The 113,391-nt window shown below is 70.1% G+C and carries 111 protein-coding genes, 1 tRNA gene and 1 pseudogene (1 of these 113 only partly in view); 53 read left to right on the forward strand and 60 right to left on the reverse strand.

Going from position 1 to position 113,391, the window contains the following annotated elements; translation table 11 throughout:
- Positions 1-442: 442 nt before the first annotated feature.
- From ADL03_RS02450 to ADL03_RS02480, 7 genes are all read right to left on the reverse strand, one after another.
- Positions 443-943 carry a molybdenum cofactor biosynthesis protein B gene (locus tag ADL03_RS02450; protein WP_053731704.1) on the reverse strand — a complete coding sequence of 167 codons (501 nt, stop codon included), beginning with the start codon at positions 941-943 and terminating at the stop codon, positions 443-445.
- 4 nt (positions 944-947) lie between these two features.
- Positions 948-1,862, reverse strand: a complete 915-nt coding sequence (locus tag ADL03_RS02455; RefSeq protein WP_053731705.1) for a sensor histidine kinase KdpD — start codon at positions 1,860-1,862, stop codon at positions 948-950.
- The gene (locus ADL03_RS02460; RefSeq protein WP_197288017.1) at positions 1,847-2,530 is read right to left on the reverse strand and encodes a response regulator transcription factor; all 684 of its coding nucleotides are present in this window, start codon (positions 2,528-2,530) and stop codon (positions 1,847-1,849) included. Before ADL03_RS02460 ends, ADL03_RS02455 begins: the two co-directional genes overlap by 16 nt.
- A gap of 196 nt (positions 2,531-2,726) precedes the next feature.
- Positions 2,727-4,058 (reverse strand): S1C family serine protease, encoded by a 1,332-nt coding sequence (locus ADL03_RS02465; protein WP_197288018.1) that lies wholly within the window; start codon positions 4,056-4,058, stop codon positions 2,727-2,729.
- A gap of 387 nt (positions 4,059-4,445) precedes the next feature.
- Positions 4,446-5,531, reverse strand: a complete 1,086-nt coding sequence (gene galT / locus ADL03_RS02470; protein WP_053731707.1) for a galactose-1-phosphate uridylyltransferase — start codon at positions 5,529-5,531, stop codon at positions 4,446-4,448.
- On the reverse strand, positions 5,528-6,412 hold the full coding sequence (locus ADL03_RS02475) for a DeoR/GlpR family DNA-binding transcription regulator (RefSeq protein ID WP_369808919.1): 885 nt from the start codon (positions 6,410-6,412) through the stop codon (positions 5,528-5,530). The genes galT and ADL03_RS02475 overlap by 4 nt, the downstream gene beginning before the upstream one ends.
- Entirely contained in the window at positions 6,327-8,324 is a 1,998-nt protein-coding gene (locus ADL03_RS02480; protein WP_053731709.1) for a beta-galactosidase, read from the reverse strand. The genes ADL03_RS02475 and ADL03_RS02480 overlap by 86 nt, the downstream gene beginning before the upstream one ends.
- A gap of 270 nt (positions 8,325-8,594) precedes the next feature.
- Here ADL03_RS02480 and ADL03_RS02485 point away from each other — a divergent pair, with 270 nt between their 5' ends.
- Genes ADL03_RS02485 through ADL03_RS02495 form a run of 3 tightly spaced genes read left to right on the forward strand, consistent with a single transcriptional unit; the run spans position 8,595 to position 11,724 of the window.
- Positions 8,595-9,872: an ABC transporter substrate-binding protein gene (locus ADL03_RS02485; RefSeq protein ID WP_053731710.1), complete on the forward strand. Its 1,278-nt coding sequence runs from the start codon at positions 8,595-8,597 to the stop codon at positions 9,870-9,872.
- A complete protein-coding gene (locus tag ADL03_RS02490) occupies positions 9,869-10,825 on the forward strand; it encodes a carbohydrate ABC transporter permease (protein ID WP_053731711.1) in 957 nt (318 codons plus the stop codon). Before ADL03_RS02485 ends, ADL03_RS02490 begins: the two co-directional genes overlap by 4 nt.
- Entirely contained in the window at positions 10,822-11,724 is a 903-nt protein-coding gene (locus ADL03_RS02495) for a carbohydrate ABC transporter permease (RefSeq protein WP_082372818.1), read from the forward strand. Before ADL03_RS02490 ends, ADL03_RS02495 begins: the two co-directional genes overlap by 4 nt.
- Before the next feature lie 56 nt (positions 11,725-11,780).
- On the opposite strand, the gene lepB is transcribed toward ADL03_RS02495, so the two are convergent.
- The 8 genes from lepB to ADL03_RS02535 all read right to left on the reverse strand — a co-directional run bounded on the left by lepB (position 11,781) and on the right by ADL03_RS02535 (position 18,541).
- Positions 11,781-12,620 carry a signal peptidase I gene (gene lepB, locus ADL03_RS02500; RefSeq protein WP_231641374.1) on the reverse strand — a complete coding sequence of 280 codons (840 nt, stop codon included), beginning with the start codon at positions 12,618-12,620 and terminating at the stop codon, positions 11,781-11,783.
- A gap of 10 nt (positions 12,621-12,630) precedes the next feature.
- Positions 12,631-14,016: a cell wall metabolism sensor histidine kinase WalK gene (locus tag ADL03_RS02505; protein WP_053731713.1), complete on the reverse strand. Its 1,386-nt coding sequence runs from the start codon at positions 14,014-14,016 to the stop codon at positions 12,631-12,633.
- Positions 14,013-14,708: a response regulator transcription factor gene (locus ADL03_RS02510; protein ID WP_053731714.1), complete on the reverse strand. Its 696-nt coding sequence runs from the start codon at positions 14,706-14,708 to the stop codon at positions 14,013-14,015. Before ADL03_RS02510 ends, ADL03_RS02505 begins: the two co-directional genes overlap by 4 nt.
- An 80-nt stretch (positions 14,709-14,788) precedes the next feature.
- The gene (locus ADL03_RS02515) at positions 14,789-15,400 is read right to left on the reverse strand and encodes a trimeric intracellular cation channel family protein (RefSeq protein WP_053731715.1); all 612 of its coding nucleotides are present in this window, start codon (positions 15,398-15,400) and stop codon (positions 14,789-14,791) included.
- A gap of 19 nt (positions 15,401-15,419) precedes the next feature.
- On the reverse strand, positions 15,420-16,181 hold the full coding sequence (locus tag ADL03_RS02520) for a nucleotidyltransferase domain-containing protein (RefSeq protein ID WP_197288019.1): 762 nt from the start codon (positions 16,179-16,181) through the stop codon (positions 15,420-15,422).
- Between the two features lie 55 nt (positions 16,182-16,236).
- A complete protein-coding gene (gene eis / locus ADL03_RS02525) occupies positions 16,237-17,397 on the reverse strand; it encodes an enhanced intracellular survival protein Eis (RefSeq protein ID WP_053731716.1) in 1,161 nt (386 codons plus the stop codon).
- 11 nt (positions 17,398-17,408) lie between these two features.
- Positions 17,409-18,224 carry a 3-hydroxyacyl-CoA dehydrogenase family protein gene (locus ADL03_RS02530; protein ID WP_082372819.1) on the reverse strand — a complete coding sequence of 272 codons (816 nt, stop codon included), beginning with the start codon at positions 18,222-18,224 and terminating at the stop codon, positions 17,409-17,411.
- Positions 18,221-18,541 (reverse strand): EthD family reductase, encoded by a 321-nt coding sequence (locus ADL03_RS02535; protein ID WP_053731717.1) that lies wholly within the window; start codon positions 18,539-18,541, stop codon positions 18,221-18,223. The genes ADL03_RS02530 and ADL03_RS02535 overlap by 4 nt, the downstream gene beginning before the upstream one ends.
- A 74-nt stretch (positions 18,542-18,615) precedes the next feature.
- On the opposite strand from ADL03_RS02535, the gene ADL03_RS02540 reads away from it, so the two are divergent.
- Positions 18,616-19,263: a histidine phosphatase family protein gene (locus tag ADL03_RS02540; protein ID WP_053731718.1), complete on the forward strand. Its 648-nt coding sequence runs from the start codon at positions 18,616-18,618 to the stop codon at positions 19,261-19,263.
- Here the strand turns inward: ADL03_RS02540 and rpmF are convergent.
- Genes rpmF through ADL03_RS02555 form a run of 3 tightly spaced genes read right to left on the reverse strand, consistent with a single transcriptional unit; the run spans position 19,260 to position 20,553 of the window.
- The gene (gene rpmF / locus ADL03_RS02545; protein ID WP_053731719.1) at positions 19,260-19,421 is read right to left on the reverse strand and encodes a 50S ribosomal protein L32; all 162 of its coding nucleotides are present in this window, start codon (positions 19,419-19,421) and stop codon (positions 19,260-19,262) included. The two genes, ADL03_RS02540 and rpmF, sit on opposite strands and share 4 nt — an antisense overlap.
- Entirely contained in the window at positions 19,421-19,672 is a 252-nt protein-coding gene (locus tag ADL03_RS02550; RefSeq protein ID WP_053731720.1) for a type B 50S ribosomal protein L31, read from the reverse strand. Before ADL03_RS02550 ends, rpmF begins: the two co-directional genes overlap by 1 nt.
- A complete protein-coding gene (locus tag ADL03_RS02555; protein WP_053731721.1) occupies positions 19,669-20,553 on the reverse strand; it encodes a GTP-binding protein in 885 nt (294 codons plus the stop codon). The genes ADL03_RS02550 and ADL03_RS02555 overlap by 4 nt, the downstream gene beginning before the upstream one ends.
- 52 nt (positions 20,554-20,605) lie before the next feature.
- On the opposite strand from ADL03_RS02555, the gene rpmB reads away from it, so the two are divergent.
- From rpmB to rpsR, 4 genes are read left to right on the forward strand one after another with little or no spacing between them, the layout of a single operon-like run.
- Positions 20,606-20,836: a 50S ribosomal protein L28 gene (rpmB, locus tag ADL03_RS02560; RefSeq protein ID WP_053731722.1), complete on the forward strand. Its 231-nt coding sequence runs from the start codon at positions 20,606-20,608 to the stop codon at positions 20,834-20,836.
- The gene (gene rpmG, locus ADL03_RS02565) at positions 20,836-21,003 is read left to right on the forward strand and encodes a 50S ribosomal protein L33 (protein WP_053731723.1); all 168 of its coding nucleotides are present in this window, start codon (positions 20,836-20,838) and stop codon (positions 21,001-21,003) included. The genes rpmB and rpmG overlap by 1 nt, the downstream gene beginning before the upstream one ends.
- A complete protein-coding gene (gene rpsN / locus ADL03_RS02570; protein ID WP_053731724.1) occupies positions 21,003-21,296 on the forward strand; it encodes a 30S ribosomal protein S14 in 294 nt (97 codons plus the stop codon). The genes rpmG and rpsN overlap by 1 nt, the downstream gene beginning before the upstream one ends.
- The gene (rpsR, locus tag ADL03_RS02575) at positions 21,290-21,523 is read left to right on the forward strand and encodes a 30S ribosomal protein S18 (protein ID WP_053731725.1); all 234 of its coding nucleotides are present in this window, start codon (positions 21,290-21,292) and stop codon (positions 21,521-21,523) included. Before rpsN ends, rpsR begins: the two co-directional genes overlap by 7 nt.
- Here the strand turns inward: rpsR and ADL03_RS46530 are convergent.
- Positions 21,471-21,770, reverse strand: coding sequence for a hypothetical protein (locus tag ADL03_RS46530; protein ID WP_157527851.1), 300 nt, complete (start codon positions 21,768-21,770; stop codon positions 21,471-21,473). The two genes, rpsR and ADL03_RS46530, sit on opposite strands and share 53 nt — an antisense overlap.
- Before the next feature lie 140 nt (positions 21,771-21,910).
- On the opposite strand from ADL03_RS46530, the gene bluB reads away from it, so the two are divergent.
- Positions 21,911-22,543 (forward strand): 5,6-dimethylbenzimidazole synthase, encoded by a 633-nt coding sequence (gene bluB, locus ADL03_RS02580; protein ID WP_053731726.1) that lies wholly within the window; start codon positions 21,911-21,913, stop codon positions 22,541-22,543.
- Between the two features lie 44 nt (positions 22,544-22,587).
- Entirely contained in the window at positions 22,588-24,087 is a 1,500-nt protein-coding gene (locus ADL03_RS02585) for a diguanylate cyclase (protein WP_053731727.1), read from the forward strand.
- A gap of 887 nt (positions 24,088-24,974) precedes the next feature.
- Here the strand turns inward: ADL03_RS02585 and ADL03_RS02590 are convergent.
- Together ADL03_RS02590 and ADL03_RS02595 are read right to left on the reverse strand one after the other, a co-directional pair.
- Entirely contained in the window at positions 24,975-25,622 is a 648-nt protein-coding gene (locus ADL03_RS02590; RefSeq protein ID WP_053731728.1) for a response regulator transcription factor, read from the reverse strand.
- A gap of 133 nt (positions 25,623-25,755) precedes the next feature.
- Positions 25,756-26,505 carry a peptidoglycan recognition family protein gene (locus ADL03_RS02595; RefSeq protein WP_157527853.1) on the reverse strand — a complete coding sequence of 250 codons (750 nt, stop codon included), beginning with the start codon at positions 26,503-26,505 and terminating at the stop codon, positions 25,756-25,758.
- 17 nt (positions 26,506-26,522) lie between these two features.
- Here ADL03_RS02595 and ADL03_RS02600 point away from each other — a divergent pair, with 17 nt between their 5' ends.
- Positions 26,523-29,729, forward strand: a complete 3,207-nt coding sequence (locus tag ADL03_RS02600) for a penicillin acylase family protein (protein WP_082372820.1) — start codon at positions 26,523-26,525, stop codon at positions 29,727-29,729.
- A gap of 46 nt (positions 29,730-29,775) precedes the next feature.
- Here the strand turns inward: ADL03_RS02600 and ADL03_RS02605 are convergent, their stop codons facing one another.
- On the reverse strand, positions 29,776-30,636 hold the full coding sequence (locus ADL03_RS02605; protein ID WP_053731729.1) for a hypothetical protein: 861 nt from the start codon (positions 30,634-30,636) through the stop codon (positions 29,776-29,778).
- A gap of 161 nt (positions 30,637-30,797) precedes the next feature.
- On the opposite strand from ADL03_RS02605, the gene ADL03_RS02610 reads away from it, so the two are divergent.
- A tRNA-Arg gene (locus tag ADL03_RS02610) sits at positions 30,798-30,873 on the forward strand.
- Between the two features lie 63 nt (positions 30,874-30,936).
- On the opposite strand, the gene ADL03_RS02615 is transcribed toward ADL03_RS02610, so the two are convergent.
- From ADL03_RS02615 to ADL03_RS02625, 4 genes are all read right to left on the reverse strand, one after another.
- Positions 30,937-31,815 carry a hypothetical protein gene (locus tag ADL03_RS02615; protein WP_157527856.1) on the reverse strand — a complete coding sequence of 293 codons (879 nt, stop codon included), beginning with the start codon at positions 31,813-31,815 and terminating at the stop codon, positions 30,937-30,939.
- Positions 31,816-32,260: 445 nt separating this feature from the next.
- Complete coding sequence (locus ADL03_RS44985; protein WP_197288020.1) at positions 32,261-33,376, reverse strand: pentapeptide repeat-containing protein; 1,116 nt, start codon at positions 33,374-33,376, stop codon at positions 32,261-32,263.
- Between the two features lie 463 nt (positions 33,377-33,839).
- The gene (locus ADL03_RS02620) at positions 33,840-34,361 is read right to left on the reverse strand and encodes a hypothetical protein (RefSeq protein WP_053731731.1); all 522 of its coding nucleotides are present in this window, start codon (positions 34,359-34,361) and stop codon (positions 33,840-33,842) included.
- A gap of 39 nt (positions 34,362-34,400) precedes the next feature.
- Complete coding sequence (locus ADL03_RS02625; protein ID WP_053731852.1) at positions 34,401-34,871, reverse strand: GNAT family N-acetyltransferase; 471 nt, start codon at positions 34,869-34,871, stop codon at positions 34,401-34,403.
- A gap of 28 nt (positions 34,872-34,899) precedes the next feature.
- Here ADL03_RS02625 and ADL03_RS02630 point away from each other — a divergent pair, with 28 nt between their 5' ends.
- The 3 genes from ADL03_RS02630 to ADL03_RS02640 all read left to right on the forward strand — a co-directional run bounded on the left by ADL03_RS02630 (position 34,900) and on the right by ADL03_RS02640 (position 40,854).
- Entirely contained in the window at positions 34,900-35,844 is a 945-nt protein-coding gene (locus tag ADL03_RS02630; RefSeq protein WP_053731732.1) for a nucleoside hydrolase, read from the forward strand.
- Positions 35,845-35,890: 46 nt separating this feature from the next.
- Positions 35,891-36,793 (forward strand): LCP family protein, encoded by a 903-nt coding sequence (locus tag ADL03_RS02635; RefSeq protein WP_053731733.1) that lies wholly within the window; start codon positions 35,891-35,893, stop codon positions 36,791-36,793.
- 251 nt (positions 36,794-37,044) lie between these two features.
- Entirely contained in the window at positions 37,045-40,854 is a 3,810-nt protein-coding gene (locus ADL03_RS02640) for a hypothetical protein (RefSeq protein WP_053731734.1), read from the forward strand.
- Here the strand turns inward: ADL03_RS02640 and ADL03_RS02645 are convergent.
- The gene (locus ADL03_RS02645; protein ID WP_053731735.1) at positions 40,796-41,896 is read right to left on the reverse strand and encodes a glycosyltransferase family 4 protein; all 1,101 of its coding nucleotides are present in this window, start codon (positions 41,894-41,896) and stop codon (positions 40,796-40,798) included. The two genes, ADL03_RS02640 and ADL03_RS02645, sit on opposite strands and share 59 nt — an antisense overlap.
- Positions 41,897-41,927: 31 nt before the next feature.
- On the opposite strand from ADL03_RS02645, the gene ADL03_RS02650 reads away from it, so the two are divergent.
- Positions 41,928-42,425 carry a DUF2165 domain-containing protein gene (locus tag ADL03_RS02650; protein ID WP_053731736.1) on the forward strand — a complete coding sequence of 166 codons (498 nt, stop codon included), beginning with the start codon at positions 41,928-41,930 and terminating at the stop codon, positions 42,423-42,425.
- Here ADL03_RS02650 and ADL03_RS02655 read toward each other — a convergent pair.
- From ADL03_RS02655 to ADL03_RS02665, 3 genes are all read right to left on the reverse strand, one after another.
- A complete protein-coding gene (locus tag ADL03_RS02655) occupies positions 42,400-44,454 on the reverse strand; it encodes a bifunctional diguanylate cyclase/phosphodiesterase (protein WP_053731737.1) in 2,055 nt (684 codons plus the stop codon). The two genes, ADL03_RS02650 and ADL03_RS02655, sit on opposite strands and share 26 nt — an antisense overlap.
- A gap of 132 nt (positions 44,455-44,586) precedes the next feature.
- On the reverse strand, positions 44,587-46,908 hold the full coding sequence (locus tag ADL03_RS02660) for a LuxR C-terminal-related transcriptional regulator (protein WP_082372825.1): 2,322 nt from the start codon (positions 46,906-46,908) through the stop codon (positions 44,587-44,589).
- Positions 46,909-46,969: 61 nt separating this feature from the next.
- On the reverse strand, positions 46,970-48,157 hold the full coding sequence (locus tag ADL03_RS02665; RefSeq protein WP_053731738.1) for an Hsp70 family protein: 1,188 nt from the start codon (positions 48,155-48,157) through the stop codon (positions 46,970-46,972).
- 223 nt (positions 48,158-48,380) lie between these two features.
- On the opposite strand from ADL03_RS02665, the gene ADL03_RS02670 reads away from it, so the two are divergent.
- The 7 genes and pseudogenes from ADL03_RS02670 (at position 48,381) to ADL03_RS50660 (ending at position 56,171) form a co-directional block, all read left to right on the forward strand.
- Entirely contained in the window at positions 48,381-49,292 is a 912-nt protein-coding gene (locus ADL03_RS02670; protein ID WP_053731739.1) for an IniB N-terminal domain-containing protein, read from the forward strand.
- A 180-nt stretch (positions 49,293-49,472) separates the two neighbouring features.
- Positions 49,473-51,281 carry a dynamin family protein gene (locus ADL03_RS02675; protein ID WP_082372826.1) on the forward strand — a complete coding sequence of 603 codons (1,809 nt, stop codon included), beginning with the start codon at positions 49,473-49,475 and terminating at the stop codon, positions 51,279-51,281.
- A complete protein-coding gene (locus tag ADL03_RS02680; protein ID WP_053731741.1) occupies positions 51,278-52,672 on the forward strand; it encodes a GTPase domain-containing protein in 1,395 nt (464 codons plus the stop codon). The genes ADL03_RS02675 and ADL03_RS02680 overlap by 4 nt, the downstream gene beginning before the upstream one ends.
- Positions 52,673-52,687: 15 nt before the next feature.
- Entirely contained in the window at positions 52,688-53,968 is a 1,281-nt protein-coding gene (locus ADL03_RS44990) for a PhzF family phenazine biosynthesis isomerase (RefSeq protein ID WP_197288021.1), read from the forward strand.
- A 255-nt stretch (positions 53,969-54,223) separates the two neighbouring features.
- The gene (locus ADL03_RS02690; RefSeq protein WP_053731742.1) at positions 54,224-55,174 is read left to right on the forward strand and encodes a LysR family transcriptional regulator; all 951 of its coding nucleotides are present in this window, start codon (positions 54,224-54,226) and stop codon (positions 55,172-55,174) included.
- A gap of 60 nt (positions 55,175-55,234) precedes the next feature.
- Positions 55,235-56,011 (forward strand): annotated as a pseudogene (locus ADL03_RS02695) (helix-turn-helix domain-containing protein); the annotation flags it as partial.
- A 46-nt stretch (positions 56,012-56,057) separates the two neighbouring features.
- Positions 56,058-56,171 carry a DUF397 domain-containing protein gene (locus ADL03_RS50660; RefSeq protein WP_082372844.1) on the forward strand — a complete coding sequence of 38 codons (114 nt, stop codon included), beginning with the start codon at positions 56,058-56,060 and terminating at the stop codon, positions 56,169-56,171.
- Between the two features lie 11 nt (positions 56,172-56,182).
- Here the strand turns inward: ADL03_RS50660 and ADL03_RS02700 are convergent, their stop codons facing one another.
- Positions 56,183-56,953 carry an NmrA family NAD(P)-binding protein gene (locus tag ADL03_RS02700; protein WP_053731744.1) on the reverse strand — a complete coding sequence of 257 codons (771 nt, stop codon included), beginning with the start codon at positions 56,951-56,953 and terminating at the stop codon, positions 56,183-56,185.
- A 45-nt stretch (positions 56,954-56,998) separates the two neighbouring features.
- On the opposite strand from ADL03_RS02700, the gene ADL03_RS02705 reads away from it, so the two are divergent.
- The 3 genes from ADL03_RS02705 to ADL03_RS02715 all read left to right on the forward strand — a co-directional run bounded on the left by ADL03_RS02705 (position 56,999) and on the right by ADL03_RS02715 (position 59,246).
- A complete protein-coding gene (locus tag ADL03_RS02705; RefSeq protein WP_255353325.1) occupies positions 56,999-57,373 on the forward strand; it encodes a helix-turn-helix domain-containing protein in 375 nt (124 codons plus the stop codon).
- A 266-nt stretch (positions 57,374-57,639) separates the two neighbouring features.
- Positions 57,640-58,584, forward strand: coding sequence for a gamma-glutamylcyclotransferase (locus tag ADL03_RS02710; protein WP_197288022.1), 945 nt, complete (start codon positions 57,640-57,642; stop codon positions 58,582-58,584).
- 65 nt (positions 58,585-58,649) lie between these two features.
- The gene (locus tag ADL03_RS02715; protein ID WP_053731746.1) at positions 58,650-59,246 is read left to right on the forward strand and encodes a DUF4232 domain-containing protein; all 597 of its coding nucleotides are present in this window, start codon (positions 58,650-58,652) and stop codon (positions 59,244-59,246) included.
- A gap of 54 nt (positions 59,247-59,300) precedes the next feature.
- Here the strand turns inward: ADL03_RS02715 and ADL03_RS02720 are convergent, their stop codons facing one another.
- From ADL03_RS02720 to ADL03_RS02735, 4 genes are all read right to left on the reverse strand, one after another.
- Positions 59,301-59,663: a hypothetical protein gene (locus tag ADL03_RS02720; protein ID WP_053731747.1), complete on the reverse strand. Its 363-nt coding sequence runs from the start codon at positions 59,661-59,663 to the stop codon at positions 59,301-59,303.
- A gap of 25 nt (positions 59,664-59,688) precedes the next feature.
- Positions 59,689-60,327, reverse strand: a complete 639-nt coding sequence (locus ADL03_RS02725; protein ID WP_231641413.1) for a M15 family metallopeptidase — start codon at positions 60,325-60,327, stop codon at positions 59,689-59,691.
- 5 nt (positions 60,328-60,332) lie between these two features.
- Positions 60,333-62,504, reverse strand: a complete 2,172-nt coding sequence (locus ADL03_RS02730) for a glycoside hydrolase domain-containing protein (RefSeq protein WP_053731748.1) — start codon at positions 62,502-62,504, stop codon at positions 60,333-60,335.
- Positions 62,505-62,668: 164 nt separating this feature from the next.
- A complete protein-coding gene (locus ADL03_RS02735; RefSeq protein WP_053731749.1) occupies positions 62,669-63,118 on the reverse strand; it encodes a hypothetical protein in 450 nt (149 codons plus the stop codon).
- Positions 63,119-63,521: 403 nt separating this feature from the next.
- On the opposite strand from ADL03_RS02735, the gene ADL03_RS02740 reads away from it, so the two are divergent.
- The 7 genes from ADL03_RS02740 (at position 63,522) to ADL03_RS02770 (ending at position 69,775) form a co-directional block, all read left to right on the forward strand.
- Positions 63,522-63,953 carry a hypothetical protein gene (locus ADL03_RS02740; RefSeq protein ID WP_053731750.1) on the forward strand — a complete coding sequence of 144 codons (432 nt, stop codon included), beginning with the start codon at positions 63,522-63,524 and terminating at the stop codon, positions 63,951-63,953.
- Between the two features lie 204 nt (positions 63,954-64,157).
- Complete coding sequence (locus tag ADL03_RS02745; RefSeq protein WP_197288024.1) at positions 64,158-64,454, forward strand: hypothetical protein; 297 nt, start codon at positions 64,158-64,160, stop codon at positions 64,452-64,454.
- Positions 64,454-64,705, forward strand: a complete 252-nt coding sequence (locus ADL03_RS02750; RefSeq protein ID WP_053731751.1) for a hypothetical protein — start codon at positions 64,454-64,456, stop codon at positions 64,703-64,705. Before ADL03_RS02745 ends, ADL03_RS02750 begins: the two co-directional genes overlap by 1 nt.
- Positions 64,705-67,524: an FtsK/SpoIIIE domain-containing protein gene (locus ADL03_RS02755; RefSeq protein WP_053731752.1), complete on the forward strand. Its 2,820-nt coding sequence runs from the start codon at positions 64,705-64,707 to the stop codon at positions 67,522-67,524. The genes ADL03_RS02750 and ADL03_RS02755 overlap by 1 nt, the downstream gene beginning before the upstream one ends.
- On the forward strand, positions 67,521-67,964 hold the full coding sequence (locus ADL03_RS02760) for a hypothetical protein (protein ID WP_157527862.1): 444 nt from the start codon (positions 67,521-67,523) through the stop codon (positions 67,962-67,964). The genes ADL03_RS02755 and ADL03_RS02760 overlap by 4 nt, the downstream gene beginning before the upstream one ends.
- Positions 67,965-68,678, forward strand: coding sequence for a GNAT family N-acetyltransferase (locus tag ADL03_RS50430; protein ID WP_053731754.1), 714 nt, complete (start codon positions 67,965-67,967; stop codon positions 68,676-68,678).
- 89 nt (positions 68,679-68,767) lie between these two features.
- Positions 68,768-69,775: an NADP-dependent oxidoreductase gene (locus ADL03_RS02770; protein ID WP_053731755.1), complete on the forward strand. Its 1,008-nt coding sequence runs from the start codon at positions 68,768-68,770 to the stop codon at positions 69,773-69,775.
- Between the two features lie 114 nt (positions 69,776-69,889).
- On the opposite strand, the gene ADL03_RS02775 is transcribed toward ADL03_RS02770, so the two are convergent.
- On the reverse strand, positions 69,890-71,434 hold the full coding sequence (locus ADL03_RS02775; RefSeq protein ID WP_197288025.1) for an FAD-binding oxidoreductase: 1,545 nt from the start codon (positions 71,432-71,434) through the stop codon (positions 69,890-69,892).
- 16 nt (positions 71,435-71,450) lie between these two features.
- Between ADL03_RS02775 and ADL03_RS02780 the strand changes: the two genes are divergently transcribed.
- Both ADL03_RS02780 and ADL03_RS02785 read left to right on the forward strand, forming a co-directional pair.
- Positions 71,451-72,017 carry a TetR/AcrR family transcriptional regulator gene (locus tag ADL03_RS02780; RefSeq protein ID WP_053731757.1) on the forward strand — a complete coding sequence of 189 codons (567 nt, stop codon included), beginning with the start codon at positions 71,451-71,453 and terminating at the stop codon, positions 72,015-72,017.
- Positions 72,014-73,399, forward strand: coding sequence for a glycerol-3-phosphate dehydrogenase/oxidase (locus ADL03_RS02785; protein WP_053731758.1), 1,386 nt, complete (start codon positions 72,014-72,016; stop codon positions 73,397-73,399). The genes ADL03_RS02780 and ADL03_RS02785 overlap by 4 nt, the downstream gene beginning before the upstream one ends.
- A gap of 76 nt (positions 73,400-73,475) precedes the next feature.
- On the opposite strand, the gene ADL03_RS02790 is transcribed toward ADL03_RS02785, so the two are convergent.
- Genes ADL03_RS02790 through ADL03_RS02800 form a run of 3 tightly spaced genes read right to left on the reverse strand, consistent with a single transcriptional unit; the run spans position 73,476 to position 76,025 of the window.
- Entirely contained in the window at positions 73,476-75,245 is a 1,770-nt protein-coding gene (locus ADL03_RS02790) for a WXG100 family type VII secretion target (RefSeq protein ID WP_053731759.1), read from the reverse strand.
- The gene (locus ADL03_RS02795; protein WP_053731760.1) at positions 75,242-75,553 is read right to left on the reverse strand and encodes a hypothetical protein; all 312 of its coding nucleotides are present in this window, start codon (positions 75,551-75,553) and stop codon (positions 75,242-75,244) included. Before ADL03_RS02795 ends, ADL03_RS02790 begins: the two co-directional genes overlap by 4 nt.
- Positions 75,554-75,572: 19 nt before the next feature.
- Positions 75,573-76,025 (reverse strand): YbaB/EbfC family nucleoid-associated protein, encoded by a 453-nt coding sequence (locus ADL03_RS02800; RefSeq protein WP_053731858.1) that lies wholly within the window; start codon positions 76,023-76,025, stop codon positions 75,573-75,575.
- A gap of 198 nt (positions 76,026-76,223) precedes the next feature.
- Between ADL03_RS02800 and ADL03_RS02805 the strand changes: the two genes are divergently transcribed.
- Positions 76,224-77,063 carry an ABC transporter ATP-binding protein gene (locus ADL03_RS02805; RefSeq protein WP_197288039.1) on the forward strand — a complete coding sequence of 280 codons (840 nt, stop codon included), beginning with the start codon at positions 76,224-76,226 and terminating at the stop codon, positions 77,061-77,063.
- On the forward strand, positions 77,060-78,241 hold the full coding sequence (locus ADL03_RS02810) for an ABC transporter permease (protein WP_053731762.1): 1,182 nt from the start codon (positions 77,060-77,062) through the stop codon (positions 78,239-78,241). Before ADL03_RS02805 ends, ADL03_RS02810 begins: the two co-directional genes overlap by 4 nt.
- A 17-nt stretch (positions 78,242-78,258) precedes the next feature.
- On the opposite strand, the gene ADL03_RS02815 is transcribed toward ADL03_RS02810, so the two are convergent.
- The 4 genes from ADL03_RS02815 to ADL03_RS02830 form a co-directional block, all read right to left on the reverse strand.
- Positions 78,259-79,500 carry a deoxyribodipyrimidine photo-lyase gene (locus ADL03_RS02815; RefSeq protein ID WP_053731763.1) on the reverse strand — a complete coding sequence of 414 codons (1,242 nt, stop codon included), beginning with the start codon at positions 79,498-79,500 and terminating at the stop codon, positions 78,259-78,261.
- Positions 79,501-79,582: 82 nt separating this feature from the next.
- A complete protein-coding gene (locus ADL03_RS02820) occupies positions 79,583-80,896 on the reverse strand; it encodes a citrate synthase (RefSeq protein WP_053731764.1) in 1,314 nt (437 codons plus the stop codon).
- Between the two features lie 224 nt (positions 80,897-81,120).
- Positions 81,121-82,053, reverse strand: a complete 933-nt coding sequence (locus ADL03_RS02825; RefSeq protein WP_053731765.1) for a carbohydrate kinase — start codon at positions 82,051-82,053, stop codon at positions 81,121-81,123.
- A 6-nt stretch (positions 82,054-82,059) separates the two neighbouring features.
- A complete protein-coding gene (locus tag ADL03_RS02830) occupies positions 82,060-82,650 on the reverse strand; it encodes a TetR/AcrR family transcriptional regulator (RefSeq protein WP_082372829.1) in 591 nt (196 codons plus the stop codon).
- An 82-nt stretch (positions 82,651-82,732) separates the two neighbouring features.
- Here ADL03_RS02830 and ADL03_RS02835 point away from each other — a divergent pair, with 82 nt between their 5' ends.
- Entirely contained in the window at positions 82,733-83,872 is a 1,140-nt protein-coding gene (locus tag ADL03_RS02835; protein ID WP_053731767.1) for an acyl-CoA dehydrogenase family protein, read from the forward strand.
- Here ADL03_RS02835 and ADL03_RS02840 read toward each other — a convergent pair.
- Positions 83,869-85,080 carry an amidohydrolase gene (locus ADL03_RS02840; RefSeq protein ID WP_053731768.1) on the reverse strand — a complete coding sequence of 404 codons (1,212 nt, stop codon included), beginning with the start codon at positions 85,078-85,080 and terminating at the stop codon, positions 83,869-83,871. The genes ADL03_RS02835 and ADL03_RS02840 overlap by 4 nt on opposite strands.
- 604 nt (positions 85,081-85,684) lie before the next feature.
- A complete protein-coding gene (locus tag ADL03_RS02845) occupies positions 85,685-86,569 on the reverse strand; it encodes an aldose 1-epimerase family protein (protein ID WP_053731769.1) in 885 nt (294 codons plus the stop codon).
- Between the two features lie 38 nt (positions 86,570-86,607).
- Between ADL03_RS02845 and ADL03_RS02850 the strand changes: the two genes are divergently transcribed.
- Positions 86,608-87,384, forward strand: coding sequence for an MBL fold metallo-hydrolase (locus ADL03_RS02850; protein ID WP_053731770.1), 777 nt, complete (start codon positions 86,608-86,610; stop codon positions 87,382-87,384).
- 120 nt (positions 87,385-87,504) lie between these two features.
- Here the strand turns inward: ADL03_RS02850 and ADL03_RS02855 are convergent, their stop codons facing one another.
- Entirely contained in the window at positions 87,505-88,902 is a 1,398-nt protein-coding gene (locus ADL03_RS02855; RefSeq protein WP_053731771.1) for an APC family permease, read from the reverse strand.
- A gap of 103 nt (positions 88,903-89,005) precedes the next feature.
- Here ADL03_RS02855 and ADL03_RS02860 point away from each other — a divergent pair, with 103 nt between their 5' ends.
- The gene (locus tag ADL03_RS02860) at positions 89,006-89,797 is read left to right on the forward strand and encodes a hypothetical protein (RefSeq protein WP_053731772.1); all 792 of its coding nucleotides are present in this window, start codon (positions 89,006-89,008) and stop codon (positions 89,795-89,797) included.
- Here ADL03_RS02860 and ADL03_RS02865 read toward each other — a convergent pair.
- The 8 genes from ADL03_RS02865 to ADL03_RS02900 form a co-directional block, all read right to left on the reverse strand.
- The gene (locus tag ADL03_RS02865) at positions 89,781-91,043 is read right to left on the reverse strand and encodes an MFS transporter (RefSeq protein ID WP_231641385.1); all 1,263 of its coding nucleotides are present in this window, start codon (positions 91,041-91,043) and stop codon (positions 89,781-89,783) included. The two genes, ADL03_RS02860 and ADL03_RS02865, sit on opposite strands and share 17 nt — an antisense overlap.
- Positions 91,044-91,127: 84 nt before the next feature.
- Positions 91,128-93,062 carry an asparagine synthase (glutamine-hydrolyzing) gene (gene asnB, locus ADL03_RS02870; RefSeq protein ID WP_053731774.1) on the reverse strand — a complete coding sequence of 645 codons (1,935 nt, stop codon included), beginning with the start codon at positions 93,060-93,062 and terminating at the stop codon, positions 91,128-91,130.
- 186 nt (positions 93,063-93,248) lie between these two features.
- Entirely contained in the window at positions 93,249-93,905 is a 657-nt protein-coding gene (gene pdxH / locus ADL03_RS02875; protein WP_053731775.1) for a pyridoxamine 5'-phosphate oxidase, read from the reverse strand.
- Between the two features lie 157 nt (positions 93,906-94,062).
- Positions 94,063-94,764: an urease accessory protein UreD gene (locus ADL03_RS02880; RefSeq protein WP_053731776.1), complete on the reverse strand. Its 702-nt coding sequence runs from the start codon at positions 94,762-94,764 to the stop codon at positions 94,063-94,065.
- Positions 94,761-95,423 carry an urease accessory protein UreG gene (ureG, locus tag ADL03_RS02885; RefSeq protein ID WP_053731777.1) on the reverse strand — a complete coding sequence of 221 codons (663 nt, stop codon included), beginning with the start codon at positions 95,421-95,423 and terminating at the stop codon, positions 94,761-94,763. Before ureG ends, ADL03_RS02880 begins: the two co-directional genes overlap by 4 nt.
- A complete protein-coding gene (locus ADL03_RS02890; protein WP_197288026.1) occupies positions 95,386-95,994 on the reverse strand; it encodes an urease accessory protein UreF in 609 nt (202 codons plus the stop codon). The genes ureG and ADL03_RS02890 overlap by 38 nt, the downstream gene beginning before the upstream one ends.
- Positions 95,994-97,676 carry an urease subunit alpha gene (locus tag ADL03_RS02895; RefSeq protein ID WP_053731778.1) on the reverse strand — a complete coding sequence of 561 codons (1,683 nt, stop codon included), beginning with the start codon at positions 97,674-97,676 and terminating at the stop codon, positions 95,994-95,996. The genes ADL03_RS02890 and ADL03_RS02895 overlap by 1 nt, the downstream gene beginning before the upstream one ends.
- Positions 97,673-98,272, reverse strand: a complete 600-nt coding sequence (locus tag ADL03_RS02900; protein WP_053731860.1) for an urease subunit gamma — start codon at positions 98,270-98,272, stop codon at positions 97,673-97,675. Before ADL03_RS02900 ends, ADL03_RS02895 begins: the two co-directional genes overlap by 4 nt.
- 198 nt (positions 98,273-98,470) lie before the next feature.
- Here ADL03_RS02900 and ADL03_RS02905 point away from each other — a divergent pair, with 198 nt between their 5' ends.
- From ADL03_RS02905 to serC, 6 genes are all read left to right on the forward strand, one after another.
- Positions 98,471-99,295 (forward strand): ABC transporter ATP-binding protein, encoded by an 825-nt coding sequence (locus ADL03_RS02905; RefSeq protein WP_157527865.1) that lies wholly within the window; start codon positions 98,471-98,473, stop codon positions 99,293-99,295.
- Positions 99,292-100,092 (forward strand): ABC transporter permease, encoded by an 801-nt coding sequence (locus ADL03_RS02910; protein WP_053731779.1) that lies wholly within the window; start codon positions 99,292-99,294, stop codon positions 100,090-100,092. Before ADL03_RS02905 ends, ADL03_RS02910 begins: the two co-directional genes overlap by 4 nt.
- Positions 100,071-101,126 carry a sensor histidine kinase gene (locus ADL03_RS02915; RefSeq protein WP_053731780.1) on the forward strand — a complete coding sequence of 352 codons (1,056 nt, stop codon included), beginning with the start codon at positions 100,071-100,073 and terminating at the stop codon, positions 101,124-101,126. Before ADL03_RS02910 ends, ADL03_RS02915 begins: the two co-directional genes overlap by 22 nt.
- Positions 101,123-101,725 carry a response regulator transcription factor gene (locus ADL03_RS02920; RefSeq protein WP_053731781.1) on the forward strand — a complete coding sequence of 201 codons (603 nt, stop codon included), beginning with the start codon at positions 101,123-101,125 and terminating at the stop codon, positions 101,723-101,725. The genes ADL03_RS02915 and ADL03_RS02920 overlap by 4 nt, the downstream gene beginning before the upstream one ends.
- A gap of 197 nt (positions 101,726-101,922) precedes the next feature.
- Positions 101,923-102,549: a hypothetical protein gene (locus ADL03_RS02925; RefSeq protein ID WP_157527867.1), complete on the forward strand. Its 627-nt coding sequence runs from the start codon at positions 101,923-101,925 to the stop codon at positions 102,547-102,549.
- A gap of 286 nt (positions 102,550-102,835) precedes the next feature.
- Positions 102,836-103,963 (forward strand): phosphoserine transaminase, encoded by a 1,128-nt coding sequence (gene serC / locus ADL03_RS02930; protein WP_053731783.1) that lies wholly within the window; start codon positions 102,836-102,838, stop codon positions 103,961-103,963.
- 71 nt (positions 103,964-104,034) lie between these two features.
- Here serC and ADL03_RS02935 read toward each other — a convergent pair whose 3' ends face one another.
- The 4 genes from ADL03_RS02935 to ADL03_RS02950 are packed head-to-tail and all read right to left on the reverse strand — an operon-like array spanning position 104,035 to position 107,370.
- Positions 104,035-105,180: an ABC transporter permease gene (locus tag ADL03_RS02935; protein ID WP_231641387.1), complete on the reverse strand. Its 1,146-nt coding sequence runs from the start codon at positions 105,178-105,180 to the stop codon at positions 104,035-104,037.
- The gene (locus tag ADL03_RS02940; protein ID WP_053731785.1) at positions 105,177-105,827 is read right to left on the reverse strand and encodes an ABC transporter ATP-binding protein; all 651 of its coding nucleotides are present in this window, start codon (positions 105,825-105,827) and stop codon (positions 105,177-105,179) included. The genes ADL03_RS02935 and ADL03_RS02940 overlap by 4 nt, the downstream gene beginning before the upstream one ends.
- Positions 105,824-106,873: a peptidoglycan-binding domain-containing protein gene (locus ADL03_RS02945; RefSeq protein WP_053731786.1), complete on the reverse strand. Its 1,050-nt coding sequence runs from the start codon at positions 106,871-106,873 to the stop codon at positions 105,824-105,826. Before ADL03_RS02945 ends, ADL03_RS02940 begins: the two co-directional genes overlap by 4 nt.
- Positions 106,870-107,370 carry a hypothetical protein gene (locus tag ADL03_RS02950; protein ID WP_053731787.1) on the reverse strand — a complete coding sequence of 167 codons (501 nt, stop codon included), beginning with the start codon at positions 107,368-107,370 and terminating at the stop codon, positions 106,870-106,872. The genes ADL03_RS02945 and ADL03_RS02950 overlap by 4 nt, the downstream gene beginning before the upstream one ends.
- 89 nt (positions 107,371-107,459) lie before the next feature.
- Here ADL03_RS02950 and ADL03_RS02955 point away from each other — a divergent pair, with 89 nt between their 5' ends.
- The 5 genes from ADL03_RS02955 to ADL03_RS02975 all read left to right on the forward strand — a co-directional run bounded on the left by ADL03_RS02955 (position 107,460) and on the right by ADL03_RS02975 (position 111,107).
- Positions 107,460-108,119, forward strand: coding sequence for a response regulator transcription factor (locus ADL03_RS02955; RefSeq protein WP_053731788.1), 660 nt, complete (start codon positions 107,460-107,462; stop codon positions 108,117-108,119).
- Positions 108,116-109,261, forward strand: a complete 1,146-nt coding sequence (locus ADL03_RS02960; protein WP_053731789.1) for a HAMP domain-containing sensor histidine kinase — start codon at positions 108,116-108,118, stop codon at positions 109,259-109,261. The genes ADL03_RS02955 and ADL03_RS02960 overlap by 4 nt, the downstream gene beginning before the upstream one ends.
- A gap of 101 nt (positions 109,262-109,362) precedes the next feature.
- The gene (gene sepH / locus ADL03_RS02965) at positions 109,363-110,304 is read left to right on the forward strand and encodes a septation protein SepH (protein WP_053731790.1); all 942 of its coding nucleotides are present in this window, start codon (positions 109,363-109,365) and stop codon (positions 110,302-110,304) included.
- A gap of 16 nt (positions 110,305-110,320) precedes the next feature.
- Positions 110,321-110,668 (forward strand): hypothetical protein, encoded by a 348-nt coding sequence (locus ADL03_RS02970; protein WP_157527870.1) that lies wholly within the window; start codon positions 110,321-110,323, stop codon positions 110,666-110,668.
- Positions 110,669-110,732: 64 nt separating this feature from the next.
- A complete protein-coding gene (locus tag ADL03_RS02975; RefSeq protein WP_053731792.1) occupies positions 110,733-111,107 on the forward strand; it encodes a hypothetical protein in 375 nt (124 codons plus the stop codon).
- On the opposite strand, the gene ADL03_RS50145 is transcribed toward ADL03_RS02975, so the two are convergent.
- Positions 111,082-111,216, reverse strand: coding sequence for a hypothetical protein (locus tag ADL03_RS50145; RefSeq protein WP_255353326.1), 135 nt, complete (start codon positions 111,214-111,216; stop codon positions 111,082-111,084). The genes ADL03_RS02975 and ADL03_RS50145 overlap by 26 nt on opposite strands.
- A gap of 61 nt (positions 111,217-111,277) precedes the next feature.
- On the opposite strand from ADL03_RS50145, the gene ADL03_RS02980 reads away from it, so the two are divergent.
- On the forward strand, positions 111,278-111,697 hold the full coding sequence (locus ADL03_RS02980; RefSeq protein WP_053731793.1) for a hypothetical protein: 420 nt from the start codon (positions 111,278-111,280) through the stop codon (positions 111,695-111,697).
- Here the strand turns inward: ADL03_RS02980 and ADL03_RS02985 are convergent.
- Entirely contained in the window at positions 111,687-111,911 is a 225-nt protein-coding gene (locus ADL03_RS02985; RefSeq protein ID WP_197288027.1) for a hypothetical protein, read from the reverse strand. The two genes, ADL03_RS02980 and ADL03_RS02985, sit on opposite strands and share 11 nt — an antisense overlap.
- A gap of 125 nt (positions 111,912-112,036) precedes the next feature.
- Here ADL03_RS02985 and ADL03_RS02990 point away from each other — a divergent pair, with 125 nt between their 5' ends.
- A protein-coding gene (locus ADL03_RS02990; protein ID WP_082372831.1) for an ABC transporter ATP-binding protein crosses the window boundary here: on the forward strand, positions 112,037-113,391 show its 5' portion. 418 nt of this gene lie beyond the right edge of the window; 1,355 of the gene's 1,773 nt are visible here — the first part of the coding sequence; it begins with the start codon at positions 112,037-112,039; its stop codon lies beyond the right edge, outside the window.

A 113,391-nucleotide genomic window follows, 5' to 3' on the forward strand; every position in this document is an offset into this window, starting at 1 on the left:
TTTTTAAGGCCGACTCATCGCCCCGCAAGAGGCTCGAAGTCAAGCCCCAATCGCTATCGTCGCGAAGCGGCGATGAACCCCGAACGTCGTCCCTGCCTGCGCAACCAACCACCCAAGGTGATCGCTCACGTGCCCGAGCCACCCCGGTGCCAAGGTGACAGACAACGGACGCAACCCAACCCCGGTGCCAAGGCGACAGACCACGGACCCGCGCACCCAAGGCGACAGACACACGACCGCGCGAAAGCCCCTTCAGCCCCCGTGATGCGGCGGTCGGTTCTCCCGGTACCACCCTTCACGGTCCCCTTCACCGTCACCACGCTCATCCGCCGTGGTCTCCGGCAGCACATCCCCGAAAACCTCAGCCAGCCGACGCCGCCGCCGCCGCTTCACCGCGTCGTCGTCATCGGCCGCCCGAGTCTCTTCCTGCTCTCCCACTACTTCACTCTTCGTCAAGCCCGGAGAGCTGCTCGATCACGTAGGGCACCAGCGACGACAGGGTCGCCATGCCGTCGCGAACCGCGGACCGGGAGCCGGCCAGGTTCACGACGAGCGTGCTGCCCGACACGCCGGCGAGTCCACGCGAGATGCCCGCGTCGACGGCTCCGGCGGCCAGGCCGGAGGCCCGAAGGGCTTCCGCGATGCCGTGGATGGGGCGGTCCAGCACGCCCTGTGTGGCGTCGGGGGCCACGTCGCGCGGGGACACGCCGGTGCCGCCGACGGTGACGACGAGGTCGACGCCGCCGATGACTGCGGTGTTGAGGGCGGCTCGGATGTCGACCACCTCGCCCTCGACGGCGACGGTGCCGTCGACGATGAAGCCGGCTTCTTCCAGCAGTTCGGTGACGAGGGGACCGGAGTTGTCCTCCTGCTCGCCGTGCGCCACCCGGTCGTCCACGATCACGACCAAAGCGCGGCCAAGGCGCTGAGCGCTGCGTTCCATACGATCACCGTAGCGGGAGTCTGACTTCGAAGCGGCAGCCAGGACCGTGGTTCTGGACCTCGATCTGGCCGTGGTGGGCGTCGACGAGGCCGCGGGCGATCGCGAGGCCCAGGCCGGCGCCGACGGGATTGCGGTGTGCGGCGCCGCGGAAGCCCACGTCGAACACCTGGGGCAGCACGTCAGCGGGGATGCCGCCGCACGCGTCGTCGACGCGCACGACCGCGTCGGGTCCGTCCACATCGACCTGCACGGCCACCGTACCGCCCTGGGGGGTGTGGCGGATGGCGTTCGACACAAGGTTGCGCACGACACGCATCAGTTCTGGTTCGGTGCCGCGCACGACCGGCCATTCGCGAGCGTCGGCGCGCAGTTCGACGCCCTTCAGCGCGGCCACGGGTGCGGAGGCGGCCACTACGTCGCTCACCACGTCGGCCAGGCGCACGTCGTGCAACGTCAGCTTCAGGGCGCCCGCGGTGATGCGGGAGAGCTCGAACAGGTCGTCGACCATCTTCGACAGGTGGTCGGCCTCCTGGGCGATCTGCTTGGCGTAGACGGCCACCTCGCCCGGTTCGGAGACGAGGCCGTCCTCCAGCGCCTCGGTCATGGCCCTGATGCCCGCGAGCGGTGTGCGCAGGTCGTGGCTGATCCACGCCACCAGCTGCCGCCGCGCCGCCTCGGCCTCGCGTTCCCAGACGCTGCGGCGTGCGATCGCGCGGCCCAGGACGATCGAGAACGGCACGGTGACCACGGCGACCAGCAGGCACGCCACCAGGGTCGCCGTCAGCATCGGCGTGAACATGAACCCGCTGACCGCGAGCACGCCCGCGATGGTCGCCACCACCGGCACGATGACCATGACGGTCATCGCGGTGGTCAGCGACACCCGGCCCAGCCAGCCGGGGTTCACCTGGCCGGACACGGGTCGTACCGGTAGCCGACGCCCCACACGGTGCTGAGCCGCACCGGTTTGGCCGGGTCCTTCTCGATCTTCTCCCGCAACCGTCGCACGTGGACCGTCACGGTCGACTGGTCGCCGAACTGCCAGCCCCACACCCGTTCCAGCAGCTCGGCCCGGCCGAACGCGCGGCCCGCGTTGCCGATGAAGAACGCCAGCAGGTCGAACTCGCGGGTCGTCAGCTGCAACGGCATGCCGTCCAGCGTCGCCGTGTGCGCGGCCAGGTCGAGCACCAGGTTGCCGTCGCGCACGGTCCGGGGCTCGTAGGCCCGGTTCGCGCGCCGCAGCACCGAGCTGACCCGCAACGCGAGCTCGCGCGGGCTGAAGGGCTTCGTGACGTAGTCGTCGGCCCCGATCTGCAGGCCGGCGATGCGGTCCTCCTCCTCGCCGAGCGCGGTCAGCATCACCACCGGCGTCGACCCGCGCTCGCGGATCCGCCGGCACACCTCGAGGCCGTCGATGCCCGGCAGCATCAGGTCCAGGACCACGATGTCCGGTTCCCGCACGGCGAGCGCCCGCAACGCCTGTTCCCCGTCGCCGGCGAGCTCGACGTCGTACCCGGCGTGTTCGAGGTAGCGGCGCACCACGTCCCGCACCGTCGTGTCGTCGTCGACGACAAGCACCCGTTCCACCACGTCACCACGCTAAGCCACCGGCACGGCCCACGCCCGCATCCGTCAGCACTCCGTAATCAGGTCACGCGGGCCCCCGCGTGACACGAAAAAGAAGACCGTCTCTGCGCGCGGGGCAGGTGCGTGCAGAGACGGTCTCCGGGTCGTCACGCCTGGCTCGGACGGCGGCGGCGGTCCGGTCAGGCGTGCCCCCGACCTATCCCACCTCGACCCCGCCGAGGGTGGCTTCCACGGTCCTGCCGTCCGACAGCGTCACCGTCACCTTGTCGCCGGGCGCCTTGGAGCGGACGGCGGCCACGAGGGTGTCGGAGCTGTCGATGCGGCGGTCACCGAACTTGGTGATCACGTCGCCTTCCTTGAGGCCCGCCTTCTCCGCGGCGCCACCGGCGGTCACCTTGCTGACCTGCGCGCCACCGTCCTGGGCCTCGCGGACCTCGACGCCGAGCACGGTCTGCTTGGGCTTGCCGGTCTTCACGATCTCGTCGATCGTGCGGCGGGCCTGGTCCATCGGGATCGCGAAGCCGATGCCGACCGAACCGGCCTGACCGCGCGCGGAGTTCGGGCTGTAGATGGCGCTGTTGATGCCGACGACCTGGCCCTGCATGTTCACCAGCGGGCCGCCGGAGTTGCCGGGGTTGATCGCGGCGTCGGTCTGGATGGCGTTCAGCACGGTGGCCTGCGAGTTGGGCGAGTCGCCGTCAGCGGAGACCGGGCGGTTGAGCGAGCTGACGATGCCGGAGGTGACGGTGCCGGACAGCTCGAACGGCGAGCCGATCGCGACGACGCTCTGACCGATCTTCAGGTCACCGGAGTTGCCGAGCTGCACGACCGGGGCGTTCGAGACGCCGTCGGCCTGGATCACGGCGATGTCGGAGCTGGGGTCGCGGCCGAGGATCTTCGCGGTGGCGGTCTTGCCGTCCTGGAAGACGACCTTGATGCTGCCGCCGCTCGCCGCGCCCTCGATGACGTGGTTGTTCGTCACGATCTGGCCGTTGCTGGAGATCACGAACCCGGAGCCCTCGCCGGCACCGGACCGCGTGACGACCTGGATCTGCACGACGGACTGCAGCATCTTGGCCGCGACCTCCTCCACCGAGCCGGGCGCGGCGTTGGACGTCTGCGAGGCCGGGCGCGGGGAGTCGAGCGAGCTGACCGCGGACGAGTCGTTCGCGAACGTGTAGCCCAGGTAGCCGCCGAGGCCACCGGAGAGGCCGCCGACGAGCAGCACCAGCGCGGCCACCCCGGCGACGATCTTGCCGCGCCCCTTGGGACGCGGCGGCACCGACGACTGGTAGCCGGGCGGGAGGTAGAACGCACCGGTGCCGGGCTGACCGGGCTGGCCCGGCTGACCGTGCTGGCCGGGCGGGCTGAACGGACCGGGCTGACCGGGGGTGTCGAACTGCGCGGTGGTGCTCCCCAGGCCCAGCGGGTGTCCCGGGGGAAGTTGGCCGGACCCGGAGGGCGGGAACTGCTGCCGGCCGGGTCCGGACCCGCCGAGCTGCGCCTGGCCCGCGTCAGGTGAGGGCACCTGCGGCTGGGCCGGAGAAGAGGGGGCGGTCTCGCCGCCGAGAGGTGTGCCGGCCGAAGAGCTGCCAGCCGTAGAACCAGCGGCCGGAGAGCCACCGGCTGAAGAACCAGCGGCCGGAGAGCTGCCGGCCGACGGAACGCCGGCGTGAGGTGCGCCGGACGAGGTAGCCCCAGCCTGGCCGGATCCCCCCTGCAAAGGATCCGGCTGGCCGGGATCCGGCGACTGCGGGCCCTGCTCCCGCGCACCGGAGTCGGTGTGACCGGCGGTCGGCTGCGCGGAGTGCGGCTCGTCCGGCTGCTGCGCTGGCTGGTTGCTCTCGGTCATACCCATAGTGTCGGGTGCCGTCCTGAGAGAACCCTTAAACCAGCCTTTGAGCTCCGTGAGGGTTCACCGCAGCGCCCGCAGCCGCTCCGCGATCTGCTCCGGGGTGACGTCGTTGATCCACACCGCCTCGCCGGACTCGGAGCCCGCGAGGTACTTCAGCTTGTCCTTCGTCCGCAGCACCGAGAACACCTGCAGGTGCAGCCACATCTCGTCGCGGCCCGCGTTCACGGGCGCCTGGTGCCACGCCGCGATGTAGGGCAACGGCCGGTCGTACAACGCGTCCAGCCGGTGCAGCACCTTCAGGTACAGCTCGGCGAAGTCGTCACGCTCCACAGAGGACAGTGCGGCCAGGTCCGCCACCTGGCGCCGGGGCGCCAGCACCACCTCGACCGGCCAGCGCGCGGCCGCGGGCACGAACGCGACCCAGTGCGCCGACTCCTCCACGATCCGCGCACCCGCGCGCAGCTCCGCCTCCAGCACGTCGCCGAACAACGGACGCCCGTGCGCCGCGTGGTACTCCAGCGCGGCTTCGAGCATCCGCTCGGTCCGCGGTGTCACGAACGGGTAGGCGTAGATCTGCCCGTGCGGGTGCGAGAGCGTCACGCCGATCTCTTCGCCGCGGTTCTCGAACGGGAAGACCTGCTCGACCCCTGGCAACGTTGACAGGAAGGCGACCCGGTCCGCCCACGCGTCCACGACGGTGCGCACGCGCGAGGCCGAGAGCTCGCCGAACGACTTGTTGTGGTCCGAGGTGAAGCACACGACCTCGCACCGGCCACGCCCCGGCGCGCGCACGAACAGCGGCTCACCATCCACAGTGGACGGCACGTCCGGCACGTTCTGCGCGAGCGACGGGAACCGGTTCTCGAACACCACGACGTCGTAGTCGGCCTCGGGGATCTCCGTGGGCCGGCCCGGTGTCGACGGGCACAGCGGGCACAGGTCCGCCGGCGGCTTGTAGGTCCGCGTCTGCCGGTGCGCCGCCATGGCGACCCACTCGCGGGTCAGCGGGTCCAGCCGCACCTCCGACATCGGCTGCGTCTCGGGGAGGTCCCGCGTGTCCACCGCGACCCGCGGCGGCGCCTCGGCGCTGTCGTCGAAGTAGATGATCTCCCGGCCGTCCGCCAGCTTTCCCGCGGTACGCCTCACGCCAACTCCTCGCCACTTCCCGGTACATGGGCCAGCACCAACTCGCCCACCTGCTCGGCGAGCACCGCACGCGCGTCGTCCGGCAGACCCTCGTCGGTCACCAGCACGTCCGCCTCGTCGAGATCGGCAATCGTGGAGATGCCCACGGTGCCCCACTTGGTGTGGTCGGCGACGACCACCACCCGGCCCGCGGCGTCGACCAGCGCGCGGTCCGTCTCGCTCTCGTTCAGGTTCGGGGTGGTGAAGCCGGAGCGCTCGGCCATGCCGTGCACGCCCAGGAACACCACGTCCAGGTGCAGCGAGCGCAACGCCTGCACCGCCACCGGTCCCACCAGCGCGTCGGACGGCGTGCGCACGCCGCCGGTGAGCACGACCGTGCGGTCGGTGCGGCCGCTCTGCTGCAGCACGTCCGCCACGCGGATCGAGTTCGTGACGACCGTCAGGTCCGGGATGTCGTCGAGGAACCTGGCTAACGTCCACGTCGTCGTACCCGCGGACAGGCCGATGGCCGTCCCCGGCCGCACGAGGCCCGCGGCCTGGGCCGCGATCGCCTCCTTCTCCGGCAGCTGGCGGACCGACTTGGCCTCGAAACCGGGTTCGTCGGTCGACCGGCCGACCACGGTGGTGGCGCCGCCGTAGACCTTCTCCACCAAGCCGCGGGAGGCGAGCACGTCGAGGTCGCGGCGCACGGTCATGTCGGAGACGCCGAGCCGGACGACGAGGTCGCTCACGCGCACCGCTCCCGTCCGCCTGACCTCTTCCAGGATCACCGCTTGCCGTTGACGTGCCAGCACCTCACACCTCTTCCCTGAGGACGACGACGTCCCCGGCTCGCACGGTGAGGCGCCCGGAGACCTTCGTGCCGGACAACACGTCGACACCGGACGCCTCGATCTGCGCGTCGGTGTCGGTGTGGTTGACGGCGAAGAGCCACGATACGTCCCCGTGCCGCCGCACGAGCTCGATCCCGCGGTGTTCGACTCCCTTGGGCGACACCGCAACGCCCGCACCGGAAAGCGCGCTTCCCACCGTTCGGCCGAGACCTTCCTCGTCGAGGTCACACGCGATGTACCACGCCACGCCGTTGCCAAACGCGTTCCGGGTCACGGCGGCCACCCCGGGCAACGGTCCGTCGGCGTAGGAGGCGACGACCTCGGCGCCGCGCAGGTGCAGGTGCTCGGTCCACAGCGAGCAGGTCGAGCCGTCGGTCAGCGTGACGGTTTCGCCCTGCCGCAGCGGGAAGAACTCCTCGGAGCAGGCGCCGAGCACGTCGCGGAACGCGCCGGGGTAGCCGCCCAGCCGCACCCGCGTGTGCTCGTCGGCAACCCCGGACAAGTACGTGACAACGACATGACCGCCGCCGGCCACGTAGTCCGCGACCACCGCGGCGTGCGCGTCGGACACGGTGTAGAACGCCGGCACCACGACCAGCGAGTACGCCGAGAGGTTGGTGCCCGGCGCGACGAAGTCGACCGTGACACCGGCGTGCCAGAGCGCCTTGTAGTAGCCCAGGACGTGCTGCCAGTGGTCGAAGTCGGCGGTCGGGTGCGCGTCCTGCCGCAGCGCCCAGCCGGAGCGGTAGTCGAACAGGATCGCGACCGGAGCGTCCACAGTGGAGCCGACGACCTCGGCGAGCCGTCCGTACTCGGCGCCGACCTGGCAGACCTCGCGGTACACCTTGGTGTCCGTGCCGGCGTGCGGGACCATGGCCGAGTGGTAGCGCTCGCTGCCGCCGCGCGACTGCCGCCACTGGAAGAACAGCGTGCCGTCCGCGCCGCGGGCGATGTGCTGGAACGAGTGCCGCCGCATCTCCCCCGGCAGCTTGGCGATGTTGCGGTGCTGCCAGTTGACCGCGGACGTCGAGTGCTCCATCAGCAGCCACGGCTTGCCGCCGGCCAGCCCGCGGGTGAGGTCGGCGGACATGGCGAGCTCGATGTGCCGGTCGGGCGACTGCGACTCGGTGTAGTGGTCGTTGGAGACGAAGTCGACCTCGCGCGCCCACTTCCAGTAGTCGAGGGCGTTGAACGTCCAGTTGACCATGAAGTTCGTGGTGACCGGCACGTCCGGCGTGATCATCCGCAGCACGTCGCGCTCGGCCTTGTAGAGCTCCAGCAGCGCGTCGTCGCTGAACCGGTCGAAGTCGAGCACGTGCGCCGGGTTGGCGAACGTCGGCGTCACCCGCGGCGGCAGGACCTGCGCGAAGTCGGTGTAGCCCTGGCTCCAGAACGCCGTGGACCACGCGTCGTTGAGCTGGTCGAGCGTGTAGCGGGCGGCGAGCCACTCGCGGAACGACTCCGCGCACGTGTCGCAGTAGCAGCGGTTGACGTGGCAGCCGTACTCGTTGCCGACGTGCCACGCGGCCAGCGCCGGGTGGTCGCGGTAGTGCGTCGCCATCTCGGCCGCGAGGGCGGTCGCCCGGTCGCGGTAGATCGGCGACGACGGGCAGTAGGCCTGCCGTGAGCCGTGCGAGAGCCGCACACCGTCCGCCCGGACGGGCAACATCTCGGGGTACTCGGTGGTCAGCCACGGCGGCGGCGCGGCGGTGGCGGTCGCGAGGTCGACGCGGATGCCGCCCTCGTGCAGCAGGTCGAGCACCCGGTCGAGCCAGCCGAACCGGTACTCGCCCTTGCTGACCTCGATCTTCGCCCAGGAGAAGATCCCCACGCTGACCAGGTTCACCCCGGCCCGGCGCATGAGCTCGACGTCCTCGGCCCACACGTGTTCGGGCCACTGCTCGGGGTTGTAGTCGGCACCCCAGCCGAGGCCGGGCAGGTCCGTGGGCCAAGTCGTCACGGCGGCAAGCGTGGCCGACAACAACCCCCAACGTCAACACAAGCAAACAACACTTCGCGTTTGGGTCTGTTCGGCGGTTGACCCGAACGGGTACAGGGAACGACCCGGATACGGGCTGTGCACCGGTTTAACAGCTGCGTAACAGGGCTTGACAGGATGTGTGCCTGGGACCACATTGTGCGCAACTTTGTTTGAGTCCTGTTCGGTTCGCACGAGCGAGTGTCACCTGTAGGAGCGATGATGGTTCGGTACGGGTCGGGTTCCACTCCCATGCCTCACTTCGGCAGGCGCACCATGCTGCGCGTCATGCTGGCCGGTGCCGGTGTCGCCGCGACCGGTGGTCTCGCGGCCTGTGGCGGCGGCTCGGGCTCCGGCACGGACTCCAAGGTGGTGACCTTCGGCAACAACCTGAGCGACCAGGTGCCGAAGGACGCGATCACCGCGGCGCTGAAGGCGTTCGAGGCGAACTCGGGCGGCCTGTCGGTCACGATCAACACCAAGCAGCACGAGCAGTACCAGGAGCAGATCAACAACTACCTGCAGGGCAAGCCGGACGACGTGCTCGCCTGGTTCGCCGGCTACCGCATGCGGTTCTTCGCCGACCAGGGTCTCACCGGTGACCTCACCGACCTGTGGGGCAAGATCGGCGGCAACTACTCCGACGCCCTCAAGCAGGCGTCGACCGGCTCGGACAAGAAGCAGTACTTCGTGCCGTTCACGCAGTACGCCTGGGGCATGTTCTACCGCAAGAGCCTGTGGCAGGAACGCGGCTACGAGGTGCCGAAGACGCTCGACGAGCTCGTCGCGCTCTCGACGAAGATGAAGGCCGACGGTCTGATCCCGATCGCCTTCGCGCAGAAGCAGGGCTGGCCCGGCATGGGCACGTTCGACCAGCTGAACTTCCGCATCAACGGCTACCAGTTCCACGTCGACCTGCTGGCCGGCAAGGAGAACTGGCAGGACAAGAAGGTCAAGGACGTCTTCGACACCTGGAAGCGGCTGCTGCCGTTCCACCAGGAGAACGCCCTGGGCCGCGAGTGGCAGGAAGCCGCGCAGACGTTGCAGCAGAAGAAGTCCGGCATGTACCTGCTGGGCGCGTTCGTGGGCCAGCAGTTCCCGGACGCCGACAAGGCGGACCTCGACTTCTTCCCGTTCCCGGAGATCAACCCCGAGCACGGCACCGACACGGTCGAGGCGCCGATCGACGGCTACCTGATGGCCAAGAAGCCGGCCAACCCCGACGGCGCGCTCAAGCTGCTCGAATACCTGTCCTCCGCCGAGCCGCAGCTCGCCTACCTGAAGGCCGACCCGACCGCGGTCGCGACCAACCAGAAGGCGGACCAGTCCGGCTACAGCCCGCTGCAGAAGAAGGTGGCGGACACCATCAAGAACGCCAAGCACATCACGCAGTTCCTCGACCGCGACACCGACCCCGGCTTCGCGAGCGAGGCCGCCACCAACGGGCTCATCTCGTTCATCAAGAACCCCGACGACATCGACTCCGTGCTCAAGGGCATGGCCGACCAGGCGAAGAACATCTTCAAATGACCGCGGTGCAGGAGAAGCCGCGGGCGGTGGTCCCCCAGGGGCCGCCGCCTCGCCGGCGTGGAGGACGTGCCACCGCCCTCGCGGGCACGGACAAGCTCGTGCTGGGGCTCATGCTCGGCATCCCCACCGCCGTGCACCTGCTGTTCGTGTGGATCCCGACGCTGGGCTCGGTCGTGCTGTCGTTCAGCAAGTGGAACGGCATCGGCGGCTTCGAGGACATCGAGTGGATCGGTGTCGAGAACTACGTCGAGATCTTCACCGAGTACCCGCGGTTCTGGCCCGCGGTGCAGCACAACCTGATCTGGCTGGCGTTCCTGCTCGTCGTACCGACCTGCGCCGGTCTGCTGCTGGCCGTGCTGCTCGACCGCGAGCTCAGGTTCAGCCGCGTCTACCAGAGCGCGCTGTACATGCCGATGGTGCTGTCGCTCGCGCTGGTCGGCTTCATCTGGCAGCTGATCTACACGCCCGACGGCGGCCTGCTGAACTCGGTGCTGGGCCTGAGCGCCGACCCGGTCGACTGGATCGGCGACTCGGACATCAACCTGTACGCGGTGCTCGTGGCGGCGGCGTGGCGGCACACCGGCTACATCATGCTGCTGTACCTGGCGGGCCTGAAGGCCGTCGACCCGGCGCTGAAGGAGGCCGCGGCGCTGGACGGCGCCTCGTCGGCGCAGACGTTCTTCCGCGTCACGTTCCCGGTGATGAAGCCGGTGAACATCGTGGTGGCCGTGGTGACGGTGATCGAGGCGCTGCGCGCGTTCGACATCGTCTACGTCATCAACAAAGGCCGCAACGGCCTGGAGCTGCTGTCGGTGCTGGTCACCGACAACATCATCGGTGAGGCGTCGCGCATCGGCCGTGGTTCCGCGGTCGCGGTGGTCCTGCTGACGATCTCCCTCGGCGTCATCATCCCGTACCTGTACCAGGTGTTCAGCAAGGAGAACCGGACGTGACGGCCACGCTGGACCGGCCCTCGGTGCCGGCTGCGCAGAAGCGGACGGTGACGCCGGCACGGGTGGCGTTGCACGTCTTCCTGGTCCTGACCTGCCTCGTGACGCTGGCGCCGCTGCTGTGGGCGGTCTACGCCTCGCTGCGCACGTACGACGACACGTCGGTCAACGGCTACTTCTCCATCGCGAAGTCCCTCACGCTGGACAACTTCGCGAAGGCGTGGGAGGTCGGCGACCTGCCGCACTTCTACTGGAACACGTTCCTGATCACCGTTCCGGCGCTGGTCGTCACGCTGCTGCTCAGCTCGATGGTGGCCTTCGGCGTGTCCCGGTTCAGCTTCCGGTTCAACCTGGTGCTGCTCATGGTGTTCACCGCGGGCAACCTGCTGCCGCAGCAGGTGATCGTGACGCCGCTGTGGCGCCTGTACCGGCTGATCGAGGTGCCGGAGTGGATCAGCGGGAGCGGCTCCCTGATCGACTCGCCGGTCGGTGTCGTGCTGATCCACATCGCCTTCCAGTCCGGCTTCTGCACGTTCGTGCTGTCGAACTACATGAAGACGATCCCGTACGAGCTGACCGAGGCCGCCCGCGTGGACGGCGCGTCGGTGTTCCGGCAGTACTGGCAGCTGACCCTGCCGCTGTGCCGGCCCGTGCTGGCCGCGCTGGCGACGCTGGAGTTCACCTGGATCTACAACGACTTCCTGTGGGCGTTGGTGCTGATCCAGGACGGCGACAAGATGCCGGTGACGTCGGCGCTGCAGAACCTCAAGGGCACGTTCTTCACCGACAACAACCTGGTGGCGGCGGGCTCGCTGCTCGTGGCGCTGCCCACGCTGGTGGTGTTCTTCGTGCTGCAACGGCAGTTCGTCGGCGGCCTGACGCTGGGGGCGACGAAGGGCTGACCGGGCAACGCGCAACGCCCCCGGGCCGTCGGCTCGGGGGCGTTGTCGTGTGCGGGCTACCTACCGCCGGTCTGCGGGTTGTGGTCGGAGATCGAACCCCACCGGCCGACCGGGATCACGATCACCCGCGCCTTGCCCACGACGTTGTCGATCGGGATCGCGCCGTCGGCGGGCGTCGGGTCGCCGTGCTTGCGCGAGTCGGACGAGTTGTTGCGGTTGTCGCCCATCACCCACAGCTTGCCCGCGGGGACGGTGACCTTCTCGAACGAGTCCTGCTGGCGCGGGCCGGGACCGAAGTTGATGTACGGCTCGTCCAGCGGCTTGCCGTCGACGAGCACGCGGCCCTTGTCGTCGCAGCACTCGACGGTCTGGCCGCCGACGGCGATGACGCGCTTGATGAAGTCGGTGCCGCTGGGCTCGGACAGGTTCACCATCGAACCGATGTCCTGCAGCGTGCCCTGGACGAAGCCGGGCGGCTGCTTGCCGCCGGTCCAGTTCGGCGGGCCGCGGAAGACGATCACGTCGCCGGGCTGCGGGTCGCGGAACAGGTAGGTGATCTTCTCGACCAGCACCTTGTCGTTCACGCAGCCCGTGCAGCCGTGCAGGGTCGTCTCCATCGATGCCGACGGGATGACGAACACGCGCGCGATGAACGTCTGGATGACGACGGTCAGCAGCAGCGCCACGCCGAAGATGACCAGCAGCTCTTTCCAGAACGGCTGCTTCTTCTTCGCCTTCTTCTTCGAGAACCTCGGCTCCGGCTCCTCGTCCTGAGGGGGCGGGGCCGCGGGCGACGGCGAGGACGTGGAGAAGCGCGAAGCGGGCTCGGGCCCGTCTCCGGAGGGAGGCGTCGTCTCCCAGGTCGACGAAGAATCGTCGTTCACGCGATGACTCACACGCCCCACCTTACGGACGTCCGGGTAGGCGCAACGTGAACAGGGCACCGCCCTCGGGCGCTCTGCCCGCGGTCGCCGTGCCGCCGTGCCGTTGCGCCACCTGCTTGACGATGGCGAGCCCGAGACCCGAGCCCGGCAGGGTCCGCGCCTCGGACGAACGGTAGAACCGCTCGAAAACGTGAGGTAGATCGGCGTCCGCGATGCCGGGACCCGCGTCGGCCACCTCCACGACGGCGCTGCCGTCGCCCACCTGGCGGAGCTCCAGCCGCACCGCCGAACCCGCCGGACTGAACTTCACCGCGTTGTCGAGGAGGTTCAGCACCGCCCGTTCCAGCGCACTCGAATCACCCAGAAGTGTCCACGATTGCAGCCGCACGTCGAAGGTGACGTCACCCGAGGCACGGCGGCGGGCGCGGTCCAGCGACCGTTCCACGACCTCCACGAGGTCGACGGGTTCGTGGACGACCTGGGGTGCGTCCTCACGGGCCAGTTCGACCAGGTCGCCGATGAGCGTGGTGAGCTCGTCGAGCTGAGCGCGCACATCGGACTGGATCTCCCGCTTGTCCTCTTCGGACAACGTGGGTGAATCCGGACGTTCGGACGCCAGCAGGAGTTCGAGGTTGGTGCGCATGGACGTCAGCGGGGTGCGCAGCTCGTGGCCGGCGTCCGCGACCAGGCGGCGCTGCCGTTCCTGCGACTCGGCGACCGCGCCGAGCATCGCGTTGAAGCTGTGCGTCAGCCGGGCGAGCTCGTCGTCGCCGGCCACCGGGATCGGCGTCAGGTCACCGGTGTTCGCGACGCGTTCGGTGGCCTCGGTGAGCCGTTGCACCGGCCGCAGGCCCGTGCGCGCGACGGCCGTGCCCGCGATGGCCGCGAGCAGCACGCCGGCGCCGCCGATCAGCAGCAGCACGATGCTGAGCTTGGCGAGCGTGGCGCGTTGCGGTTCCAGCGACTGCGCGATCACGATCGCCGTGCCGTTCTGGTACTCGACCGCGATGGCCCGCGTGTCCGTCTTGTAGTCGGTCCACAGGTAGTCGCTGCGCAGGCCCTGCGCGACCTCGCGCGCCTGCGGTGCGTTCGGCGGCTCCTGCGAGTTCTGCGGGTAGCGCAACGTGCCGGTCGCGCCGGAGAGCAGGCCCATCCGCACGTCACCGGCCGCGAGGAACGCCGCCGGGTAGGAGGCCACCTGGTCGGAGCTGAACGCGACACCGTTCACGACGGCCGACGCGCGCTCGCGCAGGTTCTCGTCCAGCGCGTCGTAGACGTTCTTGCGCACGATCATGTACGCGCCGAACGACACCAGTGCGACCGCGCCGGCGACGCAGAACGCGGCCAGCCACGTGACGCGAGCCCGCAGCGACGCCCGTTGCAGCCGTCCCTGGGGTTCGGCGATCACGGAGGGGTCTCCCGCAGGACGTAGCCCACCCCGCGCACCGTGTGGATCAACCTGGGTTCGCCCTCCGCCTCCGTCTTGCGGCGCAGGTAGCCCACGTAGACCTCCAGAGCGTTGCCCGAGGTCGGGAAGTCGTATCCCCACACGTCCTCCAGGATGCGGCTGCGGGTGAGCACCTGGCGCGGGTGCGCCAGCAGGAGCTCGAGCAGCGCGAACTCGGTGCGGGTCAGGCTGATCGGCCGGTCGCCGCGGCGGACGTCCCTCGTGGAGGGGTCGAGCTCCAGGTCGGCGAACTTGAGCACGGCGGCCGAGCTGTTGGCGGCCTCGGTGTCGTGGGTGGCCCTGCGCAGCAACGCGCGCAGCCGGGCGAGCAGCTCCTCCAGCGCGAACGGCTTGGGCAGGTAGTCGTCGGCGCCGGCGTCCAGCCCGGACACCCGGTCGCTCACGGCGTCACGCGCCGTGAGCACGAGGATCGGCAGGTCGTCACCGGTGCTGCGCAGCCTGCGGCACACCTCGAGCCCGTCGAGGCGCGGCATCATCACGTCGAGCACCATCGCGTCCGGCCTGGCCGCGGTCACGGACTCGAGCGCCTGCATGCCGTCGCCCGCGGTCTCGACCTGGTAGCCGTTGAACTGCAGCGAGCGCCGGAGTGACTCCCGGACCGCCCGATCGTCATCGACAACGAGGATGCGCATGCGGGTCAGTCTTGCTGAGGGAACTGAGAGGCGCCTGAGAAGGTCCCCAACAGCGGGTGTGAGTTCGATGTTAGTTGCCGTCAGCCGTCGAGACCCCTGGCGACGGGGGCGTTCCACTTCCGCCACAGGGCCACCAGGCGGATCACGATGATGATCGACGCGCCGGTCAGCGCGACCAGGCCCTTCGGCAGTCGCGCCCACTCGCCGACCGCCACCACCACCGCTCCGGCCAGCGCCGCGACGGCGTAGATCTCGCGCCTGAGCACCAACGGGATCTCTCGTAGTAGTAGGTCGCGCACGGCGCCTCCGCCGATGCCCGTGGTCATGCCGATGAGGCACGCGGCGTACGGAGGTGCACCGAGGGTGAGCGCGGTCGTGGTGCCGGAGGTGACGAACAGGCCGAGGCCGACGGCGTCGAGCAGCAGCACGGACCGCCGCAGTTTCGCGACCTGCGGGTGGAACCAGAAGACGATCACCCCGGTGCCACCGGCGACCACCAGGTACGGCCACGTCCGCAGGCCCGACGGCGGGTGCACGCCGAGCAGGACGTCGCGGATGATGCCGCCACCCAGCGCCGTGGTGAGCGCGAGGATCACCACGCCGAACACGTCCAGCTTGGCCCGCACCGCGGCCAGCGCGCCGGAGGCGGCGAAGACGGCGATACCGATCAGCTCAAGGGCGATGAGCAGCACGAACGGGAAGGGTAACCGGTCAGCGGGGTGGTGCCTCCCGGCGGTAGCCGGCCTCCAGCCGCCCGCCCGCGGAGGCCAGCACGCGTTCCACGCACTGGGCGAACCACCGGGGGTCCTCGCCGCGCACCAGCGACCGGTAGGCGTCGACGAGCTCGCCCTCGCCGGCCTCGCGCAGCCGCCGCAGCAGCCACTTGCCGTGGCCGAGCCACCGGTTGCGCACGACGAGCGCCAGCTCGCCCGCGCCGGTCAGCAGCCCGGCGGCGGCGAAGAGCAGCTCGTCGGGGTCGCGTGCGGAGACCAGGTCCTCGAACATGTCGGTGACGGCGTAGCGGCGGTCTTCGAGCTCGGTGACGGTCGCCGGCGGCGGACCGGCGTCGAGCAGGACGCGCGCCTCGGCCCTCAGCCGGGCGCCCGTGCCGTCCGCGTCGAGCATCATGCGGCCCTCCGCGCACATGTTGAGCAGCGGCGGGCGGCGTTCCTTGGTGTCGCGGGCGACGAAGTCGAGGAACGACTCGACGGTGTGGCAGAACAGCTCGACCGGCCAGCCGCGGTGCACGAACGTCTCCCGGTACGCGCCCGGCAGGCCGTCGATGATCACGATGATGTCCAGGTCCGAGTTCGCGGTGTAGTCCCCGGACGCCGCGCTGCCGCCGAGGAACGCCGCCCGTGCGAGCGGGAAGTGCTCGTCCAGCAGGTCCTGTGCGGCGGCGACCGGCTCCAGGTCGCGGCAGAGCGGGTGCCCGTTCGGGTACCACCGTGCGTTCCTGATCTCCCCCGGCATGCCGTTCATTGTCACTCGGACGGGTGCCGGTGCGGACCCGGACGCGCGCATCCGGTCAGAAGAAGTCCGCCAGCCGCGGCACCCCCGAGGAGGCGGCCAGCAGGTCCAGCGGCGCCGCGTCGGCCGGGTCGCCGTCGAGCAGTCCCGCGCGGCGCAACGCGTGCGTGTTCTGGAGGCCGGAGAACCACGGCCCCAGCGCGCGGGCGTGCAGCCGCACGGCGCCCGACCCGCCCGGTTCGACCCGCACCACGCCGTCGGTCGCCACGATCCGGCACAGGCCCGCGTGCCAGGGTGCCCGCGGGTCCACGACCTCCAGGTCGACGGCGAGGTCGGGCACCGGCGGCCAGCCCCGTGCGGCGACGGCGGCGGGCAGGTCGACCACCCGCAGCATCCACGTGGAGGTCGACACCGAGTAGCGCAGCGGGGTCGCGCCGAGCAGGTCGATCGTGGCGGGGTCGACGACCCGCAGGTCCACGGCGTCGAGCGTGCCGGCCCACGACCGCAGCGACGCGAGGAGGTTCAGCTGGGCCTGGAGGTCGGCGCCGACGAGGTCGAACACCTTGAGCCGCCCCAGGTCGCCGCCGCCGGGCTCGCGTTTCGCGGTCAGGTAGCCGCGCAGCCCGTCGGGCCCCGGCAGCACGCTCACCAGGTCCATCTCCAGCACCTTGGCCGGGTCGATCCGCGGCGGGCGGCGGTCGGCCATGCCGTCGATCGTCCGCGCGACCTCGGTGTAGCAGTCGTGCAGCGCCGCGAGGTCGCCCTCCTCGGCGGGGCGGGACGGGATCAGCTCGTCGGGGGCGGGTACCGAGAGCAGCCGGTCCATCGGCAGCTCGACCTGCTCGAAGCGCCCGGCGCGTTCCCAGCCGAAGCCCCGGTAGAGCGTCGGCACGGTCGGGTAGAGCGCGGAGACCGGCTGGCCGTGCTCGCGCATGGCGCCGATCGCCGCGTCCAGCAACGCCGCCGCGACTCCCCGGCCGCGGAAGGCGCCGTCCACGGCGACGCCGCCGATCCCGCCCATGGGGACCGCGGCGCCGCCGTAGAACTGGGCGAACGCGCCGATGCCGAGCACGCCGGCGACCCGGCCGTCGAGCTCGGCGACCAGGCCGTGCGTGCCGGGCCGCACCAGCTGCTCGGGCCGTTCGGTGGAGTTGAACGCGAGCCTGCGGAGCCGGAACACCGCGTCCAGGTCGTCTTCGACGTACTCACGGATGTGCACGGATCGGCTGTCTACCAGGTGAAGAAGCCCTGGCCGGTCTTGCGGCCCAGCTCGCCGCGGGCCACCTTCTCGCGCAGCAGCGCCGGTGGCTCGAAGCGTGGCCCGAGCTGTTCGGCGAGGTGCTCGGCGATGGCGAGCCGCACGTCGAGCCCGACCAGGTCGGTGAGCTCCAGCGGGCCCATCGGCCAGCGGTAGCCGAGCTTCATGCCGGTGTCGATGTCGGCGGCGGTCGCGACGCCCTCCTCCAGCATCCGGATCGCCTCCACGCCGACGGCGACGCCGAGGCGGGACGTCGCGAAGCCGGGTGAGTCCCTGACCTCGATGACGGTCTTGCCCATCTCCTCGGCCCAGCCGCGGACCTTGGCGACGTTGGCCGGGTCGACGCCGTCGTGGTGGACGACCTCGACCAGCTGCTGCACCGGCACGGGGTTGAAGAAGTGCATGCCCAGCACCCGTTCGCCGGGCAGCCCGGCGGCGATCTCGGAGATCGACAGCGACGAGGTGTTGGACGCGAGCACGGCGTCCGGGCACCTCTGCGCGGCGTCGCCGAGCACCTTCTGCTTGAGCGGCACGTTCTCCGGCACGGCCTCGACGACCAGCTCGGCGTCCGCGGGCAGCGCGCCGGTGGCGAGGTTCGCGAACACCGCGTCGGCGTCGGCGAGCTTGCCCTTGGCCTGCGCCTTGTCGAGCGACTGCCGGACGGCACGCCTGCCCTGCTCGGCGCGTTCGGCGTCGGCCTCGGCCAGCGTGACCTCGTGGCCGTGGGCGAGCAGCAGGTGCACGATGCCGGCGCCCATCGTGCCGCCGCCGATGACCACGGCTTTCACGGCTGGACCACTTCGGCGCTGAACATCGCCACGAGCTCCATGCCGCCGATCTCGGCGAGGTTGGCGCCGGAGGACGCCCACTCCGGCGTCTGCACGGCGGCCCGCATCGACTCGGGGGACTCGAAGTACATCTCGGCGATCAGGTGGGGCTCGGTGTCACCGAGGAACCCGGCGAGGAACACCTGCTGCACCTTGGCGACCTCGGCGCGCACCAGGCCGGGCACCGAGGCGACGATCGGCAGGTGCGTTTCGAAGTACTTCTCGTCGAAGCCCTCGGGGTTGGCTGGCTTCTTGTACAGCGCGATGTACTTGATCATGTGACGGCATCCTCCTCGACTCGCCGAGCACTGTAACGCCGACGGCACCGGCGGGCGCAGGGCACGATGGTGAGGTGCGGATCATCCTGCTGCGCCACGGCCAGAGCCTCGGCAACGTCGACGAGCTCGCCTACTGCCGCATCCCCGACCACGCCCTGCCGCTGACCGAGCTCGGCGAACGCCAGGCCCGCGCGGCCGGTCCGACGATCAGGGAGCTGGCGGGTGATCGCCCGGTCGCGGCCTACGTGTCGCCGTACCAGCGCACCCGCCGGACGTTCGAGCTGCTCGGGATCGACGCGGAGCGGGTCGTCACCGAGCCGCGGGTGCGCGAGCAGGACTGGGGCAACCTGCAGGACCCGGTGCAGCAGGAGGTGCTCAAGCACCAGCGGCACGCGTTCGGGCACTTCTTCTTCCGGCTGCCCAACGGCGAGTCCGGCGCGGACGTGGACGACCGGGTGGCGGCGTTCCTGGACGGCCTGGAGGTGCGGCTGCACCAGGACGACCAGCACCCGAAGACGGTGCTGGTCGTGTCGCACGGCCTGACGATCAGGCTGCTGTGCCGCCGGTTGTTCGGGTGGAGCATCGAGCTGTTCGAGTCGCTGTCCAATGTGGACACCTGCGAGAACCGGGTGCTCGACCACGACGGGACGGGGTGGAGACTGGACCGCCCCTTCGTCCAGTGGCGCGACTCACCGGACGGGACGACCCAGCTGACCCCCTAAAGCAGCCCGCGCTTGTACGCGGCGACGAGGCGGCGAGGGACGAGGAGCTCCTTGCCGTCCAGCGTCCGCACGCGCACGAGGTCGGGCGCGGTGGCCTTCCACCGCGAACGGCGGTGGCGGGTGTTGGAGCGTGAGGTCTTGCGCTTGGGGACGGCCATCAGCGCTCTCGCTTTCCGTAGCGGCGGTTGAACTTCTCGACCCGGCCCGCGGTGTCGACGAGCCGCTGGGTGCCGGTCCAGAACGGGTGCGAGTCGGCGGTGATGTCGACGGTGAGCAACGGGTAGGTGTTGCCGTCCTCCCAGTCGATCGTGCGGTTCGAGGTGGCCGTCGAGCGGGTCAGGAACGTCGTGCCGGTGGACGCGTCCTGGAAGACGACCGGGTGGTAGTCGGGGTGGATGCCGGGCTTCATGTGTTCAGCTTCCTGATCGAGTCCACGAAGGACAGTTCGTCGTCGGTGAGCAGCGCGTCGGTGAACGCGGCGGTGATGCCGTCCGGTTCGCCGACGGTGATCGCCACGATCTGGGTGGTCCTGCCGTCGCGCGGCCCGCCGGCGCCGACGTGCAGCCCGCCGCCCGCGGACTCCAGGTGCAGTGCGGTGTCGGGTTCGTCGGCGACCCACAGCCGCCCGCGCGAGCGCACGACCGTGCCGTCGAGCAACGCGTCGAGCGCGTCGCCCAGCCGCCTGGGGTGGAACGGGCGGTCGGCCGTGAACACCGCTGTGGAGACACCGCATTCGGGGACGAGCGGGATCATCCGCGGGCGTGCGCCGCGCTGGACGACCAGCGCGTCGGGCGTGCAGCGGTGGGCGCCGGGGGCGAGCCGGTCGAGCACGGCGAGCGTGCGTTCGTCGGCATCTCCTTGCAGGACCAGGACATCGGCCGCTTCGGCCTGGGCGACCACGACCTGCGCGACCGTGCGCCGGTCGCTGACCATCGAGGCGTCGCCGAGCGCGTCGTCCAGCCAGGTCGCCGCGTCCAGCACGGTGAGCACGCACTCCACGTCGACGCCGAGGTCGCGGCGCACGACGTCCGGTTCCAGCAACGGGTCCAGGTGCAGCACGACCGCGTGACCGGCGAGGTCGCCGAGCAGCGCCCTGAGGTCCTCTCGCACGGTGCAGGACACACAGCCGTGCAGCAGCTCGACCTCGGTCGCGACGCCGTCGACCCAGCGCCGCACCGACGTGGGCGTCGCGACGTGCCGCACCAGCACCGATCCCGGCCGGTCACGCCACACCCGCACGGCCACGTCGTGGTCGGCCAGCCCCGCCACCATGACGACAACGGTTTCCATGTGCGCTACCGTAGATGAAAACGAATGTCGTTTCAATCTCTGGAGGTCGCCCATGCGCTGCCAGCTGACGGGCCGTGAGCCCGGCTTCGGCAACCGCGTCTCGCACTCGCACCGCAAGACGCGGCGGCGCTGGAACCCGAACGTCCAGCGCAAGCGGTACTGGGTGCCGTCGCTGAACCGGTTCGTGACGCTGACGCTGTCCACGAAGGCCATCAAGACCGTGGACAAGCAGGGCATCGAGTCCGTGGTGGCTCGGCTGCGCGCTCAGGGGGTGCGCGTCTGATGGCGAGGGGCAACGACGTCCGGCCGGTCATCAAGATGCGGTCGACCGCGGGCACCGGCTTCACCTACGTGACCCGCAAGAACCGCCGCAACGACCCGGACCGCCTGGTGCTGCGCAAGTACGACCCGGTGGCGCGCAGGCACGTCGAGTTCAAGGAGGAGCGCTGATGGCCAAGAAGTCGAAGATCGCCGCCGACCGGCGCCGCCGCGAGGTCGTGGCCCGCTACGCGACCCGGCGCGCGGAGCTCAAGGAGCTGCTGCGGCACCCGGAGACGCGCGCGGAAGCGTTGCGGGGCCTGCAGAAGCTGCCGCGCGACGCGTCGCCGACCCGGCTGCGCAACCGTGACGTCGTGGACGGACGGCCGCGCGCCTACTTCCGCGCGTTCGGGCTGTCGCGGTTGCGGCTGCGGGAGATGGCCCACCGCGGCGAGCTCCCCGGCGTGTCGAAGGCCAGCTGGTGAAGCCGCTGCGGCCTGTGAAGCGCAGGCAGAACCTGCTCGCGAAGGAGGGCGTGGCGGTCGTCGACTGGAAGGACGTCACGCTGCTGCGCAAGTTCATCTCGGACCGGGGCAAGATCCGGTCGCGCCGGGTGACCGGCCTGACGCCGCAGCAGCAGCGCCAGGTGGCCACCGCGATCAAGAACGCACGGGAGATGGCTTTGCTGCCGTACCCGTCATCAGGGCGATAACGCGGATTGCCGCGCTGGCCAGGAAGGCCAGCGCGGCGAGCTGCACCAGCAACGCGAGCACCCAGGTCGTGTGTTCGTCGACCGTGAGATCGCCACGAACACCGACCAGGAAGGTCGCGTAGAGGCCCCAGCACTGCAGCGCGGCCAGGCCGGCACCGATGACCGTCGTGCGCAGCGAGACCACCACCACGACCGCTGCCAGCAGGATGAGCGTCAAGACCGGCCAGGCGCCGGTGAACGTGGTCACACCGACTCCGCCGCCGAATCCGAGCGCCGAGCCGTAACCACCCGCCATTCTTCTCATCACTGGTCCATATCGCGAAGTTGAGATCCGCGCCACCTCTCCGGTGTGAAGTTGGTGCTTTCGTGTGAGGCACCATCACGCGAATGAACCTGTACGACGTTGTGCACCGCCGCCGCGACACCCGCGCGGAGTTCACCGGCGCGGAGATCCCACCCGACGTGCTGCGCCGCGTCCTGACCGCCGCCCACGCCGCACCCAGCGTCGGCCTCTCCCAGCCGTGGGACTTCGTGCTGGTCCGCGACGAGTCGACCCGCCGCGCGTTCCGCGACCACGTCCAGGCCGAACGCAGCGTGTTCGAGTCCACCCTCGACTCCGGCCGCGCCGAGGTGTTCTCGCGGATCAAGGTCGAGGGCGTCATGGAGTCCACGCTCGGCATCGTCGTCACCTACGACCCCGACCGCGGCTCGCCCGCCGTGCTGGGCCGGCACGCGATCGCCGACGCCGGTTTGTACTCGGTGTGTCTGGCGATCCAGAACCTGTGGCTCGCCGCGACCGAGGAGGGCCTCGGTGTGGGCTGGGTGAGCTTCTACCGGGAAGATGTGCTGCGCCGTCTGCTGGACATCCCCACGAGGGTGCGTCCGGTGGCGTGGCTGTGCGTGGGTCCGGTCCGATCCCTGCCCGAGACGCCCGATCTGGAACGTCACGGTTGGCGCAACCGACTACCCCTTGATGACGTCCTGCACCACGATCGGTACGGGGCGCGACCGTCCCGGTAGCCTGTGCAGGCCGCTCGGCGAGTCGGAACGGAGTCGATGAACGAGTGGAGCAGCGTGATCCGCTGGTAGCGGGCGAGATACCGCGGCTGGACCGGGAGGTCCGCGCGTTGCTCGACGCTGGCCGCAAGCCGGAGGCGAACAGCCTGTTCGACGAGGTGGTCACCAAGGTGTCCCCGGGCGCCGACCGCTGGGTGCGCTCCGCCGTCCTGGTGAACCGCGCCGTCATGGCGTGGCGCCTCGGCCGCATCCCCCTCGCGCTGGAACTGGCCGCGGAGGGCTGGACCGACCTCGACACCGACCGCGCCGACAGCCCCGCGGTCGCCGAGACGATGGCCGGCCTGGGCTACCTCATGGAGGGCATCGGCAACCGGCGCGCGTCGCTGGACATGCTGCGCCTCTCGGTGCAGGTGGCCCGCCGCGCCGGCAACACCGACACCCTGGCCCGCTGCCTGCAGCGCCTGGGCGGCTCGCTGAACTTCCGCGCCTGCTCAGGCCCGCCCGCCGCCGCACCGGCGATCTTCGAGGAGGCCCTCGCCTACCTGGAGGAGGGCCTGGGCCTGGTGAAGGACGAGAAGATGCGCCGCGCCCTGATGGGCGCCTGCGGCCGTTCCCTCGCCGGCGTCGGCCAACTCGACAAGGCCGAGGAGTTCGGCGAGGAAACCCTCCGCCTGGCCCTCGACTCCACCGACCTGTGGGGCATCTCCGTCGGCAACTGGGTCCTCGCCGTCGTCCGCCGCGAGAAGGACGACCTGGCCGAGGCCCGCACCCTGGCGGCCCGCGCCGTCGCCAACGCCGAACGCATCAACGACACCTCCCTGCTGCTGCGCTTCTCCACCGAGCTCGCCGACATCTGCCACGCCCTCGGCGACGCGGTGGGCGAAGCCGAAGCCCTGCGCCGCTCGATGGTGGCCGCCCGCACCGCGACCGAAACCCTCCAGGAGGGCCTCGGCCAGGCCCTCGAACAACGCCGCGTGGCCGTTCAGGCCCAACGCCTCGCCGTGGCCGCCCAGGAAGCCGCGGCCCGCGACCCGTTGACCGGCCTGGCAAACCGCCTGGGCCTCGAACGCGCCGCCCAGGCCCTGCTGGAGTCAACGGCAGCCCGCGGCCGCGTCCCCTGGCTCGTCCTGGTCGACGTGGACTGGTTCAAGGGCGTGAACGACGACGCCGGCCACGCCGCCGGCGACGCCGCCCTCCGCGAGATCGCCACCCTCCTGCGCCGCGAATGCCGCTCCGACGACCTCGTCGCCCGCTGGGCTGGCGACGAGTTCGTGGTCCTGCTCGGCGACACCGGCCCGAACCTGGACGTGGGCCCCAACGTCGCCGAACGCATCCGCGCAGCCGTCGACGGCCACGACTGGACGATGGTCCTCGGCACAGTCCGCCGCCCCACCGTCAGCATCGGCGTGGCAGCCGGCCCGGCCAAGCTGGACCAGCTCTTCGCGGCCGCGGACATGGCGCTCTACCGGGCCAAGCGACACGGCCGGAACCGGGTGGAGGTCGAACCGTCGGTGGACGAGGTGCCCGAGATCGTGTCCGGCAACTGACCTCGGTGGCCTGGTCCGCAGTCGCCGGTCCGCAGTCGCCGGTCCGGCGTCGCCAGTCCGGCGTCGCCGGTTCGCAGTCGCCGGTCCGCGATCGCGGTCGCCGGTGCGCGGGTCGCGGCGGCGGTGGTCACCGCCGTGTACCCGACGCGATGGCCGGTTCGCGACTGCGGTGGCGGGATTCGCCACTGCCTGTCCGACGCGGCGGCCGGTTCGTACCCGCGCGCGGGCGATTCACACCGATCCCGTCGCAACTCGTGCGCCACGGTCGGCAGGCCATGCGGTCCGGTCACACCTCGCGCGCCACGGTCGGCAGGCCGCGCGGTCAGTTCACACCTCGCGCACCACACCCGGTCCGCTGCCCAACGGTCCGCCGCCCAGTCCGCCGCACCCCGGTCAGACCGGCGTGCCCCTGCTCTCCCACAGCTGCTCACAGCCGACGGCTGATCAGCTCGTGAGTCCCACCCGTAGTTCGTGAGTCACATCCGTCGATCGCAGCCCGTGAATTCGTGGATCGCGGCCCGCGGACTCGCGCGCCAACACTCGCAGCCCGCAACCTCCGGCCCGCTCCCCCCGCGACTTCCTCATGCGGAACGAACAACCCGCGATTTCAGTTCCCCGGCTGTCCACAGGCTACCGAACTCCGCATCCCCGCAGGTCAGCGACTCGACAGCCTGTGGACAACTCCAGATCTTGAAACCAGGAAAGTCCCCTGGGGAAGCCCCGAACCCAAAGCCGGAATCCCACAGCCAGGCATCCGGACCTACCCCAAGCAACCAACCCACCTCAAGCGGCACCCACCTCAGGTGAGCACCCGCCTCAGGTGAGCAACCGACTCAGGTGAGCAACCGACCTCAGACGATCAACCCACCTCAGGCAAACACCGACCCTCAGGCGATCAACCCTCCGCGATAAGCGACCAGCGCCGCCTGCACCCGGTTGACCGCACCGATCTTCCCGAGCACCGACGACACGTACCCCTTCACCGTCGCCTCCGACAGGTGCAGCGTGCCGCCGATCTCGGCGTTCGACATGCCCTGACCGATCAGCACGAGCACCTCGCGCTCGCGTTCCGACAGCGAGGCCAGCAGCCTGCGCGCCGGTTCGGCCATTCGTTCGCCGTCGGCGACGGCGGCCAGGACGCGTGCCGCGACACCGGGGTCGAGGACCGCGCCCCCGCGCGCGAGGTCGCGCACGGCTTTGACGAGCTGTTCCGGTTCCGTGTCCTTCAGCAAGAAGCCCGAGGCTCCGAGCCTGAGCGCTTCCGAGACGTACTCGTCGACGTCGAACGTGGTCAGGATGCACACCCGAGGCGGTTCGGGCAGGGTTCGCAGCCTCCGCAGGGCCACGAGTCCGTCCGAGGTGCGCATCCGGATGTCGAGCAGGACCACGTGAGGACGGTGCTGGCGTGCCAGGTCGGCTACCAGGTGTCCGTCATCGCATTCGGCGACGACTTCGATGTCCCCAACGCTGCTCAGGATCATGCGAAGGCCGGAACGGACGAGGTCCTCGTCGTCGGCCAGCAGAACCTTGATCACGACGCCTCCCGCATTGGCGTTCCGTGCTCCCTCATGAGCGTGATCTTCGCGTACACAGGCCGAAGGTCACGTTAATTCTCAGTTATCTCATCATGTGGTAACGGTTTTTCGAGATGACGGGAGGCGTTCACAGTTACCGGAATAGCGCGGTGACTTCGCTGCGTAGGCGCGGCAGCAGTGCATAGAGGGCATCACCGGGACACTGAGTGACGGTGAAGTCCCGATGGCCAAAAATCTCACTGGTTGGAATGCCGTACCGGAAACACAGGTGTGCGCAGAAGGCCACCAGTGATTCCCACTGCGTCACCGGCGGAGAGATGTCCATGTAGAGGCCTTCGTTCTCGATTCCGATGGCGACGTCGTTCTGGCCTGGACAATGCGCGCCGGCCACCATGCTGGTGCCGCTCTCGAGCGCGGCGAGGCTGCCGTGCCGGCCCTCGACGACGATCCCACCTCGGCTGTTCGAGAAGTGCTGGCCGGAGTCGACCCAGCCGTTTTGGTCCATATGAACGTTTTGGATCCACCGAGCGTGCTCATAGGCCCGGCCTATCGACTGGTCATCCAGGTTCGGCGAGGTGGAATGGTGGATCAGGATGCGTTGCGGCTTGCGGTTCACAACCTCGATCAAGCCTGCCGGTGGGCGAGCACCCCAGTCCGCGCACGAATGAACGGGGACGGCGGGCGGTGCCGCCAGGGCGGCGGCGGGCGCGGCGGGGACAGCGGTCACGGCCAGGGTCGTCAAAAACGCGCGTCGGCGGATCATGTGGATCTTAGTCGCATACTGGATCGATACAGCGCATGTCGAAATGATTAGAAAAACACGAAGCTCTTTCGCAATAGGCGGCTCGAAAGTAATCTGCGCCACATCAGCCCTGCCCTGCACGGAGAGGAGCTTCGCGCATGCGGAGAGCCAATCCGGTGACGTCCCTGCTGGCCACCGCCGCCGTCACCGCCTCCCTCATGATCGTTCCCAGCGTCTCGGTCCAGGCCGAGCCGCGCGAGACGGCGTTCGCCGCCGACGACTACTGCCTCGGCCAGTGCGGTGACATCGTGCCGCCGGGCAACAACGGCAACGCGACGCTCGCCGAGATCCTCAGCCACAAGGCGTTCGGCACCCGGCCCGCGCACTCCGCCGACCAGCTCGGCAAGTACGACGCCCTCGTCGCCGGCTACAGCGGGCTCAGCAACGCCCAGCTGACCGACTTCTTCAACGACGCGTCGTTCGGCGTGCCCGCCGACCAGGTCGAGAGCACGGTCAAGCCGCGCGCGGACGTGACGATCGTGCGCGACAAGAAGATCGGCATGCCGCACATCACCGGCACCACCCGCTCCGGCACGATGTTCGGCGCCGGGTACGCGGCGGGCCAGGACCGCATGTGGCTCATGGACCTGTTCCGCCACCTCGGCCGCGGCCAGCTCAGCGGCTTCGCGGGCGGCGCGCCGGGCAACCGCGTGCTGGAGCAGAGCTTCTACAACCAGATCCCGTACACCGAGGCGGACCTGCAGAAGCAGATCGAGACCGCTGCGGCCAAGAACGGTGACCGCGGCCGGCAGGCGCTGGCGGACGTCAACGACTACATCGCCGGCATCAACGCCTACCTGACGCAGGCGGTCAACGCGCGGAACTTCCCCGGCGAGTACGTGCTGACCGGTCACGCGGACGCGATCACGAACTGGAACGACATCCAGCCGTTCAAGGCGACCGACATGGTGGCGATCGCGGCGGTCGTCGGCGGCCTGTTCGGTGCGGGCGGTGGCGGTGAGGTGCAGTCGGCGCTGGTGAAGCTGGCCGCGCAGAACCGCTACGGCGCCACGGTCGGCGAGCAGGTGTGGAAGGCTTTCCGGGCGCAGAACGACCCCGAGGCCGTGCTGACGCTCCACAACGGACAGTCCTTCCCGTACGCGGCGTCCTCGGCTTCCCCCGCCGGCGTGGCACTTCCGGACGCGGGCAGCATCACGCCGGAGCGGCTGATCTACGACGAGGTCGGCGGCACCGGGGCGGCCGTGGCCGTGCCCGCCTCCGGTGACCTCGCCAAGGCCTCCGGGATCTTCAACGACGGCGTGCTGCCGGCGGACCTGTTGAACAAGAAGCACGGCATGTCGAACGCGCTGGCCGTGTCGGGCGCCTACACCGACTCCGGCAACCCGGTCGCCGTGTGGGGACCGCAGACCGGCTACTTCGCGCCGCAGCTGCTGATGCTGCAGGAGCTCAACGGTCCCGGCATCCGTTCGCGCGGCGTGTCCTTCGCGGGTGTGTCGATGTACGTGCAGCTCGGCCGCGGCGTCGACTACTCGTGGAGCGCGACGTCGGCCTCGCAGGACATCATCGACACCTACGCCGTGGAGCTGTGCAACCCCGACGGCTCGCCCGCCACGAAGGCGTCGCAGCACTACCTGTACCGCGGCGCCTGCCTGCCGATGGAACGGCTGGAGCGCAAGAACGCGTGGAAGCCGACGGTCGCGGACGGCACTCCGGCCGGGTCGTACACGCTGGTGATGTGGCGGACGAAGTACGGCCTGGTCGCCAGCCGCGCCACCGTGGGCGGGAAGGTCGTGGCGTACACGACGTTGCGCTCGACCTACCTGCACGAGGTCGACTCGATCATCGGCTTCCAGGAGATCAACGACCCGACGGCCATCCGTTCCGCCGCCGACTTCCAGCGGGCGGCCGACAAGATCGGGTACGCGTTCAACTGGTTCTACGCGGACTCGAAGGACACGGCGTACTTCAACTCGGGCCTCAACCCGCTGCGCAAGTCCACTGTGGACCCGAACCTGCCGACGTGGGCGCGGCCGGAGTACGAGTGGCAGGGTTTCGACGGCGACGAGAACACCGCGCAGTACCTGCCGTTCGCCGGTCACCCGAACTCGATCAACCAGGACTACTACATCTCGTGGAACAACAAGCAGGCCAAGGACTTCACGTTCGGCGGCTTCGGCCACAGCGCGGTGCACCGCGGTGACCTGCTGGACGGCCGCGTCCGCGCGTTGATCTCCTCCGGCCAGAAGGTCTCCCGCGCCGCGCTGACCAAGGCGATGGCCGAGGCCGCGGTGGCCGACCTGCGCGCAGAACAGGTGCTGCCCGAGTTGCTGCGGGTGATCGAGTCCGCACCGGTCGACGCGACACTGGCGCCGGTCGTGCAGCAGTTGAAGGACTGGCAGCGCTCCGGCTCGTTGCGCAAGGAGACCAGCAAGGGCAGCAAGGTCTACGGCCACGCCGACGCGATCCGCGTGCTGGACGCGTGGTGGCCGCTGCTGGTCGCCGCGCAGTTCCAGCCGACGCTGGGCACCGACCTCTACAACGCCCTGGTCGGCGCCATCCAGGTCGACGAGGCCCCGTCCGACACGCACGGTGCCGCGCCGCACAAAGGTTCCTCGTTCCAGTACGGCTGGTGGGGCTACGTCGACAAGGACCTCCGCAAGGTCCTCGGCGACCCGGTGCAGGGCGCGTTCCCGCAGACCTACTGCGGCGGCGGCACGTTGTCCGGCTGCCGGACGGCCCTGCTCGACTCGCTGCGCCAGGCCGTGGCCAAGCCCGCCAACCAGGTCTACCCCGGTGACGCCGACTGCGCCGCCGGCGACCAGTGGTGTGCCGACACGATCATCCACCGCGCCATGGGCGGCATCACCCAGGACAAGATCCACTGGCAGAACCGCCCGACCTACCAGCAGGTCGTGCAGTTCCCGTCGCGCCGCGGCCAGAACATCACCAACCTGGCCTCGACCACAACGGCCACCGCCACCGCGTCGTCGCACGAAACCGGCTGGAACAACCTCCCGCCACAGCACGTGATCGACGGCAACCCGCAGTCACGCTGGGCCAGCGACTGGAACGACAACCAATGGATCCAGGTGGACCTTGGCTCAGTGCAACGGGTCGGTCGCGCTGTGTTGCACTGGGAATCGGCCTACGCCAGTGGTTACCGAATCGAACTGTCCGGCGACGGAACGAGTTGGCGGAACGTTTTCTCGACAACCAGTGGCGACGGCGGCGACGATGTCGTAGCGTTCACGGCACAGGACGCGAGATACCTCCGAATGACGGGTACCCAGCGGGCCACGCGTTACGGATACTCGCTGTACGAGCTTGAGGTCTACAGCTTGTAGACCTTCGAGATGAGGCCGCCGATCCACCCCCAGGGGTCGGCGGCCTCTACTTATGCCCGTTGTTCTGTCCGTTGTGGACACCACCCTGCTGCTGCTCCCCGGCCGGCAACCCGACCTGGTCGGCGAACTCGGCGGCGATCCGGCTGCCCCCGTACACGCTCAACGCCTTCGCCAGGTGCTGCTGCAGCTCCATCCGGTGCTGATCCCCGAGCTCCGGCAACGCCTTCTCCACACTGCTGATCAGCGACTCCGCCCAGTGCTTCGCCGGCTGCTGCTGCGCGATCCGCACGAGCTGCGCCAGCTCGTCCGACAACTTCACCGCCTCCTCGACGCGGTACCCGTTGCGCTGCAACCACCAGATCGTCGCCGTGCCGACGTCCGTCAGCACCTCGTCGCGCAGGTACCGGATCTCCTGCCGTTCGATGTCGCGCTCAGCCAGCTTGAACGTGGAGCTCCGCAACAACTCGATGTGCTTGCGCGCCATCTCCAGGTCACCGTCGTCCACCTCGACCTTGACCTGCTCCGCCCGCGCCCACACGTGCGTCCCCGGCACCTGCTGCTCCCGCGCCAGCTCATCCCCGAGGTGCACCTGCAACGCCGCGTGGTGCACCAACATCCGCGTGGCGCTGATCTCCGTGGCGCGCTGCACGACGTGATGAATCGCCGCGCTCTTCGGCGAGTTGTGCCGCAACCCGGTGGTCAGGTCGAACCGCCAGACGACGTTCATCTTCAGCTGGAAGTCCAACCCGTAGACCGCACTGGGCAACGGCGTCGCGAACTCCTGCTGATGGCTGCTCACCGGCGGCACGTAGGTGTAGTCCTCATGCCTGCTCGGAACTCGCCGCCGCCACCAAGCCTTGGCGGCGCCCAGCGGGCCAGGACGAAAGTCGGGCCAGGGTCTGCTCACGCCCCCTGCGTACCCGACGCTTCCCGCCTGGTGAAGGTGGCCTGCCTCACTTCCCTCCAACGGCCGCACCCGTCTCGGCTGGTTCTTCACCGAGCGTGATGGTGGGCGTTGGTGGGGTCTGGTCAACTCCGTGGTGGCGGACCGGTAGACTGCTGACGCCAGCCCTAGTAGCTCAGGGGATAGAGCATCGGTTTCCTAAACCGTGTGTCGCAGGTTCGAATCCTGCCTGGGGCACCACCTTTCGCCGGGTGAAATCAAGCTCTGACCAGCGGCAACGCGGTCGGAGCTTGATCTTTTTGGTCAGTCACCGTCAGCGGGAATCTGCCCCTGTTTGCCGCCGTCTACGGACTCACCACGGACTGGCTCTGGAGAGCTCGCCCCGACGCCGGGAGGTTCTTCGCCATCCGGCTCATCTGACTCATCAACGTTCCCCTCAGTCCCGTCAACCTCGTCATGCCGCTGGGCTTCTGCCGCAGTTTCCGCCATCCGCTGCACTCGCTGCTGAAGCCTCGCCTCACGCTCGTTTTGCAAGCGGCGAATGTGCACCTCTCGATCTTCAGCGATCACTGCGATAGGTCCCCTGAGCACATCAGAGCGCTTCAGCAGGTCCCCGATCTCCCGCAGGGCTTTAGCCGCATCGTGGAGGCCATACGCCGTGACCTGCTCGCTCCCGTTCTGAACATTCAGGTCCAGAACGTGGCTCTCTTCCCATCGTTGCTCCGAGTCCGGCATCCCATAAGTCACAGTGACCGTGTAAACCATAGGAAGATCACTGTTGAGCCTGTCGATCATGCTGTCGAAGAACGCACGGATTTCACGCCCCGGCGCGAAGGTCTGGATAGGCTCCTTCAGCATCCTCAAGTCAGCGAACTTCTCCCGCTCACCCTTCTCCATCGTTCGCTCAGGCGCCGGATCCATTGAGACACGTACATCCAGCGCCGAGCTTTGCCCGATGTTCTTGATCACGAAGTCCGTGAGCATCCACCAGGTCGGGTTGGGTTCGAAGTCAACGACGATGTGTGGTCGTGTCTGATCCTCGTGCGCCCGTCTGACAGCACCAACTTGCTTGAACGCCGCCGCAACCGCGATGAGTGCGCCGATGACTGCAACCGCAGACACGATCGCGCCGACGCCTGCCCAACCTGTCTGCGTCCACCACAGAAACTTCTCCGGAGGCATGACACGCCTTTCTGCCGTCCTATCTGCACATAGGCAGGAAGGACGGCAGCGTTACACCCCAGTGAGTTATGTCCCGCTCATCGATCAAGGCCGTCCCTGGCGGCACGCTCGCACATACAGCGAACACTTTCCATCCCGGCATTCCCGGCATCCGCTTCACTGCGTCGGTCGGCCGGGCGGCGCTACGCGCCATCCTTCAGTCTTGGCCACCCCAACGAGCCCTCATAGCCACGTTGGCCAGCAGCTCCGGACGAGCGCCGTGAGGGGCACCTGGACTTGCGGCTCCTAGCGCTCGGCTGCCGCGACGGCTACGCTGCCTTGCCACCGCAACGGTGCGGCCGGGCGAGTCGTCTCCGCGGTTCTTGAACCGAAACCGAAGCGAAGGTGCCGGTCAAGGAGGCGGTAAGCTCGACGAGTGGCGGACGCACAAGACGACCCATCCATTTCACTCCACGATGAGCACGCCAGCTGATGCAGGGTCAAACCCTTCCGGCCACACCGTTTCCGCGTCCGCGCGAGCACCTTTGAAGTCTGCATGGTGCTCGCCTTCAACATGCAGTATCGCGTTAGCAAAATTTGCACCACGTAGATCAGACCTGGTGAATCGCGCGGCACACAGAAATGCGCCCTCAAAATCAGCCGCGAGAAGATCCGCGCCGTGGAAGTCGGCCCCAACCATCAAGGCTTGACCAAAGTGTGCTCCTGAGAAGTCTCCACAAAAGTTCGCCCGTGAGCAGTTGGCCAAAAAGAAAACCGCACCCTCGAAGCGCCCGCCAGACAGGTTTGCCTCACTAAGGTCTGCCCTCCGGAACGTAGCGCCATCGAAATTTCCAATCGAGAATCGAGCGCCAGCAAGATTCGCAGAGTCCAGATTGAACAGACTCCTGTGCTGGACGCCCAGCAACTCCTCTAGATCAGACTCAAGACCTTCGCGCAATCGACCGAGCACTGTGAGCGCAAGCTGGACCTCTACCCTTGGAACTCGCGCCGGCTCTCCCCACCAACCTGTCGCTTCGTCGTTAGTTAGTCCCTCAACAGCGCCATCAGCGCTTCCCTTTGGGAGCCACTTCGTGGAGTCAGCCCGTGATGACGAAGCGATAAAAGCAGACAGAATCTCCATTGTCAGGTCACGAAGCCGGGGATCCTCTGTGGCCAGTAGATCCAACGATGCAACACCGCCGAGGCGAGTTGTAGCACTGTCGCTTCCAAGCTGATCTACCGCGCGAGTTAAGGTCTCACCCTGCTGCGCTTTTCGAGACGCTTCAAGGCCAGCAAAGCTTGTTTGACGAGTCAGATCTTGCTGTGCCCAGTTTGCCGCGAGCTGTTCTCGATTGATGCGAAGCTGCCTCGTAGTCAGAAAAACTCCGACCAGGAGCACCAATCCGCCGAACGCCTGTATGAGACTTGTTCGAACATTATTTTCTGCACTGAGACGCTCGGCAGCAGACATGAGACTAGGAGCGCCTGTTCTCGCTTGACCATCATTGACGATGCGTTGCGGTGCCCACATGACTATCAAGGAAAGCGAAATAACCCCCAGACAAAGCACAATCACCATCATGATATTTTGCGGCCACCTGCTCAGAGAGGGGGTTGCGGAACCTATACTTCTCGTCGGTTCGACAGTTGGCTGCTGGTTCGCTACCGACCTATCCATGAACCGCCCTCTCCGTCTTGCACTCACGCGAGTATGACGGCGGTTCACAGTGTGAGGTCAAGTCTGGAAACGTGCAGCCTCATCCGACAACACCAACACCGTGTCCGCCGCGGGGGCGAGGCGAGCGGGGTGACCGCCCACGGACCACGAACTCCTCACGGACTGGCTATGCCAAGCCAGAACGGATGCAAACGAACCCACAGGTCAGCAGGCATGAGCCGCAGACCAGCCCACTTGCCTTCCTGAACCGTGTGTCGCAGGTTCGAATCCTGCCTTGGACACCACCTTTTGCCGGGTGAATCAAGCACTGACCAGCTGCAACGCGCTCGGAGCTTGATCTTTTTCCCGCACCCGGCAGCCGGCGCGCTCACCTCACCTGCGAACGCACGAATTCCACGTACGGCTCGTAAGCCGACAGATCACAGCCGGGCGAGTAAGTGCTCAGGTAGTAATAATCGGCCAAGATGTTCGCCTGCTGCTCGGAGTTGAAGTCCCTGAACACCTTCCCTCGCAGCCCCTCGACGCCGCCGTAGTCGTAAAGCCCCTTCACGAAGAACCCGGCGAACGCCGTCGGCAGCAGGCTGAGCACGCTCCGGCCGTGCTGGTACTGGAACGCGTGGGTCAGTTCGTGCACGAGCCAGCGTTCGTACCGGGCCTGGTTCTGCGGCGTGGTCAGGATGCCTCGCGGGAAGGTGACGAGCCGCGGCAACGTGCGGGCGACGCCGAAGCTGCCCAGCAAGCCGCCCTCGGCGAGGGTCAGGGCGGTGAGGTCGAGGGCGTCGCCGAAGACCTTGCGGGCGATCTCGGCCTCGCGCGACTCGAGGCTGCGGCGGAACACAGGACGGAACGCGCGGCGGAACACGGGATGGAACGCGCGGCGGAACACCACGGCGGCTCCCCTGGTCGGCGGATGACCGGATGGTAGGCGTCAGGGGCGGCGGTAGCGGACCTCCTCGATCACGGCCGAACCGATCGTCTCCTGACGGGTCGACCCGTCGAGCACGAAGCCGAGGCGTTCGTAGAAGCGGCGGGCGCGGTGGTTGCCGGCCAGCACCCAGAGGACGGTGTCGGTGAGGCCCTCCAGGGCCGAAACAGCCAGAGGGTGGGCCAGGCCGGTGCCCTGGGCGGAGGCGAGGAGGTAGATCGCGTACAGCTCGGAGGTGGCGTCCGGGTCGCGGGCGGGGCCGGCGTAGGCGAAGCCCACCACCTCGTCGTCGGCCAGGGCGACCCACACGTTGCCGGACGGGATGTCGCGTTCCCAGATGGGGGTGCGGGAGTCCGCGGACAGGCTGTCGAGGAACGAGTCGGGCAGGTGGCCGCGGTAGGTGGTCTGCCAGGAGCGGACGTGGACCTGCGCGATGGCAGGGGCGTCGGCGAGCACGGCTTTGCGGATTGTCATCGGCGGTCCCGGTGGCATGATCGGGTGCATGCGGCTCATCGTCGACGCGGATCCCGGCATCGATGATGCCCTCGCTTTCTACTACCTGAAGGCGCAGGCCGACACCGAGATCGTCGCCATTGGCACGGTGCACGGGAACGTGCCGGTGCGGCAGGCCACGGTCAACGCGCTGCGGCTCGCCGAGCGGTTGGGGATCGACGCTCCGGTGGCCATGGGGGCGGCGCGGCCGTTGGCGCAGCCGCTCAAGACCGCCGAGGACGTGCACGGGGCGGATGGGCTCGGTGGGTTTGCCGGGGACGAGCCCACGAGGGTGCACACCGCCGGGGAGAGTGCGGCCGAGCAGATCGCGCGGCTCGCGCGGGCGAATCCGGGAGAGTTGAGTCTGCTGGCCATCGGGCCGCTCACGAACGTCGCGCTGGCGGTGCAGATCGAGCCGGAGCTGCCGCGGTTGCTCGACCGCACCGTCGTCATGGGGGGTGCGCTGGGCGTGCCGGGCAACATCACCAGTCACGCCGAGGCCAACTTCTGGCACGACCCGGAGGCCGCGGACCTGGTGCTGGACGCCGGGTTCGAGGACCTGACGATCGTCGGGCTCGACGTCACGATGGCGAGCCACGCGCCGGGTGAGTGGCTTGAAGCGCTGCCGGAGAGCGGGTATCCGCGGCAGATCCTCGGGTTCTACGCCGACTTCTACGGCAGTTTCCTCGGCAAGGCGGGGTTCGTGCCGCACGACCCGCTGGCGGCGGCGATCCTGGTGGACCCGGAGCTGGCCACGTACGTCGAGGACCGGTTCGCGATCGAGCTCACCGGCACGTACACGCGCGGCAAGCTCGTGGCGGACCAGCGGTTCCTCGCCGAGGGGAGTCCGTTCGGCCGCGACATCGGCACCGGCAGGAGCACCGCGCGGTACGCCGTCAGCGCGGACAACGCGCGGTTCCTCGACCGGCTCAGGGACGCTGTGACACAACCCTGACAGTTCGACTACAGGGTCCACACATTGTGCGGGCACCGTCGAAGGCATGAACGTCCACGTCAAACGATGGCTGGTGGTCTCGGGCGCCGCCGTGGTCGTCGCTGCGGGCGTCCTCGCCGGGGGGTCCTACGCGCGGCTGGAGAGCAACCTCCGGACGGTCGACCTCGCCAAGGAGCTCAGCGTCAACGCCCGGCCGCCGTCGACGCCGGGGCGGCCGCTCAACGTCCTGCTCATCGGCAGGGACGACGGGCGGTCCGACACCGCCATGGTCGTGCAGCTCAACGCCGCGGGCGACACGGCGCGGGTGATCAGCATCCCGCGCGACACGATGGTGCCGCGGCCGCGGTGCGGTGACCACCCGCCGGTGGACGTCGCCATGTTCAACAGCGCCTTCGCCACCGGGGGCGCGGCGTGCACGGTGGCGACGGTCGAGCTGATGAGCAACCTCAGGATCGACCACTTCGTGCAGATCGACTTTGCCGGGTTCCGCGATGTCGTCGACCGGCTCGGTGGTGTCGACGTCACGTTGCCGGAGGCGATCGACGACGAGAAGAGCGGGTTGCACGTGCCGGCCGGTCCGAACCGGCTCGACGGAACGCAGGCGCTCGCATTCGTGCGGACCCGCTACAGCATCGGTGACGGCAGCGACCTGAACCGCATCAGGAACCAGCAGCTCTTCATGACGGCGTTGAGCCGGAAAATCGCGAACGAGAACTGGCTCGGCAGTCCGCAGAAGACGTTCGAACTCGCGGACATCCTCACGCGGTCGATAGTGACCGACGAGGAAATCGGGTCGATCAGCGCGTTGGGGGAGCTCGCCGGGAAACTCACGGCGTTGAAACCGGCGAACATCACGTTCGTGACGTTGCCGGTCGAGCGGTACCTGCCCGATCCGAACCGGGTGCAGCCGAAGCAACCCGAGGCGGACGCGCTCTGGCGGGCCGCCTGAGCTAGCAGGCCGCGCCCTGCCACTCGCTCGGGCGAGGCCACGGCTGAGGAGACCCCCAGCGCTCCTCAGCCGTGGAAGTGTTGCCCCAGTCAGCCGCTACCACCGTGACGGTCTCCCGGTCTCGTGAAGGACGTGGGGTCGAGGTTGTCAGACCACCTCGTTAGGGTGGGCCCGGAAGGGCCCGTCCGGCGCGTGCGCCGCAGCTCAGGCGGGCGGTGTGCGTTTTCCGGTCCGGACGAGGTGGAGGCCGATTGGGACCCCGTGGCGTCTTCGCGGAGCGCTTCGCGCTGCTCTACGCGGAGGCAGGTGACCCGCCGCTGAAGCGGGTCACGGAGTCGGTGACCCGTGCCCGCCGAACGGACGAACAGGGCAGACCGGTGCGCGTGCCCGCCCAGCGCGTCAGCGACTGGCGGCGCGGGCGGAACGTGCCGGCGCGGTTCAGCGGGCTGAGCGCCGTGCTGGAGGTGCTCACCGGCGAGGCGCGCAAGCGCAGGCCCCAGCCGGTCGTCGAGGGACTTTACGACGTCGGGGCGTGGCGCGCGTTGTGGGAGGAAGCGCTCGCCAGTCCGGTCGGCGACACGGACACACCCCCCCAGGACGAAAACGCCGTTTGCCCGTACATGGGTCTGAGCGCATTCGGGCCGCAGGACACGAATTGGTTCTTCGGCCGGGAACGAGCGACAAACGCGCTTCTCGCGCGGATGAACGACAACGGCATAACAATGCTCGTCGGCGCGTCGGGTGCCGGTAAGTCGAGTTTGATGAAAGCGGGTGTGCTGCCCCGTCTCCGCAAGGAGGCGGTCGTCCTGGCCCCCGGCAGCGACCCGCTCAAGGAGCTGGCGCTGCAGCTGCCCGAGCTGATCGGCCCGCTGGAGGCCGCCGTCGCCGCGGACGTGCCGGTCGACCTCTCCTGCGAGGTGCCGCGCGCGGTCGGCGACCGGGTGCTGATCGTGGACCAGTTCGAGGAGGCGTTCACGCTCGGCGGCGACGCGCACCGGCTGCGGGTGTTCGTGCAGGCCCTGCACGCGGCGGCGGGCACGACGGCGGTCGTGCTGGGGGTGCGGGCCGACTTCTACGCCCGCTGCCTCGACTTCCCCGAGCTCGCCGAGGCGCTGCAGAGCAACCAGATGGTGCTCGGCGCGATGTCGGCGGCCGAGGTGCGCGACGCGGTCACGAACCCGGCCAAGGCCGCGGGGCTGCAGCTCGAAGCAGGCCTGGTCGACCTGATGCTGCGCGACCTGGGCGCCCAGAACCGGCGCGGCAAGGACGCCTACGACGCGGGCGCGCTGCCCCTGCTCAGCCACGCGCTGCTGGTCACCTGGCAGCGGCGGCAGGCGGGCCGGCTCACGATCGCGGGCTACCGTGCGGCGGGCGGCATCCAGGGCGCGGTGGCCACCACGGCCGAACGGGCGTGGTCCGACCTGGACGAACCCGGCCAGCACGCCGCGAAGCAGCTGCTCCTGCGCCTGGTCAGGGTCGGTGACGACACGCAGGACACGCGCCGCCGCTCCAGCCGGCACAGCCTGCTGGAGGCGAGCACGAACCCGCCGGCGACCGAGCGGGCGCTGGAGGTGCTGGCCAGGGCCCGGCTGATCACGCTCGACGCGGGCAGCGTCGAGATCACGCACGAGGCGTTGCTGCACGCGTGGCCGCGGCTGCGCGGCTGGCTCGACGAGGACCGCGCGGGCACCCTCACCCGGCAACGCCTGGAGGAGGACGCGGCCACCTGGGCCACGCAGGGCCGCGACTCGTCGATGCTCTACCGCGGCGCACGGCTGGAGGGCGTGCGGCAGCAGCAGAACGTCACCACGCTCGCGAAGGAGTTCGTGCGGACGTCGGAACGCCAGCACCGCAAGAGCATCTGGCTGCGCCGCAGCGCCGTCGCGCTGGTCGCCGTGTTCGCGCTGATAGCGGCGGGTGCGGCGGTGATCTCGGTGCAGCAGCGCAACGACGCCCGGTTCCGCCAGGTCGTCGCCGAGGCCGACCGGCTGGCCGCGACCGACCCGTCGCTGTCGTCGCAGCTGCTGCTCGTGGCGCACCGGATGCGCCCGGACGACCAGGCCGTGAACGCCAAGGTGCTCGCCACGCAGCAGGTTCCGCTGGCCGTGCCGCTCAGCGGGCACACCGGCGCCGTCTACCTGACGACGTTCAGCCCGGACGGCACGCTGCTCGCCACGGCCAGCTACGACCGCACGGCGCGGCTGTGGGACGTCCGGGACCGCAGCCGCCCCAGGGAGCTCGCGGTCATCACCGGGCACAACAACTGGCTGAGCACGGCGGTGTTCTCGCCGGACGGCAAGCTCCTCGCCACCACCGGCCAGGACGCCACGATCCGGCTGTGGGACGTGTCCGACCCCGGTTCACCGAGGGAGCTCCGGACGATCGAGACCGGCAACGGCCCCACCTACCTGCTGGAGTTCAGCCCGGACGGCCGGCTGCTCGCGGCGGCGAACGAGGACAGGTCGGCGCGGCTGTGGGACGTGAGCGACCCGGCGCACGCCAAGCCGTCCGGCGAACCGCTGCGCGAGCACACCGCCGCGGTCCGCTCGCTCGCGTTCAGCCCGGACGGCAGGACGCTGGCGACCACGGGCGACGACAAGACGGTCCTGCTGTGGGACGTCGCGAGAAGGACCAGGGTCGGCAAGCCGATGACCGGGCACACCGACGGCATCCACAGCGTGGCGTTCAGCGGCGACGGCAAGCTGCTCGCGAGCGGCTCCGACGACAAGACCGTGCGACTGTGGGACCCGGCAACGCAGGAGCTGGTGGGGCAACCGCTCGTCGGCCACACCGAGGGCGTGTGGTCGGTGAAGTTCAGCCCGACCGAGCCGGTGCTCGCCTCCGCCGCCGCCGACGCCACCGCGCGGCTGTGGAACATCAGCAGCCCGGAGACGGCGAGCCAGCTGGGGCGTCCGCTCGCGGCGCGCGGGGGTGCCCTGTTCGCGGTCGGGTTCAGCCGGGACGGCGCCACGCTCGCGACCGGGTCGCAGGAGAACGCCGCGCACCTGTGGACGTTGCCGAGCGCCCGGTTGCTCGGTCACACCGCCAGGGCGGGAGAGCCGGCGTTCCGCGCGGACGGCCGGTTGATGGCGACCGGTTCGGCCGACAAGACCGTGCGGCTGTGGGACATCGCGGACCCGCAGCACCCCCGGCAGGCCGGGCCGCCGCTGCTCGGGCACGAGCGGTCGGTGGGCCCGCCGGCGTTCCGGCCCGACGGCGCGGTGCTGGTCTCCGCGGCGGGCGACCAGACGGTCCGGCGGTGGGACGTGGCCGACCCCGCGCACGCCGCGCCGCTGGGTGAACCGCTCGCGCTGCCGACCAGGTTCGCGACGGCCGCGATGTTCAGCCCGGCCGGGACGGTGCTGGTGACCAGCCACGACGACAACTCGGTGCAGCTGTGGGACGCGAGGGACCCGGCCCGGCCGGTGCCGCTGGGCGCGCCGCTGACCGGGCACGACGGCTACGTCAACGGCATCGAGTTCAGCCCCGACGGCCGCACGCTCGCCACCGCGAGCAGCGACCGGACGGTGCGGCTGTGGGACGTGAGCGACCCGGCGCGGGCCCGGCTGCTGGGCAGGCCGATCGAGGACCCGCAGGTCCTGCACAAGGCGGTGTTCACCGCGGACGGCACCGTGCTCGTCACGGCCGGGCAGAGCAGGGTGATCCGGTTCTACGACGTGCGAGACCGGGAGCACCCGCGGCTGATCAGCGAGCTGGAGGGGCACACGGGGACGATCACCACGATCTCGGTCAGCGCGGACGGCAGGACGCTCGCGAGCAGCAGCGCGGACCGGTCGTTCCGGCTGTGGGACATCAGCGACCCGGCCAAGCCGTTCTACCTGGGCCAGCAGATCACCGGCGACTGGACGTCCGAGCCGTACGTGCGGTTCTCGACGCAGGGCCGGTTGCTCGCCACCGGCAACGCCGACGGCGTGGTGCGGCTGTGGGACCTCGACGTCGAGCACCAGGTCGGCCGGATCTGCACGACCACGCGCGGCGTGCTCACTCCGGAGCTGTGGCGGGAGACGTTGCCGCAGCTGGAGTTCCAGGACCCGTGCTGAGCGCGGCCGCGTCCCCTGCCAGCCGCGCCAGCACGGGCGGGAGCCCGCGCAGGTCCAGATGTCGTTGCACGGCACGGACGTTGGCGTCGAGCATGTCGTCGGTCACGGCGAGCAGGCCGTCGAGGTCGGACGGGTCGATGACGGTCAGCCCGAGCCCGCGGATCTCGTCCAGCACCGGGTACGGGCCCGCCACAACGGGTTTCCGGGCCGCCGCGGCCTCGCAGACCGGCAGTCCCCAGCCCTCCCAGGTGGACGGCAGCAGCACGAGGTCCGCGGCCGCGTAGAGGTCGGCCTGGCCGGCGACGCGGCCGCGCACCACGCCCGGAAGTCCTTCCACGGCAGCGCAGGGAGCGTCGTCGGTGAGCCAGTAGCGGACGCCGGGGCGGCGTGCGGACAGCCTGCGCACGAAGTCGACGGCGCCGGGGATGTTCTTCGACGTGCCCTCGACCCGTGCGGGGTGCACGACGAGGTAGTCGTCGTCGGCGACACCGAGCGCGGCACGTGTTCCGGCGCGGTCGCCGCGGGCGAGACCGGCGACGTCGACCCGGTTGTGCACCACCCTGGTGTGCAACCGCGGCCAGCGCGCGAGGAACTCCCGTTCGGTCACCGAGTTGATGAGCACGTGCAGGTGCGCGGGGTGGTGCAGCGGGACGACGTCACCGTCGACCGGGCGCAGCTGGACGCGCTGCCACGCCGGGTCGTGATGGCGCAGGATCACCGGCACCCCGGCCGTGAGAGCGTGCTCTTCCCACGCCACAGCGGCTTCCGGCGCACTCCACAGCGACCCGGCGTTGTCGAGCACGACCAGGTCGTGCGTGGCGCACAGCTCCGCGATCAGGGCGTGGTCGACGGGCGGCGGGTCACCCCCGGGGCGGTCGGCCCACATGCCGCGGACGACAACCCCTGTGCCCGAGGCGAAGTGGCCGGCCGCGAGCGTGACGTCCCAGCCGAGCACCGCGAAGGCGTCCGCCCACTTCGCCGCCTCGACGCTGACCCCGTCGAACCCGCCCAGCCGGTGGGAGACGACACAAACACGGCTCACCGCCCGAACCCTATCGGTTACTGTCCGCGCCATGCGTTTACTTGCTCGGGTCGGCAGCTTGCGCGCGGTTGTCGCGGTGACCGTGGGGTTCATCGCGTTGAACATGCTTCTGGTGGTGCTCGGCAACGTCACGGACTACGGCACGAACGAGGCGTTCGTGCGGCACGTGCTCGCGATGGACACCACGTTCGGTGCAGGTCTCAGGTGGCGGGCGATCACCAGTCCCGCGGTCGTGACGCTCGTCTACGTCGCGATCATCGTGTGGGAGGCGGTCTCCGCGCTCCTGCTGACCGCCGGCACCGTCGCCTACCTCCGCGGCCGCGAGGACAACGCGCGCGGTCTCGCGTCGGCGGGGCTGCTGATGGTCGTGGCGTTGTTCCTGGGCGGGTTCATCACGGTCGGCGGCGAGTGGTTCGCGATGTGGCAGTCGAAGGACTGGAACGGCATCGGTGCCGCGCTGCGGATGGTGACCGTCGCGGGCTTCGCGCTGGTCCTCGTGCACCTCAGTCCGCGGCGGGCCAGCTCGTAGCCGGTTGCCGGCAGAACACCGGGCCGACCCCCGCGTCGGCCCCCAGCTCCGTCCACCAGTCGCGCTGCTCGGCGTCCTCGACCGAGTCCACCACGACGATCCCACCGGCCTTGTGCACGAACCCGATGAGGTCGCTGAGCACGTGCGACACCAGCTCGTCCGGTTTCTGACCGCGACCGGCGACGCGCACCGCCCTGATGCCGAGCGAGCGGACCAGCTCGATCTCCGCCGTGGAGCCGCGGAAGTCGCGGGCACCGATGTGGATCCCCATGTCCGACAACAGGTCCAGGTTGTCGGCCGCCTCGCTGTCCGACGCGGCCAGCACGTGCATGGGGAAGCCGAGCAGCAACCGGCCGGCGGGCAGTCCGGTGTCGGCGAGCACCCGCCGCACGTCGCGCACGAGGTCGGGGCTGTTCGCGAGGCTGGCCGTCAGGCACACCGCGAGCACCTCGTCGTGGCCGCTCGCCGCTTCCGCCGCCGTGCGCAGCACCCACTCGCCGAGCGGCAGCATCAGCCCGGTGTGCTCGGCCATCGCCACGCACCTCTCGTGCGTGATCAGCCCGGCATCGCGGTGCTGCCAGTGCAGCTCCGCCTCGACGCAGACCCGGGACCGGCCGTCGAGCCGCATCACCGGGGTGAACACGACGTCGATCTCGCCGTTCTCCCACGCGCCGGGCATCACGGCGGCGAGGGAGAACTCCTCCTGCTCGCGCTTGTCCAGCGTCGCGTCGTGCAGCCCCCACTGCCTGCGGCCGCTGCGCTTGGCCCTGCGCAACGTCATGTCCGACGCCCGCAGGACCTCGGCCGGGTGGCCGCCGGGGTGCAGCCGCGGCAGCACGCCGATCGACGCCGACACCGCGACGCCGTGCCCGTCGAAGTAGACCGGTTCGGCCAGCTCGTGCTCGATCGTCCTGATCGTCGTGTCGACGTCCGGGGTGTCCGGCCCGTTCTCGACCAGCACGGCGAACTCGTCGCCCTCCAGCCGCGCGACCATGGCCTTCTCGCCGGCGAACACGGCCGAGAGCCGTTCCGCGACGAGCCGGAGCACCCGGTCGCCGATCTCGCGGCCGAGTCCGTCGGTGATCACCGCGAACGCGTCGAGGTCGAGGTGGTAGAGCGTCACGCCGTGCTCGACGTCGCTGTGCAGCAACGACTCCAGCCGCGTCGTGAGGTACTGCCGGTTCGGCAGCCCGGTCAGCGCGTCGTGCAGCGACTGGTACTGCAGCCGCCCGCCGAGCAACGTCAGCTGGCTGTCGTCGTCGATCATCACGACGTAGTGCCGCGGGTTGTCGTCCGCGTCCTTCTGCACGGTCGCCGCGAGCAGCACCCGGAAGTGCTCGCCGTCGCGGTCGATGAGCCGCGGCCGTTCCTCGATCTTGCGCATGCGCCCGTGCTTCAGGCTTTCCAGCGCGGTCATGACCAGCGGCAGGTCGGCGGGGGCGATGAGGTCCGCGAGCGTCAGGTCGCCGACGTCGTCGCGGTGCAGGATGGCGCACAGCGCGTCGTTCGCGCGTTCCAGCCGGCCGTCGAGGCCGACGATCGCGATGCCCGTCGACGAGTGGGTGAAGATGTCCTGGAACCGTTCCTCGCTGGCCTGCAGGTCGAGCTGCACGGCCCGGTTCGCCTTGAGCAACGCCTGGCTGACGCTCTCCTGCTGCTCCAGCACGAACGCCTGCATCGCGTCGGTGTAGCCGGCCGACATCTCCCCGATGACCAGCGCGGCCTTGTGCGGGTCCGTCGTCTCGTGCGCGACAAACCGCGCCAGCAGCTCGACGGACCTGCGCAGGCTGCCCGCGCCGACGCAGTGCATCTCGACCAGCCGTGCCCCGGCCCGTGCGGCGGTCTCCGGCGCACCGGCGACCGCGTCCGCGACGACGTTGAGCAGCTCGCGCAGCTCCTCGGTCAGCTTCGCGGCGGACAACGGGACGTAGGAGGTGCGGCTGATCTCGACGGCCCAGTCGTGCGCCAGCTCGTCACGCCCCGGCGGGCGTGACGGTCTCGCATCGTCCTGGCTCGGCAACCGCTCCACCTGACCTGCTCGACGAGCAACGGTCCGGAAGCCTACCGCCGGCAACCGCATCGCCCCAATGCGCAGCGGTGTTCGCCCCGTCGGGGGAGGAACGACCTCGCTGCGTCACCGGCTTGACCAGGGCGACCGGTCTCAGGAACCGGTTCCCACGATGTGCCGCAGCTGCGCCAGCAGGTCACTGCGGCTGGTGCTGCCCAGCCGCTGCCGCATCCGGGCCATGTGGTGCTCGACGGTCTTGGCCGAGATGAACAGCCGGTCGCCCACCTGCTTGTACGTCATCCCCTCCAGCACCAGCCCGGCGACCTCGCGCTCCCGTTCACTGAGCTTGCCCGCGTCCTCGACCACGACCGGCGCGTCCGCCTCGGCCGCGCGCCGCGCCGACACCGGCCGTCCCTGCAGCAGCCGCGCGCAGTCCAGCAGCCGCACCATCGCCTGCCGGTCCGACGTCCTGATCGCCGCCTGACCGGCCAGGCGGGCCGCGTCCCACCACAGGCCGACGGCGTGCAGGCCGCGGGCCGCCTCCTCGACGCGGTCGGCGTCGACCTTGCCGGCCACGACGTCGAGCCAGCACTCCGCGGCGGCGGAGAGGGTGGCGCAGTAGCGGTTGTGGTCACGGGCCTGCGCCAGTGCCGCGGCGTGGTCCTCCGCGGCGGCGTGGTCGTCGTCGATGATCGCCGCGTGCAGCAGGCTCCAGTGCAGCTGCGTCGCCCACAGCGGCGGGTCGCCCAGCGACCTCAGCAGGGCCACGGCCTGCGCCAGGTGCGGTGCGAGGCGGTCCTGGTCGCGCAGGCGGGCGGCCGCGGCGGCGAACTCGCCCAGCGGCAGCAGGGAGAACAGGTCGACGGGGTGGCGCAGCACGGCCTCGCAGGCCTGCTCCCAGGTGCGGCGCAGGGTCGCGAGGTCGCTGTTGCGGCGGGCGACACCGACCTCCAGGGCCACGGCGAAGATCCAGTCACGCGGCTCGAACGCGCCGCGCACCGACATCAGGGTCTCGCGGGCCACGGCGAGGTTGCCGCGCAGCATGTGCAGCCAGGCCTGCAGCAGGCGGTGGCGGACGGACATCAGGACGCCGCCGGTGCCGGTCTCGACGGCGCGGTCCAGCACCGACTCGGCGACGTTGGGCTCGCCGCAGTGGATGGCGACCAGCGCGGCCAGCGACGCGGGGCTGTCGGGCAGCAGCACGGCGCCGCCCGCGGGTTCGAGCAACGACGACGCACGGACCAAAGTGGACAGTGCCGCGGTGTCGGAGCCCGCGATCGACTGGCGGACACCCTGCAGCATCAGCGATGCCGCGCCACCGAGCAACGTCGGCGGCTGGGCGGGCGTGTCGTCGACCAGGGTGCCGGTGCCGAGCGAGCCGATGCCGGCGAACGCGGCGGCGTAGGGCGTGGCGGCCCAGCGGAAGAGCTCGGTGCTGCGGGCGAGCTGGCCGCGGTGGGCCAGCGCCACGGCGGCCACCTCGGCGGCGGTGCGGCGGTGCGGGGAGTCGGGGGCGCTGATGACCTGGTCGGCCAGCCGCAGGGCGGAGTCGAGGTCACCGGCCATGGCCGACGCGGTGGCCCACTGCGCGGCGGTCTCGGAGGGTGCCGCGCCACCGCCGGTGGAGGCCTTGAACAGCCGGGCGGCCAGCGCCGGGTCGACGGGCAGCGCCTCGCGGGCAGCGGCGGCGAAGACCGGGCCGCCGATGCCCGTGTCGACCAGCGGGCGGACCAGGTCGAGGACCGGACCGCCGCGGTCGAGCTGGAGCTGGGCCAGGCGCTGGCGCACGGCGATGCGGCGTTCCGTGCGGGTCAGGGCACCGACGGCGCGGTGCGCCAGCGGCAGCAGGGTGCCGTCCTCGCCGAGCAGGCCGGTGGCGCGTGCCGCCTCGATGATGTCGCTGACCTCGTCGAAGTCCTTGTCCAGCAACGCCGACAGCAGGTCGAGGCGCTGTGCGGCACCGGCTTCGGCCGCCAGCAGGAACTTCTGCAGGTCCGCGTCGAGCCAGTCGAGGTCGCCGCGGAACGCCGACAGCACCTCGGCGGTCACCTCGGACGCCGCACCGAGCCGTTCGACGTACGCGGGCACACCTCCGGTCTGCGCGTGCACGAAGTCGACCACGGCGCGCGGGGCGTGCAGGAGCTCGCGGACCTGGTCCTTCGACAACGGCGCCAACGCCACCACGACCGCGCCACGGGTCAGCTCGGCCAGCACGGCACGGCGTGGCCACGGCCGGTAGGCCAGCACCAGCAGCGGTTCCGCGGCCAGCGCGCGCAACGCGGCGTCGTCGAGCAGGTGCGCGTCGTCGGCCACGCGCACGGCCGGGTTCGTGATCTCACCGAGGAACGCTGTCTTGCCGTGACCCCCCGGCGCCGCGACGACGACGCGCAGGCGTGTGCCCGGCGCGGCGTCGTTGATCCGGTCGAGGACACCCCTGACGGAGTCGTCCAGCACCAGTCGGGCTCGCGTGGTCACGCTCAACGGCCATCCTCTTCTGTCGCCGAAAGTTCAGTTGGCAGCTCTGTAGCGGGGGAGGTCACTCCGAACGGGAGCCGGACCGGCGGCCGGTCGGCTTGAGCACCCGCGTCACGCGCTTGGACCGCGGCGGTGGCAGGTCGAGCGGCGGCACGTCCACGGGCGGGCGGGGCGGCGGGTCGGTGAACTCCTCGTCGTCGGGCCGCGCGACCTCGCCGACCGGGAACCGCAGCGAGGCCTCGCGGGTGTGCACGAGCACGGACGTGTCGAGCGGTTCGGGCTCGGCCTCGGGACCGACGACCACCAGCCGTGCGGCGACCGCGGCGCCCTTGGCGACGGAGTGCTCGGGCGCGGCCTCGGCCAGCACGCGGCAGTCGACGGCCGCGGCCAGCGCGTCACCGACCACCGGTGTCCGCACCGCGCCACCGACCATCAGCACCGCTTCGGGCTGCACCGGGCCGACCGCGCGCACGAACGTGCTGACGAGCTGGTCGGCCGCGGGCCGCAGCTGCTCGGTGAGCTCGTCGCGGGTCACCTCGACCCCGGCCACGACCACCGACGGCCCGAACGCCCGCTTCGCCGCCTCGCACTCCGCGACCGACACGAACGCGTCCTTGCCCAGCCGGCCGCGCACCAGCGCCGCGAGCGCGTCGTCGAAGTCGGTGCCGACCGGGTGGTCGACGCCCTCGACGTGGTGGACCAGCTCGAACGTCCGGACCTGGGTGCGCCGCACGACCGACGCGGAGAACGCGTGGCTGCCGAGCGAGAACACCGCCAGCGTCGAGCCGGGCACCACACGGGCGCGCACGGCGTGGTTCTCCGCGGCGGCCAGCGGCTCGGGCACGAGGGTCACGTCGTGCACCCCGACCTGCCGCAGGGCGCCGTGGAGCCGGCTCCGGCGATAGGGGCCCCACCCGGCCGGGTGGGTGACGGCCACGTGGCGGGGTTGTTCACCCTGTCGGGCGACGACCTCTCCGATGACCCACAGGACGAGCAACGCGGTGAGCTCCTCGGCCGGGACCACCTCGGGACCCAGGGCGAACGGCACCTCGTCACCCACTCGGCGGGCAAAACCGGACGCGGTCCAGCCGGCCGGGCCGGCCTCGCCGACCGAGAACGTCCCCGCGTCCGTGAGCTGCAGCAACGAGGGCACGACCAGGGCGATCTCAGCGTCGCGGCCACCGTCGAGACGGCACACGGCAGCCGTGGTGCGGGTGGTCCCCACATCGACTCCCAGTACGTACGACACGTCTCGTCCTCACCTGTTCGCAGCAGCGACCAGTACCTACACGGGTGAAGGAAGCACGCTCAAGCGATGCCCCTAACCCCTTAGGGGGTCAACGAGCATCACCCCATCGGGGAACGGGGATTCACTGGGCGTAATCCCCGATGTTCTGGGTACACGCGCTCTCCTACGTTCTGCGACAGCCAAGAGATCTGCCACACCCCGTGTTCCAACAGGAGAACCTTCGATGATGTCGTCGCCCGGCACGCTCCACGACTTCGTGCTCAACCTGCTCAGCGACCCGAGCCTCAAGGCCGCGTTCGCCGCCGACGCCCAGGGCACCCTGGAGCAGGCCGGTCTGTCCGACATCACGGCCGTCGACGTCCAGGAGGTCATCCCGCTGGTCCTCGACCTGGTCCCGGACCTGGACGGCCTGCCCGCCGTCGACGGTGTGGACCTGGACCTGCCGACCGACGAGCTCCTCGCGGACGGCCCGCTCGGCGCCATCAGCCAGCTGCAGGCGGTCGCGTCTCAGCTGACCTCGTCGGGCCTGTCCCTCAGCGACCTCCACACCTCGTCGGCGGGCGTGCTCGCCGCCGACGGGAACGGCCTGAACATCATCGCCGCCAACAAGACGCTGGGCGAGTACACCTCGACCAACATCGGCCTCGACGGCGACTTCTCCGCGGTCGGCGACGTGGCCAGCGTCCTCGACCAGACCACCTCCCCGGTCACCGGCACCGTCCTGGACGTGGCCGACACCGCCACCTCGACGGTCGACTCGACCGCCGTGGGCGCCGTGACCTCGGCCGTGCCCGGCACCGACTCGGTGTTCGGCCACCTCGGCGGCGTGACCGGCCTGACCGACGGCCTGCTCGGCACCGTGGGCGGCGCGGACGCCACCCTGGGCCACACGCTGAACGTGGGCGGCCTGCACGACCTGTCCACCGGCACCATCGGCGTGCAGTCCTCCGAGACCACGGTCGGCGTGGAGCACATCGCCGGCAGCGCGGTCGGCCACGCCACCGGTGTCGCGCACACCGCCACGGGCCTGGTCGGCGACACCGCCGGCGTCGGCCACGTGGTCAACACCGTCACCGACGCCACGCACGGCCTCCCGGTCGTCGGCGACCTGGGCCTCGACGGCCTGCTCGGCTGATCTTCCCTCGCGCGCGGAGCCGGCCCTGTCCCCAGCGGACAGGGCCGGTTCTGTTTCCCCCGGTTGGCCGGTGAGCAACGTCACCCGCTGCGCCGACCGGCCGCATCTCGCCGGTTCGCACCCGGTTGTGCGCTCCAGGCTTTCACCCAGGGGGGTGAACACGGCACTATGCGTCACGTGATGGCACCGCCTTGGCTCGACGTGCTGGACGAGACGATCGGCGCCTGCGTCACGCACCGGCGGCCCGACCTGGAGGCCCGGCTGCGCGAGAAGCGGGCCCAGCAGCTGGACCCCAAGCTGCGCGTCCTGGTGGTCGGCGAGTCGAAGCAGGGCAAGAGCCAGCTCGTCAACGCGCTGATCAACGCCCCCGTCTGCGCGGTGGGCGACGACATCACGACCACCGTGCCGACCTACGTGCAGCACGCCGAGACGCCGTCGGCCGCGCTGGTCCGCAACGCCTCCGCCGGCGGCTCGATCTTCCACGCGCCGACCGAGCGCATCGCCGTGCCGATCGACCAGGTCACCAAGCAGGTCTCGACGCCGCAGGCGCGTGAGGTCGTGCGGGCCGAGGTCGGCATCCCGCGCGCGCTGCTCGACAACGGCCTGGTCCTCATCGACACCCCCGGAGTGGGTGACACCCGTTCGGCGCACACCGCCAGCACGTTCGCGACGCTGATGCAGGCCGACGCGGTGCTGATGGTGTCGGACGCGACGGGCGAGCTCACGAGCGCCGAAATGATGCTGCTCAAGAAGGTCATGCAGGCCTGCCCGAACGTCACGGTGGTCGTCACCAAGATCGACCTGGTGCCCGGCTGGCGTGCCGTCGTGGAACGCAACCGGGCGCTGCTGCAACGCGCGGGCGTGCCGGCCAAGCTCATCCCGGTGTCGGCGGCGCTGCGGCTGCGCGCCGCGAAGACCGGTGACCAGGCGCTGAACACCGAGTCCGGCTTCCCCGACCTGCTGGCGTGCGTGCAGCGCGACATCGTCGCCTCCGCCGACCTGCTGGCCCGCCGCGCCGTCGCCGTGGTCGCCTCCAGCGCGTTGACACAGCTGGTCACGCCGTTGCGCGAGGAGCTGACGGCGCACGACTCGTCGCGCACGGCCGACACCGTCGCGACGTTGCAGGAGGCCCAGCGCCGGGTCGACGAGCTGCGCCGCCGCTCGGCGCGCTGGCAGAACGTGCTCAACGACGAGATGGCCGACCTGATCTCCGACGTCGAGTACGACCTGCGCGACCGCACCCGCCGGATCCTGCGCGAGGTCGACAAGACCTACGACGAGGCCGATCCCGCGATCGGCTGGGACAAGTTCGAGCAGTGGCTGGAGGACAACCTCAACGAGGCCGCCACCACGAACTTCGCCTGGCTGATGGAACGCGCCGAGTGGGTGGCCGCGAAGGTCGCGAAGAACTTCCCCGTCTACCGCGACGACCTGATCCCCGGCTCGGTGCTGCCCGACGACCTGCTGGAGCCGGTGAGCCGGCTGGAGAAGCCGAAGATCGAGCCGTTCTCGGTGTCGCAGAAGCTCTTCACCGGTCTGCGCGGCTCCTACGGCGGCCTGCTGATGTTCGGCCTGGTCACCTCGCTCGCCGGTATGCCGCTGATCAACGTGATCTCGCTGGGCGCCGGCGCCTTGTTCGGCGGCAAGTCGATCCTGGACGAGAGCGACGCCCGGCTCAAACGCCGCCAGGCCGCCGCGAAGGCCGCCGCCCAGCGCCACGTCGACGACTTCTTCGTCAAGTTCTCCAAGGACGTCCGCGACTCGGCGCGGCACATCCAGCGCGCACTGCGCAACCACTTCAGCACCCTGGCCGAGGAGTTCCAGGAGACGCTGCTGGAGTCGGCCCGCAGCGCCAAGCGCGCCCTGCAGGACGACCAGACCGAACGCGAGCGGCGGCTGCGCGAGGGCCGCAAGGAGCTCGACAAGCTGGTCACGCTCTACAAGCGGGTGCAGGCGCTGGGCGGCCCGGTGATGGAGCTGTCCGCGTGACCCTGGACCGAGTCGTCTGGTCGATGCTGCAGGAAGCCTCGGCCGTCTACCGCGACAGCCCGCGGGCCACCGGCTGGCTGCGCGCCCAGGTCGAGCGCTACACCGAGCCGGTGCGCGTCGCGGTGGCCGGCCGGTCGGGCATCGGCAAGTCCACCGTCGTCAACGCGCTGATCGGCGACGAGTTCGCTCCGCTGGACTCGTCCGTCTGGTACCGCGGCGGAACGCAGGCGCGAGCGCACGTGTTCTCCGGGCCGAGCCGTCCGCACGAGGTCGCGGTGACCAGGCGCAACCACCGCCAGCACGTCGAGATCGACCAGGTCGACCGGGCCGACCGGGTGGTCGTGGAGTGGCCGGCGCGGACGTTGCGGGACGTCGTCCTGATCGACACGCCGTCGTCGGCGAGCCCCGAGCAGGTCCTGGGCGACGCCGACGCGCTGGTGTACCTGATGCGGCACGTGCAGGACGACGACCTGCGGTTCCTCCAGGCCGCCCACGACCACCCGATCGCCCGCGGTGCCGCCGTGCACACGGTCGCGGTGCTCGCCCGCGCCGACGAGATCGGTGCCGGGCGGATCGACGCGCTGTCGTCGGCCAAGCAGATCGCCCGCCGCTACCGCAAGGACGTCGCGGTGCGGCCGTTGTGCCAGAACGTGGTCTCGGTCGCGGGCCTGCTCGCCGTGGCCGGCCGGACGATGCGGGAGGACGAGTTCGCGGCGCTGCGGGCGTTGTCCGCGCTGGGCCGCGAGGAGCTGGAGGACCACCTGCTGTCGGCGGACCGGTTCGCCGGCGAGCAGTTCCCGCTGCCGATGGACCCGGTGGTGCGCCAGGCGTTGCTGGGCCGGTTCGGCATCTTCGGCGTCCGGCTGATCACCGCGCTGATCCGGCAGGGCTTCGACACCCAGGTCAAGCTCACCGGCCAGCTCGTGCAGCGCAGCGGGCTGGGCGAGCTGCGCGACTCGATCGCCGTGCACTTCACCGAGCGCAGGGAGGTCCTCAAGGCCCGCTCCGCGCTGCTGGCGCTGGACGTGCTGTTCCGGATGGAGCCGCGGCAGACCGCCCGCGGGCTGATGGCCGACCTCGAACGCGTCGTGGCCTCCGCGCACGACTTCCGCGAGCTGCGGCTGGTCGCCGCGTTGCAGTCCGGGCGCACGAAGCTGCCAGCGGAGCTGCAGGCCGAGGCCATGCGACTGGTCGGCGCGGAGGGCACGAACCCGTTGGCACGCCTGGGTTTCGACTACGAAGCCGACCCGCGCGAGCAGCGCGAGGCGGTGTTCGACGCGCTGGCGCGGTGGCAGGCGCAGGCCGCCGACGTGCACGCGCCGAACGAGCAGCGCCGGGCCGCGCAGGTCGTCGTCCGCAGCTGTGAAGGGCTTCTGCCGCAGCTGCCGTGAGGCACGATGGTCGGCATGGAACTCGTGCGGTGGCGGGACGAGCACTTCGAGCACATGCTGCGGTGGGGTGCCGACCCGCGGATGACCGAGTACGTGGGCAACGGCAAGCCGTGGTCGCCGGAGTACGTGGCGCAGCGGCACGAGCAGGCGTTGCGGCACTGGGAGGAGCACGGCTTCGGCCTGCACGCGGTCGTCGAGGACGGCGAGGTCATCGGGCTGGCGCAGATGCTCGACGCGCCCGGTGAGATCGAGATCGGCTACTGGGTCGCGCCCGAGCACTGGGGCCGGGGCGTCGCCACCGAGGTCGCCGCACGGCTGCGCGACAAGGCGCTGGCGTTCAAGGACCGGGTGATCGCGGGCCACCAGGCGGAGAACGCGGCGTCCGGCCGAGTGCTGGAGAAGATCGGGCTCACCTACTTCACCAGCCGGTACCTGTTCGGAAGACTTCAGCACGGCTACGCGTTGGACCGGGGTATGAGCGACACGGGGGTACTGCGGTACAGCGCGTTCACGACCGACCCGGCGGGTGGCAACCCGGCCGGTGTCGTGCTCGACGCGACGGAGCTGACCGACGACGAGATGCTCGCGGTGGCCGCGAAGGTCGGCTACTCCGAGACGGCGTTCCTGTTCCCCGGCAAGGAGGACCGCGAGTTCCACGTCCGGTACTTCAGCCCGGAGGCGGAGGTGCCGTTCTGCGGGCACGCGACCATCGCCACGTCGGTCGCGCTGGCCGAACGGCTCGGCGACGGGCCGCTGACGTTCCACACGCTCGCCGGTGAGATCACCGTCGAGACCTCCGGTGGCACGGCGACCCTCACGAGCGTGCCCACCAGCACCGAGGAGGCCGACCCGGAGCTCGTCGCACGGGCGCTGGCGGCGTTGCGGTACCGGGAGATCGGTGACGGTCCGGTGCACGTCGGCTTCGGTGGCGCGCGGCACCTGCTGATCCCGGTGCGCAGCCGCGAGCAGCTCGCCCGGCTCGACTACGACTTCGACGCGTTGCGCGACCTGATGCTCGAACACGACCTCACGACCGTGCACCTGTTCTGGCGCGAGTCGCCGGAGCTGGTGCACGCGCGTGACCCGTTCCCGGTCGGTGGCGTGGTGGAGGACGCGGCCACGGGCGCTGCCGCCGCCGCGTTCGGCGGCTACCTGCGCGACCTCGAAGGGCCGCAGCGGTTCGTCATCAGCCAGGGCGAGGACATGGGCCGGCCGTCCCGGCTGGAGGTCGACGCGACGCGCGCGGACCGCCGCGTCACCGTGACCGGCGCGGCCGTCGTGATCCAGCCGTCGTGACCTGCCCGTCGTGACCTGGCCGTCGTGATGTGGGGAGGGGTGAGCCGGCGCGCTCCCCCGCGCCGGCACGCACGCATTGGTCCGACGCTGCTGCCGTGCCGCGCAGGGTGCCCGGCAGCAGCGTCGAACCGAAGGGGTGCGCACCCTCCCGCGCCGGACCCGGTACTGCCGCAAGTGCCGGGCCGGAAGATCGCTCACCCACTATGACCCGTTAGAAGGGTGGCGGCGCATACAGAAGCGGGATACAAGGTCTTTATGCCCGACTTGGAGCTCCGTCACCTCCGTGCGGTCCGCACCATCGCGGAGGAAGGCAGCGTCACCAGGGCCGCCACGCGGCTAGGACTGACCCAGCCCGCCCTGTCCGCGCAGCTGCGGACGGTCGAGAGACTGGTCGGGGGACAGCTGTTCGACCGCACGCGCAGCGGCTGCGTCCCCACCGACCTGGGGCGCCGGGTGCTGGGCACGGCCAGGCTGGTGCTCGACGAGATGGCCCAGCTGATGAGCACCACCAGGGAGACGGACCGCTGCGGGCCGCTCTTCTTCGGCAGCGTCTCGTTCCTGTACTTCGCGAAGCTCGTGGAGAACCTGCGGCAGCTCAACGCCGACGTGCGCGCGGAGGCCCGCGGCTCGTCGGCGGAGGTCGTGGACATGCTGGAGGCCGGGCAGCTCCACGTGGCGCTGTTCGAGTTCTTCGACGGCATGCCCTCCCGCGACCTCGCGGGCATCGAGCTGCGCAGGCTCGTCACCGAACCGTCGTTCGTCGCGGTGTCCGAGCAGGACCCGCTGGCGGAGCAGGACGAGATCGAGCTCTCCCAGCTCGCCGACCGCGACTGGGTCACCCCGCCCGCGCAGCAGCAGGGCAACCGGATGCAGATGTTCCAAGCCTGCGCGGACGCCGGGTTCGTGCCGCGGCTGACCCACCACACCGGCGAGGCGGGCATGGCCCGCGGCCTGGTGGCGAACGGCGCCGTCTCGTTCGCGGCGGCCCCGTCGCGCACCGGCGACGGCATCGTGATCCGGCGGCTGCGCGGAATGCCGCTGATGACCGACATCTTCGTGGCCACGCGGCGCGACTCACCGGTGGCCGGGCGGGCGCACGAGGTGTTCGCGTGCGCCGCCGACGCCTACCGCTCGGTGCTGGACCGCAACCCGGACTACCGCAAGTGGTGGGACGCGCACCCCGAGGCCCATCCCGAGTTCACGTGAGCCGTTTTCACCCGAACGAGCCAGTACCGTGGAACAGGTCCTAGATTTAGCGTCCCCGGTATGGCGCCGACCACACCATCCACCGCGTACAGCCGGGACCTGGGCGACGAACTGAGGAGGCTGCGCGAGTCCACCACCAGCCTCACCGGCAACGCCCTCGCCGTCCGGCTGGGCTGGGACCCCAGCAAGGTGTCCAACATCGAGAACGGCAAGGTGCGGCCCAGCGAGGTCGACCTCGCCCAGATCGTGACGACCTGCGGCATGGACACCGAGTACTTCGACGGCTTCAAGCGCCGCTACCAACGCGCCTTCGACGAGTACGTCGTGCTGGCGCCCGGCAGCCTGGGCACGCTCGCGATGGCGGAGGCCACCGCCACGACGATCACGACCTACGACGTGCTGACCGTGTCAGGCCTGGTGCAGACCGATGCCTACGCCGACGGCGTGTACCGGCATGCCGCACAGGTCGGCGAGCAGCGGATTCCGGAGCTGGTGCGGATCCGCGGCGACCGCCAGGCGGTGCTGCGCAAGGTCCACGCCCCGAAGTGCCTGTTCTACGTGCACGAGATCGCGTTGCGGCAGCAGTTCGGCGACGACCAGGTGATGGAGGAGCAGTACCTCCAGCTCCTGTTCAACGCGCACATGATCCGGATCGTGCCCGCCGACAGGCCGGCCATCTCGGCCGGCCTGATGCTCCTGGAGTTCGCGAAGGCCATGCCGGTGGCCCACAGCGACGGCGAGCTCGCGCGGGTGTTCGTGCAGGAGTCGAAGGCCATCGCGCGCACGAGGCAGATGTTCGACCACCTGGCCCAGATCGCCTTGGACGAAGAACAGTCGCGGCGGAAGCTGATGGAGTACATCAGCCCGCGGCGAGACCACCCCGATCTCCCGCACCGGTCACGGCGCGCTCGTCCGCGACACCAAGAACCCGGCCGGTGAGGTGCTGACCTTCAGCACCTCGGCCTGGCACGCGCTCCTGAACCGCCCGCAGCGCTGATCACGCCCGGCTCACTTGCCCAGCAGGGACTCGATCGGGGTGGAGGGACGGCCGATCAGCTTCTCCAGGTCCGGGCGGACCTGCGCGAACACGCCGTTGCGGATGGCCACGAAGAAGTCAACGACGAACGGCGGCAGGCCGGCCGCGATGAGGTCGTCGTCGCTGACGTCGCGGAAGCGGTCGCCGGCGAGCTCGGGGAACGACCAGGTGGTCGAGCCGGTGAGCTCGTAGGTCTGGTTCACGTGGCCGTCGGTGGCCAGCGCGACGGCGGCGGCGAGTGCGAAGTCGTCGCGGGCGGCGCTGGCGACGCGGCCGTCCTTCGTGGAGACCGCGACGGTCTCGCCGGTCAGGGCGCCGAGGTAGTTCTCGTGGTACATGCCGTTGCGCAGGAACGTGAACGGCAGGCCGCTGTCCCGGATGATCTGCTCGGTGGCCTTGTGGACGACGGCGGCGCCGACGGTGGAGGTGTCCGCGTCGGTGATGCTCGTGTAGAAGACGTGGCCCACGCTGTGCTCCACGGCCTTGGCGACGGCGTTGGCGTGCTGCTGGATGCGCACGTCCGAGTCGTGCGCGTCGGCGGACACGATCAGCAGCTTGTCGACGCCGCGGAAGTCGAGCGTCTCCGGGGCGTCGAAGTCGCCGTGGCGGACCTCGACACCCGGCACGTCGAACTTCGCCGGGTTCCTGACCGACACGATGACCTGCTCGTCCGTGCGGCCGAGGAGGTGGCGGACGACGCCGCCGCCGAGCTGACCGGTTGCTCCGGTGATGAGGATCGTCATGGCGGCAAAGCTACGGTTAGCGCTAACCTATGGAAAGTACCCACTTTGAAGTGGGGTACTTACCCGGAGGTGAGCATGCAGGTCACGATCTGTCCCGAGCGGGCGGTCATGGAGCACGTCACGAGCAAGTGGGGTGTTCTCGTGCTCCAGGCGCTGGTCGACGGGGCGTCGTGGCGGTTCAGCGACCTGCGCCGCGAGCTGGCGGTCGTGAGCGAGAAGATGCTGACGCAGACGCTGCGGACGCTGGAGCGCGACGGGTTCGTGCACCGCGAGGTCCACCCGGTCATCCCGCCGCACGTCGAGTACTCGCTGACGCCGCTCGGCAAGGGTGCCGCGTCCCACCTCGTGGCGCTCGCGTCGTGGATCGGGGCGAACCAGCCGGAGGTCACCGAAGCCCAGGAACGCTATGACCGCTCCTGAGTCGCACCGGAGTGTCGCTCGCAAACATCGGGTCGATCACCCGTTTGCACCGTGAAAGTCCTCACATATTCCAGGAAACAACGGAAATACCTCGGATTGGTCACGAACTGGGGGCGCCAAGCAGGCCAGGTTGTTGGCACAATGGACCAATGGCCCAACCGTTCACCGATGAAAGCCATCCGGCGGAGCCCTATCCGGGCACTCGTCCAGACCACTGTTTCGTCCACGTCGACGAAACGGGCTGGCCAGTGCGACCGGACCTGACGATGGACTCGGGCTGGCGGGTCGAGCCGGACAACATCGATCTAGACCAATGGCTCATCAGCCGAGGTGAACTGCCGCTCGCGGCCCGGTTGCCAGTGCTCGGCTACGGTTCCAACGCGAACCCCAGCAAGGTCACCTGGCTCCGCGAGGAGCTCGGTCTCGAAGGCTCCGCGGTCGTACTGCGCGCGCGTTGCGAGGGCATCTCCGCGGTGTGGGCGGACGGCACGCGTGCGCGCGACGGGCAGCGTCCGGCCACCCTCGCGGCCGCTCCCGGCGTCGTGGAGGAGCACTCGGTCTGGTTCGCCACCCCCGAGCAGCTCCGGGTCCTGGACCGCTGCGAGGGTCGTGGGCTGCGTTATCGCCTCGTACGCCTGCACACGGGCCGTGTGGTGCTCTACAACGGCGGTGTCGTCGACAGCGTGCTGGCGTACACGGCCGGTTCGAAGAAGCGCATGCCGATCCTGGTGAACGGTCGCATGGTCGCTTGCTCGGACATCTCGCAGCGGCACGCCCTGCGGCTCGGTGGCCGTCCGGCGCCGACGGACGGCCTGGACGTGACCGAGGTGCACGGCGACCCGTCGGCGAACGACTGGCCGGAGCTGTTGTTCGTCTACGGCACGCTGCAACCGGGCGCAAGCGCTTGGCACCTGATGGAACCGCACGTCGTGGACGCCGAGGAGACCCACCTGCCCGGCACGTTGCTCGACACCGGCCAGGGCTACCCCGCGCTGCGTCCCGGCGCCGGACTGGGCGTGCCCGGTTTCGTGCTGCGGCTGCGCTCGCCGGAGGACGCGCTGCCGCTGCTCGACGAGTACGAGGGCGGTGACTACCGGCGGGTGCGGGTCGTGCTGCCCGACGGCCGGATCGCCTGGACGTACCTGTGGACCGCGCCGGTGGACGGTTTGTCCGAACTGCCCGACGGCTGGGACGTCCACCAGATCCGGTGAATTACCGCCGGGTTGTGTGGGTCAGTTCGTGAATGGGCACACCCTCACTGGTAGGAGGTGCACCCATGACTCGACGGTTGGTCCCATGCGGCCTGGTCCTTGCAGTGCTCGCTGCCGTGACGGCCTGCGGAGACAGAACCGCGGAGGTCGGATCGGCCACGCTCCCGACTTCGGCGCCGTCCACCAGTGCGTCGTCCTCCGCGGAGCCGTCCACCACGGCCGGCAACGCGGGAGGTGAGGTCGTCGGCAAGCGTTGCGCCGCCGCCTCGCTCAAGGGCGCGGTGGAACCCACCGACGCGGGCGCGGGCAACCGGTACGGCAAGCTCGTCTTCACCAACGCCGGCTCGGCACCGTGCACGCTGAGCGGTTACAGCGGTTTCCAGCTGCAGAACGGTTCCGGCGCGGTCCCGACCAAGCTGGAGCGCAAGGCCGATCCCGGCCCGAAGCCGGTGACCCTCGCGCCGGGCGCCAAGGCGGTCGCGAACCTGCACTGGGGTGTCGTGCCCGCGGGCGGCGAGCCGGTGACCGGCCCGTGCCAGCCGGAGCCGTCGAAGGCCGCGGCCATCCCGCCGGACGAGACCCAGCCGGTGAACGTGCAGTGGACGCTGGGCCCCGTGTGTTCCGGCGGCCGGATCGAGATCAGCGCCTTCTACCCCGCATAGGCGCGAGTACCCCGATGCGCTCGCCGTGCCTGAGCACGGCGAGCGCATCGCGTTCTACAACCAGCTGACGGCGGCCCACCCGCGCGGCGCGGCCAGCGCGACGACGGTGGGCAGCACGGCGACGACCACCGCGACCCACCAGAACACCGGGCCACGCAGCTTCGTCAGGCGTGAGAGCCAGAAGTTCACGGTCCAGAAGATCGCCGCGAACCCCAGCCCCAGGAACGCGCTGAGCGCGACCGCGAAATCGACGCCGTCGTTGCCGAACTTGAGGTCCGGTTCGGCCCAGCCGAGCCACACGCCGACCGTGTTCACCACCGCGTTGACGAACAACCCGAGCGGGAGCACGCCCACATATCCCAGCAGGGCGTTGACGACGACCGTGCCGGCCCAGCCGATGGCTCCGCGTTGCTTCACAACCGTGCTGATGACTTCCCCCTGGCTAGTACCTGAACCCGGCCAACGACTCCACGAGCGTGGCGAGCCGCTTGTCCCCCGGCTTCACCGCGATCTGGAAGTGTGCCTGGTCCGGCACCCGGAAGTCACCACCCCAGGCGACCAGGCCGCGGCACTCGTTGAGGATCGACCGGATCGCCGTCAGCTGGGCCGGGAACAGCTCCCGCGTGCCGACCGGGTGGGCACCCGGCCGGATGTCGACCGCCGTGCCCGAGGCGTGGTTGCTCTGGTAGGCGGGCTGCCTGCGGTCGTGCGGCAGGAAACCCACGACGTCGCCGGGCCGCAACGTGCCGACGCTGTAGTGGTAGCGCCGGATCACGTGGTGCAGCAACGCCTGCGCGAGCCCGATGCGCAACGGCACCGAGAACCCCGTGCCCTGCACCTCGCGCAGCCACACGCCGCCGCCGATGTCGAAGCCCTTCTCCACCTCCCAGCCGTTCGCGCTCAGCTCACCGCTGCGCACCGCGGAGAGCTTGGCCGCCAACGGGTCGTGCTGCTCCGGTGCCGCGAACGCGACAGCCGGGAGCAACGACGCCGCGGCGGCCACCGCGGCCGCACCCGCACCGGCACGCAGCACCGTGCGGCGACCGACCTGCACACCTTCGAGCTCCATGTTCTCCCCCATGCCGATCACGCGTTCCGCAGTGGCGCGTGGTACTTCTCGAAGGCCCGGTAGAGGCCGATCACGGCCTGGCCGTACGACTCGGCACCGTTGTACTTCGTCAGGATCCGCTGGACCTCGGCCTCGGTCGTGTTCAGGTGCGGCAGCGCGATGCCGAGGTTCGACGCCTCGTACATGCACACCATCAGGATGATGGTGATGTTGAACTCGTTGTCGTCCTTCAGCTGCCGCCACACGGTCATGCGGTCGTCCCGTGAGTCCGGGTTGAGCTTCGCGCCGTTGAGGAGGTTGCGGTCGATGGCGAAGTTGCGGGCATACGTGCCGGTGCTGCCGAAGATCTGGCCGATGCCGGTGCTGCAGTCGTCCTTGAGCCCGGCCTGCACGGCGTCCTCCGCGACCGGGTCGAGGAGGTTGGTCTTGGCCAGCTCCCACATCATGATCGCCTGCACCAGCGCCTTGCGGGCGCGGTAGGTCTGCGCCAGCCGGGTGCAGAAGCGGTCGAACACCAGGACCCGGTCCAGCGCCTGCGTCGTCGTGAAGATCCGCCCCGCGTCCTCGCCGGAGCCGCCGGACTCCGGGACGCCGATCGACTGGAGGTACGACTGGACGTCGCCCAGCAACGCGCCGCGCTGCGCCATGTCGAAGTCGACGTCCTGCCTGCCCTGCGGGATGTTCGGCGGGTCGAAGGAGCTCTGCCCCACGTCGCGGCCGGACGCGATGTTGTTGTCGATCTCGATGAAGCCGTCGCCGGAACCGACCGGGATCGTGGAGATCTGGTCGAACGCCCAGTCCGGCGGCAGCGGGTAGCCGAGGTTGCCGGAGAACCCGGTCGACATGTCGCACACGAAGCTCGCGCTGGTCAGACCGGCGGCACGCACCCGGCTGCAGACGTTGCGCGGGCCGTAGATGCCGATCTGGAAACCGACGCCGAACTGGTCCATCACCGACTTGATGCCCTCGAAGTGCGGGATGATGTTGTCGGTGACCTGGTAGTCGTAGGCGTCGTAGTCGACAGCGAAGTAGATCCGCGTGCCGCGCTTGAACCCGTAGAACTTGGCGCGGTCGATCGCCGCGAACGCGTCACCACGGCCCTGCGCCCGGTTGAAGTACGCGGCCTCGCCACCGTAGGTCTGGTAGATCGGGAAGACCCGCAGCCCGTTGCCGGTGATGACGCTCAGCTCGCCGTCCTGGATCTTCTTGTTCAGCGTGGTGTTCGGCACGTTGGACAGGTAGCGCCCCACGTACAGGTACCCCTGCTGCCGCAACGCCTGCGCCCGCGCCGTGGTGATCTGGGTGACGCAGTCGAGCGCCGTGCCCCTGCGGCTGTCGTCCCCGGTGGAGACCAGCAGCGAGGCCCACGTCTGGAAGTCGCCCTTGCCGGTCTCCGGCAGCACGCAGAAGCGCTGGAACGTCAGCACCTGCGCGGCCAGCTCCGCCGTGAAGACGCTGTCGAACACCACGCCGTCGCGCTGGTTCAGGATCATCGCGGCGCTGAACAGCGACACCCACCGGCCGGAGGACCCGGCCGCCAGCAGGTTGTTCCTGATGCCCTGCTTGGTTCCCGGGCCGAAGACGCCGTTCGCCACGTCGTCGCTCATGCCGATCTCGAACTGGATCGCGAGCAGCAACGCCTTCTGCACGTCCCGCGAGAAGTAGCCGTCGCACGGGATGATGAAGAAGTTGCGCCGGTTGACGTAGGTGCCGTTGAGCCAGCGCTGCACCGCGCGCACGTTCTCGCGGCCGCCGTCGATCCGCACGTACGGGTCCATGGTCAGCAGGCCCTTGAAGACCTTCGGCGTCACGCCGTCGCCGGGGTAGGCGCCGTCGACGCCCATGTCCCGCTTGAGGTTCGTGACCGAGGCCGACATCTCGCTGTTGAAGACGCCGTTCGGCTCGCCGGCCGAGTAGCCCTTGCAGTACAGGCCGTGCGCGATGATCTTGTTGATCGCGCCGTGCGTGTTGCTGCCGTTGATGTTCGGGAAGTTCTGCTGCAACGCGCCGAGCGTGCCGGGACCGAACGTGTCCGAATAGGACCCGAGCCGCAGCTCGTGCTGCAGGACCCTGGTGAGCCCGTACATCACGTCCCAGCTCGTCCGGCCGTTCTCCTCGACCTTCGGGATGCCGTCGACGTTGTAGGAGTTGATGAATCGCTGTGCGTCGACGACGCGCTGGTCCACCACGTCAGGTCCGATCCGTGAGGAGGAGCCGGCTTCGGACGGGCGCGCACGATGTGTTCACTCTTCGTTCCCCCAGGATGTTTCGGGCGTGCGGAAGCAGCCGGTGGGCGCGGCGGCACGGGGGCCGCCGGCGGTCGGCTCTGGTTCTCAGGCGGTCCGGTGACCGCTCAGTGCCACCCGGTGAGCAGCAGCTCGCCGTTGACGAGCGCGCCCGCGCGGAAGCTGTAGGTCGGGTGGGTGTCCTTGGCCGCACTGGTGATGGTGGCCAGGCCCGCCCGGCTGTTGAACGGGCCGCACTGCATCCAGCTGTAGCCGCCGTTGATCGACCAGTCCATCCACACCAGGTAGCTGTCGCCGCCGAAGCGGGTGCCGGGCGCCGAGCCGAGGAGCGCCCAGCCCCTGTTCTGACCGTTGACCTGCCCGAACATCAGGTGCAGGTTGGTGACGGAGTTGCTGCGCTGGTCGACGGTCACGCCGACGAGGTTGTCCGGGATGTCGGCGAAGCCGTTGGCCCCGCCCGCGCACTGCTCCTTGGTCGCGAACGCGGCGGACGGTGCCGCGACCGTCACGGCCGCCGCCACCAGCACGGCCGCGAGACCCGCGGTGAGACGTCGCAAAGCATGCATTCCATTGCCCCCAGGCTGAGTTGCGAAGGTCCAGGTCGGCGTCGGCCGGCACGGGCCGGACGGCGCGCAGGGCGGTTCGGGCACGGTGAGGTGCGAGCGTCGACGCCCCGGGAGAAGACGTGCGGCCGGAAACCAGGGGTGGCCCGGCGTGACGTCAGGAGGGAGTGGTGGTCCGACGACGAGCGGAACGGCGGTCGTGGCCGCACAGGACACGCTTCAAGGCGCTCATCGGATCTTCCCCCCAGAAGACGTCCGACAGAAGTTCTCACTCCATCGGACTATGAAGTTGCTCTTTCACGTTAGCCATCCGCTCACCCCGGCCACAATCATCCATCCGGCGCAAAGCGGGCCGGTACCGCGACCGCAGTGGCACTGAGGGAGAATCTGCTCCGAGATGAGCGAAGACGACCTCGTGCTGCTGATCACCGTGGTGGTCGAGGCAGCGGACGAGCACCAGGCGCTGGCCGCGTGCGCGGCGCTCACCGGCCGCGCCGGGGCGCGGGTGCTGGACGCCCGCGACTGCTCGGACGAGGAGCCGGGGTGCTGGGCGGTCGTCCTCACCGAGGCCAGCACCGAGAAGACCACGCACAACGTGTCCGCGGCACTCGCACGGGCGGTGCGGACCTACGTGCGCGGGCTGGGCGAGGGGTTCCCGACGCCGCGGGTGGCGTGCGAGCCGCCGACGGCGTGGACGGTGCTCGACGAGCCCGAGATGATCAGCGCGCTCGTACCGGGGGCCGAGCGGGTTCTGGTGGAGGCGTGGACCGGGGATGACCCTTTCGGGGCAGGCACTGCGCGTGACAAGTCGGCTGGAACACCGCCGTGATTCACCCGGCCGGTCGGCACGCGGGTGCAACTGGCTGTAGGGGCCGGTGTGAGTGTCGCTACACGTATGGACGAGGGGCCGGTAGCGCGCCTAACTGATCATTAAATCAAGGCCCGTTCGAGTGGATTCAGGCATCCACCCGGTTAGCCGATCTTCGGTACCAACTGTGAAAATCTGGGCACAATCTCTACTGGGGGTGGTCGTATGACCACCCTGTTCCGGGAGGGTTCGGGAGTCGACATGGCCAGCATCGAAGAGGTCCGTGCCGCAATTGCCCAGGCGATCGACAAGGCGAGCCAAAGCCAGTCGGCCCTCCAACAGGCGGCTGAGCTCGCCGAGGACGCGCAGCAGCTGCTGACATCGGTCACGCAGGGCTCCGTGCAGGCGGACGTCGAGACGACGAACGCGCAGTTCCAGCAGGTCGTCTCGGGTGTGAGCGAGCTGCAGAACTACCTCGGCGCCGGCATCTCCGGGGCCGAGGGCATCAACAGCAGGCTTTGATGGCATCCATCGCCGAGGTTCGTGCCGCTCTCGAGCAGGCGAGCGAGATCCTGCGCGAGTCGTACCGCAGTGTGCGCAGCGCGCAGGACGGCCTCGACGAGGCGATCAGCATCCTCGCCGAGTCGAGCGAGAACCACCACGAGTCGTTGCTCCCACCGGAGTTCGTGCGCGCAAGGGAAAGATTTCCCGAGCAGCTGGAGCTGATGGTGGGAACCCTAGAGCGCATCCAACGACTCACCGTGGAGCTGTGATGAGCAGGCGCGACGACCGGCGACGCAGGATCGAGGAGGCCTTCGGGGAGTTCCAGCGCGCCGTGGCGGCCGCGCTGGGCTCCGTGGCGCGCGAGCACCGCGCGCTGGCCGCCGAGCACGCGAAGGACATCGTCGAGTTCACGGTGCGCGGCATGGGGATCGACCGCGCGCTCACGGACGGCGCGCTCGCGCGGGTGACGCCGTTCCTGACCGTGGACGAGAAGCGGACGGCGCAGCCGCGCCAGGCACCGCTGTCCATGCCGGAGTTCGCCGACCGGCTCGCGCAGATCAGGCACGACTGGCTCCAGTCCTACCACGAGTGGTCCGCGACCGGGCCCGACCAGCTCACCGCGCTGGTCAACACGGTCGCCGCCGGTCCGGCGTCGTGGCCGCACGAGTCGTGGCTGGGCGCACCGGGCACGCACGACGGCAGCGAGGGCGTGCCGGAGCTGTGGCGGATCGGCACCGGCGTGGTCACCTCCGCGCCGGAGGCCCAGCCGTTCCCGGTCGCCGTGCCGCTGCTGGACCAGGCACACCTGCACGTCGCGTCCACTCCGGACAGTCGCCAGCTCGCGGACACGCTGGTGGAGAACCTGCTGCTGCGCGTGCTGTCGCACTTCCAGCCGGGGCTGGTGCACGTGCACGTGTGGGACGTCGGGCAGCTGACCGGGTCGTTGCCCGGCCTGTACCCGCTGACCCGCGCGGGTCTGCTGACGGTGCACGACCCGGCGCGGCTGCACGAGCTGCTCGACGAGCTGTCCGAGCACATCCGCCAGGTGCACACCAAGGTGCTGGTCGACGGGCACCTGACCGTGCGCTCGGTCAGCGGCGAGGGCAGGCGCACCGAGCCGTGGCGGATCGCCGTGCTGTTCGGCAACCGCAAGGCGTTGAAGGAAGAACACCAGCAGCAGCTGCAACGCGTGGCGCGCAACGGGCTGGCGTGCGGCGTGCAGCTGTTCATCGTGGACATCCCGATCACGGTCAACTCGCCGGTGGAGACGGTGTCGTTGCGCGGCGACGGCACCGCGACCTGCACGATGACCGGCAAGCACGTGCGGGTGACGCTCGATCCCGCGCTGCCGCGGACGCTGGTGCCGCGCGCGTGTGCCGCCATCGCGGAGAAGCGCGAGGAGCGGCGGGCGCGGATGAGCACGTTCGGCGACCTGCTGCCGGAACGCCCGTGGACGGAGAACTCGGCGGCGGGGGTCATCGCGCCCGTGGGGTTCGACGACGGCCAGCCGGTGTGCGTGCAGCTCGGTGACACCTCGCCGCACGCGTTGATCGGCGGGCCGTCCGGTTCGGGCAAGACGAACTTCCTCTACGCGATGCTCGGGTCGCTGTGCGCGCGCTACTCGCCCGACGAGCTGGAGCTGTACCTGCTGGACTTCAAGGAGGGCGTGTCGTTCGCGCAGTTCGCGCCGGGCCGCAAGGACCCGTCGTGGCTGCCGCACGCGCGGCTGGTCGGCGTGAACGTCAACACCGACCGCGAGTTCGGCGTGGCGCTGCTGAGGTTCCTGTCCGACGAGATGCGCAGGCGGGCCGACGCGGCCAAGCAGCACGAGGTCACCAAGCTGGAGCACCTGCGCGCGGAGGACCCCGGTGGCCGCTGGCCGCGGATCGTCGCGGTGATCGACGAGTTCCAGTACCTGTTCGGCGAGCGCGACCAGGTGACCGCCGCGGCGACGCAGCTGCTGGAGGACGTGGCGCGGCGCGGCCGTTCGCAGGGCATCCACCTGGTGCTGTCCTCGCAGGACGTCTCCGGCATCGAGGGTTTCTGGGGCAAGTCGGCGATCTTCGAGCAGTTCACCGTCCGCATCGCACTGCCCAAGGCCCGCCGGGTGCTCGCCGAGCCGCAGAACGACGCCGCGGTGGAGCTGCCGCGCTGGCACGCGGTCATCAACCACGAGTCGGGCGTGAAGCCCGGCAACGAGATCTGCCGCGTCCCGGACTCGACGTCCAAGGGCACCATGGACTTCCTGCAGAACGAGCTGTGGCGGCGCGAGCCCGGCAGGGCGCCCGGCCTGTTCGACGGCAGCAAGATCCCGCTGCTCGACGCCATGCCCGACTTCCTCGACCTGCGGCCGGGCGAAGCCTCGCCCACCGTGCTCCTCGGCCAGGTCATCGACGTCGCGGGCAGCGCGGCGCGGGTGCGCTTCGCCCGCACGCCGGGACGCAACATCGCGGTGATCGGGTCGCTGGTGCAGGACGCGGCGGCGGTGCTCGGCGGAGCGGCCGCGTCGCTGGGCCGGCAGAACCACCAGCACGAGGCCGTGTTCACGCTGGCCTGCCTGGTGGAGGAGGCCATGCCCTCGGCGTTGCACCTGATGAAACGCCTCAGCGCCGACGGGCACGACGCGTCGGTGATCGGCATGAACGAGATCCGCGACGTGCTGGACCGCACCGCGGCCGGCCTCCAGTCGATCAACACGGGCCAGACCGAGGTTCCGCTCAAGCCGCACTACCTGGTGCTGTACGGCGTCGACGCGGCGCACACGTTGCTGGAGCAGAAGGACCCGGCGACGCGGGCGTCCGGTTTGGACAGTCTGCGGACCGTGCTCAAGCACGGCCCGGAGAACCGCACGCACGTGCTGGGCTGGTGGCGCGGCGTGCAGAGGTTGAAGGCGAGTCTTCCGCCCGGTGTCTACGACGACATCGGCGCCTGGGTGGCGTTCGACGTCCAGGGCAAGGAGCTGCTGTCGCTCGGACCCGAGCAGGTGATGGCGTGGTCGCCACGACCACGGCGTGGCCTGTTCTTCGACCGGTTCGAGCACTCACGACCGCAGGTGATCATCCCGTTCGACACAGGTGAGGTGTCATGAACCCGATGACTACGGCCATGTTCGAGTCGGTTCCGGCTCAGCGCCAGAGCGAGGAGGTGATCGACGTGCCGGCGCTTTCCGCGGTGGAGCGCTACAAGGAGATCATCGCCATCGCCACCGAAGCGGCGACACGGCAGCGCAAGCTCGACGAGGTGCGCTGCGCCGAGCTGGCCGAGCGGATCGCGGCGACGCAGTGGGAGATCTCGGAGGTGCGTGACCGCGAGCGGGTGGTGCGGATGGGTGCCGCGCTGCACTGGGAGCAGGCCGTCGAGCAGCTGTGGGACGAGCGCTGGTTGCAGATGACCACGCCGCCACTGCCGGACGAGTCGGTGCCGCCGCGGCCGCAGAGCGAGTACAACGCGGCGATGGACTCCGCCTACCAGGCGCTGGAGAACTCGCTGGCCAAGCGCACCCTGTTGCGCCGCAAGCAGAAGGACTGAGTGCGCCGCCTGCGCACCACCGCCGACGTGCTCGACGCCTGCGCGGACCCGCTGGTCCGGTGGGCGGCGCAGGCGTTGTCGTGCGGTGGTGCGGCCTGGGAGCACCGCGGGGCGGTCGGGGTGCACGCCCCGGCGTTGACGCGCCGGCGGCGGCTGGTGCTGTCCGGACCGGCCGAGGGGGTGGCGTCACTGCTGGCCGCCCACGGCCGGGGCGTGGGGTTGCGGCCCCTGATGGAACGGCCGGTGGCCCTGCGGGTGCGGGAGCTGATGCCGGACCCGTGGGTGGAGGACCAGCCGTTCGGGTGGATGGACCGGTCGGGAACGCTGCCGCGACCGGATGGGGTGTCCTGGCTGCCGACGGCGGACGGCGTTGAACCGTTGCTGCACAAGGCCTTGCCGTCGTCGTGGGCGTGGCCGGGCGAACCCGGCGTGCGGCGGTGGGCCGGCGTGTTCGAGGACGACACGCTCGTGGCCACGGCAGCGGAGGCGTGGTCCTCCGTGGACGTCGGTTTCATGATGGGCGTGGCCGTGCACCCTTCGTACGCGCGGTGTGGGTTAGGACTGCGCGTGTGCCAGTTCGTGGCGTCCTCGCTGCTCGACCTGTACGGCACCTGCGCGCTCCTGGTCGAGAACCTCAACGTGCCGGCGATCGCCCTGTACCGCAAGCTGGGCTTCGCGTACCGCGACGTGACGACCCTGCTGCCTGCGAGCTAGCTCACAAAGCGGAATCTCTATCCGTTTACGGGTCGTTGTGCCGGGTACCGACCTGGTTCCCCGCAATCCTGGATGGAGATGGTTCGACCATGACCAGCACCGCACTCGAGGTCCGGCTCGCGTCCCGCCCGAAGGGCTGGCCGACCGAGGACACCTTCGAGATCGCCGAGGTGGAGGTGCCGGCCCCCGGTGAAGGCCAGGTCCTGGTCCGCAACCTGATCATGAGCGTCGACCCGTACATGCGCGGCCGGATGAACGACGTGAAGTCGTACGTGCCCCCGTTCGAGGTCGGCGCACCCCTCGAAGGCGGCGCCGTGGGCGAGGTCGTGGCCTCGAACGCCGACGGCTACGCGGTCGGCGACCACGTGCTGCACGGCCTCGGCTGGCGCGAGTACACCGTCGTGTCCGGCGCCCACGCCGTGAAGGTCGACCCGTCCGCCGCACCGCTCTCGGCCTACCTGGGCGTGCTCGGCATGCCCGGCCTGACCGCCTACGCGGGCCTGCTGGCCACCGCCGAGTTCAAGGAGGGCGACGCCGTCTTCGTGTCCGGCGCGGCGGGTGCCGTGGGCCAGATCGTGGGCCAGATCGCCCGCCTGAAGGGCGCGTCGCGGGTCATCGGCTCGGCCGGCTCCGCCGAGAAGGTCAGGTACCTGGTCGAGGAGCTCGGCTTCGACGCCGCGTTCAACTACAAGGACGGCCCCGTCGCCGAGCAGCTCGCCGCCGCCGCGCCCGACGGCATCGACGTCTACTTCGACAACGTCGGCGGCGAGCACCTCGAAGCCGCCATCGCCTCGTTCAACGTGCACGGCCGTGCCGCGATCTGCGGCGCCATCGCCCAGTACAACGAGACCGAACCGCCCGCCGCCCCGCGCAACCTCGCTCAGCTGATCGGCAAGCGCCTCACGCTGCGCGGCCTGCTCGTGCGCGACCACCAGGACCTGCGGCCGCAGTTCCTGGCCGAGGTCGGCGCGTGGATCGCCTCGGGCGAGCTCAAGTACACCGAGACCTTCGTCGAGGGTGGCGTCCGGCAGGCGCCCGCCGCGTTCCTGGGCATGCTGCGCGGCGACAACACCGGCAAGATGCTCGTGAAGTTCTGACCAGCACGCTGACGCAGGGGTCCCCCTCCGGGGGTCCCCTGCTTTTATTCTTCCAGGTGGCACCGACAATTTTCGCGCGTCAGGGCAGCTCACCGGAGGGGGACGCCGGTCAGGTCAGAGCAGCTTGCCGGGGTTGAGGATGCCGGTGGGGTCCAGCCGCGCCTTCACCGCGCGCAGGACGTCGACGCCGATCGAGCCGATCTCGTTCTCCAGCCACGGCTGGTGGTCGCGGCCGACCGCGTGGTGGTGCGTGATCGTGCCGAGCTGTGCGATCGCCTCGGACGCGGCCACCTTGGCGCGCTGCCACTGGCCCACCGGGTCGGCCAGGTCGCGCGGGACGAGCACGGTGAAGTACAGCGAGGCGCCGGTCTCGTAGACGTGGGAGATGTGGCACATGACCACCGGGTCCCCCAGTTCCTCCGCCAAGGCCGCGCGCACGGCGTCACGCAGTTCCGAGATCCGCGACCAGTGGGTGGCGGTCTCCAGCGTCTCCACGCACACGCCGGCGTCCAGCAGCGCGTCGCGCTGACGAGGGCCGTTGTAACGCCCGTGCAGCCACGACGCGCCCATCGCACGGCCCAGGCGCACGACCCGATGGCCGCTCAACGAGCTCATGGACGCCGACCGCGAACGGCACTCCCACCCGAGGATGACCAGGCACGGGTTGCGAACGCCGCGCAACCGCAGGTACCGCGTCACCACCGAGGCCTTGCCGCCGGCCAATGCCAGCGCCACCTCGGTCTCGTGCTCGTCGGACAGCCGCGTGATGTCGGCCGGCACGCCGTCCTGGGCTAGCGAGCGCACCAGGGCGACGCCCGCCTCCCAGCCGTCGACCACGAAGCCCTCGTAGCGCGGCGCGTGCGGCTTGGGCCGGACCCGCACCGAGACCTCGGTGATCACGCCGAACTGGCCCTCCGAGCCGAGCACCAGCTGTTTCAGGTCCGGTCCCGCCGCCGAGGCCGGTGCGGTGCCCACGACCCACTCGCCGACCGGCGTGGCCAGGCGGACCGACTCGACCATGTCCTCGAACCGGCCGTAGCCCGACGAGGCCTGGCCGGCGGAGCGGGTGGCCGCGTAGCCGCCGATCGTGGCCCGTTCGAAGGACTGCGGGAAGTGGCCGAGGGTGAAGCCGTGCTCGCCCAGCAGCCGTTCGGCCTCCGGTCCGGTGACGCCCGCCTGCAGCACCGCCACCCGTGACACCGGGTCGACCGACACCAGCGAACCCAGACCCGCCAGGTCCAGTGCCACGACCGCGCTCTTGCCGCCGCGCACCGCCTCGACGCCGCCCACGACCGAGGTGCCGCCGCCGAACGGGACCACCGCCACGTCGTGCTCGACGCAGACGCGCAGGACCTCGGCCACCTCCTCGGGTGACGCGGGGGCCACCACCGCGTCGGGCACGGCGGGGGTGCCGTGGCCGCGGTGGCGCAGCAGGTCGACGTAGGAGAGGCCGCCCGCGCGGTGCAGGCGGTCGGTGCCGGCCGCGCTGATGGTGCAGACGGCCTCCAGGGCCGTGAACGCGTCCGCGGACAGCGCGGAGGGCGGTGCCGCGACGGGCGTGGGCGTGAAGGGGTCGCCCAGGCCCACGCGGGTGCTCAGCCAGGCCAGCGCGTGCGGTGGCAGCGGGGTGGTCTCGGAGGTCCAGCGGGCCCTAGTCACTGCTACAGTGTTACACATGACGTATCAACGTCACACCGATGACGCCCTGCTGGACGCGACCCGCGAGTGCGTGCTGGAGGTGGGGGTGCGCAGGACGACCCTCACCGACGTCGCGAAACGGGCCGGCGTGAGCCGCATGACGCTGTACCGGCGGTTCCCCGACGTGGACCACCTGGTGCGGGCGTTGATGACGCGGGAGTTCGCCGCGCTGCTCGACCGGACGAACGGGCGGGGCAACGCGCGTGAGCAGCTGGTCAGCCGCGCGGTCGACGCGATCAGGCTGCTCGGGGCGAACCCGCTGATGCAGCGGGTGCTGCAGCTCGACGCCGAGCTGATGCTGCCGTACCTGGTGGACCGGCTGGGCAGCACGCAGCGGCTGGTCGAGGAGTTCCTGGTCGCGCAGGTCGAGGCGGGGCACGTCGACGGCTCGATCCGGTTCGGGGACGCCAAGACGCAGGCGCGCGTGGTGCTGCTGACGACGCAGGGCATGGTGCTGTCGACGCGACCGGCCACGTCCGGGCTCGACCCGGCCGCGCTGCTGGACGAGCTCGCGAAGCAGCTGGACGGAGCGCTGAAGCCGTGAACACGTCGTTGAACGCCGCTCGCCGCCAGGAGGACCTCGAAGCGGCACAACGGGAGGTCGTCGACCTGCTCGTCATCGGCGGCGGCGTCACGGGCGCCGGGGTCGCGCTCGACGCGGCCTCGCGCGGGCTGCGGACCGTGCTGCTGGAGGCGCACGACCTGGCGTTCGGCACGTCGCGGTGGTCGAGCAAGCTCGTGCACGGCGGGTTGCGGTACCTGGCGAACGGCGACGTGAGGCTCGCACATGAGAGCGCCGTCGAGCGCGGTGTCCTGATGACGCGGACCGCGCCGCACCTCACCCGCACGCTGCCGATGCTGTTCCCGTTGCACACCAACGCGAACCACTTCGTCATGGCCGGTCTCAAGGCGGGCAACGCGCTGCGCATCGCCGCCGGCACCCCCGCGCACGTCCTGCCGCGGCCGCGCCGGGTGGACCGGCACGAGGCGCTGGCGTTGGTCCCCGGCCTGAGCCCCGAGGGCCTGATCGGCGGCCTGCTCAGCTACGACGGCCAGCTGGTCGACGACGCGAAGCTGGTGGTGGCGCTGGCCAGGACGGCGGCGGGGCACGGCGCGCGGATCATCACGCGCGCGAAGGTCACCGCGCTGGAGGGCGACGGCGCCGAGGCCGTGGACACGCTCACCGGCACCGCGTTCACCGTCAGGGCCAGGGCGGTGGTCAACGCGACCGGTGTCTGGGCCGGGACGCTCGCACCGGTGCGCCTCAAGCCGTCCAGGGGCTCGCACCTGGTGGTCGACGCGAAGACCGCGGGCCTGAGCGGGACGGCGGTCACGATCCCGGTGCCGGGCGAGCGCAACCGGTACGCGCTGCTGCTGCCCCAGACCAACGGCCGCGCCCACCTCGGCCTCACCGACGAACCGGTCGACGAGATCCCGGACGTGCCGGTCGTTCCGGAGTCCGATGTGGACTTCCTGCTGAAGACCGCTTCCCACGTCCTGCAACGGGAACTGACCCGGCAGGACGTCCTCGGCAGCTACGCCGGGCTGCGGCCGCTGCTGCAGGCCGAGGGCAGCACCGCGGACCTGTCCCGCAACCACACCGTCCACACAGCACCCAACGGCGTGGTCACGATCGTCGGGGGCAAGCTCACGACGTACCGCAGGATGGCGGCGGACGCGGTGAACGCGACCGGGCTGACGCGCGTTCCGTGCCGCACAAAGGACATCCGGCTCGTGGACGACCGCCCGCACCCGACCACGCCCATCGCACCCGGCGTGACGGAGGCGGACGTCCTGCACGCCGTCCGGCACGAGGGCGCGCTCGACGCCGACGACGTCCTCGACCGGCGCACCCGCATCGGCCTGGTGCCGGCCGACCGTGCGAAGGCCGGACCCGCCGTCGCCGCACTGCTCGCCACGGTGTGAAAAAGGCGTCCGCGGGCACCTCCGGCGCGAAGCCGGTGGTACCCGCGGACGCCCTCAGCGCGAGGAAGAACGCCGGCTACTCGCCGATCACGGGCTTCGCGGCCCTGGGCGGGTCGACCAGGGCATCGCCCTCGATCCGCACCTTCCGCTTGTGCTCGTTCGAGCCGCCCTGCTGACCGGCCGCGCCGGCCATCGGGGCGCCACCCATCATGCCGCCGCCGGCACCACCGGAACCGCCACCGGAGGGACCGTGCGGCACGGCGCCACCGGCCGGGCCGGACGCGCCCGTCGCCATGACGCCGGCCGCGCCACCGTGCTGCATCGAGGTCGCACCGGTGACGCCACCGCCGACCGGGCCGCCGCCGAAGGCACCGGCGGGAATGCCGCCGCCTCCGCCGCCCATGCCCTTCGGGATGCCGCCACCACCGCCACCGCCGCCACCCGCGTGCGGCGTGGACGACGAGGAGGACGTGGACGCCGTGTGGGGCTCGACGGCGGGCCGGTACCAGTCACCCGTGACCGGCGTGCCGATCGACGGCGGCTTGGTGCCGGTGTGGCCACCGGCCGTGGTCGTCGTGTCGTACTCCCAGTGGCCGGGCACCCAGCGGCCGGGGCCGTTCTGACCGCCGGAGCCGCCGCCGGGTCCCTGGGGGTAGCCGGGCGAGGGGTACCCACCGGAGCCGGTGCCGGGGCCCTGCGGGTAGCCGGGCGAGGGGTAGCCGCCGGAGCCGGTGCCGGGACCGGGCAGGTACCCGCCGCTGCCGCCACCGGGCGAGGGGACGTGGTTGCCACCGCCGACACCGCTGGCGCCGTGGCCGGGAGGCGTGTAGACGGGCTGGACGTGCGGTCCGGCCGCCGAGGTGCCGGTGTTGCCGCCGCCCTGGCCGACCGGGACGCCGCCGGGGTTGTAGACCGGCTGCACCTGCGGACCGCCGGCGCCGCCACCGGGGCCGCCGCGGTAGCCGCCCTGGTCGTGCGAGTACGTGCCGTTGGCGCCACCGGAGGCACGGTCCAGGTGGCCCGCGTCGATGCCGAGACCGCCGGAGGACGGGCGGGTGACGCCACCGCCGCCACCACCGGCGCCCTTGTGCGCCATCGCGGAGATCGCGTTGATGACCTGCTCGGCCGTCTGGGCGATCTGCTGGACGCTCTTGACGAGCTTCATCAGCTTCTGCAGCGAGCCGGCGAGCTTCTGCAGGAAGTCGGCGAGCTTCTTCGCGTACTTGACCGCGGTGGTCACGATGTCCGAGATCGCGCCCGCGATGGCGGCACCGAAGGTCAGGAACGACGCCGCGAGCCACTGGATGATCTTCATGACCATGTCGGACACGGCCTGGCTGATCATGTCCATGATCATCTTGCGGACGGTGCCGACGAGCTGCCCGGCACCCTCGACAGCGCCCGCGATGCCCTGGGCGGCCTTGGAGAGCGACTCCAGGCCGCCGGCGTGCTTCTGGGCGGCCGCGCGGTACCCGTCCGCTGCCTTGCCGCCCCACTCGCGGGTCTGCTCGACGCAGATCTTCTGGTACTCGGTCGCGATGCCGTGCACCTGCTGGCCGGCCGACCGGAACGACTGGGCCATCTTGCCGATGGCCTCCGGGCTGCCGAGCAGGACGTCGAACGGCTCGCGCAGGAAGTCGACGTGGTTGATGGCCCAGCTGAAGCCGGCGGAGAGGAACCCGCTCAGCGGGTTGGTGGACATGCCCACGATGTCCATGGCCGTGCTGGCGATGCCGAGGCCGGCCTGGACCCAGTCGCCCTTCTCGATCGCCGAGTAGGTGTTCGAGATGCTGGTGATCAGCTGCTGCGGGTCGGTGCCCTTGGCCTGCGTGGCGGGCGCGTTCATCCTCGGCCCTTTCCGGTGAAGCCGAACATGTTGTCGAGGTCGACCTGCTCGTACTGCTCGATGGTCTCCTTGAGCCCGATGCCCATGTCCATCAGCGAGTTGGCCGCCTTGCCCAGCCCGTCCTGCGACAGGCCGGCGGTCCGCAGGATGGCCGAGGCGAGGAAGCCCGCGAACACGCCGAACGCCTCGGTCGTGAGCGCACCCGGATCACACGTCTCCGTGGCCTTGCGCATCCGCTCGGTGAGCCCCTCCACGCTCTTGGCGTGGCTTCTGAGCTCTTCGAGGTCGAGATTGAAGTGACTGCTCATGCCTAACCCCCTCCTGCACTCAGGCCATGACGTCGGGCGGGTTGGTGAAGTACTCGTCGTCGGGCCGCGTGTCCTTGCGCTCCAACTCCGACTTCGGTTCTTCCTCGTCGGTTCCGTCGCCCGCGTATCCGTTCGGCATCTGTTGCTTCACGAAGTCGAGCGCGGGGCTCTCGCCGACGAAGTCGGTCATGATCTGCACGACCCGCCCGGAGGCCTCGCGCTGGGCTTTCGAGGAGGCGGCCAGGATGGCGGAGGCGATCTCGCCGGGGTCCATGCCGCGCGCCTCGGGCTTGATCCTCAGGTCGGTCAGCACCCCCGTGGCGTTGACGCTCACCGTGATCAGCCCGTCCGGCGAGCTGGCGCTCCCGCCCACGCCTCCGAGCTGGTCGCGGGCCTGCTCGGCCTGCTGCTTCGCCTGCTCGATCTTCGCCCCGTACTGGGCGAGCCACTGGTCTGGCTCGATGGGCTGCATGGTCACCCCCGTTGAGTGAATCGGTCGTTCGTTCGATTCGCCGTAGACGCCCGTATCGTTTCACCCGTTCCCTGCTCATCGATACTTTGAGTCCGATTACCGCCATCCGGGCTAACGAAGGGGTGCACCGTGCCTGAGGGGGTGCTGGAGATCGACGCGGTCTCCAAGCGCTACGGAGAGGTCGTCGCCCTGCGGGACATGTCGTTCGACGTGCGTGCGGGCGAGCTCTTCGGGTTCGTCGGCAGCAACGGCGCCGGGAAGACCACGACCATGCGGATCGCGCTGGGCGTGCTCGCGGCCGACTCCGGCGAGGTGCGGTGGAACGGCAGAGCCGTCGACCTCGACACCCGGCGGCGGATCGGCTACATGCCGGAGGAACGCGGGCTCTACCCGCGCATGAAGGTGCTCGACCAGCTCGTCTACCTGGCCGAGCTGCACGGCATGGGCACCAACGCCGCGCACCGCAACGCGGAGAACTGGATCGCGCGCCTCGGGTTGCGCGACCGGCGCGCCGACGAGGTGCAGCGGCTGAGCCTGGGCAACCAGCAGCGCGTGCAGCTGGCCGCGGCGCTGGTGCACGACCCGGACGTGCTGGTGCTCGACGAGCCGTTCTCCGGGCTCGACCCGGTCGCGGTCGACGTGATGAGCGGCGTGCTGCGCGAGAAGGCCTCCGCCGGGGTGCCGGTGGTGTTCTCCAGCCACCAGCTCGACCTGGTGGAACGGCTGTGCGACCGGGTCGGCATCGTGAGCGCCGGTGCGATGGTCGCGGTCGGAACGGTGGACGAGCTGCGGGCGGGCGGGGTGTCGCGGCTGGTCGTTGAGTCGCCAACCACCGACTGGGCTGCCAGGCTGGACGGTGTGCGGGTGATCGAGAAGAACGGGACGCGCTGCGTGCTGGAGCTCGCGGACGACGTCGACGACCAGGCGGTGCTGCACGCCGCCCTGTCGGCGGGCCCGGTGCACGAGTTCTCCCGCCAGCGCCCGTCGCTGACCGAGCTGTTCCGCAACGTCGTCAGCACCGGGGAGCGGTCCGCATGACCTCCACCAGGGCGGTCGGCCTGGTGGCGCGGCGCGAGTTCGTCACGAAGGTGCGCACCCGGTCGTTCCTCGTCGGCACAGCGGTGATCATCGCGGTGCTCGCGGGGTACGTGGTGCTGCAGTCGGTGCTGTTCGACGACCACCAGCACAGCGTCGTCGGCCTGTCCGGCCAGGCGACGCAGCTCTCGGACCCGTTGCGGGAGAAGGCGAACGCGTTCGGCATCCAGCTGGAGACGCGGGACGTCACGACCGAGTCCGACGCGGAGCAGCTGGTGCGCGACGGCACGCTGGACGCGCTGGTGACCGGCGCCCCGCCGGAGCTGAAGATGATCGTCAAGGACTCCGGCGACCAGGTGCTGACCACGGCGCTGAACGACGTGCTGCGCCAGCAGGTCCTGGTCGCGCAGCTCGCCGAGACCGGCACCACGCCGCAGCAGGTCGCGGAAAGCCTCGCGAACGTGCGCGTGGCCGTGACCGCACTGGAACCCGTTGACCCGCAACGAGGTCAGCGCCTCGCGATCGGGCTGGTCGTGGCCGCGCTGCTGTACTACTCGTTGCTGGTCTACGGCACGATGGTCGCCCAAGGCGTGGTCGAGGAGAAGTCCAGCCGGGTCGTGGAGATCCTGCTCGCGACCCTGCGGCCCTGGCAGCTGTTGCTGGGCAAGGTGATCGGCCTCGGCGCGGTCGGGTTGCTGCAGCTGCTGGTGATCTCGACGGTCGGTCTCGCGCTGTCGTCGGCGTTCGGCGTGGTCGACGTCGGCTCGGTCGGCGGCACGGCGCTGGCGACCGGCGTGCTGTGGTACCTGCTCGGCTTCTTCCTGTACGCCACCGTGTTCGCGGCCGCCGCGTCGCTGGTGTCGCGGCAGGAGGAGCTGCAGTCGGTGCTGACGCCGATCAGCATGACGATCATCGTGGCGTTCGTGGCCGGCATCAACCTGATGATCGGCAGCCCGTCCGGGCAGACGGTGATGGTCCTGTCGCTGCTGCCGCCGTTCGCGCCGATCCTGATGCCGGGCCGGATGGCGATGGGCGTGGCGACGCCGTGGCAGGTGGTGCTGGCGATCGTGCTGGCGCTGGCGTCCATCGCGGCGATCACGTGGCTGGGCGGCAAGGTGTACGCGAACGCCGTGCTGCGCACCGGCGCCCGCGTCAAGCTCCGCGAGGCGTTTCGAACCTGATGGCCAGGGCCTGACGGCTAGGGCTTGATGGCCTGGTAGCGGTCGAGCGCCACCCGGCGTTCGACCGCGTGGTCGACGATCGGTTCGATGTCGGCGGAGTCCGGCGCGTACCGGCGGACGTAGGCGCCGTCCGGGTCGAACTTCTTGGCCTGCGTCATCGGGTTGAAGACGCGGAAGAACGGTGCCGCGTCCGTGCCGCAGCCGGCGACCCACTGCCAGTTGTGCTGGTTGGAGGCGAGGTCGCCGTCGACCAGGTGCTGCATGAAGTGCCGTGCGCCCCACCACCACGGCAGGTGCAGGTCCTTCACGAGGAAGCTCGCGACGATCATGCGCACCCGGTTGTGCATGAACCCCTCCCGCAGCAGCTGCCGCATGCCCGCGTCGACGATCGGGTAGCCGGTGCGGCCCTGCTTCCACGCCTCGAACAGCTCCCGGTCGTCGTCGTGCCGCATCCGGTCGAACCTGCGGTCGAGGTTCTGCCGCGCGCTCTCCGGCCGGTGCCACAGCACGTCCGCGTAGAACTCCCGCCAGGCCAGCTCGCTGCGGAACGTGCCGGAGCAGTCCCGCAGCAGCGTCCTGGGGTGCAGCACGCCCCACCGCAGGAACGCCGACATCCGGCTGGTGGCGTCGAGGTCGGGCCGGTCGCGGGTCTTGTCGTAGTCGTCGAGCCGTTCGTCGCGGAACCGTTCCCACAGTCGCAGGGCGTCGGGGAGCTTCTCCTTCACCGCCGGGATCTCCTCGCCACGGCCCGGTTCGACCCAGTCCACAGTGGAGGCGTCGGTGTCGGCGGGCGCGCGCCAGCCGTGGTCGAGCCAGGCGTTGCGGAATGGCGTGAAGACCTTGAACCGCGTCCCGTCGCTCTTGAGCACCCGGCCCGGCGCGACGGCGTACGGCGAACCGGACCGGACGAGCTCCACGTCCCCCAGTGCCTGCTCGACCGCCTCGTCCCTGCGGCGCCCGTACGGCGCGTAATCCGCGGAGATGTGGACACTGCCCGCGCCGATTTCCCGGGCAATGCGCGGAACGACCTCGACCGGGTCACCGTGAACGACCAGCAAACGACCGCCGATGTCGTCGTTCAACGCGTGCAGGCACCGGTGCAGAAACTCGATGCGGGGCTGTCCGGAAGGCTTCAGCAACCGGTCGTCGAGAACGAACAATGCGAGGGCGCGCGGCGACCTTTCCGCGGCGGCGAGAATCGCGGGATGATCGGACGTCCGCAGATCGCGGCGGAACCAGACGAGCGACGGAGAACTCACCGTTCGACGCTAAGACGAACGGGACGCGCCTGCATGACAGGCGCGCCCCGCACGGGTGAAGCTGCTCGCGATCAGACCGTGATCAGCGGTTCTCCATCGCGATGAAGTCGCGCTCGGTCGGGCCGGTGTAGATCTGCCGCGGGCGGCCGATCTTCGTGGCCGGGTCGTTGATCATCTCGCGCCAGTGCGCGATCCAGCCGGGGAGGCGGCCGAGCGCGAACAGCACGGTGAAGAACTTCGTCGGGAAGCCCATCGCCCGGTAGATCAGACCCGTGTAGAAGTCCACGTTCGGGTAGAGCTTGCGGGAGATGAAGTAGTCGTCCGCGAGGGCGGTCTCCTCCAGCTGCTTCGCGATGTCGAGCAGCTGGTCGTCGGCACCCAGCTTGTTGAGGATCTCGTCGGCGGTCTTCTTGATGATCGCGGCGCGCGGGTCGTAGTTCTTGTAGACCCGGTGGCCGAAGCCCATCAGGCGGACGCCGTCCTCCTTGTTCTTGACCTTGTTGACGAACGACGCCACGTCGCCGCCGTCGGCCTTGATCTTCTCCAGCATCTCCAGCACCGCCGAGTTCGCGCCGCCGTGCAGCGGGCCGAACAGGGCGTTGATGCCCGCGGAGATGGACGCGAAGAGGTTCGCCTCGGACGAGCCGACCAGGCGCACGGTCGACGTGGAGCAGTTCTGCTCGTGGTCGGCGTGCAGGATGAACAGCAGGTCGAGCGCGCGGACCAGGTCCGGGTCGAGGTCGTAGGCCTCCGCGGGGAACCCGAAGGTCATCCGCAGGAAGTTCTCCACCAGGCCAAGCGAGTTGTCCGGGTAGAGGAACGGCTGGCCGACCGACTTCTTGTAGGCGTAGGCCGCGATCGTCGGGAGCTTCGCCAGCAGGCGGATCGTGGAGATCTCGACCTGGTTGGCGTCGAACGGCGACAGCGAGTCCTGGTAGAAGGTCGACAGGGCCGACACCGCGGAGGACAGCACCGGCATGGGGTGCGCGTCACGCGGGAAGCCGTCGAAGAAGCGCTTGAGGTCCTCGTGCAGCAGCGTGTGGCGGCTGATCTTCTGCGAGAAGTCCTCGAGCTGGGCGGCGGTGGGCAGCTCACCGTAGATCAGGAGGTAGCTCACCTCCGCGAAGTTCGAACGCGCGGCCAACTGCTCGATCGGGTACCCGCGGTAACGCAGGATTCCCGCGTCACCGTCGATGTAGGTGATCTCGGAGGAGCAGGAGGCCGTGTTGACGAAACCGGTGTCCAGGGTTACCAGACCGGTGGTCGACAGCAGCTTGCCGAGATCGATGCCGGACGCGCCTTCGGACGCCCGCACCACCTTCATCTCGAGCTCTCCGCCCCCGTGGCGCAGCGCGACGGTCTGTGGGTCGTTCGGCGCAGTCGTCGCGTCGGGCATTCAAGTCCCTCTCAACGCTCGGACGGGGTGGCGGCAGGTCGCACGGCCTGCCGTCGTCTCGGACCACCCCGTTGGGATCTGAGTCTTCAAGTTCACTCACGCTAGTCGGCGGAAGGCCCGCCTCGCAGCAGCGGTGTGAACCGATTCTGTGAGATGGGACCGGCATCACATCCGTAATGCCAGGTTTCTAGCGCGGCTCCCCCACGGTAGTCCGATCCCGCGCTTTATCCACCCAGAGCGGCGGTGAGTTCGCTCGCAAAGGGCGGTTCGGCGCCCGCTCGTGAACATGTGATCGCGGCGGCGGCACCGGCGTAGGCCAATGCGTCGGCCCATTCATTCACCGAGAGCGCGCGCACCTTCTCGACGCTCAACGCGTCGTGGTGGTGCAGCCACGCGATCAGGGCGCCCTGGACCGTGTCGCCCGCCCCGATCGTGTCGACCACGTCCACCTGAACCGGTGGCACGTCGACCCGGTCCGTGGCGGTGATCACGGAGAGACCGTCGCCACCCCTGGTGAGCACGACGGCGGCCGGTCCCTGTGAAATCCACGTCCGTGCGATCTCGATCACGTCGCCGTCCTCGGCGAGCCACCGGGCGTCCTCGACGGACACCTTCAGCAGCCCCACATCCGGCAGCCACGACGTGAACCGCTCGCGGTAGGCGCCCGGATCGGCGATCAGCCCGGCCCGGATGTTGGGGTCGAGGACGGTCAGCATGCGACCGCTCTCACGGCGCAGCACCGCCTCGTACACGCTCGCGCCCGGTTCCAGCACGAGGCTGAGCGTCCCGAACGAGACGGCGCTGGTGCCCTCCGGCAGCGGGCCGGGGTCCTCGACGAGCCGGTCGGCCGTGCCGTCGACGTAGAACGAGTAGCGCGCGCTCCCGTCGTCGGCGAGCCCGACGACCGCGAGCGTGGTGTTCTCGGGTCCGCGCTGCACGAGGCCGGTGGTGACGTTCGACGCGTGCAGCCGCTTCACGAGCTGCTCGCCGAAGTGGTCGTTCGACACCCGTGACAGGAAGGCCGTCGGCACGTCCAGCCGTCCGAGCGCGACGGCGACGTTGTACGGCCCGCCACCGAGCTTGGGCGCGAGCGGCGTCAGCTCGTCGTCCCCCACCGGCACCATGTCGACCAGTGCCTCACCAGCAACCACGATCACAGCGTTCTACTCCCTCGGGGAGGCTCCGGTCCTCTGCAGCCCATCCAACAGCAGTTCCCCCAGTGCGGTGAACGCCTCGGCGTCCGAAACACCTGCCCGTTTCGTGAGGACCCCGGTCTGGATGCTCTCGATGAGCAGCCCGGCCATCTCGGCGAACAGCGTGGCGTGCACCTCGCGGAAGACGTGCCGTTCGACGCCGTCCTGGATGAACGCCTTGATGCGCTCGGCGGCGGCACGGGCGTTGCGCTCGTAGGTGGCGCGCGTGGGCGGGAAGTCGGACACGTCGGCGATGAACGCCGCCGAGGCCTTGGTCAGCTCCTCCGCGGCGCCCGCGAGGTAGCTGCCGATGCGTCTGCGCACGTCGTCGAGGCCCGCGATGCGTTTCTCGATCCGTTCGGCAGCGCCTTTGAAGTACCGGCCGACGACCCGCACGGCGAGCTGTTCCTTGCTGCCGGCGAGCGCGTAGAGGGTGGATTTGGAGCAGTGCAGCCTGCCAGCGATGTCATCCAGCGTGAGATGACCGAAGCCCTCGTCGAGGAAGAGGGACTCCAACCGGGTGAGCAGCTCGGCCTGCCGCTGCGTGAGAGCCCGCGTCATGTGACGACCCTGCCACATTGACTGGCAGGTGTACTGCCGTACGTCCTACAGTACAGCTACCAGTACACACCGGAGGTCGACGATGCCCGCCGAGCGGCTGCTCCCCACCCAAGAGGCCGAAGACCTGATCGCGCTGGTCAAGGAGATCGCGCGGGACGAGCTGAAGCCGCACGCCGCGGACGCCGAGGAGAACGAGAAGTTCCCGCGCGAGGCGTTCCGCCTGCTGGGCCGGGCCGGGCTGCTCGGCCTGCCGTACCCGGAGGAGTTCGGCGGCGGCGCACAGCCCTACGAGGTGTACCTGCAGGCGCTGGAGGAGGTCGCGTCGGCGTGGATGACGGTCGCGGTCGGCCTGTCCGTGCACGTGATGTCCTGCTACGGCCTGGCCACGTTCGGCACCCGTGAGCAGCAGGACCGCTGGCTGCCGGAGATGCTCGAAGGCGAGCTCCTCGGTGGTTACGCGCTGTCCGAGACCCAGGCCGGCTCCGATCCGGCCGCGATGTCGACGCGCGCGGTGCGTTCCGGCTCGGAGTACGTCGTGAACGGCACCAAGGCGTGGATCACGCACGCCGGTGCCGCCGACTTCTACACGCTGATGGCCCGCACGTCCCCCGACGCGGGCCGCGGCATCTCCTGCTTCCTCGCGCCCGGCGAGGCACCGGGCCTGTCCGCCGCGTCCGCCGAGCGCAAGATGGGCCTCACCGGTTCCATCACCGCGCAGCTGATGTTCGACGACGTCCGGTTCGGTGCGGACCGCCTGATCGGCCACGAGGGCGACGGCCTGAAGATCGCACTGTCCGCTTTGGACTCCGGCCGCCTCGGCATCGCCGCCTGCGCGGTGGGCCTGGCCCAGGCCGCGCTGGACGAGGCCGTGACGTACGCCAAGACCCGCACCCAGTTCGGCCGCCCGATCATCGAGTTCCAGGGCCTGGAGTTCCTGCTCGCCGACATGGCCGCCGCGGTCGAGTCGGCGAGGGCGACGTACCTGATGGCCGCCCGCCGCCGTGACCGCGGCCTGCCGTTCCGCCAGCAGGCGTCGATCGCCAAGCTCATCGCCACCGACGCGGCGATGAAGGTGACGACCGACGCCGTGCAGGTCCTCGGCGGCGCCGGCTACACCCGCGACTTCCCGGTCGAGCGCTACATGCGCGAGGCCAAGGTGCTGCAGATCTTCGAGGGCACCAACCAGATCCAGCGCCTCGTGATCGGCCGGGGCCTGCGCTAGCGGTTCTCGCGGTAGAAGGGATCGGCGACGGTCCCTTCCCCCTTGCGCTCGTCGAACGTGTAGACCTCACGCCCCTGGACGTAGACGTGCAGGGCCCGGCTCATCACGTCGAGCGGGTCACCGGACCAGATCACCACGTCCCCGTCGAGCCCCGGCCTGAGCGCACCGACCCGGTCGTCCAGCCCCATGATCCGCGCCGGGTTGACCGTCAGCGACCGGATCGCCACGTCCGGGTCGAGCCCTTCCTTCACCGCGAGCGTCGCCTGGTGCACCAAGAAGTGGATCGGCACCACCGGGTGGTCGGTGGTGATCGCCAGCTCCACCCCCGCACGCGCCAGGATGCCGGGGTTGCGCAGCCCCCGGTTGCGAACCTCCACTTTGGACCGCGACGTGAACAGCGGCCCGATGATCACCGGAATCCCCTTGGCGGCGATGAGGTCCGCGATCAGGTGCCCTTCGGTGCCGTGGTTGAGGATGAGCTTGTACCCGAACTCCTCCGACAGCCGGATGGCCGTGGCGATGTCGTCCGCCCGGTGCGCGTGCTGACACCACGGCAGCTCCCCCTGGAGCACCTTGGCGAGCACCTCCTGGGTGTTGTTGCGCTCGAAGGGCTTGCCGTCCTTCTCGGCCTCCGCCTTCCTCGCCAGGTAGTCCTGCGTCTTGGTCAGCTCGTCCCGGATGACCGCCGCGACCCCCTGCCGCGTCGACGGCAGCTTGCCCTTCTCCCCGTAGACCCGCTTCGGGTTCTCCCCGAGCGCACTCTTGACGCTCACCGGCTCCTTGACCAGCATCTCGTCAACCGTGCGCCCCCAGCACTTGACGGCCACCGTCTGCCCGCCGATGGGGTTGCCCGACCCCGGCTTGATCACCGCGGTCGTCACCCCACCACTGAGCGCGTCCTGAAACCCCAGGTCAGCCGGGTTGATCGCATCGAGCGCCCGCATCCGCGCCCCGACGGGATCGGTCATCTCGTTGGTGTCCTGCCCAGCCCACCCCTCAGCCTCCTCGTGGACGCCGATGTGCCCGTGCGCCTCCACGAACCCGGGCAGCACCCAGGCCCCATCAGCGTCGACGACTTCGACGCCGTCAGGAATGTCCACGTCGGCACCAACCGCGACGATCTTCCCGTCCTGGATGAGGACAGTGCCGCCTTCGACGGGCTCCCCGTCGACCGGCACGACGTAGCCCCCGGTGATCGCGATGTTCATGGTTAGCAACGCTAACGGTTCCGGCTCCGGTCGGCCAGCCTTCGCCGGTCCGCGCTGCTCGGGGCCGTGCGCCGCTCGACGGTCCGCGCTGCTCGGGGCTGGTTCGACACTCGATCGAGTGAACGTTGTCTCGATCTGTCCGCCTCGGCGTCTGTTAGATGTGTCTCGAACCCATGGGTCTCCGCGCCCGCAGACAAGGAATCGCGAGAGGGGCGCACCACACGTTTTTGATCACGATGTCGGGAGGTTCCGAGCCAGCGTGTGTGATCGAGCCGAAGGCGAGGCGTTTCGGCCTCTTCCTCGGGCGGTTCCGCGGTGGGTGGCTTCCCCGTCTAGCGCTCCGATCGTTTGCCGGGCCTGAGGGGTGAGGTCAAGTCGACACGCTCTTCGTCGACTTGACCTCACCCCTCAGGTCTGGCTCGCTCCGTGAGTGCTGGACGGGGCAGACGCCCACCGCAACGCAACCCAACAACCCAACCGGCAGCCGCCCAACACAAACAGGCGTGCCATCAACCCGCTCACGGCGCTGGCCGGCTTCTTTGGGAGTGTCGGGGTCTGGGGCGGAGCCCCAGAAATAACCCGGCAACGCAACACGAGAACCGCCCTACAACGGCCGGATCCCCCACCGAGCCCCCCAAGCCTCCCCAGGCGCAACCCAGATCAAATCCACCCCGGAGTTCAACGCATCCGGCGGACAGGTCATCGGCTCAACCGCCACAGCCCGCCCCCGCTGCGGATACGAATCCGGCGTGTACACCTGCACCCACCGAAAATCCGGATCCGCCCACACCTCAACACCCCCGTCACCGGACACGAGCGAATGCCGGACCAACCCGTCAGAATCCGGCTCGCACCCCCCGAACGGCGTGTCGAGCTGCAGCCCGCTCAACCCCCGCCCGCCGCGGAAGTCGTACTCGGTCCCCTCGACGGGCACCGCGGGCCCGACGGGCACCATGCGCTCGATGTCCAGCGGCAGAACGGTCGTCGCGGCAAGCGTCAGCGTGCAGGAGTCCGTGGGAGCGTTTCCAGCGCGTGGGTACGGGTGGGTTCCCACGCCGAAGGGCGTGGCGAGCTCGCCGATGTTCGTGACGTGGTGGGCTACGGTCAGGCCGTTCTCGTCCAGCGCGTAGGACACGGTGGTGCGCAGGGCCGCGGGCCAGCCGGGCTGGGGTTCGATCACCGTTTCCAGCGTCACCAGTGAGCCGGTGTGTTCCGCCACCGACCACGGGCGGCGGCGGACGAGGCCGTGGATCGCGTTGCCGCGGGCCGGCTCGGTGACCTCCAGGTGTTGCACGACGCCGTCGAGGGTCCAGCACGCGCCGGCTGTGCGGTTCGGCCACGGGACGAGCACGGCGCCGGCGGACATCGGTGGTTTCTCGTCCGGGCCGAACGTCTCCACATACGGGACGCCGTCGACTTCGAAGGACCGCAGGCCCGCGCCTACAGTCGTGATCACGGCGGTGGCACCCTCGTACGAGATCCCCAACATGAGGCTGAAGCCTACGGGGCCAACGGAAGGATTTGCTCATGAAGGTCCATCACCTCAACTGCGGTTCGATGCGGCCGCCGCTGGTGCCGGGCGGGATCGTGGCGCACTGCCTGCTGATCGAGACCGACGACGGGCTGGTGCTGGTCGACACGGGGTTCGGCACGCACGAGGTGAACGACCCCTCGCAGACGATCGACCCGCTCAGCCGCAAGCTGCTGCGGCCGTTGCTCGACATCAACGAGACGGCGCTGCGCCAGGTCGAGAAGCGCGGGTTCAGCGCCGGGGACGTGCGGCACATCCTGCTCACCCACCTCGACATGGACCACGCGGGCGGGTTGCGGGACTTCCCCGGCGCGACGGTGCACGTGCTCGACACCGAGCTGGAAGCGGCGGCGAACCCGCGCACCACCAAGGACAAGATGCGGTTTCCCGCGGTGCAGCGCGAAGGTGTCACGTTCCGGACGCACCACGCGACCGGTGAGGACTGGTTCGGGTTCGAGGCGGTGCGGGACATCCCGGGGCTGCCGGAGGACATCCTGATCGTGCCGCTGATCGGGCACACCCGCGGCCACAGCGGGATCGCGGTGCGGTCGGACGACGGGTGGCTGCTGCACGCCGGCGACGCGTACTTCTACCGCGGCGAGGTCGAGACGCCGCCGAGCAGCATCTTCGCGCTCAAGCTGACCGTGAAGCAGACGGAGACGATCCGGACGCAGCGGCTGGCGAACGTGGAACGGTTGAAGGAGCTCAAGGCGAGCGGCGAGGTCGAGGTGTTCTGCGCGCACGACCCGGTCGAGCTGGCCAGGCTGGGATGACGTTCACCCGCGGGATCCGGCTGGACGGCGCGATCGGCGAGGTCGCCCGCGACGCGGCGGAACCGGTCGTGCTCACCCGCGGCCTCCTGGGCGCGCCCGACCGGTTCCTGCCGGACTGGGCTACTTCGACAGCTTCTCCGGGTCCATCTCCACCTTGCCGTGCAGCACGCGGTTGATGCCCCAGAGCACCAGGCCCGCGAGCAGCAGGTAGCCGGCGATCTTGTACTCGTCCCACGGGCGGCCCGACGTGAACGGCAGGGCGAGGTACGCGCACGTGATCGCGCCCAGCACCGGTGCCCACGTCGGTGCGCGGAAGTGCTTGTGCCCGGCCTTCTCCTTGCGCAGCACCAGGCAGGCGACGTTGACGATGGTGAAGACGACGAGCAGCAGCAACGACGTCGTGCCACCGAGCTTGCCGATGTCCGCTGTGGACACCAGGATCACCGCGATGCCGGTGGTGAAGACGATCGAGATCCACGGCGTGCGGCGGGACGGGTGCACGGCGCCGAAGAACTTCGGGATGATCTTCTCGTTCGCCATGCCGTAGAGCAGCCGCGACGCCATCAGCATGTTGATGAGCGCCGAGTTGATGACCGCCAGCAGGCCGATCAGCGCGAAGATCCACAGCGGGAAGCCGGGCGCGCCGACGGTGACGACCTTCAGCAGTGCGCCGCTGCCCGACTTCGCGAGCTCGTCGGCCGGGATCAGCAGCGACGAGGTGATCGCGACCAGCACGTAGATCAGGGCCGCGATGCCCATGCCCCACAGCATCGCGCGCGGGAAGATCCGGACCGGGTCGCGGCACTCCTCGGCCATGTTCACCGAGTCCTCGAAGCCGACCATGGCGAAGAACGCGAGCGCCGTCGCCGAGGTGACCGCCAGCAGCACGTTCGAACCCGACGGCGTGTGGATCTCGGTGAGTCGCGACGGTTCGCCGTCGCCGACCGCGATCGCGTACGCGCCGATCACGATGATGATGATCAGGCCGGACAGCTCGATGCAGGTCAAGACCACGTTGGCCTTGACCGACTCGGACACGCCGCGGAAGTTGATGACCGCGAGCGCCGCGATGAAGAGGATCGCGATGCCGGTGATCACCAGGGACTCCGGGCCGAGCGCGATGTCGAAGAACTCCACCAGCAACTGCCGCAGGTACGTGCGACCGAACGCCAGCGCGGCGCTCGACGCGGACGTGATGCCCGACGACATGACGGCGAACGCGACCATGAACGTCAGGAAGTGGATCTTGAAGGCCTTGTTGGTGTACAGCGCGGCGCCCGCCGCTCTCGGGTACTTCCCGACCAGCTCCAGGTAGCTGAACGCGGTCAGGAACGCGACCACGAACGCGAGCAGGAAGGGCAACCAGAGCGCGCCGCCGATCTTGCCGGCGACGTTGCCGGTGAGCGCGTAGATCCCGGTACCGAGGATGTCTCCGACAACGAAGAACAACAGCAGCTTGGGCCCGATCGCCCGGTGCAGCTGCTCCGGTTGCTCCGTTTGTGGAGTCGCTTCAGCCATGCCGCCAGATTCTGCCGCCTCGGTGTGACGACCAGCACTGATGAACGTCTTCCTCACCCGTATGGTGTAATCGTCCGAGTCGTTCCGACCTGGGGGTTTCTCGATGAGGCGCGCGGTCCCGCTGATCCTGGCCGCGGCGCTGGCCGCCTGCTCCGCCACCCCCGCGCCGGCACCGGAACCCACCGCGCCGCACCGGGACGTGGCCGCCCTGGTGTCCGCGACCACCCGTGCCGTGTCGGGGAAGGCGAGCTACCGCTTCACCGTCTCCGCCCCGGTCGCCGGCGGTGTCACGGCCGCCGCGTCCGGGGTCGTGCGGCTCACCGCGGGCGACAGCGCGAACCTCGACACCACGACGGAACGCCCGGTGCAGACCGGCGGCAAGCCGGAGCGGCTGCACTACGTCTCGACCGCGAAGGACAGCGCGTTCGTCGAGCTGCCGCCGGTGTTCGGCCTGGCCGCGGACAAGCCGTGGGTGCGGCTCGCGCGCGCCGACACCGACGAGTTCACCAACACCATGCTCGGCTTCTACGACCTGATCTACCAGCAGGCCGTCTTCACCCAGTACCACCTGCCGATCATCGCCGCCGGTGGCACGCTGCGGCTGTCCGGCGAGTTCCACGGCCGCATGCTCTACACGATCGACATCGACCACCGGAAGGCCTTCGACGCGCTGCCGGACGGCTTCCTCAAGGACGAGGTGAAGCTGGCCCTCGACCAGAACGTCACGGCCTCGGTCGCGGAGCTGGAGGTCGGCCCCGACGGCCTGCCGGTCCACCTGAAGGTCTCCCGGAAGTTCGCCCAGGGCCAGATCGTCGACGACGCCCAGTTCTCCGACTGGGGCACCACGACCCCGGTCGCGGAACCCGCGCCGGCGGTCGTCAGCCGGCGGAACTGACGCGGTAGCGCCAGATCGCGGGCAGCAGCGCCACCGCGGCCACGGTCGCCACGACCACCAGCACACCGCCCGCCGACACCGCGGCGGCCGTGCCGAACGCCGCACCGCCCGTGCCGTGCAGGAGGTCCGCGATCCGCGGCCCGCCCGCCACGACGACGATGAACACGCCCTGCATCCGCCCGCGCATCTCGTCGGTGGCCGCCGACTGCAGGATCGCGCCGCGGAACGCCATGGACACCATGTCCGCCGCTCCGGCCAGCGCCAGGAACACCGCCGCCACCCACAGGTTGCCGGAGAGCCCGAACCCGAGGATCGCCACACCCCAGGCGACCACCGACACGGTCACCGCGACGCCGTGCCTGCTGACGTTCGCGATCCACCCCGACGTGAGCCCGCACAGCACGGCACCGACCGGGATCGCCGCGAACAGCACGCCCAGCGCGAACCCGCCGCCGGGCGGGTCACCGAACGTGTGCTGCGCCATCTCCGGGAACAGCGCCCTCGGCATGCCGAACACCATCGCGATGATGTCCAGCAGCATCGACGCCAGCAGCACCTTCTGCGCCCACAGGTAGACGAACCCGGCCAGCACGTCCTTCAGCCCGGCGCGCCGCACCGTTCCGCTCAGCGGCGGCATCGCCGGGAGCTTCCACACCGCGTACACCGTGACGACCAGCGCGACCGCGTCCACGAGGTACAACGTGGGCAGTCCGACGACCGGCATCAGCGCGCCCGCGAGCAACGGCCCGAGCACCGCGCCGAACTGCATGACCGTCGAGCCCAGCGCACCGGCGGACGGCAGCAGCTCCGCTGGCACCAGCCGTGCGATGGAAGCCTGCCGTGCGGGTGCGTTGGCCGCGAAGAACACCTGTTGCAGGCCGAGCAGCGCGATCACCAGCCACACCGAGCCGACGTCCATCGCCGCCTGCACCCACAGCAGCACCGACGACACCGCGATGCCGGTGTTGGTGACGAGCAGCAGCTTGCGGCGGTCGACGGTGTCCGCGATCGCGCCGCCCCACAGCCCGAACACCAGCAGCGGCACCAGGGCGACACCGGCGGCGATGCCGACCCACGCCGACGAGCCGGTGAGGTCGTAGACCTGCTTGGGAACGGCGACGGCGGTGAGCTGGGAGCCCACCGCCGTGATGATCGTGGACAGCCACAACCGCCGGTACGCGACGATCTTCAACGGTCGGGTGTCGATCACGAACGTCGAGCGCGCGCTTCTCCCCACAGTGGCCACTTCGTTAGCCTATGGCAACTAACAAGCGCTTTATGTGGAGATGTCGCCAAGACCACTCGCCAGGACCACTCACCGGACGACCCCTCAGACGCGGACCGGGTACACCGGCTCCGGCACCTTCGGCGTGATCCGGCCCTCGACGAAGATCCCGTGCCAGATCATGAAGCACAGCACCGACCACAGCTGCCGCGACCGGTCGAACTGCTCGGACCTGTGCTCGGCGAGCAGGTCGAGCACGGCGTTCTTGTCGAGCAGGTGCCCGGTCTGGGAGTCGTTGATGACCCCGCGCGCCCAGTCGTACATCTCGGCGCGCAGCCAGTGCCGGATCGGCACCGGGAAGCCCAGCTTGGGCCGGTTCAGCACGTGCGGCGGGATGATCTTCGCGAGCGCCTTGCGCAGCGCGTACTTGGTGGTGCCCTCGGTGAGCTTCTGGTCCAGCGGCACCTCGGCGGCGACGCGGAACACCTCCGGGTCGAGGAACGGCACCCGCAGCTCGATCGAGTTGGCCATGGTGACCTTGTCGGCCTTGACCAGGATGTCGCCGCGCAGCCACGTGAACAGGTCGATGTGCTGCATGCGCGCGACCGGGTCCCAGCCCTCGGACTCGCGGTACCAGGGCGCGGTCACGTCCTGGAAGCCGACGCCCTCGACGTAGCCGGGGAAGACCGCCCGCACCTGCGCGTCGCTGAAGTTGCGCGCGTTGCCGTAGTAGCGCTCCTCCAGCCGCAACGCGCCGCGGCGCAGCAGGTCCTTGCCGCGCACGCCTTCCGGGATGGTCTTCGACACCGCGCCCATCAGCTTGCGCACGCCGCCGGGCACCTTCTCGAACGGCGACAGCGACAACGGCTCGTGGTAGATCACGTACCCGCCGAACAGCTCGTCCGCGCCCTCACCGGACAGCACGGCCTTGACGTACTTGCGGGCCTCACGCGCGATGAACCACAACGGCACCAGCGCCGGGTCCGCGACCGGGTCGTCGAGGTACCAGAGGATCAGCGGCAGCTCGTTCATCATCTCGTCCGGCGAGACCGTCCTGACGACGTGCCGCACGCCGATCGCCGCCGCCGTCTCGGCCGCGACGTCCACCTCCGAGTAGCCCTGGCGGTCGAACCCGCTGGTGAACGCGATGAGGTTCGGGTTGTGCAGCTTGGCGAGCGTCGCGGTGGCCGTCGAGTCGATGCCGCCGGACAGGAACGCGCCGACCGTGACGTCCGGGTCGGAGATCATGTGCTTCGCGACCGAGTCGCGCATGACGTCGGCGATCCGCTCGTGCAGCGCCTCCGCCTCGTGCGCGCCGTTGACCGGCCGCGGCGCGAACACCGGCTTGAAGTACCGGTTGAACAGGACCTGGCCGCCGGGCGAGACCTTGAACGACGTGCCGGACTCGACCCGCCGGATCGCCTTGTGCAGCGACTCCGGTTCGGGCACGTACTGCAGCACCAGGTAGTGCTGCAACGCGGTCTGGTCCAGCTCCTGGCTGATGCCGATCACGCCGGTGAGCTGCAGCAGGCTCTTCTTCTCCGACGAGAACGCCACCCCGCCGGGGCCGGACGCCCAGTACAGCGGCTTGATGCCGAACGGGTCGCGCGCGCCGAAGACGACCCGCTCCTGCGCGTCCCAGATCATGAACGCGAACATGCCGCGCAGCCGCTTGACCGAGTCCGGCCCGAGGTAGTGGTAGGCCGCGACGATCGACTCGCCGTCGCCCTTCGTCCGGAACTGCGCCCCGAACTTGGTGGCGAGCTCGACGCGGAGCTCCTTGTAGTTGTAGATCTCGCCGTTGAAGTTCAGCGTGTACCGGGTGGGGTTCTCCGGCGGCCCCCACACCAGCGGCTGGTGCGAGTGGTCGAGGTCGATGAAGCCCAGGCGGTTGAACCCGTAGACGACCTCGGCGTCGGCCCAGGTGTCGCTCTCGTCAGGACCGCGGTGCCGCTGGCAGCGCAATGCCGCGGCCACCGAGCCGCGCGCGGAGGCAGCGGCGGCCTCGGTGGGACAGATGAGTCCGAGCACTCCGCACACGTGAAATCGCACCCCGTAGTTCGCTGTGGCTGAACGCCCAGTATGCCGAGGCGGAAACCGGGCGTTTCGTCGACCTGAGGACGTGCGGGGCCACGGTCAGGTTCCGCGGCCGCGGGTGCACGGCAAAAGGGGCGCCTCCCGCCCACAGGAGACGCCCCATCGCCAGAAGATCGCGGAACTGCGGAACTACGGCGCTACTCGCTCGATCTGCCAGTCGTCGCGGCCGAGCCGGAACCGCAGCCGGTCGTGCATCCGGTCACGCCGTCCCTGCCAGAACTCGACCTCCTCCGGCCGGATGCGCCACCCGCCCCAGTGCGGCGGCACCGGGATCTGCTCGGTGTCGGCGAACTGGCGCTCGATCTTGTGCAACGCCGAGTCCAGAGTGGACCGACCGGCCACCACGCGTGACTGCGGCGAGGCCCAGGCACCGATCTGCGACCCGCGGGGCCGCGAGTTCCAGTACTCGGCGGTCTCCACGGGGCCGACCTTCTCGACCGTGCCGCGCACGTGGGCTTGGCGCTGCATCGCGAACCACGGGAACGTGGCGGAGGCGTAGCGGGTCGCCATCAGGTCGTGCGACTTGTTCGACGTGTAGTTGGTGAAGAACACCAGCCCGCGCGCGTCGAGTCCCTTGGCCAGCACGGTCCGCGAGGACGGGCGGCCGTGGGTGTCGGTCGTGGCGAGCACCATCGCGTTCGGTTCCGGCAGGCCGGCACCGGCGGCCTGGTCGAGCCACAGCTGGAGCTGTTCGTGCCAGGTGGCGGCAAGCTCCGACTCGGCGAGCGAGCCCTGCTCATAAGACACGCGCATCGCGGGTAGAGCGATGTTCGTGGTCTCCGTCATCGGCGAACCTCCCAGCAGCAGCGCAGAACTCGTGGTCCCTGGACCCGCGACCATACGCAGAGCGAACGGATCCCGAAACCGCCTGCGCGGTGATGACCACCACCTGAATTGTGACTGTCTGTGGTTTGAACGGATCTGGATCGAATACGTGATCGAGTCAGACGGCGTCCAGCGCCTTTGTGACCATGACCACGTTTTCACCCAGTGCGGTGACAAGGGATCCGCCTGCTGCCAACGGGACCACGTTCCACCACTCACCGCCGTCCGCGGCACGCGCGACGGAGTCGAGGAGCACGCGGCTGCCCAGGACGCGTTTTCCGGCCAGCCCCGCGCTGGACCCGTCGACCGACGGGTCGCCGACGACGAGCTCCTGGTGCAACAACGGCTTGCCACAACGGGTTGCGCGCACGGACGTGGACAGCGTGCCGGGTGGCTCGCCGGTGCGGCCGAGCACGAGCACCTCGCGCAACGACAACTCGGCGTGACCGTCCAATTCGGCCTCTACCACGGCGGTGTGACAGGCGCGGCTCGTCACGACCGTGGGCTCCGGCAGGTAGCGCACGGTTCCCTCGATCGAGAACCGCACCACCGAGGAGGACGGCAGCCCGGACGGCCCCGGCAGGGCCAGGGTCGCCGCCACCCCGCGCAGGTCGAGCACGGCTCCGGCGCCGACCTCCACCGACAGTTCGAGCGCGTCGCCGCCGAGCGGGGACGTCACGGAGCTGACGAGGTGCACCAGCGCGACCGGGCCGGTGCGCCGGTGCGGCACCAGGGTCAGCGGTGCCTGGGAACGCAGCACCCGCACGACGCTGTTGCCGTGCGGGTCCAGCGTGACGACCAACCGCGCGGACGCCTTCACAGCTGCGCCAGCACCCACTTCGCGACCTCGGGGGCGTCCGGGGTCTCGACCAGCGACTGCGCGATCACCGGCAGCGCGCCGCGCATGCGGTGGGCGTCGGAGGTCATCACCTCCAGGTCGGCGCCGACCAGCGGGGCCAGGTCGGTCTTGTTGATGACGAGCAGGTCCGCGGTCGTGACGCCGGGGCCGCCCTTGCGCGGGACCTTGTCGCCACCGGCCACGTCGACCACGAAGATCTGCCTGTCGACCAGCCCGCGGGAGAAGACGGCGGTGAGGTTGTCGCCGCCGCTCTCGATGATCACCAGGTCGAGGTCGGTGTAGCGGTGCTCCAGGCGTTCCACGGCGTCGAGGTTCGCCGTGATGTCGTCGCGGATCGCGGTGTGCGGGCAGCAGCCGGTCTGCACCGCCTCGATGCGCTCCGGGTCCAGCACGCCCGCCCGCCGCAGGAAGTCCGCGTCCTCGGTCGTGTAGATGTCGTTGGTGACGACCGCGAGCTCCAGCCGGGAGCCCAGCGCACGGCACAGCGCGGCGGTCAGCGCGGTCTTGCCGCTGCCGACGGGACCGCCGATGCCGATGCGCGGCGCCTTGCCGTGGTGGTGGTCGTGCGGGTCGGGTCCGTGGTCAGCTCCCAAAGAGACGCACCCCTTCACGTCGAACATGGGCCTCGGCCAGCAGGTCCAAGGCGGGTGAACCGAGCGCGGGCAGCTCCTCGCACGCCCGCGCAGCGACCTCCTCGACACCGAGGGAGGCCACAATCGCGTTGACCCCGAACGGGTCCAGTCCCAGCAACCGCACCGCGGCCGACGCCGGCCCGCTCACCGCGAGGTAGGCGCACGTCAGCGCGGCCTCGAACGGGTCGTCCACCAGCACGCCGACCACCAGCGGCTGGTGCGGGTCCGGTGGCAGGTCGGGCAGCCGCGCGGACGGCCACGCCCGCCGCGCCGCCCGCAGCATGCCGCGGCCCTGCGCCCGTGAGGCCGCGCGCTGGGCGGGGGACGGCGTGCGGGCGTCGAGCTCCAGATCCAGCGTGGCTAGGTCCTCGCCACGCGCCGCGGCCGCAGCGAAACCGGCCGCCAGCAGTCCGGCGGTCCGCAATCGGCCGTGCAGGAACGACCGCAGCGACGGCTCGTCGTGCACGAGACCGCGGGTGGCCGCCTCCTCCAGGCCGCCGGAGTGCACGTGACCGCCGCCGGGGAAGCGGGAGTCGGCGAGGATCAGCGCGGTCAGCATCAGAACAGGAAGTACCGCTGGGCCATGGGGAGCTCCGCGACCGGCGCGGGTTCGACCAGCGCGCCGTCGACGTGCACGGCGAAGCTGTCCGGGTCGACCCGCACGTCCGGCATCGCGTCGTTGAGGACCATGTCCGCCTTGGACACCGACCGCGTGTTCGCGACCGGCAGGACCCGCCGCGCGTACCGGTCGCCGACGCCGGCCTCGACCGCTTCCGGCGCCACGAAGAAGACGCTCGACGCGGCACCGGCCGTGGCACCGAACATCGGCCGCGCCCACACCGGTTGCGGCGTCGGGATCGAGGCGTTCGCGTCGCCCATCGCACCCCACGCGATGAAGCCGCCCTTGAGCACCACCGACGGCCGCACGCCGAAGAACTTCGGCTCCCACAGCACGAGGTCGGCGAGCTTGCCGGTCTCGACCGAGCCGACCTCGTCGGCGATGCCGTGCGCGATGGCGGGGTTGATCGTGTACTTCGCGACATACCGCCGTGCGCGCAGGTTCGCGTCCAGCGTGTGGCGCGACGACATGACGTGCGCGGTCTGCCAGGTCCGGATGATCACCTCGCCGACGCGGCCCATGGCCTGCGAGTCGGACGAGATCATCGAGATCGCACCCAGGTCGTGCAACAGGTCCTCGGCCGCGATCGTGGTCGGGCGGATCCGCGACTCCGCGAACGCGAGGTCCTCGGGCACCGACGGGTTGAGGTGGTGGCAGACCATCAGCATGTCGAGGTGTTCTTCGAGCGTGTTGACGGTGTGCGGGCGGGTCGGGTTCGTCGACGACGGCAGCACGTTCGGCAGCGAGACGACCCGGATGATGTCCGGCGCGTGCCCGCCACCGGCGCCCTCGGAGTGGTAGGCGTTGATCGACCGGCCGCCGATGGCGTCCACAGTGGACTCCAGGAAGCCGGCCTCGTTCAACGTGTCCGTGTGGATCGCGACCTGGACACCGGACGCGTCCGCGACCCGCAGGCACGCGTCGATCGCGGCCGGGGTCGTGCCCCAGTCCTCGTGCAGCTTGAACCCGCCGGCGCCGCCCGCGAGCTGTTCGCGCAACGCCTCCTCGGAGACGGTGTTCCCCTTGCCCAGCAACAGGACGTTGACCGGCAGGTGGTCCATCGACGTCAGCATCCGGTCGAGGTACCAGGCGCCGGGCGTGACCGTGGTGGCCTTCGTGCCCTCGGCCGGGCCGGTGCCGCCGCCGACGAGCGTGGTGAGACCCGACGCCAGCGCCTCGTCGACGATCTGCGGGCAGATGAAGTGCACGTGGCAGTCGATGCCGCCGGCGGTGAGGATCTTCCCGTTGCCGGACAGGATCTCCGTCGACGGCCCGATGACGAGGTCGGGGTGGACACCGTCCATCGTGTCCGGGTTGCCCGCCTTGCCGATCGCGACGATCCGGCCGTCCCGCACGCCGACGTCGGCCTTGACCACGCCCCAGTGGTCGAGGACCACCGCACCGGTGATCACCAGGTCCGGCGCGCCCTCGGCACGGGTCGCGATCCCCTGCCCCATCGACTCGCGGACCACCTTGCCGCCGCCGAAGATCACCTCGTCACCGGAGCCGGCACCGCGCGAGCGGTCCTCGGTGACCTCGATGAACAGGTCGGTGTCGGCCAGCCGGATCCGGTCGCCGACGGTCGGGCCGAGCAGCTCGGCGTAGCGCTCGCGGTCGATCATCGCTGCAACCCCCTGACAATCCGCAGACCCGCCAGTGGAACGAGCACGACCTCGCGTTCGACGCCCGGCTCGAAGCGCGTCGCCGTGCCCGCGGCGATGTCGAGCCGGTAGCCGAACGCGGCCTCCCGGTCGAACTCCAGCCCGGTGTTCACCGACGCGAAGTGGAAGTGCGAGCCGACCTGGACGGGCCGGTCGGCGACGTTGACGACGGTCAGCGTGACCCGCGGCCGGCCGGGGTTGAGCTCGACGGGCTCGGAGCCCACGACCACCTCGCCCGGCACCGGACCGGCGGACGGCGCGATCGGGTGGTGCACGGTGACGAGCTTGGTGCCGTCCGGGAACGTCGCCTCCACCTGCACCGAGTCGATCATCTCCGGCACCCCGCGCATGACCTGCTCCGGCGCGAGCACCGTGCGGCCGCTCTCCATCAGCTCGCTGACCGTGCGGCCGTCCCGCGCGCCCTCCAGCACGTGGTCGGTGATCAACGCGACGGCCTCCGGGTAGTTGAGCACCACCCCGCGTTCGAGCCTGCGCCGTGCCACGTCGGCGGCGACGTGCACGAGGAGCTTGTCCCGTTCATGCGGCGTCAGATGCACCACCTCGTTCTACCACCCGAAAGCCGCCTACCGCACTGTGGAAACACGCCCGAAACATGTGCCACATGGGGAGCTTTCGTACGAACAGAAGCGGACGCGGACGCCCCGCGTGGCATCCGTGTCCACCGGACGGTTGACAGCCGGGGTCAGCGGTGCGGTCGTCCCGCGGAGAGGCTTGGGAAAAGCAGGATTCACCCCATGAACGCGATTCGAGTGCGAGGCCTTCGGAAGGCCTACGGGGACCACCAGGCGGTGGCCGGGGTGGACCTCGACGTCGCCCGCGGTGAGGTGTTCGCGGTCCTCGGGCCGAACGGCGCCGGCAAGACGACGACGGTGGAGATCCTGGAGGGCCACCGCGACCGGGACGCCGGTGAGGTGAGCGTGCTCGGCGCCGACCCGGCCAAGGCGGACCGGGTGTGGCGCTCGAAGCTCGGCATCGTCCTGCAGAGCGCCACCGACGCCGCGAACCTCACCGTCCACGAGGCCGTGCGGCACTACACGAGGTACTACGCCGATCCGCGTGACCCGGACGAGGTCATCGAGCTCGTCGGGCTCACCGAGAAGGCCAAGGCCCGCGCCGGCACGCTGTCCGGTGGCCAGCGCCGGCGGCTGGACGTGGCGCTGGGCATCATCGGCCGGCCGGAGCTGGTGTTCCTGGACGAGCCGACCACCGGGTTCGACCCGGAGGCACGCCGCCAGTTCTGGGGCCTGGTCAAGCTGCTGGCCGCCGAGGGCACCACGATCCTGCTGACCACGCACTACCTCGACGAGGCCGAGGCGCTCGCCGACCGCGTGGCCGTGCTCGCCGGCGGCCGGGTCGTCGCGCAGGGCACGCCGCAGACGCTCGGCGGCCGCGCGCACGCCGACGCCACCGTGCGCTGGCTGTCCGACCGCGGCTACACCGAGATCCGCACCTCCGAGCCCACCAAGGCCATCGCCGAGCTGTCCCGCCACGGCGAGCTCGCCGAGCTCACCGTCACCCGTCCGTCGCTGGAAGACGTCTACCTGGAGCTGATCAAGTGACCACCGCCGCCGCACTGCCGGGAACGCTGACGCTCGGTCTCGCGAGGGGTGCGATCGAGCTGCGCGAGTTCTTCCGGCAGAGGGAGAACCTCATCTTCACGGTGTCGCTGCCCGCGCTGCTGATGCTGCTGCTCGGCACCGTCTACGTGAAGGAGCCCGCCGCCGGGCAGATGTTCGCCGCCAGCATGATCGGCGCCGGCATCATCTCGACCTCGTTCGTCGGGCTCGGCATGAGCGTCGTGGCCGACCGCGAGGACGGCACGCTCAAACGCCTGCGCGGCACGCCGATGCCGTTCACGTCCTACTTCCTCGGCAAGATCATCCTGGTCTTCGTGTCGAGCCTGGTCGAGGCCGTGCTGCTGATCGCGGTGGCGGTGCTGCGGTTCGACGTGGAGCTGCCGGCGAGCCCGCAGAAGTGGCTGACGTTCGGCTGGGTGTTCGTGCTCGGCGTGGTGTCGTGCTCGCTGATCGGCGTGGCGCTGAGCTCGATCGCGAAGTCCACCCGCAGCGCGGCGGGCGTGCTGAACCTGCCGTACATCGTGCTGCAGTTCCTCAGCGGCGTCTTCATCATGCAGGCGGCGCTGCCGGAGTCGCTGCGCACGGTGGGCTCGTTCTTCCCGCTCAAGTGGGTGTGTCAGGGTTTCCGCTCGGTGTTCGCACTGGACGACGGCTACGCGGTCATGGAGGCGGCGGGATCATGGGAGCTGGGCAGGACCGCACTGGTGCTGGGGGCGTGGGCGGTCGTGGGCCTGGTGCTGGTCGGCCGGACCTTCAGGTGGAGCAACACCAGTCGCTGATCACCTGGTACGTGCTCTTCGCGGTCACCCAGGTCACCGCGCTGGTGCTCATCCTGGTCGACAACAACACCCTCGCCGACCGCCTGTCGTCGGCGGGGTTGTTGGGCCTGAACGGCCTGTGGTTTGTGCTCTACGGCAGGAAGCTGGTGCGCCTGGGGAAGGACGACTGGCGCGGCTTCGTGTACGCGGCCGGCTCGCTCGCCACGTTCGCGCCGGCGGTCTGGTTCAGCGGCAACGCCACCTTCGCGCTGTTCGGCCTGGTCCCGCAGATCTACATGGTGCTGCCGCTCGCGCAGGCGTTCGTGCCGATGGTGCTGTTCGTGTTCACCCCGCAGGTCCTGACGTGGGCGGCGGGCGCCGTGCCCGCCCTGCAGTGGCCGGCCGCGCTGCTGATCGCCGCTTTCTCGCAGGCCTTCGGGTGGGCGATCAGCCAGATCGCCCGGCAGAACCAGCAGCGCGGCGAGCTGCTGCAACGCATCGAGGCGCTGACGATCGAGGCCGAGCGGGCCCGGTGGTCGGCGGAGATCCACGACACGCTCGCGCAGGGCTTCACGTCGATCATCACGCTGTTGCAGGGCGCCGAGCCGAACGTGGAGCTGGCGCTGCGGACCGCGCGGGAGAACCTCCGCGAGGCACGCGCCCTGGTGGCGTCGAACGCACCGTCGCCTCTGGACGGTTCATCGCTGGAGGAAGCGTTGCGGCGGCTGGTGTCCGGCCTGACCCTGCCGTCGTCGTTCCGGGTGATCGGCGACCCGGTGGGACTGCCGACGTCGGTGGAGGTCGTGCTGCTGCGGACGGTCCAGGAGGCGCTGACGAACGTGCTGCGGCACTCCGGAGCGTCCCGTGTGGACGTGGTGATGCGGTTCGACGCCGACGGCGTGTCGCTGGAGGTGCGCGACGACGGCCGCGGCTTCGGCGACGCCCCGGAGGGCTTCGGCCTGCGGGGCATGCGGGCGCGGCTGGAACAGGTGGGTGGGACGCTCTCCCTGTCCTCGGACGAGGGCGCGTCCGTGCTGGTGGAGGTGCCGTTGTGATCAGGGTTCTGCTGGTGGACGACCACCCGGTGGTGCGACAGGGGCTGCGCGGCATGCTCGTGGCCGCGGACCTGGAGGTCGTCGGCGAGGCCGGCTCGGGCTTCGAGGCGATCTCCGAGGCCGCCCGGCTGCGGCCCGACGTCGTGCTGATGGACCTGCGCATGCCCGAGATGGACGGCGTGGCGGCAACGGCGAAGATCGCCGGCACGGGCCCGCGGGTGCTGGTGCTGACGACCTACGAGACGGACTCGGACATCCTGCGCGCCGTCGAGGCCGGCGCGTCGGGCTACCTGCTGAAGGACTCGACCACCGAGGACCTGATCGCCGCCATCCGGGCGGCGGCGCGCGGGGAGACCGTGCTGGCGCCGTCGATGGTCGCGAAGGTCGTCGGCCAGGTGCGCACGCCACCGCTGTCGGCACGGGAGGCGGAGGTGCTGCGGCTGGTCGCCAAGGGCATGTCGAACGCCGAGATCGGGCGGGCGCTGTTCATCTCGGAGGCGACGGTGAAGACGCACCTGCTGCGGGTGTTCAACAAGCTCGGGGTGTCCGATCGGACGGCGGCGGTCACCACGGCGATGGAGCGGGGGATGCTGCGGTGACGCGCTGAGCAGGCCGCGTTGCGGCACCCCGGTGAAACAGGCGGCCGTTCGAGTGTCGGCGGTCGGCGAACTGAAAAAGGCGGCAACAATCAGTTCAGTCGACTCTCACGGGCAGTCATCGGCGCTGTTCGCAACATCAGTCGGGGGGACAGGTGCTGCGGAGGTGGGACAGGGACGCCGAGCAACGTGAGCTGGAAATGCTCAGACAGCTCGTCTCGCGCTATTGCAACCACATCGACCGGGCCAGGCCCGCGTTCCAGGTCTGCGACTGGAACGAGGTCGTGGAGATCGACCGGCGCGGCGACGCCCGCGACCAGGTGCAGGTCAGGCTGCGGGTGCTGCAGCCTGACCTGCTGTTCGCCCGGTTCCGCTTCGCCTGCAACTGGGCACAGCCGGCCCGGCTGCGGGAGCAGGTCGAGCTGACTGTGCGCAATCAGCTGAACGACGGTTCACAGGGCATAAAACTGCCCACCACGTCCAATTGGGTCAAAGAATCCTCAATGGACGCCGTGGTGCACTTCCCCGCTCCGCAGAAGGAGAACACCGAGATCTCGTTCACGATCGAGCTGAACTGGCCGCGGCGGTTCAAACCACTGCTGGACCGGGCACCGGACACGTTGTCCGTCTACTTCAAACGGCCCACCGGTCACGTGATTTCCAAGATCGTCCTGCCACCCGACACCGATGCGTTCGTCGAACCGGTCGGTGACCCGAAGCTGGTCGAGGTGCGCACGGGCGAGGAGGACGGCAGGAGGACGGCGACGTTCGAGTCGTTCACCCTGCCGGCACACCAGGCTGCCGGGGTGTGGCTGGAGCTGAAGTAGCGGTCAGTCCTCGTCCTCGTCGTCCCAGGTACCGCCCTGACCACCCTGAACAGCACACGCACGCAACACTGAGCGTTCCTCCGCAGCCTTGGGTTGACAAACTGTCAACTGTGATTGCGGATGATGTACAGCTTGATCAACTCCATGTCAAACTCGCTCCACCGTCCGGAAGTGACCCAGGACACCCGGTGGACACCTGTCCGCCACCGGCCTGCAACACTGTCCCCCTCCGGCAACGGCGCCGGTCAGGTCCGTAGAAGATCCATCGCCCCGGAGGCGTGACCACATGACCCAGACCGCCGATCCGACCTCGCTGGTGCTGCCCGCCGAGCTCAAGCCGTCCGACGGCCGCTTCGGCTGTGGACCGTCCAAGGTGCGCCCGGAGGCCGTGCAGGCCCTCGCCACCGAGGGTGCGGCTCTGCTCGGGACGTCGCACCGGCAGAAGCCCGTCAAGAACCTCGTGGGCCGGGTCCGGTCCGGGCTGCGCGAGCTGTTCGCGCTGCCGGAGGGCTACGAGGTCGTGCTCGGCAACGGCGGCACGACGGCGTTCTGGGACGCGGCGTCCTTCGGGCTGGTCCGCGAGACCGCGCAGCACTTCACCAACGGTGAGTTCTCCTCGAAGTTCGCCAAGGTGACGCAGACGGCGCCGTTCCTCAAGGACTCGCTGGTCACCAAGGCCGAGCCGGGCACCGCGCCGGAGCTGTTCTACGCCGAGGGCGCCGACCTGGTCGGCTGGGCGCAGAACGAGACCTCGACGGGTGTCGCGATGCCGGTCACCAGGATCGAGGGGTCCGGTGACGCGCTGATCGCCATCGACGCCACGTCGGGTGCGGGTGGCCTGCCGGTCAAGGCCGAGGACTTCGACGTCTACTACTTCGCGCCGCAGAAGTCGTTCGCCTCGGACGGCGGCCTGTGGCTCGCGCTCATGTCGCCGGCGGCGCTGGCCCGCGTCGAGGAGCTCAAGGACCGCTGGGTGCCGGAGTTCCTGTCGCTGCCGACCGCGCTCGACAACTCCACGAAGGACCAGACGTACAACACGCCGTCGGTGGCCACGCTGTTCCTGCTGGCGCACCAGATCGACTGGATCAACGGCAACGGCGGCCTCGACTGGTCGGTCGCCCGCACCAAGGACTCCAGCGACCGGCTGTACGGCTGGGCCGAGAAGACCTCCTACACCACGCCGTACGTCGAGAAGGCCGCTGACCGCTCGCAGGTCGTCGGCACGATCAACTTCTCCGACGACGTGGACGCGGCGACCGTGGCGAAGGTGTTGCGCGCCAACGGGATCGTGGACGTGGAGCCGTACCGCAAGCTCGGCAAGAACCAGCTGCGGGTCGCGATGTTCCCGGCGATCGAGCCAGACGACATCACGGTCCTGACGCAGGCGATCGACTGGGTCGTCGGCCAGCTCTGACCTGAACGGGGTGAAGGGGAGTCCTCCCAGCCGGGAGGGCTCCCCTTCACCGTTCCCCACAGGCACACCCCTCAGGCGAGTGCCTCCGTCGGTGACTGCCGGGCCGCCCGCACCGCCGGGTAGAGCCCGGAGATCGCGCCGATCAGCACGGCCGCGCCCACTCCCCCGAGCAGCGCGGGCCACGGCAGCGCCGCCGGCCACCGCTGGCTGATCGAGTAGCCGGCCGTGACCGCGATGCCGACGACCACCCCGACCAGGCCGCCGAGACCGGACAGCAGCACCGACTCGGTGAGGAACTGCCGGCGGATCTGCCTGCGGGTCGCCCCGAGCGCCCGCCGCAGACCGATCTCCCTGCGCCGTTCCAGCACCGAGATCACCATCGTGTTGGCCACGCCGACGCCGCCGACCAGCAGCGCGACCCCGCCCAGCCCGAGGAACAGCGCGTTGTAGGAGCTCTCGGCGAGCTTCTGCGCCGCGAGCGCCTCCGAGGGCCGCGACACCTTGACCTCGCCTGCCTGCCGCGGGTTCAGCGTCGGGCCGAGCAGCCTGCGGACGTTCTCCACCTGCTTCTCGTCCGTGCGCACGTAGACGGTGCCGGCGTGGCCGTCGAACCCGAACGCCTCCTTGGCGGCGTCCCAGCCGACGAGCGCGGACCGGTCGATCTCCGGTGAGAGCGGCAGCGGCCCGAGGATGCCGACGACGGTGAACCACTGCCCGTCGATCCACAGCTGCGCGCCCGCCTTCTCGATGCCCAGCCGGGAGGCGGCGGTGCCCCCGAGCACCACCGACTTCTCCCCCGCCGTCAGCCAGCGCCCGGCACGCACGTCGGCGTGCAGCACCTCCGCCAGGTCCTGCTCGGCCGCCAGCACCTGCAACCCGAGCGTGTCGCCGGCCGGCACGAGGTCGGACCTGCGGACGCTCGCGGAGATGTTCCCGGTGGCGCTGGCACCCGTCACCGCGCTGATCCGCCTGGCCATCGGCACCGCGGTCTCCGGCAGCTTCGCGTCCTGGCCGAAGAAGTCCTGACCCGGTGCCGCGGTCAGCAGGTTCGTGCCGAGCGTGGCCATCTTCGCCTTCAACGCCGCCGCGCTGGAGGACGGGATCCCGATCACCGCGACGACGGCGGCGATGCCGATCGCGATGCCCAGCGCGGACAGCACGGCACGGACCGGGCGGGTCCGCATGCCGAAGAAACCCAGGCGCAGCAGGTCGATCACACGATCACCCCGTCGCGGACCTCGACGCGGCGCGGTGCCCACGCCGCGATGTCCCGGTCGTGCGTGATGAGCACGATCGTGGTGCCGTCGGCGTTGAGCTTCTCCAGCAGCTCCAGCACACCGGCGCCGTTGCGCGTGTCCAGGTTCCCGGTCGGCTCGTCGGCCAGCAGGATCCCCGGCGTGTTCACCACGGCCCGCGCGATCGCGACCCGCTGGCGTTCACCGCCGGACAGCTCGTGCGGTTTGTGCAGCGCGCGGTGGATCAGGCCGACCCGGTCCAGTGCGGACATGGCCATGGCCCGCCGCTTCGACCGCGGCACCCCCGCGTACACCAGTCCGGCGGCCACGTTCTCGATGGCGGACAGGCCGTCGGTGAGGAAGAACTGCTGGAACACGAACCCGATCGTGCGGGCCCGCAGCGCCGACAAAGCGTTGTCGGACAAGGAGGACACGTCGTGGCCGTCGATCCGGACGGTGCCGGTGGTGGGTTTGTCGAGCGTGCCCATCAGGTGCAGCAGCGTCGACTTGCCGGAACCGGACGGTCCGACGATCGCGAGCAGCTCGCCGCTCCCGACGGTCAGCGAGACGTCGCGCAGGGCCTGCACACCGCCGGGGTAGGTGCGGCTCGCGTGGTCGACGGTGATCACTCCGTGGTCACCACCCTTGTGCCCTCGCTCAGGCCCTCGCCCTGCACCTCGACCTGGCCCTTGGCGAAGATGCCGAGGGTGACCGGGATGGTCCTGCCGTCCTCGGTCCGCAGGCCGTAGCCGCCCTCGTTGCGCGCGAGCAGCGCGCCGATCGGGACCGCGAGCACGTTCTTCCTGGTGGCGACGGTGAACAGCGCGGTGACGTTGGCGGTGTCGAGGCCCTCCGCGGCCTTGGGGTCGTCGACCGAGATCGTCAGGACGATCTTCGACTTCTGGTCCGCCCCGGCGCCGGGGGTGCGGGTGACGCCGGTGATCGTGCCGGTCGTGGGCTTGCCGCCGACGATCGACAGCTCGACCTTCTCACCCTGCTTGGCCAGGCGTTGCTTGGACTGGTCCAGCTCGACGGTGACCGCGCGCCCGGTGCCGGTGACCTTCATCAGGTCGCCGCCGGCGGGCGCGCCGAGCTGGGTGGTCAGCGCCGCCACGCGGATGGCACCGGGTTGCACGACGACGTCGCCGGCGCCGAGCTTCCCGGTCTGCTCCAGGCCGTTGGCCTTCTGCCACCTCTTCAGCGCCGTGGCCGTGTAGTAGGTGAACTTCTCGTCGGGTGCGCCGAAGTCCCGGTACCCGAGGGCGGCCAGGTTCTCCTCCACCACCTTGACGTCGGGGCCGTCCGGCATGCCCTGTTCGAGGTCGCGGTAGAGCGGCAGCGACCCGTAGAACAACGGCATCGGCTTGGCGTCCGCCCAGAACACCGGCTTGCCCTGCTCGATGACGGCACCCTGGTCCGGCAGACCGGTGACCGTGCCGCTTTTCCGGCTCGCCAGACCACGCTCCGTCCCGAAGCCCAGCAGGCCGTTGACCGACTGCTGGTCGGCGAGGTCGGTGCGCGTGACGGCCGTGGTCTTCGCGGGGTCGTTGCGCAGCGGTTCGGCGTTGGCCTGGTCGGCGGCGACCCTCGTGAGCACGACGACGGAGCCGGTGCCGAGGATCACCGCCGCGACGAGCGCGGCGATGAGAACCTTCCTGTTGACGCTGCGCCTCATCCGACGGGCCTCGCCGGAACCATGCCCTCGCCGAAGCCGCAGTCCTTCATGTCCTGCTCGACCTTGTCGTCGTCGATGTTCGGCAGCTCTCTGACCTCGGGCCCGCCACCGCCGTCGAACTTCGGGTCCGGCCAGTCGTGCCCCTTGTCCCGCATGCACTTCGCCTGCTTGCGGAACCTGTCCTGGTCCTCCGGCGACGGTGGCTTGAGCTCGCCGCCGTTGGGCAGGTGCTTCTTGCAGGCCTCGTGGGCGGCGTTCATCTTCTCCAGGTCCGGAGGCCCCGAGTCGCCGCCGTCGCCGGGCACCGCCTGGATCACCACGCCGCCGCCGTCGCCCTGCTTCGGGTCCGGCATGTCGACACCGTTCTCCCGCATGCACCTGGCGAACTGGACCATGTCGCCGGTGCCGTCCTTCTTGGCCTCCGGCTGCTGTTCCTTCGTGCCGCAGGCGGTGAGTGCCAGGAGCACGGCCAGCAGCACCCCGATGGTGGATTTCATGGCGACAGGTCTACGGAGCGCGTCATTCGGCGCCGTTAAGGGAAAGGCTTTATCCGGCGCTTATGCCCGGTTCGCGGAGACTGTGCGTCATGCGTGTGCTGGTGGTCGAGGACGAACGGTTGCTCGCGGACACCGTCGCCGAGGGCCTGCGCCGGTTCTCGATGGCGGTCGACGTCTGCTACGACGGCGAGGCCGCGCTGGAACGGGTCGGGGTGCACGCCTACGACGTGGTGGTGCTCGACCGCGACCTGCCGCTGGTGCACGGTGACCAGGTCTGCAAGGCCGTGCACGCGAACGGCGGCGAGGCACGTGTGCTGATGCTGACCGCCGCGGCCGAGGTGGACGACCGGGTCGCCGGGCTCGGGCTGGGTGCCGACGACTACCTGACCAAGCCGTTCGCGTTCGCCGAGCTGGTGGCACGGGTGCAGGCGCTGGGCCGGCGCGCGCGGCCCGCGTTGCCGCCGGTGCTCGAACGCGCGGGGGTGACGCTGGACCTGCCGCGGCACCAGGCGTCGCGGGACGGGCGGTTCCTGCCGCTCTCGCCCAAGGAGTTCGCGGTGCTGGAGGTGCTGATGCGGGCGGAGGGCAACGTCGTGAGCGCGGAGGAGCTGCTGGAGAAGGCGTGGGACGAGCACGCCGACCCGTTCACCAACGCGGTGCGGGTGGCGGTGATGACGTTGCGCCGCAAGCTGGGCGCGCCGCAGGTCATCGAGACCGTGCCCGGTGCCGGCTACCGGTTCGGCCCGTGACCCTGCGGACCAGGCTGACGGCCTGGTACGGCGGGGTGTTCCTGATCGCCGGCGTCGCGCTGGTCGGGCTCAACTACTGGCTGCTGGCCGACTGGTTCGTGCCCGCCGACGGCGTCGCGGTGGCGACCGACCCGACGATGGCGCGCACCGTCCCGTTGAACGACGTGCAGACGCTGGACGTGGCCGCGCTGCCCCAGGACGCCGTCGTGCTGTCCGCGGCGGCGGTCAAGACGGACATCCTGGCCACGGTGCTGTGGCAGTCGGCCATCGCGCTGGTGGTGGCGGCGGTGCTGGCGGTGTGGCTGGGCTGGGTGGTGGCCGGGCGGGTGCTGGCGCCGCTGCACGAGATCACCACGACCGCGCACCGGCTGGAGGCGACCCGGCTCGACCAGCGCATCGAGCTGGAGGGGCCGCCGGACGAGCTCAAGGAGCTCGCGGACACCTTCGACGGGATGCTCGACCGGCTCGCGTCGTCGTTCGACAGCCAGAAGCGGTTCGTCGCGAACGCCTCCCACGAGCTGCGCACGCCGCTCGCGGTGCAGCGGACGTTGATCGAGGTGGCGCTGGCCGACCCGGACGTCTCCGCCGAGACCCGCAGGCTCGGCGCGCACCTGCTCGACACGAACGAGCGCAGCGAGAAGCTCATCGACGGGCTGCTGGTGCTCGCCCGGAGCGACCGCGGGCTCAGCACCCGTGAACCGGTGTGGCTGGACGAGGTGGTGGACGACGAGGTGGCCTCGTGCGCGGCATTGGCGGCCGAGAAAAAAGTCACGTTTGCGGTCGAGTCGCGCAGGTATCTGGTCGACGGCGACCCCGTCCTACTTGCCCAGCTCGTCGGCAACCTGTTGCGCAACGCGGTCCTCTACAACGAGCCGGGCGGGTCCGTGTCGGTGCGGCTTGATCGACAACTCGTCGTCGCGAACACCGGTCCCACCGTGCCTGCGCAGGCGGTACCCGGGTTGTTCGAGCCCTTTCGACGTCTCCGCGACCGCACGGGGACCGCCGGATCGGGCCTCGGGCTGTCGATCGCGCAGTCCGTGGCGAGGGCGCACCAGGGCTCGGTGAAGGCTCGTCCGAACGGGGGAGGCGGGCTGGTGGTCGAGGTGAACCTTCCGGAAACCGGCGTGCGGCAGGGCCCGTGAACTGGCAAGATCACGTAAAGATATCGGCGAGTCTCCCACCTCGAGGCGGCTCGTTGTCCTAACGTTCTTCGCTGGCGAGGTGCAAATTCAGGGAGGCCACGATGCGAGCGCTGCGAGTCATCGGGCTCGACGAGGACGGCAAGTCCGTCATCCTCGAGGACCCCGAAAACCGCGGCGAGCGCTTCAAGCTCCCCGCCGACGAGCGCCTGCGGGCGGCACTGCGCGGTGACCTGGCCCGTCTCGGCCAGATGCAGATCGAGTCGGGCGAGGCCCAGATGCGGCCGCGTGAAATCCAGGCGCGCATCCGCGCCGGCGAGTCGATCGAGCAGGTCGCCGCCGCGGCCGGACTGCCCACGCACCGCATCGAGCGCTTCGCCTACCCCGTGCTCCTGGAGCGGTCGCGCACGGCCGACCTGGCCCAGCGCGCCCACCCGGTGCGCGAGGACGGACCGGACGTGCAGACGCTCGGCGAGGTCGTCGCGCACTCCTTCGGGCTGCGCGGCCACGACCTGAGCGACACGTCGTGGGACTCGTGGCGCGGTGACGACGGCCGCTGGATCGTGCAGCTGCACTGGAAGACCGGTCGCTCGGACAACCGGGCGCACTGGGCGTTCCACCCCGGTGCGCAGGGCGGCACGGTCACGGCGCTGGACGAGGCCGCGGTCGACCTGATGGACCCGAACCCGAACCGCACGCTGCGCACGGTGCGCCCGGTGACGCAACTGGCCCGGCAGGCGCTGGAGGCGACTCCCGTGCTGACCGTGCCCGTTCCCGCGGTGGAGGGGCCGGTCGCGGCGTCTGCGATCGCGCCGGCACCGCCCGCCCCGGTGGTGGAGCAGCCGGAGCCGGAGGAGCAGCCGGAGCCGGAGCACGTTCCGGCCCAGGCCACGGACTCCCCCGCCGCCCCGGTGGCGGACCCGGAGTCGGTGCCCGCGGCGGAGAAGCCGGTCCGCAAGGACCCCGCGCCGAAGAGGGGGAAGAAGAACCACCCCATCGTGCCTTCGTGGGAGGACGTTTTACTCGGCGTGCGGTCGAACCGCTGACTGAGACGCCGACTCCATGGGACGTCGTGTCGCGCTGGCTGCCGGAGTGGGTGCATTCCTCGGGCTGGTCTGGTGGGGAGTGTTCGGACTCATCGCGTCGGGCGCTGTCTGCACGAAGGACGACTACGGGTGCCTCGGCACCGCCGTCGTGACCGTGCCGGTCTTCGCGGTGGTGGCGGCGGTGGCGGGGTGGCTCGTGCTGCGGGCTCTGAAGGTGTCGCGGGCCGGGCCGCTGGCCGTGCCCGCGACGCTCATGGCCGTGGCGGCGATCGTGTTCTTCGTGCTCGGGCACTTCTGGGCGGCTGTGCCGATCTTCACCGCGCTGTACGCGCTGGCCGCCGTGCTGACCGCGGCGCGCTCGTGAAGGTGTTGTGGAGGTCCTGCGCAGAACGGCCCGGTCCCGTCCTCGATCGGCTAGATCTGGGCGCATGGTGGTGCGCACTGTCGTGGGGGCGGTGACCGGAGCGGTCGTCGGCGCGGGGTTCGTGGTGACGGTGCACGAGCTGCCGTCCAGGGGCCCCGGCTACCTGGTCCTCGCCGCGGTCCCGGTGCTCTTCGCGTTCTGGGCGTTCGTGGCGGGGGTCCTGATCGCGGGCGGGTTCCGGCTGGGCCGGCAGGAACGCGGCTGGTGGGCGACCGGCATCGGCAGCGGGCTGTGGGTCGTGGTGGTCGTGTCGCTGGTGCTGGGCCGGGTGTTCTCGAAGCACGCCTATCCGCAGCTCGTCGAGGTCGTGTTGATCCTCGTGCCGTGCGTGGCCTACGCGCTCGCGGCCCTGTTCACGTCACGGCGGCCGGTCGCGTGACGCCGCGGGTGCCGCTGATGGCGATGATCGCGGTGTAGGGCGGTCCCGGCCGGGGGTACCCGCCGTTCGTGATCGCGGTGGCCGGGTGCGTCCCGGCCGGTGTGCTCACCCCGCCGGTGCCGTCGCTCCGGCGGTTCTCCGGGTCCCCACGAGCGATTACGGTGGCAGGCGTGACCGAACAGAGCACCGCGGGCAAGACGGGCAGGACGGGACGACGGCTGCTGCTGCGGGTCGTGTTGTCGATGGTCGTCGGCGCCGGGCTGGTGCTCGGGTGGACGTGGGCCTACGAGGGCGGCGCGCTGAAGTCGTGGCTCGACAGCACGTCGATGTCGGAGTTCCTGCTGCTCGTGCTGATCGGGCTGCCGCTCGCGCTGGTGTCGTCGCTCGTGCTCGCGGGGCCGGTCCTGTGGGTGTTCGGGGTGCGGCCGGTGTGGCCGGTCATCCTGCTCGGACCGGTGCTGCTGGGCATCGGGCTGTACTTCAAGGTGCACGAGCCGGTGCTCGGGTGGTTCTCGAACCGGCACCACGCCGAGGCGCTGCTCGCGGCCGTGGCCTACGGGCTCGTGGCGTTGTTCACGTTCAGGAAGTAGCCGGTACCTCGTCCAGCAGGTGCAGGTCCCAGCCCTCCCGCTCGCACCAGTCCTCCGCCTCCTCGCGGGAGACGGCCACGGCGTGCCGGGGGCGTTGACCGGCGAGGTGGTCCCAGCCGTCGGGCGCCAGGACGAAGTTCACCCCATCGCGTGAGGCGATGAGCCTTCCGTGCGGAAACGCCATCGTCTGCTCGCTGCGCAGAAACCGCGTCATGGTGGTCATCGTGCCCTTGACCTCGACCTAAGTCGAGCCAGCAGGCTCGCCGGTGCGGAAAAACCGGATGCTGAGTGTCGGTGCTCCTTCGTACTGTCGAGGAACACCAAGAGGGGGCTCATCGCGTGAGCGATCAACGCAAGACGACGATCGGGACGTTGCGGAGGCTGTGGCCGTACGTGCGGCCGCACCGCGCGCGGATGACTGTCGTGCTCTCGGCGACGATGCTCGCGATGCTGTGCGGTCTCGGCATCCCGCTGCTCACCCAGCGCATCGTCGACGGACCCATCCAGAACAAGGAGACCGCGGTCCTGCCGTGGCTGATCCTGGGCGTGCTGCTGCTCGGGTTCGGCGAGGCGGGCCTGTTCTACGTGCGGCGCAAGCTCGCGGCGAGACCCGCCGCCGAGGTCGAGGCCGGCATGCGGGCGGACCTCTACCGGCACCTGCAGCGGCTGCAGGTCTCGTTCCACGACCGGTGGCAGTCGGGGCAGCTGCTCTCACGCGCCACGAACGACCTGAGCACGATCCGGCGCTTCGTGGCGTTCGCGATCGTGTTCCTCATCGTGAACAGCCTGGTCATCGTGGTCGGGATGGGCATCATCGCGGTCCTGTCGCCGTGGCTGCTGATCGTGTCGCTGTGCGGCTCACTGCCGTTGATCGTCATCTCCTACTTCTTCGAGGCGAAGTTCAAGGTCGTCGCGCGCAGGGCGCAGGACCAGGCGGGCGACCTGACCACGACCGTCGAGGAGTCGGTGCTCGGGATCCGGGTGCTCAAGGCGTTCGGGCGCGGCCCGGAGCTGTCGAAGCGGTTCCTCGCGCAGGCCCGTGAGCTGCGCTCGACCGAGCTGAGCAAGGTGTCCATCCTGGCCGCGCTGTGGTCGGTGCTGATCGTGCTGCCGGAGCTGTCGATCGCGGGCATGCTCGCCGTCGGCGCGGTCGGCATCGTCAACGGCTGGCTGACGGTCGGTTCGCTGGTCGCGGCGGTCGCGGTCAGCGCGTACCTGCGGTGGCCGATCGACTCGATCGGGTGGCTGCTGGCCGAGACGAACCAGGCCGCCTCGGCGGCCGAGCGGTACTGGGAGGTCCGCGACGTCCCGGTGACGATCACCAGCCCGGCCGCGCCGGTGCCGCTGCCGGCGCCCGTGGTCGGGCACGTGCGGTTCGAGGACGTGCACTTCGCGTTCGAGGACGGCCGCGAGGTGCTCTCCGGTGTCGACCTGGACCTGCGGCCCGGCGAGACGCTGGCGCTGGTCGGCGCGACCGGTTCCGGCAAGACGACGCTGACGGCGCTGGTGCCGCGGCTGGCGGACGTGACGGGCGGCCGCGTGACGATCGACGGCGTGGACGTGCGCGACCTGTCGCTGGACGAGCTGCGTCGGGTGGTCGGCACGGCGTTCGAGGAACCGGTGCTGTTCTCCGCGTCGGTGACCGAGAACGTGGCACTGGGCGTGCCGGACGTCGACGAGGCGCGGGTGCGGGA

Origin of the sequence: Nocardia sp. NRRL S-836, from assembly GCF_001279525.1 — a bacterium.
In the GTDB taxonomy this organism is placed as follows: Bacteria; Actinomycetota; Actinomycetes; order Mycobacteriales; family Pseudonocardiaceae; genus Lentzea.

Coding starts and splice junctions, on each gene's coding strand:
- ADL03_RS02450 (WP_053731704.1), bottom strand. CDS start 943: ATGGAACGCAGCGCTCAGCGCCTTGGCCGCGCTTTGGTCGTGATCGTG.
- ADL03_RS02485 (WP_053731710.1), top strand. CDS start 8,595: ATGCCTCACTTCGGCAGGCGCACCATGCTGCGCGTCATGCTGGCCGGT.
- ADL03_RS02490 (WP_053731711.1), top strand. CDS start 9,869: ATGACCGCGGTGCAGGAGAAGCCGCGGGCGGTGGTCCCCCAGGGGCCG.
- ADL03_RS02510 (WP_053731714.1), bottom strand. CDS start 14,708: ATGCGCATCCTCGTTGTCGATGACGATCGGGCGGTCCGGGAGTCACTC.
- ADL03_RS02520 (WP_197288019.1), bottom strand. CDS start 16,181: ATGCCGGGGGAGATCAGGAACGCACGGTGGTACCCGAACGGGCACCCG.
- ADL03_RS02535 (WP_053731717.1), bottom strand. CDS start 18,541: ATGATCAAGTACATCGCGCTGTACAAGAAGCCAGCCAACCCCGAGGGC.
- rpmF (WP_053731719.1), bottom strand. CDS start 19,421: ATGGCCGTCCCCAAGCGCAAGACCTCACGCTCCAACACCCGCCACCGC.
- ADL03_RS02550 (WP_053731720.1), bottom strand. CDS start 19,672: ATGAAGCCCGGCATCCACCCCGACTACCACCCGGTCGTCTTCCAGGAC.
- ADL03_RS02555 (WP_053731721.1), bottom strand. CDS start 20,553: ATGGAAACCGTTGTCGTCATGGTGGCGGGGCTGGCCGACCACGACGTG.
- rpmB (WP_053731722.1), top strand. CDS start 20,606: ATGCGCTGCCAGCTGACGGGCCGTGAGCCCGGCTTCGGCAACCGCGTC.
- rpmG (WP_053731723.1), top strand. CDS start 20,836: ATGGCGAGGGGCAACGACGTCCGGCCGGTCATCAAGATGCGGTCGACC.
- rpsN (WP_053731724.1), top strand. CDS start 21,003: ATGGCCAAGAAGTCGAAGATCGCCGCCGACCGGCGCCGCCGCGAGGTC.
- bluB (WP_053731726.1), top strand. CDS start 21,911: ATGAACCTGTACGACGTTGTGCACCGCCGCCGCGACACCCGCGCGGAG.
- ADL03_RS02600 (WP_082372820.1), top strand. CDS start 26,523: ATGCGGAGAGCCAATCCGGTGACGTCCCTGCTGGCCACCGCCGCCGTC.
- ADL03_RS02615 (WP_157527856.1), bottom strand. CDS start 31,815: ATGCCTCCGGAGAAGTTTCTGTGGTGGACGCAGACAGGTTGGGCAGGC.
- ADL03_RS44985 (WP_197288020.1), bottom strand. CDS start 33,376: ATGATGGTGATTGTGCTTTGTCTGGGGGTTATTTCGCTTTCCTTGATA.
- ADL03_RS02625 (WP_053731852.1), bottom strand. CDS start 34,871: ATGACAATCCGCAAAGCCGTGCTCGCCGACGCCCCTGCCATCGCGCAG.
- ADL03_RS02630 (WP_053731732.1), top strand. CDS start 34,900: ATGCGGCTCATCGTCGACGCGGATCCCGGCATCGATGATGCCCTCGCT.
- ADL03_RS02635 (WP_053731733.1), top strand. CDS start 35,891: ATGAACGTCCACGTCAAACGATGGCTGGTGGTCTCGGGCGCCGCCGTG.
- ADL03_RS02650 (WP_053731736.1), top strand. CDS start 41,928: ATGCGTTTACTTGCTCGGGTCGGCAGCTTGCGCGCGGTTGTCGCGGTG.
- ADL03_RS02670 (WP_053731739.1), top strand. CDS start 48,381: ATGATGTCGTCGCCCGGCACGCTCCACGACTTCGTGCTCAACCTGCTC.
- ADL03_RS02675 (WP_082372826.1), top strand. CDS start 49,473: ATGGCACCGCCTTGGCTCGACGTGCTGGACGAGACGATCGGCGCCTGC.
- ADL03_RS44990 (WP_197288021.1), top strand. CDS start 52,688: ATGGAACTCGTGCGGTGGCGGGACGAGCACTTCGAGCACATGCTGCGG.
- ADL03_RS02690 (WP_053731742.1), top strand. CDS start 54,224: ATGCCCGACTTGGAGCTCCGTCACCTCCGTGCGGTCCGCACCATCGCG.
- ADL03_RS02700 (WP_053731744.1), bottom strand. CDS start 56,953: ATGACGATCCTCATCACCGGAGCAACCGGTCAGCTCGGCGGCGGCGTC.
- ADL03_RS02710 (WP_197288022.1), top strand. CDS start 57,640: ATGGACTCGGGCTGGCGGGTCGAGCCGGACAACATCGATCTAGACCAA.
- ADL03_RS02715 (WP_053731746.1), top strand. CDS start 58,650: ATGACTCGACGGTTGGTCCCATGCGGCCTGGTCCTTGCAGTGCTCGCT.
- ADL03_RS02725 (WP_231641413.1), bottom strand. CDS start 60,327: ATGGGGGAGAACATGGAGCTCGAAGGTGTGCAGGTCGGTCGCCGCACG.
- ADL03_RS02740 (WP_053731750.1), top strand. CDS start 63,522: ATGAGCGAAGACGACCTCGTGCTGCTGATCACCGTGGTGGTCGAGGCA.
- ADL03_RS02745 (WP_197288024.1), top strand. CDS start 64,158: ATGACCACCCTGTTCCGGGAGGGTTCGGGAGTCGACATGGCCAGCATC.
- ADL03_RS02750 (WP_053731751.1), top strand. CDS start 64,454: ATGGCATCCATCGCCGAGGTTCGTGCCGCTCTCGAGCAGGCGAGCGAG.
- ADL03_RS02755 (WP_053731752.1), top strand. CDS start 64,705: ATGAGCAGGCGCGACGACCGGCGACGCAGGATCGAGGAGGCCTTCGGG.
- ADL03_RS02760 (WP_157527862.1), top strand. CDS start 67,521: ATGAACCCGATGACTACGGCCATGTTCGAGTCGGTTCCGGCTCAGCGC.
- ADL03_RS02770 (WP_053731755.1), top strand. CDS start 68,768: ATGACCAGCACCGCACTCGAGGTCCGGCTCGCGTCCCGCCCGAAGGGC.
- ADL03_RS02780 (WP_053731757.1), top strand. CDS start 71,451: ATGACGTATCAACGTCACACCGATGACGCCCTGCTGGACGCGACCCGC.
- ADL03_RS02790 (WP_053731759.1), bottom strand. CDS start 75,245: ATGAACGCGCCCGCCACGCAGGCCAAGGGCACCGACCCGCAGCAGCTG.
- ADL03_RS02795 (WP_053731760.1), bottom strand. CDS start 75,553: ATGAGCAGTCACTTCAATCTCGACCTCGAAGAGCTCAGAAGCCACGCC.
- ADL03_RS02800 (WP_053731858.1), bottom strand. CDS start 76,025: ATGCAGCCCATCGAGCCAGACCAGTGGCTCGCCCAGTACGGGGCGAAG.
- ADL03_RS02805 (WP_197288039.1), top strand. CDS start 76,224: ATGTCGTTCGACGTGCGTGCGGGCGAGCTCTTCGGGTTCGTCGGCAGC.
- ADL03_RS02810 (WP_053731762.1), top strand. CDS start 77,060: ATGACCTCCACCAGGGCGGTCGGCCTGGTGGCGCGGCGCGAGTTCGTC.
- ADL03_RS02820 (WP_053731764.1), bottom strand. CDS start 80,896: ATGCCCGACGCGACGACTGCGCCGAACGACCCACAGACCGTCGCGCTG.
- ADL03_RS02830 (WP_082372829.1), bottom strand. CDS start 82,650: ATGACGCGGGCTCTCACGCAGCGGCAGGCCGAGCTGCTCACCCGGTTG.
- ADL03_RS02835 (WP_053731767.1), top strand. CDS start 82,733: ATGCCCGCCGAGCGGCTGCTCCCCACCCAAGAGGCCGAAGACCTGATC.
- ADL03_RS02840 (WP_053731768.1), bottom strand. CDS start 85,080: ATGAACATCGCGATCACCGGGGGCTACGTCGTGCCGGTCGACGGGGAG.
- ADL03_RS02845 (WP_053731769.1), bottom strand. CDS start 86,569: ATGTTGGGGATCTCGTACGAGGGTGCCACCGCCGTGATCACGACTGTA.
- ADL03_RS02850 (WP_053731770.1), top strand. CDS start 86,608: ATGAAGGTCCATCACCTCAACTGCGGTTCGATGCGGCCGCCGCTGGTG.
- ADL03_RS02855 (WP_053731771.1), bottom strand. CDS start 88,902: ATGGCTGAAGCGACTCCACAAACGGAGCAACCGGAGCAGCTGCACCGG.
- ADL03_RS02860 (WP_053731772.1), top strand. CDS start 89,006: ATGAGGCGCGCGGTCCCGCTGATCCTGGCCGCGGCGCTGGCCGCCTGC.
- pdxH (WP_053731775.1), bottom strand. CDS start 93,905: ATGACGGAGACCACGAACATCGCTCTACCCGCGATGCGCGTGTCTTAT.
- ureG (WP_053731777.1), bottom strand. CDS start 95,423: ATGTTCGACGTGAAGGGGTGCGTCTCTTTGGGAGCTGACCACGGACCC.
- ADL03_RS02890 (WP_197288026.1), bottom strand. CDS start 95,994: ATGCTGACCGCGCTGATCCTCGCCGACTCCCGCTTCCCCGGCGGCGGT.
- ADL03_RS02895 (WP_053731778.1), bottom strand. CDS start 97,676: ATGATCGACCGCGAGCGCTACGCCGAGCTGCTCGGCCCGACCGTCGGC.
- ADL03_RS02905 (WP_157527865.1), top strand. CDS start 98,471: ATGAACGCGATTCGAGTGCGAGGCCTTCGGAAGGCCTACGGGGACCAC.
- ADL03_RS02925 (WP_157527867.1), top strand. CDS start 101,923: ATGCTCAGACAGCTCGTCTCGCGCTATTGCAACCACATCGACCGGGCC.
- serC (WP_053731783.1), top strand. CDS start 102,836: ATGACCCAGACCGCCGATCCGACCTCGCTGGTGCTGCCCGCCGAGCTC.
- ADL03_RS02945 (WP_053731786.1), bottom strand. CDS start 106,873: ATGAGGCGCAGCGTCAACAGGAAGGTTCTCATCGCCGCGCTCGTCGCG.
- ADL03_RS02950 (WP_053731787.1), bottom strand. CDS start 107,370: ATGAAATCCACCATCGGGGTGCTGCTGGCCGTGCTCCTGGCACTCACC.
- ADL03_RS02955 (WP_053731788.1), top strand. CDS start 107,460: ATGCGTGTGCTGGTGGTCGAGGACGAACGGTTGCTCGCGGACACCGTC.
- sepH (WP_053731790.1), top strand. CDS start 109,363: ATGCGAGCGCTGCGAGTCATCGGGCTCGACGAGGACGGCAAGTCCGTC.
- ADL03_RS02970 (WP_157527870.1), top strand. CDS start 110,321: ATGGGACGTCGTGTCGCGCTGGCTGCCGGAGTGGGTGCATTCCTCGGG.
- ADL03_RS02975 (WP_053731792.1), top strand. CDS start 110,733: ATGGTGGTGCGCACTGTCGTGGGGGCGGTGACCGGAGCGGTCGTCGGC.
- ADL03_RS02985 (WP_197288027.1), bottom strand. CDS start 111,911: ATGACGCGGTTTCTGCGCAGCGAGCAGACGATGGCGTTTCCGCACGGA.